Genomic DNA, 112,363 nt, shown 5'->3' with positions numbered 1-112,363 from the left:
CGTTGACCGCGAGCAGCTCGACCGTCAGGGCGGCCACCGCCTCGTCGAGCCCGCCCACCGGGACGACCCGCTCGACCAGGCCGAGCCGGGCCGCCTCGGCGGCGTCCACGGTCCGGGCGGTGAGGCACAGCTCCAGCGCCCGGTTCACGCCCACGATCTCGACCAGGGGTTTGGTGCCGGTCAGGTCCGGCACCAGGCCGAGCGCGGGCTCCTTCATGCAGAACTTCGCGTCCTCGGACGCGATGCGGATGTCGCACGCCAGCGCGAGCTGGAAGCCGCCGCCGATCGCGTGCCCGTGGACGGCCGCGACCGTGACGATCTCCGGACGCCGCAGCCAGGTGTACCCCTCCTGCAGCTCGGCGATGAAACGGTCCCCCGCCGCGCCGTCCTCGCCCGAGGGGAAGCCCTCCTCCCCGCCCGAGAACATCGACAGGTCGATCCCGGCGGAGAACGAGGGGCCGTCGCCGCGCAGCACGACGACCCGCACCTCCGACGGCAGCGACCGGCCGACGGCCGCCAGCGTCCGCCAGGTGGCGAAGGTCATGGCGTTGCGCCGCTCCGGCCGGGCGAGCGTGACGGTCGCGACCGCCCCGTCCACCTCCAGGCGCAGCCCGCCCTCGGCGAGCCGGGCTTCGGTGGGGGGTTCGGCGACCGTGGCCGGTTCCGGCCGTCGCAGCTCCGCGTCCGCCATGACATACCCCTTTTCCACGGTGAGTCCTTACCTCACGGCGGTCCGGGGCGCCCCGCGCGCGGCGCGCGCGGGTGCGGTGTCCGGCCCGCCGTCGCGACCGAACCCTACTCGGTCGGTCCCGACGGCGGGTCGGGCGGTCCGCCCGTCCGGGGGGCGGCGCCGCACCGGATGCGGCCGGCGCGGGCGGACTCCCTCCCGTCCAGGCCCGGGGTCAGGACTTCTTGCCGCGGGTCGCCCCTCCGCGACCGCGCAGGTTGACGCCGGATTCGGTGAGAATCCTGTGGATGAAGCCGTAGGAGCGGCCGGTGGCGGCTGCCAGGGCGCGGATGCTCTCGCCGGAGTCGTACCTCTTCTTGAGTTCCGCCGCCAGCTTGTCGCGCTCGGCACCGGTCACGCGGGTGCCCTTCTTGAGGGTCTCGGCCACGAGTACCTCCCGTAGTGATGTGGTGACCGCTGCGTTATCCCCCGCCATGATCAGTCATTCCCGCGCGTTCGGCTACCCACTCCGCCAGAAAAGATCTGCCGAACTCCCCATGCAGGTCACGCAAGTGCCACCAGATCGGCAAACTCGTCACTCCAGATGTCCTCGACCCCATCCGGAAGCAAAATCACTCTTTCCGGTCGGAGCGCCTCGACCGCACCCTCATCGTGCGTCACCAGGACGATGGCCCCGGCGAAGGTCCGCAGCGCCGCGAGGATCTCCTCGCGGGACGCCGGGTCGAGGTTGTTGGTCGGCTCGTCCAGCAGCAGCACGTTGGCGCTCGACACGACGAGCATGGCGAGCGCGAGCCGGGTCTTCTCGCCGCCGGACAGCACCCCGGCGGGCTTGTCCACGTCGTCGCCGGAGAACAGGAACGAGCCGAGGATCTTGCGGACCTCGACCGGCGGGAGGTCCGGCGCGGCGGACTGCATGTTCTCCAGCACCGAGCGCTCGACGTCCAGCGTCTCGTGCTCCTGGGCGTAGTAGCCGACGCGGAGCCCGTGCCCGGGGACGACCCGGCCGGTGTCCGGCTCGTCCTGGCCGGCCAGCAGCCGCAGCAGCGTGGTCTTGCCCGCGCCGTTCAGGCCGAGGATGACGACCCGGCTGCCGCGGTCCACGGCGAGGGAGACATCCGTGAAGATCTCCAAGGAACCGTACGACTTGGACAAACCCTCCGCGGTCAGCGGGGTCCTGCCGCAGGGCGCCGGGTCCGGGAACCGGATCTTGGCGACCTTGTCGGCCTGCCGCTCGTCCTCCACGCCGGCCAGCAGCTGCCGGGCCCGCCGGTCCATCTGCTGGGCCGCCTTCGCCTTGGTGGCCTTGGCGCGCATCTTGTCCGCCTGGGACAGCAGCGCGGACGCCTGCCGGGTGGCGTTGGCCCGTTCCCGCTTGCGGCGGCGCTCGTCGGTCTCGCGCGCCTCCAGGTACTTCTTCCAGCCGACGTTGTAGATGTCGATCACGCTGCGGTTGGCGTCCAGGTGGAACACCCGGTTCACCACCACGTCCAGCAGCTCCACGTCGTGGCTGATCACCACCAGCCCGCCCTGGTGCGACTTCAGGAAGTCGCGCAGCCAGACGATCGAGTCGGCGTCCAGGTGGTTGGTCGGCTCGTCCAGCAGCAGGGTGTCGGCCCCGGAGAACAGGATGCGGGCCAGCTCCACGCGGCGGCGCTGGCCGCCGGAGAGGGTGCCGAGCGGCTGGGTCAGCACCCGGTCGGGCAGCCCCAGGCTGGACGCGATCGACGCGGCCTCCGCCTCGGCCGAGTACCCGCCGAGGATGTGCAGCCGCTCCTCCAGCCGCCCGTACTGCCGGACGGCCTTGTCCCGCTCCGCGCCGCTCTTGGTGGCCATCCGCTCCTCGGCGGCGCGCAGCTTGCGGATCACCTCGTCCAGGCCCCGCGCCGACAGGATGCGGTCGCGCGCGAGCTCGTCGAGGTCCACGCCGCGCGGGTCCTGGGGCAGGTAGCCGAGCGTGCCCGAGCGCGTCACGCCGCCGGCGGCGGGCTGGGCCTCGCCCGCGAGCACCTTGGTGAGCGTGGTCTTGCCCGCGCCGTTGCGGCCGACCAGGCCGACCCGGTCGCCGGGGTTGACCCGGAAGGTGGCCCCCTCGATCAGCAACCGGGCCCCGGCGCGCAGCTCGATGTCGTTCGCGATGATCACAGTGGTGTTTCCCTGACAGGTGAGGCGGGTGGAAGCGCAGCCGATCAGTCTACGTGGACGCGCCGCCCCGTCCGGCCATGCCGATTCGGCCCGGACGTCTGTCCCAACGCGCGCGGGAGCGGGAGCATGCCCTCACGGCGACCACCGAGGCCGGGACGGGCCCGGCCCGCACACCCCAGGGAGGGCGACCGCCATGGTGCGCGTGACCGCGAACCCACCGCACGGGACCCCGAGCTTCATCGACATCGGGCTGCCGGACCTCGACCGGGCCAAGGAGTTCTACGGCGGCCTGTTCGGCTGGCGGTTCGAGAGCCTCGGCGACGAGGCCATGGGCTACGAGGCCGTCCTGCTCGGCGACACCATGATCGCCGGGATGGCCCCCGCCACCGGCGAGGACACCGGCGGCCGCCACTGGTGGAACCTGTACTTCGCCACCGACGACGCCGACGGCACGCTCAAGCGGATCGCCGACGCGGGCGGCTCGGTCGTCCAGCCCGCGGTGGACGTGGCCGACCAGGGCCGGCTGGCCATGGCCAAGGACCCCGCGGGCGGCCAGTTCGGCCTGTGGCAGGGCGCCGGCTACCCCGGATCGCGGATCGTGAACGAGCCGGGCTCGTTCTCCTGGGAGGAGCTGTACACGCGCGACACGGGCGCGGCGGCGGAGTTCTACCGGAACGTGTTCGACCTGCGCCCGGAGCGCCTCCAGGAGCCGTTCGCGCCGTCGGACATGGACTACGTCCTGCTCAGGCACCCCGACGCAGGACGGCCGGCCGCGGGGATCTGCTCGGACGACCGCGACGTCCCGCTGTGGGTGGTCTACTTCGAGGTCGCCGACACCGACGAGGCCGTCCGCCGCGCCCAGGACGGCGGCGCCACGCTCGACGCCGGCCCGTGGGACACGCCCTACGGCCGCGTCGCCGGGCTGCACGACCCGTTCGGCGTCGATTTCCGGCTGCTCCGCAGCAACCCGCCGTCCTAGGGCTCCCGGAGCGGGTGACGGCCTTCCGGGCTGCCGCGAACGGCTGTCCGGAGTGCCGGTGATCGGGGAAGATGTCCCCATGTGGTTGGCACCCGAACGCAGGTCGGCACGTCGGTGGGCGGTCCCCGTCCTCGTCCTCGCCGCGGGTCTGGTGGTCGGCGGGGTGCTGCTCGCGCACGGCCGCCGGGCGCCCGCGCTGATCGCCCTGGCGGTGCTCGCCGGGTACGCGGCGCACCTGGCCTACCGGCGGGACGAGCCCGGCCTCGCGGTCAGCGAGGCGTTCGGCCGCGGCCACCGGGGCCGCACCCACCTCAGGGCCGCCGCGATGACCGGGGACGCGCTCTCGGCGGGCATCGTGGCGGCGCTCGTCGTCCAGGCGCTCCGGGGCGCCGACATCGCCCCGTACGCATGGCTCGCGCTGCTCGCCGGGGTGACGTACCTGGTGTCGGCCCTGGCGGGCGGCCGCGCGCCGTGACCGGACACCGGACGGACGTAGATCATCACCGCCGGGTGACGAAATGTTGGTGAACGTCGCCTGACGACCCTCGATCCACCCCCGGTGGGCAGGGATGATGCGGTCGTGTCCCCGTCAGATGTGCTGATCCCGGCGCGGGAGCTGTTCCAGCCGGTCATCGACCTGGAGTCGGGCGCGGTCGTCGCGGTCGAGGCGCACGCCCCGGAGGCCGGGACGCTGCCGCCGGACGCCGTGCTGAGCCCCGTGCCCACCGACGACGCGGTCCGCGCGGACGCCGCGCGCGCCGCGCACGCCGCCGAGGCGGGCGCGCTGCTGCCCACCCGGCTTCCCCTGATGGTGACGGTCCGCGCGGAGACGGTCGCGCGCGGGGAACCCGTCCTGACCGAGCTGCACCGGCGGCTCACCGCGACCGGACGGCGGCCCGGCGAGTTCATCGTCACCGTCGCCGGCGGCTTCCCGCCGTTCCAGCGGCAGGCCGTCGCCGCCGCGCTCGGCGCCCTGCGCGGCGCCGGGTACCTGGTCGGGCTCGGCGAGCTCGGCGCGGCGCACGCCCCGCTGGACCTGCTCGCCGAGACCGTCCCGTACCTGGTCGCGGTCCATCCCGCCCTGGCGCGGCGGGCGCCGTCGGACGCGCGCCGGACGGCGCTCGTCCGGGCGCTGGTGGAGCTGGCGCACGGCCTCGGCACCCACCTGCTCGCGCCCGGCCTCAGCACCGAGGACCAGGTGCTCCGGCAGCGGGAGCTGGGCGTCCGGCTGGCGCTCGGTCCGGCGTTCGCGCCGCCGGAGTGGCGGCCGGGGATGCCGGTCACGGTGCCGGTCACCGGGCGCGACGGCGGCGGCGGTCCGGCCCGTCCGGCACCGGTGGACCTCGGGCCGCGGGTGTCGGAGTTCACCCTCCCGGCGGTGACGCTGGCCGACACCGCGACCGCCGACGAGGTGCTGACCACGCTCAACGCCGAGACCGGCGCGACCAGCGTGGTGCTCGTGGACGCGCGGCAGCGGCCGGTCGCGAGCGTGGACCGGACCCGGTTCCTGCTGAAGCTGTCCGGGGCGTACGGGCACGCGCTGCACGCGCACAAGCCCGCCACCCGGCTGGCCGATCCGCCGCGTCCGGTCCCGCGGACCGTGCCGGCGGTCGCGGCGCTGCGGGCGGCCGGGCAGGACGCCGAGCGCGTCTACGACGACCTCGTGGTCACCGACGAGGTCGGCCGCTGCCTGGGGATCGTCCGGGTGGCCGACCTGATCCGGGGCATGGCCCCTTCGGCGTGAGCCGACGGGGGCATGCCCCCTTCGGCGTGAGCCGACGGGGGCGTGGCCCCTTCGGCGTGAGCCGACGCCCAGTCGAGCGGACCGAGGCCCGGTTGCCTCCCCGCCTCAGTCCCATTCCCAGCGGATGCCGTGCACGCCCGGCCGCAGGTCCTCGGCGACCAGGTGGACGGACCGGTGCGCGTTCGGCACCACCTCCGCGACGTCGAGCTCGGGCGCTCCCACCGAGCGGCGTGCGAACCGGTGGCATCGAACCGGCAGCGCCGCCGCGTCGAACGCCACCTGGAGCACGTACTGGCCGGTCGGGAACCGGAACCCCCGCTCGTAGCTGTCGCACTGGCGGCGGCTGTCATCGGCGACCTCGTAGCGCAGCAGGTACGTCTCGTCCGGGAGGAGCACCGAGTCGAACATCAGCTCGGCGACGACCAGCAGCGCGGCGGGATGCCGCCGGACGCGCCCGACGCGGCAGCCGTCCAGCGCCCTGACCTGCACCGCGTCCACGTCGCAGCCGGGATCGCCGCGGTAGACGGTGACGCAGCGGTCGACCCGCTCCTCGCCGGGCCGGGCCCGGACGGTCTGGAGCAGCTCGCGGCGCCGCCCGTCCCGGTCCGGCCCGACCTCCAGCCGCTCGTACAGGTGGACGGTCTCCAGCCCGCGCCCGGTGAGCGGCCCGCCGAAGTCGGCGAGGACGGCCTCCAGCACCGGCCCCTGCGGCAGCACCTCCCGGTAGGCGACCGAGCCCGGCGGCAGCCCGGCGGCGCGTCCGCGCGGGCGCGGGGCCTCCAGCAGGGCCGTCAGGGACCGGTCGGGCAGGTCCAGCACCTCCTCCAGCGCCCGGACGGCGCGCAGCGACTCGGGCCGCTCGGGGCGCCGGCGCCCGCGCTGCCAGTAGCTGAGCGTGGTGACGCCGACGTCCACGCCCTGCCGGGCGAGGTGGTGGCGGACCCGGTGCAGGGACAGCCCGCGTTCGGCGATCGCCGTCCGGAGGGCTTCGTGGAACGGTCCTTCGCGGAGCGCGTCGGTGAGCCGGTTCTGCATGGTCGGTACCTCCCGTGGCGGGGTCAGGGGTCCGATCGGCGTTCACCGTGAACTTTCACAGCGCGCCCGTCACCTGACTCTTCGCATCCCACCTATGCGGCGTTTCACCGCATTTCAGGCATCGTTCACGGCCGTTCACACCCGGATCCGTTCCGCGCGCGGCCCGCGAGCGTTCACGTTCGGCGCCCGCCCGGCCCGCGGGCCCCTTGTCCGGGACGTCCGGATCTTCCGATCATCGTGGCGCGCGGGTCCCGCCGGACGCGGCGGATCCCCGGCCCGCGCGGGGCGCCCCGCCCTCGTCCCCGGCCCTGCCCTCGTCCCACCGGGCAGGCTCAGTCAGGAGCACACGATGCACCTCCGCAGACCACTGCGCGGCCTCACCGGCCTCGCGGCGGCAGGCGCGGCCCTCGCCGCCACGACGGCGGTCCTGTCCTCCGCCCCCGCGCTCGCGGCCACCAAGAACATCCTGAACATCTCGATGCAGGTCCAGCAGAACTCGAACTGGTGCTGGGCCGCGTCGGGCAACACGGTCGCGTCCTACTTCGGCAAGAACTACAGCCAGAACCAGTTCTGCAACCTCGCGTTCGACCGCTCCATCAACTCGTCCTGCGGGAACTGGCAGGCGACCCTCGCCGACGACCAGGAGGCGTTCCGGCAGATCGGGATCTCCCCCGGCAACTACGTCTCGACCTACCTGTACTACTCGTCGATCATCCGCGAGGTGGACGCCGGACGTCCCGTCCTGGCCCGCATCCAGTGGTCGTCCGGCGGGGGCCACATGGAGGTCCTCTACGGCTACGACCAGTCCAGCAACTGGGTCTACTGGGGCAACCCCTGGGGCTCCAGCCCGCGCTACAACTGGGCGACCTACGACTACTACGTCGGCAACGACTCGTTCAGCTGGACCCACTCCCTCGACCGGATCAACGAGTAGGGAAGCGCCATGACCCCCATCCGCACCACGGCCGGGGCCCTGGCCCTCGGCGCCGCCGCCCTCCTGGGCACCGCCCCGGCGGCCTCCGCCGACCCGTCCCCGACCGCCCCGGCGCCCACCGCGCCGTCCCCGGCCGACCTCGCCGCCGCGCAGCGGGCCGCGTCCGGGCAGCTCCCGCAGATCGGCCGGTTCTTCGCCGCGCACGGGCAGGGCCGCCAGGTCGCGCCCGCCGCGGCCGACGCCGAGCACGCCCGGCTCACCGCCGCTCCCGTCCCGGTCTACGAACTCGACCCGGCGTTCGTCACCGGACGGGCCGCCGCGCCCGGCCGGCTGGCCTACCTCGCGTCCCCCGCCGCCGCGTCGGACGGCCAGACCGCCTCGGTCTGGTCGGCGCGCGTGCGCGGCGTCTGGAAGGTCGTGAACATCGCGTCCGGCACGGACGAGGAGACCTACGCCGCCAAGGCCGGCGCGGGCGCGACGGCCTTCCACGAGCCGCAGATCGACGCCTGGTACGCCCTGCGCGGCGGCACGGTCGTCCCGCTGAACGCGTCCGCGCGGACGGTCGGGGCGTCCCTGCCGCTCGCCGCCTACCAGAGGCTCGTCCACCAGCGGTACGCCGACAAGCTGCCCGGCTCGGCCTACGCACGGCAGGGCGCGGCGGGCGGGTACGGCTTCGTCCCGCCGTCCCGTCCGGCCGCCCGCGCGGGCGGCTCCGGGTCCGGCTCCTGGACGCTGCTCACCGGGGCGGGCTGCGTCGGGACGGCCGCCCTGGCCGGCGGCGTCCTGCTGGCGCGCCGCCGCCGCGTCACCTCCTGACGCGGCCTCCCGGCCCGGCGACCGTCCTCCCGCGGTCGCCGGGCCGGGCTCTGCTTCCCCGCCGCCGCCTTCCCTGCCGCTGCCTTCCCGCCGCTACCGGAGGCGGCCGGCGTGCTCGCGGGCCACGATCGCCGCCTGGACGCGGCTGCGCAGGCCCAGCTTGGCCAGGATGCGGCTCACGTGCGTCTTGGCGGTCGTCTCGGCCATCCGCAGCCGCTCGGCGATCTCCTGGTTCGACAGGCCGTCGCCGAGGCAGGCGAGGACGTCCCGCTCGCGCGCGGTCAGCTCGTCCAACGGGACGGACGCCACCGGCGGCGCGGCGGCGAACGCGCCGATCAGCCGCCGGGTGACCTGCGGCGCGATCACGCCCTCCCCCGCCGCGACCGTCCGGACGGCCTCCACCAGCCGGTCGGCGTCCACGTCCTTCAGCAGGAACCCCGCCGCGCCCGCGCGCAGCGCGCCGAACACGTGCGCGTCGGCGTCGAACGTGGTCAGCACCAGCACGTCGGCCACGCCCGCGAGCTCGCGGGTGGCCGCGATCCCGTCCATCCTCGGCATCCGGACGTCCATCAGCACCACGTCCGGCCGCAGCTCGCGGGCCAGCGCGACCGCCTGCTCGCCGTCCGCCGCCTCCCCGACCACCTCGACGTCCGGGGCGGCGCGCAGGATCAGCGCGATCCCGGCCCGCACCGCCGCCTGGTCGTCGGCCACCAGCACCCTGATCACCGCGTTCCCCCTCCGTCCACGGGCAGTTCGGCCCGCACCCGCCAGCGCCCGCCGGACGGCCCGGCCTCGAAGCCGCCGCCGAGCAGCGTCGCCCGCTCCCGCATCCCGATCAGCCCGGCCCCGGCCCCCGGCACCTCCGACGCGCCGCCGAGCGGGCTGGTCACCTCCACGCCGACCAGGGACGTCCCGTAGGTCAGCCGCACCTCCGCCTCGCCCGGCCCGCCGTGCTTCAGCGCGTTCGTCAGCGACTCCTGGACGATCCGGTAGGCGGCCAGCTCGACCGCCGACGGCGGCGCGTACGGCTCCCCGACGACCTCCAGCCGCGCCGTCAGGTCCGGCCGCGCGACCTGCCCGACCAGCCGGTCCAGCTCGGCGAGGCGCGGCGCCGCGGACGGCTCGGCCTCGTCCTCCCGGAGCAGCCCGATCATGCGCCGCATCTCGCCGAGCCCCTGGACGCTGTTCTCCCGGATCACCTCCATCGCCCGCCGGAGCCCGTCCGGGTCCAGGTCGGGCACCCGCAGCAGGGCCGTGGAGTGCAGCGCCACCGCGCTCAGATGGTTGGCGACCACGTCGTGCAGCTCCCGGGCCATCCGCGCCCGCTCGGCCGTGACCGCCGCGAGCCGGTCCATCTCGGCCAGCCGCGCCACCTGCGCGGCCCGCTCCCGCTCGGACTCGGCCCGGTCCCGGTGCTCCCGGACGATCATGGCCGTCAGCACCGGCGTCAGCCAGGTCGTCCCGGCGACCGCCCCGGTCACCACCGCCGGCCCGAACGCCTCCGCGAGCAGCCCGACCGCGACCGCGACGGCCACCGACGCCCCGCCCGTCGCGCCGAGCAGCCACCGCTCCGCCCGCCGGGGCCCGTACAGCGCGGCGGCGTACACGGCGTCGGTGTAGATGATCGCGCCGCCGATGCTCGGCCCGAGCACCACCTCCGCGACGTTCCCGGCCGTGGAGATCGCCAGCCCGGCCATCGGCGCCGTCCGGCGGAACAGCATCCCGGCGCACATCACCGCGATCGGCACGGCCCGCAGCCCCAGCGGGGCGCTCCACCCGTGCGCGGTCCACCGCACGTAGCCGTGCGCGACCAGCAGCAGCACCCCGCCCGCGAACGCGAGCGCGGCGAGCAGCACGCCCTGCAAGGCGGGGGCGTGCTTCCAGGTGACGAGGCGGCGCACTCCCCCATCTCAGCACCCCCGCACCCCTGCCACGTCCACCCCCGAGACCGACCGCCCTACATCCTTCGGAGTACGGCCGACCCCATGACGACCTTCCGCCGGGCGCCTGTCGCTACGCTTGTCAAGAGCAGAGGGGGACGACCGTGCACGACGGAATCTTCAACGAGGAGACTCGTGCCAAGGCTCTGGAGGAGCTGGCTCGCTTCGGCGAATCGAAGGGGTTCACCTTCTCCAAGTTCGAGTCCCTCGGCGACGAGATCATCATGCTCGCCGGGACCCGGTGGGAGCACGACGGGATCATCGATCTGATCAAGGAACAGGTGCCCAGGGGACGCTTCTGCAAGCTCTCCAGCGTGGACCTGTTGCTGACCTCGGATCCCGGCGAGCCCGTGCCCGCCCTCGTCGTCGTGCCCGACCAGCTCAAACCCGGGGCCAAGCCCTGGGCTCACGAGACGGAGCTGCTCGTCGAGGTGGTCTCCCAGCGCAACTACCGGGAGGACTACCACGGCAAGCGCCGCCGATACGCCGAGTCCGGGGCGCCTCAGTACCTGCTGGTGGATCCCCGCGAGGGCGTGTGCGTGCTCCATGACGGGCCGCAGAAGGCGGAGGGCAAGTACCGGAACGTCACCAAGAGCGTTTTCGGCGAGTCCATCAGGGGCCTGCTCTGCATGGACGGACGCGACCTCGACACCTCGGAGTTCCCCCGTTACGTGTGAGGGGCCGCGACCGCGCGGACGGCGAGGGTGATGAGGGGGAGGTCGAACTCGCCGTCGGCGGTCTCCGGGGTCGCGCGGAGGTGCGCCACGACGCGTCCGAGCAGGGCGTCGCGGTCCGCGGGGTCCATCACGAGGACGTGCGAGTGGGTGCCGATCGTCGCGGCCATCGACTCGGCCGTGCGGCGCTGGGCGTGCGGGAACTCGGTACGTTCCAGGCCGGGGAACAGGGGGCTGTCCGGCAGCGTCTTCGGCCGCCACTTCCTGGCGGTCACCGTGCTGCGGGCGATCCGCTTCATCTCCGCCACCCACGGGACGGCGTCGTCGTCGAGGTTCCAGAAGCCGCCCATCACGCCGCCGGGCGTGAGGACGCGGTGGATCTCCGGGTACGCCCGGTCCAGGTCGAACCAGTGCATCGCCTGGCCGATCAGCACGGCGTCCACCGAGCCGTCCGGGAGCGGGATCTCCTCGGCGCGTCCTTCGAGGGCCGTGACGCCGGGGTGGACGCGGCGCAGCTCGGCCAGCATCGCGGCGTCGGGCTCGACGGCGGTGATCGCTTCGGCGGGGATCCCGGCGGCGAGCAGCACGCCGGTGAGCTTGCCCGTCCCGGCCGCCAGATCGAGCACGCGGGCCGGACGGCGCTCCAGCCGGTCCAGCACCCACCGGACGGCCGCGAGCGGGTAGTCGGGCCGTTCGGCGGCGTAGGCGGCCGCGTTCGCCCCGAAGGACGCGGCGCGGCGGGCGACGAGGTCACGGGGGGACTCGGGGAAGGCGTCCTGCATGGGCACCAGGCTAGGACGGCGAAGGCCGCACCCCGCTCCGGGGTGCGGCCTTCGCACGGCGCCTCAGGTCAGACGCGGAACGTCCGTACGGACGTCCGCGGGGACGGCGGCGCGTCAGACGTTGAAGCCGAGCGCGCGGAGCTGGTCCCGGCCCTCGTCGGTGATCTTGTCCGGGCCCCACGGCGGCAGCCAGACCCAGTTGATCTTCACGTCCTTGACCAGGCCCTCCAGCGCGCTGTGCGCCTGGTCCTCGATCACGTCGGTGAGCGGGCAGGCGGCGCTGGTCAGGGTCATGTCCAGGGTGGCGACCCCGTCGGCGACGTCCACCCCGTAGACCAGGCCGAGGTCCACGACGTTGATCCCGAGCTCGGGGTCCACGACGTCCTTGAGGGCCTCGAGGATGTCCTCGGTCGGGGGGGCGTCGCCCTCGGGCGCGGCCTGCTCCGCAGCGGCCTCCGGGGCCGTCTGCTCGGCGGTCGTCTGCTCCGGGGCCTGCGGCTCCGGGCTCTGCGTTTCGGTGGCGTTCTCGCTCATGATGCCTCTCCCAGGGCGCGGGCGGTCGCGTCCTTGAACGCCATCCAGGCGAGCAGGGCGCACTTGATCCGGGCGGGGTACTTCGACACCCCGGCGAAGGCGATCGCGTCCTCCAGGACGTCCTCGTCCGGCTGGACGTCCTGGCCGCGCGACTGCATCAGCGCGAGGAACTCGTCGCCGACGCCCATCGCCTCCTTGACCGGCTTGCCGATGACCAGGTCGGTCATCACCGACGCGCTGGCCTGGCTGATCGAGCAGCCCATGGCGTCGTACGAGACGTCGGCGACCAGCGCGTCCCGGCCCGTGCCGTCGAGGTGCACGCGGACCGTCGCCTCGTCCCCGCAGGTCGGGTTGACGTGGTGCGCCTCGCCCTCGAACGGCTCCCGCAACCCCTTGTTGTGGGGGTTGCGGTAATGGTCCAGGATGACCTCCTGGTACATCGCCTCAAGCTGCATGGCTTCCGTTTCCTCGTGAGGGGCCTTCGCCGTTCTTCAACAGCCCGCCCGGTCAGGCTGTTCCGAAGAACTTCTGCGCCTGCCGGACGCCGTCGGCGAGGGCGTCGACGTCCGCCAGGGTGTTGTACACGTAGAAGGACGCCCGGGTCGTCGCCGGGATGCCGAACCGGCGGCAGATCGGCTTGGCGCAGTGGTGCCCGACCCGGACCTCGACGCCCAGCTCGTCCAGCACCTGGCCGACGTCGTGCGGGTGGATGTCGTCCACGGTGAACGACACCGCGCCGCCGCGCGCCTCGGTCGTGCCCGGCCCGATCACCCGCACGCCCGCGATCTCGCCGAGCCGCTCCAGCGCGTACCCGGTGAGCGCGGCCTCGTGCGCGTGGACGTCCGCCATGCCGAGGTCCGACAGGTAGTCGACCGCCGCGCCGAGGCCCACGGCCTGCGCGACGTTCGGCGACCCGGCCTCGAACCGCTGCGGCGGCGGCATGAAGGTCGTGCCCTCCATCGTGACGGTCTCGATCATCGAGCCGCCGGTGATGAACGGGGGCATCGCCGCGAGCAGGTCGCCGCGGCCCCACAGCACGCCGACGCCGGTCGGGCCGAGCATCTTGTGCGCGGAGAACGCCAGGAAGTCGGCGCCGAGCGTCGCGACGTCCACCGGCATGTGCGGCACCGACTGCGCGGCGTCCAGCACGACCAGGGCGCCGACCGCGCGGGCCTTCGCCGCGATCAGCTCGACCGGCGGGACGGTGCCGAGGACGTTCGACTGGTGCGTGAGCGCGACGAGCTTCGTGCGCTCGTTGACCAGCGAGTCCAGGTCCGACAGGTCCAGGCGGCCCTCGTCGGTGATCCCGAACCAGCGCAGCGTCGCGCCCGTCCGCCGGCAGAGCTGCTGCCACGGCACGAGGTTCGCGTGGTGCTCCATCTCGGTGACGAGGATCTCGTCGCCGGGACCGACCCGGAACCGCTCCGCCTCCGCGCCGAACGTGGCGGCGTTGCTCATCGCGTACGCCACCAGGTTGATCGCCTCGGTCGCGTTCTTGGTGAACACGATCTCGCTCGGGACGGCGCCGACGAACCGGGCCACCTTCTCGCGCGCGGCCTCGAACGCGTCCGTCGCCTCCTCGGCGAGCAGGTGCGCGCCCCGGTGGACGGCCGCGTTGTGCCGCTCGTAGAACTCCCGCTCGGCGTCCAGCACCTGGACGGGCTTCTGCGAGGTCGCGCCGGAGTCCAGGTAGATCAGCGGATTGCCGCCGCGGACCGTCCGCTGGAGAAGGGGGAAGTCCTTCTTGATCTCCTCGGGCAGCAGCTCGCCCATGGTTACGCGCCCGCCTTCACGTACTTCTCGTAGCCCTCGTTCTCCAGGACGTCGGCCAGCTCGGGGCCGCCCTGCTCGACGATGCGGCCGTGCGCGAACACGTGCACGAAGTCCGGCTTGATGTAGCGCAGGATCCGCGTGTAGTGCGTGATCAGCAGGACGCCGGTCTCCGGGTCGCCGTCGTGGAACCGGTTGATGCCCTCGGAGACGACCTTCAGCGCGTCCACGTCGAGGCCGGAGTCGGTCTCGTCCAGCACGGCGACCTTCGGCTTGAGCATCTCGAGCTGGAGGATCTCGTGCCGCTTCTTCTCGCCGCCGGAGAAGCCCTCGTTCAGCGAGCGCTGCGCGAACGCCGGGTCGATGGACAGCGCGTCCATCGCGGCCTTGGTCTCCTTGGCGAACTCGCGCAGCTTCGGCGCCTCGCCGCGGACGGCCGTGACCGCCGAGCGCAGGAAGTTCGACACCGACACGCCCGGCACCTCCACCGGGTACTGCATCGCCAGGAACAGGCCCGCGCGGGCGCGCTCGTCGACGCTCATCGCGAGGACGTCCTCGCCGTCCAGGGTGACCGTGCCGGCGGTGACGGTGTACTTCGGGTGGCCCGCGATCGCGTAGGCGAGCGTGGACTTGCCGGACCCGTTCGGGCCCATGATCGCGTGCGTCTCGCCCGCCTTCACGGTCAGGTCGACGCCGCGCAGGATCTCCTTCGCGGCCTCGCCGTCCCCGACGGAGACGTGCAGGTCGCGGATCTCAAGGGTGGCCATATCTCTCGGAATCTTTCCTAGTCCTCGGAGTCGAGCGAGACGTAGACGTCGCCGTCCTCGACCTTGACCTTGTAGGTGGCGACGGGCTGCGTCGCGGGCGGGTTGGTGGGCTTGCCGGTCCGCAGGTCGAAGCAGGACCCGTGCAGCCAGCACTCGATCGTGCCGTTGTAGACCTCGCCCTCGGAGAGCGAGACCTCCGCGTGCGAGCAGATGTCGCTGACCGCGAAGACCTCCTCGCCGCTGCGCACCACCGCGACCGGGGTGTCGTCCACCTCGACGGCGAGCGCGCCGTCCGCCGGAACCTCCGCCAGGGGGCAGACCTTCACGAAGTTCATCGGTCCCGCTCCGGACGGTCGAGCTCGGCCTCGATCGCCTCGGCGACCTTCTCGCGCACCTCGGCGACCTCGATCCGCTCGACCAGCTGGCCGAGGAACCCGCGCACGACCATGCGCCGCGCCTCGTCGAACGGGATGCCGCGCGCCTGGAGGTAGAACAGGTGCTCGTCGTCCAGCCGCCCGGACGCCGACGCGTGCCCCGCCCCGGCGACCTCGCCGGTGAGGATCTCCAGGTTCGGCACCGAGTCGACCCGCGTCCCGTCGGTGAGGACGAGGTTGCGGTTCAGCTCGTAGGTGTCGGTGCCCTCGGCCTCGGCGCGGATGATCACGTCGCCGATCCAGACGGCGTGCGCGTCCTGGTCCTGGAGGGCGCCGCGGTAGTCGACGCGGCTGCGGCAGTTCGGCACGGTGTGGTCGACCAGCAGCCGGTGCTCCAGGTGCTGGCCGCCGTCCACGAAGTACACGCCGTACAGCTCGGCGTCGCCGCCGGGCTGGGCGTAGGCGACGGACGGGGAGACCCGCACTAGGTCGCCGCCGAGGCTGATGTTGTGCGAGACGAACCGGGCGTCGCGGCCGAGCCGCGCGTGCTGCCGCGAGACGTGCACGGCGTCGCCGGCCCAGTCCTGGAGGCTGATCACCGACAGCGAGGCGCTGTCGCCGACGACGAACTCCACGTTGTCGGCGTAGACCGCCGAGCCGCGGTGGGTCAGCACGACCGTCGCCTTGGCGAACGGCTCCAGCACGATGGTGGTGTGCCCGTAGGCCGCGCCGGACGCGTCCTCGCCGCGCCGCCGGATGATGACCGGGGCGGACGCCTCGACCTCCTTGGGCACGGTCACGACCGTGGCCTCGGTGAACGAGGACCACGCCTGCGCGCTGACCCGGTCGGCGGGCACGAACGCCTTGCCGAGCCGCTCGTCGTCGCGTCCGACGGTCTCGACCTTGACCTCGGCCGGGCCGGAGACCTCGGTGATGACCTTGCCGGACGCGTCGGCGGTGCCGTTGTGCAGGCCCTTGAGGCGGCGCAGCGGCGTGAACCGCCACTCCTCCTCGCGGCCGGTCGGCACCTCGAAGTCGGCGACCTCGTGGGAGCCCTTCTCGTGCAGCGTCGAGAGAGTGCGCGTGTCCAGCCCCATCAGCCGACGGCTCCTTCCATCTGAAGCTCGATGAGCCGGTTCAGCTCAAGGGCGTACTCCATCGGCAGCTCGCGCGCGATGGGCTCGACGAACCCGCGCACGATCATCGCCATCGCCTCGTCCTCGGTGAGGCCGCGGCTCATCAGGTAGAACAGCTGGTCCTCCGACACCTTGGAGACGGTGGCCTCGTGGCCCATCTCCACGTCGTCCTCGCGGACGTCCACGTAGGGGTAGGTGTCGGACCGGGAGATCTGGTCGACCAGCAGCGCGTCGCACTTCACCGTGGACTTGCTGTGGGCCGCGCCCTCCTGGATCTGCACCAGGCCCCGGTAGGACGTGCGGCCGCCGCCGCGCGCCACCGACTTGGACACGATCGTGGACGAGGTGTTCGGCGCGGCGTGCACCATCTTGGCGCCCGCGTCCTGGTGCTGGTCCTCGCCGGCGAAGGCGATCGACAGGGTCTCGCCCTTGGCGTGCTCGCCCAGCAGGTAGACGGCCGGGTACTTCATGGTGACCTTGGAGCCGATGTTGCCGTCGATCCACTCCATGGTCGCGCCCTCGTAGGCGACGGCGCGCTTGGTGACCAGGTTGTAGACGTTGTTCGACCAGTTCTGGATGGTCGTGTAGCGGACGCGGGCGTCCTTCTTCACGACGATCTCGACGACGGCCGAGTGCAGCGAGTCCGACTTGTAGATCGGGGCGGTGCATCCCTCGACGTAGTGCACGTAGGAGCCCTCGTCGGCGATGATCAGCGTCCGCTCGAACTGGCCCATGTTCTCGGTGTTGATCCGGAAGTAGGCCTGGAGCGGGATCTCCACGTGCACGCCCGGCGGGACGTAGATGAACGAGCCGCCCGACCACACCGCCGAGTTCAGCGCGGCGAACTTGTTGTCGCCGACCGGGATCACCGAGCCGAAGTACTCCTGGAAGATCTCCGGGTGCTCCCTGAGGCCGGTGTCGGTGTCGAGGAAGATGACACCCTTCTCCTCCAGGTCGTCGCGGATCTTGTGGTAGACGACCTCGGACTCGTACTGCGCGGCGACGCCCGCGATGAGGCGCTGCTTCTCCGCCTCCGGGATGCCGAGCTTGTCGTAGGTGTTCTTGATGTCCTCCGGGAGCTCCTCCCAGGAGGCGGCCTGCTTCTCGGTGGAGCGGACGAAGTACTTGATGTTGTCGAAGTCGATCTCCGACAGGTCCGAGCCCCAGTTCGGCATCGGCTTCTTGTCGAACAGCCGCAGCCCCTTGAGCCGCAGGTCGAGCATCCAGTCGGGCTCGCCCTTCTTGGCCGAGATGTCGCGGACGACATCCTCGTTCAGGCCGCGGCGCGCCGAGGCCCCGGCCGTGTCGGGGTCGGCCCAACCGAACTTGTACCTGTCGAGCCCTTCCAGCTCGGGGTGGGCTGCCGTAGTCATAGGGAGGACCCTCCGGTCTCCTCGTCACGTGTGTTCTGACCGTCGTTCCCGGCCGCCTCGCAGAGGGACCGGGAGCTGACGTGGGTGGTGCAGATACCGTCGCCGTGGGCGATGGTCGCCAGCCGCTGGACGGGGGTGCCCAGCAGGCGGCTGAACGCCTCGGTCTCGGCCTCGCACAGCTGCGGGAACTCCGCGGCGACGTGCGCGACCGGGCAGTGGTGCTGGCAGAGCTGCTCGCCGCCGCCCGGCTGCGGGGCCTTCCCGGCGGCGGCGGCATAGCCGTCCGCCGACAGGGCCTCGGCCAGGCGCCGCACCCGCTGCTGGGGCGGGGCCGCCTGGACCACCGGGTGGTAGCGTCGTTCGAGGTCGGCGATCTGCCGCCGGGCGAACCGGGCCACCGCCTGCTCCCCCGCCGTCTCGGCGAGGAAGCGCAGGGCGCTGGTGGCCAGGTCGTCGTAGGCGTGCACGAACGCGCTGCGGCCGGCGTCGGTGATGGCGAACCACTTGGCCGGGCGGCCGCGGCCGCGATGCGCCGGACGGCGGTCGCGGCGGACCTCGATCATGCCCTCGGCGAGCAGGGCGTCCAGATGCCGGCGGATCGCGGCGGGCGTCAGGCCCATCCGCTCCCCCAGCGTGGAGGCGGTGATCGGTCCGTGCTCGAGAATGAGCCGGGCGACGCGGGCGCGGGTGTCGCGCTCGCCGCTCGGCGCCGCCGACGGCACGCCGGCGGGCCGCGCGATGGCGGCCTCGGCGCTGGTCGGTGTCTCGCTCACGTTTTTCACAACATCAGTGTGCCGTAATTCCTTCCCGGCCATCAACCGTTCGCCGATGCAGTGGCTCACGCAGGCAAGGCTTACCTAATCGGCGCGTCCGGGGCACCCGGGGCGCCAGGCGCCGCCGCCCCGCTCGCCGCGGCGGCGGCCCGGGCCGTCCGCCAGCGCATCAGCACGTACACCGGGATCGCCGCCAGCACCAGCAGGACGCCCTGGTAGACGGCCGCGTAGCCCGCCCCGGCGCAGAGCCAGATCGTGAACCCGACGGCGACCGCCGAGACGGCCACGTCCCGCGCGAACCGGACCCCGGCCTCCGCGCGGCCCGCCGGTCCGTGCTCGGTGAGCAGCCAGAGCAGCTGCGCGGCGGCGGAGAAGACGTACGGGACGCAGGCGGTGAAGGTCGTCAGCAGCGCGAGCGCCGTGAACGCCGACTGGAGGCCGCCGGTGTAGTTCGCGACGGTGATGAGGGAGGCGAGAAGCCCCGAGGTCACCAGGCCGATCCACGGCACGCCGCGCCCGTTCTGCCGCAGGAAGATCCCCGGGAACAGCGCGTCGCGGGCGGCGGCGAAGGGCATCCGGGCGCTGATCAGCGTCCAGCCGACGAGCGTCCCGGCGCCGGAGACCACGGCGGCGACGGCCATCGCCTCGCCCGCGTGGCTCCAGCCGCCGACCAGGGCGCCCACGGCGTCGGCGTACGGCGCGGTGGACCGCTGCAGCCGATCATGCGGGACGAGCCCGAAGACCGCGATCGTGCCGAGGACGTACACGACCGCGGCGGCGACCGTCCCGGCGACCGTGGCGCGCAGCACGTTCCGGCGGGCGTCGCGGACCTCCTCGGCCGCGACGGTCGCCGACTCGACGCCGAGGAAGCTGAACATGAGCACGGCGCCCGCCGCCGACAGCGAGCCGATGGGATTCCCGTGGGTGACGAACGGCCCGAAGTTCTCGCCCTTGACGAAGAACAGCCCGACCACGGCGACCAGCACCAGCGGCACGAACTTCAGGACGGTCGTGACCACCGCGATCAGCCCCGCGCCGCGCACCCCGGCGAGGTTGGCGAGGACGGCCAGCCAGAGCGCGCCGACCGTCACCAGCAGGGACGGCCCCCGTCCGTGCAGCGGGACCAGCACGTTCACGTAGCCCGCCCACGCGACCACGAGGGCGGCGTTGCTGGCCCAGGCGGTGATCCAGTACGACCAGGCGGTCAGGAACCCGGCGAGGTCGCCGAAGGCGTGCCGGGCGTAGACGTAGGGGCCGCCGGTGTGCGGGAGGCGCTGGGCGAGCCAGCCGAAGACGAGGGCCAGCAGGACCGAGCAGACGCCGACGACGACGAACGCGACGATGCCGACCGTCCCGTACCCGGCGATGGCGGCCGGGAGCTGGAAGACGCCGACGCCGATGACGTTGCCCATGACCAGCGCCGTCGCGGCGAGCAGGCCCAGGCCGCGCCGGGGCCTCGGCCCGGCCTCGGCGGCCGCGTCCGCCGCCGCGACCGCGTCGCCGGCGCCGCCCGCGGCGCTATCGGGCATGGGCGCGCGGAAGCACGAGGACGGGCACGCCGGACGCGCGGACGATCTTGCCGGAGCTCTCCCCGAGGAACACCTTGCGCAGCGGGCCCTCGTGGCTGGACATGGTGGCCAGCACCTCGCCGGGCCGCATCTCGACCCCGCCGAGGGCCTTGGTGATCCCGGCGCCCTGGACGGCCTCGGTCTCGACGTCCCGGACGCCGCGCTCGGCGAGCAGCCCGCGGGCGTGCTCCAGGTCCTTCTCGGCCTGGTCGAACTGGCGCTGGACGACGTCGTCCGCGCCGCGGAAGCGGGCCGGCAGCCCGGACGGCCGCAGCACCAGCGTGATCAGCCGGACCGGCAGCCCGAGCGCGGCGGCGAGGGTCGCGACGGCGTCCAGCGGGGCCTGCACGTCCCGCCGCCGGAAGTAGGCGACGCTGAGCCGCTCGAACTTCTTCGGCGCGTCCTCGGCGTAGCCGCGCGGGGCGAGCATGACCGGGATCGGCGAGCCGTGCAGGAGCTGGTCGGCGGTGCTGCCGATGGCGAAGCGGTCGCGCCGGCCGCGCGGCGCGGACCCGACGACGACCAGGTTCGCGCCCGACTCCCGGGCGACCTCCAGCAGGCCGCGCCCGCTGCCCCGGTGGGCGAGCGTCCGGTACTCCACGCCCCGCTTGGGGTGCTTCATCTCGGCGAGCCGGTCGGCGGCCTGGGCCAGCGCGGCGGCCGACTGCTCCCGCAGGTAGGCGAGCCACTCGGCGTCCACCGAGCCGGGACCCCGGCTGGGCCAGCTCGGCGGGTGGACGTTGGCGACCACGAGCGGCGACCCGGCGGTGCGCGCGGCCAGCGAGCCGAGCGCGAGGGCGTCGTCGCCGCGCTCGTCGGGCGAGTAGCCGACCAGGACGCGCAGGCCGTCCTCGAGCCGGGCCGTCCCGGCGCCCGTCCCACCCTCCGCTGCGGCGCTCTTCGCGGGGTCCTTGCCGGCGGGCTTCGGGGCGTTCTTCGCGGACGGCTTGGCCGCCGTCTTGGCCGCGGCCTTGGCGCCGGGCTTGTCGGTGGGCTTGTCGGTGGGCTTGTCGGTGGGCTTGTCGGTGGAGTTCGCGGTGGTCTTCGCCGCCTTCTTCGCGGCGTTCGTCCCGCCGTCCTTCGCGGCGGACGTGGCGTCGGTCATGGCGCCCCCTTCTGGGTGGTCGCCGTCGCCGTCCGGGCGGCGTTCCGGCCGAGCAGCGAGTGGCGGCGGCTGTAGAGGAAGTAGACGACGAGGCCGACGACCATCCAGGCCAGGAAGATCCGCTGGGTCACGCCGTCCAGCGTGAAGATCAGCCCGGCGCAGAACAGGACGCCGAGCAGGGGGGTGACCGGGAAGAGCGGCGTCCGGAAGCTGCGCGGCAGGTCGGGCCGGGTCCGGCGGAGCACCATCACCCCGATGTTGACCAGGCCGAACGCGAACAGCGTGCCGATGCTGGTGGCGTCGGCGAGCTTGCCGAGCGGGATCGCGGCGGCGAGCAGCGCGATGAACCCCGAGACGATGAGCGTGTTGGCGACCGGCACCCGGTGCCGGGGGCTGACGCGCTGGAAGATCCTCGGCACCAGGCCGTCCCGGGACATCGCGAACAGGATGCGGGTCTGGCCGTACATCACCGACAGCACGACGCTGGCGATCGCGACGACCGCGCCGAGCGACAGCACGGCGCCGGGCCAGGACGTGTTCGTGGCGCGTTCCAGGACGACCGACAGCGACGCCTCGGTCTCGCCCTCCTTGAACTCCGTCCAGCGCATCCCGCCGACGGCGGCGAGACCGACCGCGACGTAGACGACGGTGACGATGACCAGGGAGCCGATGATCGCCAGCGGCAGGTCGCGCTTGGGGTTGCGCGCCTCCTCGCCGGCGGTGGACGCGGCGTCGAAGCCGATGTAGGAGAAGAACACCTTCGACCCGGCGGCCTGGATCCCGGCCCAGCCCATCGGCGCGAACGGCTTGAGGTTGCCGCCCTTGAAGGCGGTGAAGGCGACCGCGCAGAAGAACACCAGCACGCCGATCTTCAGCAGCACCATGACGGTGTTGACCCGCGCGCTCTCCGACGCGCCCCGCAGGAGCAGCAGCATCGCCAGCATCACCACGACGATGGCCGGGACGTTGACGTAGCCGCCGGAACCGGGCGGGTTGCTGATCGCGTCCGGCAGCGTGAACCCGAACGTCTGGTTGAAGAAGTCGTTCAGGTACTGGCCCCAGCCGACCGCGACGGCCGAGACCGACACGGCGTACTCCAGCAGCAGGCACCAGCCGCAGACCCAGGCGACCAGCTCGCCCATGGTCGCGTAGGCGTAGGAGTAGGACGAGCCGGACACCGGGATCGTCCCGGCCAGCTCGGCGTAGGACAGCGCGGAGAACAGCGCGGTGACGGCCGCGACGACGAACGCCAGCACGACGGCGGGACCGGCGAGCGGCACCGCCTCGCCGAGCACCACGAAGATGCCCGTGCCGAGGGTCGCGCCCACGCTGAACATGGTGAGCTGCAGGAGGGACATCGAGCGCGACAGCTCGCCCTCGCCGCCCTCCGCGACGATGACGTCCACCGGTTTCGTCCGGAACAGGCCGTGCAGCGTGCCTCGCGTGCTCACGGATGTCGCCCTCCGCCCTCGATCGTACACTCAGCGTCATCTCGGCATGGTCATGACGGCGTCACAGCGTGCTCGCGAGCGGCCAGGTGGCGTTCGGCGTGATGATCGTGCCCGCCGCGCCGTCCAGGATGTCCATGCACTGCTCGAGCTTGCCGATGGCGGCCATGTCGCCGGTCTTCTCCACGAACCCGCAGACCGCGTCGATCTTGGGTCCCATGGAACCCGCCGGGAAGTCCTCCGAGCGCAGCTCGAACGGCGTCGTGTGGGTGATCGGCTCGGCGTTCGGGGTGCCGAAGCCGCGCACCACGTTCGGCACGTCGGTGAGGATGAGGAAGGTGTCGGCCTCCAGCGTCTCGGCGAGCAGCGCGGCGGTCAGGTCCTTGTCGATGACCGCCTCCACGCCCTCCAGCTGGCCGACGTCGTTGCGGAACACCGGGACGCCGCCGCCCCCGGCGCAGACCACCACGGTCCCGGTCCGGACGGCCTGCCGGATCAGCCGCGTCTCGATCACCCGCTGCGGCTTCGGCGAGGGCACCACGCGGCGCCAGTACTCGCCGTCCGGCTTCACCGTCCAGCCGTACTCCTCGGCGTACTTGTGGGCCTCCTCCCGGCTGTAGACCTGCCCGACGAACTTGGTCGGGTCGTCGAACGCCGGGTCCACCGCCGACACCAGGGTCTGGTTCACCAGGGCCAGCACCTGGCGGCCGGGCAGCGCGTTCTGCAGCGCCTGGAGCATCCAGTAGCCGATCATGCCCTGCGTCTCCGCGCCGATGGTGTCCAGCGGGTAGGGCCGGCTCAGGTTCGGGTCGTTGATGCTCTCCAGCGACAGCACCCCGACCTGCGGCCCGTTGCCGTGCGTGATGATCAGCTCGTGCCGTTCGGCCAGCGGCGTCAGCGCCTTCACGGCGGTCTGCACGTTGGCGCGCTGGGTCTCCGCGTCGGGCTTGTCCCCGCGCTGCATCAGGGCGTTGCCGCCCAGGGCGACGACGACTCTCATCGGTTGCCTTCCTCGTCCGTCGGCGGCAGGGTCAGCCGAGCGTCGCGACCATGACGGCCTTGATGGTGTGCATGCGGTTCTCCGCCTCGTCGAAGACGATGGACGCGGCGGACTCGAAGACCTCCTCGGTCACCTCCAGGGCGTCCAGGCCGGTCTTCTCGTAGACCTCCTCGCCGACCGTCGTCTCGCGGTTGTGGTAGGCGGGCAGGCAGTGCATGAACCGGACGCCCGGGTTGCCCGTCGCCCTCATGACGCCGGCGTTGACCTGGTACGGCTTGAGCAGCCTGACGCGCTCGTCCCACACCTCCTTCGGCTCGCCCATCGACACCCACACGTCGGTGAGGACGAAGTCGGCGCCCTTCACGGCCTCCTGGACGTCCTCGGTGACCAGCAGGCTGCCGCCCGTCCTGGCGTTGAGCTCCCGGGCGGGTTTGACCGCCACGTCCTGCTCGGGCCAGAGGGCCTTGGGCGCGGCGATCCGCACGTCCATCCCGGACAGCGCGCCCGCGACGATGTAGGAGTGCGCCATGTTGTTCCGGGCGTCGCCCAGGTAGGCGTAGGAGAGGTCGCTCAGCGGCCTGCCGTTGCCGTGCTCGATCATCGTGAGCTGGTCGGCGAGCATCTGGGTCGGGTGCCACTCGTCGGTCAGGCCGTTCCAGACCGGGACGCCGGAGTACTCGGCCAGCTCCTCGACGATCTTCTGCTTCGCGCCGCGGTACTCGATGCCGTCGAACATGCGGCCCAGCACGCGGGCGGTGTCCTTGGCCGACTCCTTGTGGCCCATCTGCGAGCCGGACGGGTCGAGGTAGGTGACGTGCGCGCCCTGGTCGTGCGCGGCGACCTCGAACGAGCACCGGGTCCGGGTGGAGGTCTTCTCGAAGATCAGCGCGATGTTCCTGCCGGTCAGCCGCGGCCTCTCGGCCCCGGCGTACTTGGCCCGCTTCAGGTCGCGGGACAGGTCGAGCAGGAACCTCCACTCCTTGGGGGTGAAGTCCAGCTCCTTGAGGAAGCTGCGGCCGTGCAGGTTGTAAGCCATGGTCTCTCCGTTCGGGCGAGGTCGGACGGGCTCGGGCGGGACGGGCCGGCTCGGGCGGGACGGGCCCGGCTCGGGCGGGCTCGGGCGGGCGGTCAGGCGTCGCGCTCCAGCGGGCAGCTCATGCAGCGCGGGCCGCCGCGCCCCCGGCCGAGCTCGCTGCCCCGGATGGTCAGCACCTCGATGCCGTTCCGGCGCAGGAAGTTGTTCGTGGTCGTGTTGCGCTCATAGGCGATGACCACGCCCGGCTCGATCGCGAGGACGTTGGAGCCGTCGTCCCACTGCTCGCGCTCGGCGGCGAACACGTCCTGGGTGGCGGTGAGGACCTTGATGTCGTCCAGGTCGAGCGCCATGGCGATGGCCTTGTGCATGTCCTCGGCCGGATGGTCGGTGACCTTGAGCTCCTTCTCGGTGTCGCCCGGCTCGACGGTGTAGGACGGCAGCATCCCCATCCCGGCGTACTTGGTGAACACGCCGTGGTCGACCATCGTCATGACCGTGTCCAGGTGCATGAAGGCGCGCTTCTTCGTCATCCGCAGCGCGACGATCTTCTTCGCCGACCCGCGCGCGAACAGCGACTCGGCGAGCATCTCGACGGCCTGCGGCTGGGTGCGCTCGCTCATCCCGACCAGCACCGCGCCGTTGCCGATGACCAGCACGTCGCCGCCCTCGATCGTGGCGGGGGCCATCGCGGTGCCCGCGTTCCAGACGTTGAACCCGCCCGCCTCCGGCCGGTCGTACGCCTCGGCGAACATCGGGTGCCACCTGTAGATCGCCTCCATGTTCACCGTCTCGCGCATCCGGGCCTTCTTCTTCATGGCGTTGATGGACACGCCGTCGTAGACCCAGCAGGAGGTGTCGCGGGTGAACAGGTGGTTCGGCAGCGGCGGCAGGATGAAGTCGTCCATGTCGATGGCGTGGAACGCGATCGACTTGATGTCCTCCATCCGATCCAGCAGCTCGCGCTTGGTGATGCCGCCGATCAGGAAGGAGCCGAGCTCGCGCAGGTCCATCGCGTCGAAGGCGTTGCGGATCCCGTCGGTGGCGAGCGGGCCGAACCAGTGCGGGTCGATCACGTAGTCGAGGATGTGCTTCTTGGCCTCGGGGATCTCGATCGTCTCGCGCAGCAGGTCCAGCAGGAGGTGCACCTTGACGTCCCGGGAGCGGAGCACGCTCTGGAACTCCTCGTGCTCCTCGCCCGCCCGCTGCACCCACAGCACGTCGTCGAACAGCAGGTCCTCGGAGTTGGACGGCGTGAGCCGCTTCAGCGACAGCTCCGGCCGGTGCACCAGCACCTGGCGCAGCCTGCCCACCTCGGACTCGACCTTGAACGGCATGGTTCAGCCTCCTTGCTGAGTGGTGGAAGTTCGGTGCCGCGCGGGCCGGGCGACGCGCGGGCGCGGGCGGCTCAACCGCCGGGACCGGTGACCGGGCCCGGTCCCCCGGGCGGCCCTGGCGGGGCGGGCGGAACCGGCGGCCCTGGCGCGGCGGGCTGGGCATGCGCGGGCGGGGCGGCCCCGGGCGGAGCAGGCGCGGGCGGAGCGGACGCGGGCGAGGCGGACGCCGGCGGAGCGGGCGCGGGCGAGGCGGGCGCGGGCGGGGCGAAGTCGCTCCTCGGGCCGTACTCGCCGCGCCGGGCCTTCGTCCAGATGTAGACGACGACGCCGATGAGCATCGCGAGGATGCCGAGCATGACGGCCTGCTCGCCGGAGCTGTAGACGATGGCGAAGGAGAAGACCAGGGCGAGGACGGCCACCGTCATGTCCTTGGCCAGCCGGGCCCTGCTGACGTCCCGGCCCCCGGTGACGAGCCAGAACAGCTGCGCCGCGGCGGAGAAGAAGTACGGGATCGCGGTGGTGAAGGACGCGAACAGCAGGATCGTGTTGAACGTGTCCGCGGACGCGTAGGCGAACAGCAGCATCAGCGTGGTCAGGACCGTCCCGACGAGGATGCCGGTGACCGGGGCCTCGCGCCCGGACAGCTTCGCGAACGCCTTCGGGAACAGGCCGTCCCGGGCGGCGGCCATCGGCATCTCGGCGACCAGCATCGTCCAGCCGTTCAGCGCCCCGATGCCGGAGATGATCGCGCAGACCGCCATCACGTTGCCCCAGGCCGAGCCGCCGAACATGTTGTTCAGCGCGTCCGCGAACGGGGCGGACGAGCCCTTGAGCCGGTCGTGCGGGACGTTGCCGAAGACGGCGAGGGTGGCGAGCAGGTACATCAGCCCGCAGGCGAGGACGCCGTAGACGCTGGCCTTGCCGACGTTGCGCTCGGGGTCCCGGATCCGCTCGGCGACGATGGTCACCGACTCCATGCCCGAGTAGATGAACAGGATCAGGCCGAGGGACAGCGACACCGCGTTCCACACCGAGCCGCCGCTCGCGTTGAACGGGCCGAAGTTGCCCGACTTCATGAAGAACAGCCCGACGATCCCGACGAAGATCAGCGGGACGAACTTCAGCACGGTGGTGACGCTCTGGAAGATCCCGATGTTCTTCACGCCGGTCAGGTTGATCAGCGCCGGGATCCAGACGCCGACCAGCCCGATCGCGATCTTGCCGCCGGTGCTGTCCCAGTGCAGGAAGTGGTTGACGTAGCCGACCCAGGCCACCGAGATGCCCGCGTTCCCGCCCCACGCGGTGAGCCAGAACGACCAGGCGCTCCAGAAGCCCATGAACTCGCCGAACGCGCTGCGGGCGTACGCGTAGGGTCCGCCGGACGCCGGGATGCGCTCGCCGAGCCGGCCGAACACCAGCGCGAGGGCGATCGCGCCGACCGTGGTCACGATCATGACCGGGAAGCTGACCGTCCCGATGGCGGCGAGCGAGACGGGCAGCAGGAAGATGCCCGTCCCGACGATGTTGCCGACGACCAGGGCGGTGGCCTGGGGCAGGCCGAGCCGCCCGCCGCCCGCGCCGAGCTCCCGGCCGGGCGGCGGCTCCGCGGCCCCGGTGGGCGCACCGGCCTGCCGGGCCGGTGTCGTCGCAGGCTCGCTCATCTCCGGTGCCCCCTCGGCCGATCGCCTTCGCCCCCGCGCCGCACAACGATCATGCGGCACGCGGGGAATTACCCTTGGGCGGGTTGACGAAAACGCGAGAACGATCAAGACGCCTGCCCACCCGTAATGCGCTGCGCGCCGAGCCGATCTCACGTTTACTTCACGGTGAGCGTGGGATGACCTCTGGTTTGTTATGCCGACTCGCTCCGTGCAGGCCACAGGCGGGATGCGCGGCAAGCACACGGCCTGCCACCGCCAAATCAGAGACGGTTTTTGGCGCCCTCTTTGCGAGCGCGACGACGGGCATACGTCGGCCGAAGAGAGGGCCTACGAAAGGCATGAGAAATGCGTCACCCCGGCCGACGGTGAAGCGACCGAGGGGACGCTCGAATAGCTTTCGAGAGGGTCAGCCTCGGCAGTTTCCGGCGAGCGCCTGCGCAGGGTGCCCGGCACAGGCCGCCCGGCTCGATCCGGGCGGGCGGAGTTCGGCGCCGGAGGCGACGTGGCGACCGTCACGGCGCGGCGTGGCCGCCCCGGGCCGGATCGCGAAGTGGCCGGTCATAGACTCGACGCCATGGCACCACCCCCCGGAGACGACACCCGCACTTCCGGCAGCGCCCTCCGGCTCGACGGACTGGTCAAGCGGTACGGCGCGAAGACCGCGGTGGACGGGTTGTCCTTCGAGGCGGCGCGCGGCGAGATCACCGCGCTGCTCGGGCCGAACGGCGCGGGCAAGACCACCACGATCGAGATCTGCGAGGGGTTCCGGCGCGCCGACGAGGGCACCGTCCGGGTCCTCGGGCTCGACCCGTCCGCCGACGCCAGGGCCCTCAAGCCGCGCGTCGGCGTGATGCCGCAGTCCGGCGGCGTGCCCGGCACCGCGAAGGCGGGCGAGTTCCTGAAGCTGGTCGCCGCGTTCCACGCCCACCCGCTCGCCCCGTCCGCGCTGCTCGACCGGCTCGGCCTGACCGAGCACGCGGGCACCCCGTACCGGCGGCTCTCCGGCGGCCAGCAGCAGCGCCTGTCGCTCGCGGTCGCCATCGTCGGACGCCCCGAACTGGTCTTCCTGGACGAGCCGACCACCGGCCTCGACCCGCAGGCCCGGCACGCCACCTGGGACCTGGTCGCCGAGCTGCGCGACGCCGGGGTCTCGGTCGTGCTCACCACCCACTACATGGAGGAGGCCGAGCGCCTCGCCGACCGCGTGGTCATCGTCGACCACGGCAAGGTCGTCGCGCAGGGCTCCCCCGCCGAGCTGACCGGGGCCGAGCGGCAGCTTCGCTTCCGCGCCCGCCCCGGCCTCGGCCTGGACGAGCTGCTCGCCGCCCTCCCGGCGGGCAGCGCCGCCAAGGAGTCGCCCTCCGGGCACTACCTCGTCGAGGGCGACGTCAGGCCCGAGCTGCTCGCGACCGTGACCGCCTGGTGCGCCTCGCACGGCGTCCTCGCCGAGGACCTGCGGATCGAGCGCCGCACCCTGGAGGACGTCTTCCTCGAACTGACCGGACGGGAGCTGCGTTCGTGACCGCCTCAACCGGATCGCCGCCCGCCGGACCGCTCGACCTGTCCCCCGCGCCCGGAGCCGTCCCGCTGCCCCGGATGATCGCCGCGCAGACCGGCTACGAGCTGCGCGCGGTGCTGCGCAACGGCGAGCAGCTGCTGCTGACGCTGATCATCCCGGTCGTCCTGCTGACGCTGTTCTCGGCGACGTCGCTGCTCGACCTCGGGCCCGGCAGGCGCGTCGACTTCCTCGCGCCCGGCATCCTGGCGCTCGCGGTCATGTCCACCGCGTTCACCGGGCAGGCCATCGGCACCGGCTTCGAGCGCCGCTACGGCGTCCTGAAGCGGCTCGGCGCGACGCCGCTGCCGCGCGCCGGGCTGATCGGCGCCAAGACCCTCACGGTCGTCCTGGTGGAGATCCTCCAGGCCGTCGTGATCGGCGCGGTCGCGTTCGCGCTCGGCTGGCACCCGCACGGCGACCCGCTGTCGGTGATCGTCCTGCTGCTGCTCGGCACCGCCGCGTTCAGCGGGTTCGGCCTCCTCATGGCCGGGACGCTGCGCGCCGAGGCGACCCTCGCCGCCGCGAACCTCGTCTACATCCTGCTGCTCGCGGTCGGCGGCGTCGTCTTCCCGCTCACCAAGTTCCCGGACGGCGTGCGCTCCGCCCTCGAACTGCTGCCCATCTCCGCGCTCGCGGACGGCCTGCGCCAGGTGCTCCAGCACGGCGCGACGCTGCCCGGAAAACCCCTCCTCGTCCTCGCGGTCTGGGCCGTCGCCGGTCTCGCCCTCGCCGCCCGACTCTTCCGCTGGGAGTAGCCCGTGGCCCTCGCCGAAGCCCCCGGTTCGGCAACGACGGCGGGCGGCGCGGGCCGCCGCGCCGCGTTCTCGCTCGGCGCGGTCCCCCCGCCCGCCCTGATCCTGCTCGGCATCCTGTCGCTCCAGGTCGGCGCGGGCATCGCCAAGCACCTGTTCGGCCAGCTCCCGCCGAGCGCGCTGGTCCTGCTGCGGCTCACCACCTCCGCCGCCGTCCTGGCGTCCGTGTCGCGCAAGGCCCTGCGCACCGTCCTGCGGGACCACTCGCGCCGCAGCCTCGCGGTCGCGGCGGGCTTCGGCCTCACGCTCGGCCTGATGAACTTCGCGATCTACCAGTCGTTCTCCCGCATCCCGCTGGGCATCGCGGTGACCATCGAGTTCCTCGGCCCGCTGTCGGTCGCGGTCTTCGCCTCCCGCCGTCCCCGCGACCTCCTCTGGACGGCCCTGGCCGCCGCCGGCGTCCTCTTCCTCGCCCGCGGCGACGGCGCGACCGACCTGACCGGCATCGCCTTCGCCCTGCTCGCCGGGGTCTGCTGGGCCGCCTACATCCTCCTCAGCGCCGCCACCGGCCGCCGCTTCTCCGGCTCCACGGGCCTCGCCATCGCCAGCGTCGTCGCGACCGCCGCCGTCCTCCCGATCGGCGTGGCGTCCGGCGGCGCCCGGCTCCTGGACCCCCGCCTCCTCCTGCTCGGCCTCGGCGTCGGCCTGATGTCCTCGGTCATCCCGTACTCCCTGGAGCTCGAAGCCCTGCGCCGGATGCCGCCCCGCGTCTTCGGCATCCTCATGAGCCTCGAACCCGCCGTCGCCGCCCTCGTCGGCGTCGTCCTGCTGGGCGAGGTCCTCTCCGGCCTCCAGTGGCTCGCCGTCGTCTGCGTCATGGCCGCCTGCGCCGGCGCGACCCTAGGCGACAACCCCCCACCCGAAACCCCCGAACCCTGACCGTCCGCCCCCGCGGGGCGTGATGTGGCGGGTGATGCGAGTACCGTGCAAGGATCGAACGATCGTGGGCGTCCGCCCCGGGGAGTGAGAGGAGTCGCCGTGACCGGCCTGAACGACGAGCAGGGGCTGCCGCCCGAGTTCTTCGAGGCGGGACAGGCGTCGTTCGTGGACTTCCTGCGGGTGAACGCGCCCGAGCTGCTGCCCGTCAACCGGACGCCGGAGGCCGCGCGGCCGCTGGACCTGCCGCACGGGACGACGGTGCTCGCGCTCACCTTCCCCGGCGGGGTGCTGATGGCGGGCGACCGCCGGGCCACCCAGGGGCACCAGATCGCCTACCGGGAGCTGAACAAGGTCCAGCGGGGCGACGAGCACAGCGTGGTCGCGTTCGCCGGGACGGTCGGCATCGCGATGGACATGGTCCGGCTGTTCCAGGTCGAGCTGGAGCACTACGAGAAGATGGAGACCGTCCCGCTGTCGCTGCCGGGCAAGGCGCGGCGGCTCGGCGCGGTCGTCCAGGCGAACCTGGCGCAGGCGTTCCAGGGGCTCGCGGTCGTGCCGCTGCTCGCCGGCTGGGACCTCGACCAGAACGTCGGGCGCATCTACTCCTACGACATCACCGGCGCGCCGTCCGAGGTGAAGCGGTACCACGCGGACGGGTCCGGCTCGCCCTACGCGGCGGGCGCGCTCAAGAAGCTGTACCGGGACGACCTCACCGAGGAGGAGGCCGCGCTCGTCGCCGTCCAGGCCCTGTACGACGCGGCCGACGACGACTCGGCGACGGGCGGTCCGGACACGTCCCGGCGCATCTACCCGTCGCTGGCCGTCGTCACCGAGGACGGCTTCCGCGCCTACTCCGACGAGCGCGCCGGGGAGATCGCCGAGCGCGTCGTCCGCGAGCGCACCGAGCGTCCGGACGGCCCCGTCGCCCCGCTGCGCTGAGCCGTCCCCAGGGCCGCGTTCTGTCGGAGGGGCCTCGTAGGCTGCCGGTATGGCACGCGCGAACGAGGAGGCCGCCGAGCTGCTGCGGGAGCTCGCCGACCTGCTGTCCATCACCGGCGGCGACGCCTTCAAGATCCGGGCTTACGAGAAGGCCGCGCGGGCGGTCGAGGGGTATCCCGACGACATCTCCGGGCTGGAGCTGCCCGGGCTGCGCAAGATCCCGACGGTCGGCGAGGCGATCGCGAAGAAGCTGCTCGACTACAACCGGACGGGCACGATCCGCCAGGTGGAGGATCTGCGCGCCCAGATCCCGGCGGGCGTGCGGGCGCTGACGGAGATCCCGACGCTCGGCCCGAAGCGCGCCCACCAGCTCTACGCCGAGCTGGGCGTGTCCTCGGTCGCGGAGCTGACCGAGGCGATCGACGAGGGGCGGCTCAAGGGGCTGAAGGGCTTCGGGCCGAAGTCGGTGGAGAACATCCGGCACGGCATCGAGCTGCTCGTGCAGGCGCAGGACCGCTCGCCGATCGACGTCGCGAGCGAGCTCGCCGACGACGTGGTCGCCGCGGTCTCGCAGGTGCCGGGCGTCGAGCGGTGCCAGTACACCGGGTCGCTGCGGCGCATGCGCGAGACGATCGGCGACGTGGACGTGCTCGTCGCCTCGGACGACCCGCAGCCGGTGATGGAGGCGTTCAAGGCGCTGCCGTTCGTCACCGAGATCATCGGCAGCGGCGACAAGAAGACCTCGGTGCGCACCTCGCGCGGCCTCCAGGTGGACCTGCGGGTCGTCCCGCCGGCGTCCTGGGGCGCGGCGCTCCAGTACTTCACCGGCTCGCAGGCGCACAACATCCGCACCCGGGAGATCGCCGCCCGGGCCGGTCTGAAGCTGTCGGAGTACGGGCTGTTCGACGTCGAGTCCGGCGCGCTGATCGTGTCCGAGACCGAGGACGAGGTGTACCGCCGCCTCGGCCTGCCGTGGATCCCGCCGCCGCTGCGCGAGGACACCGGGGAGATCGAGGCCGCGCAGAAGGACGCGCTGCCCCGGCTCGTCCGGGTGGAGGACCTCCGCGGCGACCTGCACACCCACACGGACCTGACCGACGGCGTGGCGTCCCTGGAGGCGATGGTCGCGGCGGCGGCCGAGCGGGGCCTGGAGTACTACGCGGTCACCGACCACGCGCCCGACCTGGTCATGCAGCGGATGACCGACGAGAAGATGCTCGCCCAGCGCGAGCGGATCCGCGAGCTCCAGAAGGACTACCCGAACCTGGCGATCCTGCACGGCACCGAGCTGAACATCGGCCCGGACGGCTCGGTCGACTGGGACGCCGACTTCCTCGCGGGCTTCGACGTGTGCGTGGCGTCCGTCCACTCGCACTTCACCCAGGACCGCGACGAGGTCACCCGCCGCCTGATCACCGCCTGCGAGAACCCGCACGTCAACGTGATCGGCCATCCGACGGCCCGGTCCATCGGCCGCCGCGCCCCGGTGGACGCCGACTGGGACGAGGTGTTCCGCGCCGCCGCCCGCACCGGGACGGCCATGGAGGTCAACTCGTTCCCCGACCGGCTCGACCTGCCCGCCGACCTCGCCCGCCGCGCGCTGCGGCTCGGCGTGAAGTTCGCGATCGACACCGACGCGCACTCGGTCGGGAACATGCGCAACATCCGGTTCGCGGTCGGCACCGCCCAGCGCGCCTGGCTCACGCCCGACGACGTGATCAACGCCTGGCCCCTCCCCCGCCTCCGCGAGTTCCTCGCCAAGAAGCCCTGACCCGCCGGAGGCCGGCAGACGCCGAAGGCCGCGTCCGAACACGGTCGGACGCGGCCTGCCGCGCGGTCAGGCGGGCTGGGGGGCGGTGCGGGGGGACGGCGCGGACGGCGCCGGCTCGGCGGCGGGCATCGGGCCGCGGTCGCGGGTGGCGAACAGGATGCGCAGCGCCATGATCCACACCAGCACCGAGCCGAGCATGTGGAGCACGACCAGCGGTCCGGGGACGCCCATGAAGTACTGGATGTAGCCGAGCGCCCCCTGCGCGAGCTCCAGCCCGACCAGGGTCAGGACCCGGTTGCGGTAGGCGGTGGGCGCGCCGGTCCGGTAGGCGGCGATGAGGGCCAGGACGGTCAGCCCGACGGTGAGCCAGGCCAGGCCGCTGTGCACGCGCGTGACGTCCTCGATCTGGAAGCCCCAGCGGCGCGCCTTGTCGTCGCCGGCGTGCGGGCCGGTGCCGGTGACGACCGTCCCGGCGACCAGGACGGCGGCGGCGGCGCAGGCGAGCAGCGCCGACAGCCGGCGCAGCAGGGGCCGGACGACCGGCTCGGGAGCGGCGTCGCCCTCCCGCGACCGCTCCCACAGGGCGACGCAGAAGACCAGCAGCGCCGGGGAGACCAGGAAGTGCAGCGCGACCGCCGCCGGGTGCAGCTTGGTGAGCACCACGATGCCGCCGACCACGGCCTGCGCGACGACGCTCATGGGCTGCGCGAACGCGAGCCGGACGAGGTCCCGGCGGCGCGGGCGGAGGCGCAGCGCCGCGACGAACACGAGCACGCCGAGGGCGAGGACCACGAAGGTGAGCATCCGGTTCCCGAACTCGATCGCCATGTTGGCGGCCGAGTGGGACGGGTTGTGCGTCGGGACGAGGCTGTCGCCGGTGCAGCGCGGCCACTCGGGGCAGCCGAGGCCCGACTTGGTCACCCGGACGGCGCCGCCGGTCGCGACGATCCCCGCGTTGCCTATCACGCCGAGCAGCGCCAGCAGCCGCAGCGACGCCGGGGTCGGGTTCCAGAAGGAGTCGATCGCCCGGGTCAGCGGGTTGCGCGACGGGTGCGGCGCGGCGCGCGGCGGGCGCGGGGCGGCAGCGGTCTCGGATCGTTCGGCCACGCTGTTCATCGTATGGCCGCACCGGCGAAGCCTTGACCCGGCCCCCTGTCAAGGCATATAGGCGTGTCGTCCCGCTGGTCAGCCGCAGGACCCGGCGATCCCCCGCACGGCCCGGCGATCCCCCGCACGGCCCGGCGATCCCCCGCACGGCCCGGCTATCCCCGCACGGCCCGGCGATCATCCGCAGGGGCAGCGCGATCCATCCCCGGGGCAGGGCCGTCAGCCGTAGGGGCCGGCGGCGGGCGGGGGCGGGGGCGGGCCGAAGCCGGACGGTCCCGGGCCGGCCCAGGGCGGCCCGTGCCGGCGTTCGGGCGGGGCGGTGCGCAGGAACGCCTGCCGGGCGAGGCCCATGAGGCTCAGCAGGGCGTCGCGGCGCCCCTCGAACCAGTGGGGTTCGGCGACGCCGCGTTCGGCGCGCTTGTGCAGGAGGGCGAGTTCGGTCGCGGCGAGCTGGTAGTCCTCCATGGCCTTGGACGCGCCGCGTCCGCCGAGGGCGCGGGCCCAGCGGCGGGCGGCGCGGCGGGCCGGGATGGACCGCAGCATCCGGATGTCGGCGGGCGTGACCAGGCCGGTCGGCTCGTACATCGGCAGGACGTGCTCGATCCGCTTGACGGTGTTGTGCCGCTCGACGAACACGACGGTGAGCAGGCCGCACAGGACGAGGGCGTCCAGCACGTAGACCGCGCCGAGGCCGCCGAGGCCCATCGAGGCGGCGCCGTTCCACAGGCCGTGCAGCAGCATGGCGCCGAGCAGGCCGAGGGCGGGCGCGAGGACGCGTCCGCGCCGGTGGGTGGCCGCCCAGGCGACGCCGATCCCGGTCATGGACGTGAACAGCGGGTGGCTCAGCGGCGCGACGACCCCGCGGAGTATGAAGACGGCCTGGAGCTGCTGCGCGCCGCCCTGGTCGAACGCGCGCATGTAGTAGGTGACGTTCTCCATCATGGCGAAGCCGAGGCCGACCATGCAGGCGTACATGATCCCGTCGGCGAAGCCGTCGATCTCGTTGCGCCGCCACCAGAGCAGCCCGAACAGCACCGCGCCCTTGAGCGACTCCTCGATCACCGGCGCGCCGAAGGCGGCGCTCACGAAGTGCCCCTTGACCTCGCCGAAGATCGGGACGGTCACGTAGAGCAGCCCGAGGGTGTTCAGGACCAGCGCGCCGAGCACGGCGACGCCCGCGCCCCACATGAACGAGAACAGCAGCGCGCGCGGCGGCTCGGGCTCCATCCGGTCGAGCGTGAGGACGAGCGCGATCAGCAGCGGGATGGGCAGAATGGCGAGGACGACCCCGACCCAGAAGCCCGCACCGCCGTAGAGGGCGTCGATGGCGAGCGCGATGAGCGCGCACAGGGACGACACGGTGAGGCCCATCACCAGGGCCACGGGGGGACGCCCCGGCAGCCGCCCTTCGAGCACCGCCTTGGGATCAATGCGCGCCATAAGCGGGAGCGTAACGGTCCCGCCGCCGGCGCGCCGACACGACCCCGGCTGACCTGGGCGGATCACGCTCAGTGCAGGAGCGGATCCACGGCCACGGCGGTGAACAGCAGCGCCAGGTAGACGTTGGAGAGGTGGAAGAAGCGCATGGGGCGCAGGTGGACGCCGGTCACGCCGCGCAGGACGTCCCGCATGAGCCGGTGCCCCTCGGCGAGGAAGACCAGGCCGAGGACGACCGCGACCGTCCCGTAGACCGGGGTCATCCCGGCGACCGGCCAGAGCAGCAGGGAGCAGGCCACGGTCGCCCAGGTGTAGGCGAGGCTCTCCCCGATCACCCGGCGCTCGGACGCCACGACCGGCAGCATCGGCACCTTGGCGACGGCGTAGTCCTCCTTGTAGCGCATCGCCAGCGTCCAGGTGTGCGGCGGCGTCCAGAGGAACACGACGCCGAACAGCACGAACGGGGTCCAGTCGACGGTGCCGCGCACCGCCGACCAGCCGATCAGCACCGGCATGCAGCCCGCGATGCCGCCCCAGATGATGTTCTGGGAGGTGCGGCGCTTGAGCAGCAGCGAGTACACGAAGACGTAGAACAGGATCGCGAACAGCGACATCGCCGCGGACACGAGGTTCACCGCGAGCGCGAACCCGACCGTCGAGACCACCGCGAGCGCGATCCCGAAGGCGAGCGCCCGGCTCGGCGCGACCTGCGCCCGGGCCAGCGGACGGCGCCGGGTGCGGCGCATCTTGGCGTCGATGTCGCGGTCGATGTAGCAGTTGATCGCGTTCGCCGCGCCCGCCGACATCCACCCGAAGGCGAAGGTCAGCAGGACCCGCTCCAGCGACGGCACGCCGCCGGCGGCCAGGAACATCACCGGGATCGTCGTGATCAGCAGCAGCTCGATCACGCGGGGCTTGGTGAGCGCCACGTACGCGCGGACGCTCGCGCCGAGCGTCCGCCTCTCGGCCGGGGCCGCCGCCGGAGGGGCCGACACATGTGCCGCCCCCGGCACCGGGTCGTCCAGCTGCTCGACGCCGAGCTTGTTACTGAGCACCGTCACAATCGGGTCCACGTCCAACTAGGCAAGGGAATTCGCGTCGCCGAATCGCGTCCACCGTCTCGGTGCCCCCGCGATCCTTCGGGGCCGCGCCGAGGCGGGTGCCTCGGCCCGGCTACTGCTTCAGCGGTCGCTTTCGACGTCGTTCCGGGTCGCCCTCAACCGCGGGTCCACTGTAGTCCGCCCCCTCCGGGGGTCACGCACCGGGGCACCGGACGCGCCGCGCCCGGCCGGGCTCCCCCCTCCGACGTGGGCTTTCGCCGGACGGCCCCGGTCCCGCACCGGGGAGGGGCGCTCACCCGCCGGTTCCCCCGCGCGGGGGGTTATGCCGCGAAACGATCGGGCAGGCTCCCGGAGTGGACGGCCGGAACGGCCCGCGCGGACCCGTCCGGCGCTTTCGCCGGGGCGAGGTCACGGGAGCCGGCCCTGCCGTTGGATAGGCTCGGAGGCGGGCCGGAGCGATCTCGCCGAAGCGCCCGTGACACGGTTCGTCCATCGTCCCGTGGGCCCGCAGGGGAACACGCTCGGTGCGCGTCATGTTGCGAAGGACGGACGCGACAGAGGAACTCCGCCTCCGTGTGAGAGACATCGCTGAATAAAAGTGGTTCGAGAGGAGCCTGGCGTTCCGTGAGTGGGGACAAGAGCACGTTTGAGTGGTCCGAGCTGGACCGGCGGGCGGTGGACACGGTCCGCGCCCTCGCGATGGACGCGGTCGAGGAAGCCGGTTCCGGGCACCCCGGGACGGCCATGAGCCTCGCGCCCGCCGCCTACCTGTTGTTCCAGCGTTTCCTGAAGCACGACCCGACCGACCCGAACTGGGCGGGGCGCGACCGGTTCGTCCTGTCCTGCGGGCACTCCAGCCTGACCCTGTACATCCAGCTGTTCCTGTCGGGCTACCCGCTGACGCTGGACGACCTGAAGCAGCTGCGCAAGTGGGGCAGCCTCACGCCGGGGCACCCCGAGCACGGGCACACCGCCGGGGTCGAGACCACGACCGGGCCGCTCGGCCAGGGCATCGGCAACGCGGTCGGCATGGCGATGGCGGCCCGCCGCGAGCGCGGCCTGTTCGACCCGGAGACGGCGCCGGGCGAGTCCCCCTTCGACCACCGCGTCTGGGTGATCGCCTCCGACGGCGACATCGAGGAGGGCATCAGCCACGAGGCCAGCGCCCTCGCCGCGCACCAGCGGCTCGGCAACCTCGTGATGATCTACGACGACAACCACATCTCGATCGAGGACGACACCGCGATCGCGAAGTCGGAGGACGTCAAGGCCCGCTACGCCGCCTACGGCTGGGACGTGCAGACCGTCGACTGGACGGTCGACGGCGAGTACCACGAGAACGTGGAGCGGCTCGCCGAGGCGATGGAGGCCGCGCAGCGCGAGACCGGCCGCCCGTCGCTGATCTCGCTGCGCACGATCATCGGCTGGCCCGCGCCGAACAAGAAGAACACGGGCAAGGCCCACGGTTCCGCGCTCGGCGCGGACGAGGTCGCCGCCACCAAGAAGGTGATGGGACTCGACCCGTCCGCCAAGTTCGCCGTCGCGCCGGAGGTGCTGCAGCACGCGCGCGGCGTGGTGGAGCGCGGCCGTGCGGCGCACGCCGAGTGGAACAAGAAGTACGAGGCCTGGCGCGCAGCGAACCCGGACCAGGCCGCCCTGTACGACCGGCTCGCCAAGCGCGAGCTGCCGGGCGGCTGGGCCGAGGCGCTGCCGACCTTCGAGGCGGGCAAGGCGCTGGCCACGCGCGCCGCGTCCGGCGAGGTGCTGAACGCGCTCGCGCCGGTGCTGCCGGAGCTGTGGGGCGGCTCGGCCGACCTCGCCGAGTCGAACAACACCACGATGAAGGGCGAGCCGTCCTTCGTCCCCGAGGAGTTCCAGACCAAGGAGTTCCCCGGCGGCCCGTACGGCCGGACGCTGCACTTCGGCATCCGCGAGCACGCCATGGGCTCGATCATGAACGGCATCGCGCTGCACGGCGGCACGCGTCCCTACGGCGGCACGTTCCTGGTGTTCAGCGACTACATGCGCCCGGCCGTCCGGCTCGCGGCGCTGATGAAGCTGCCGGTCACCTACGTCTGGACGCACGACTCCATCGGCCTCGGCGAGGACGGCCCGACCCACCAGCCGGTCGAGCACCTGTGGGCGCTGCGCGCGATCCCGGGGCTGGACGTCGTCCGCCCGGCCGACGCGAACGAGACCGCGGTCGCGTGGCGGACGATCCTGGAGCACTCCGACCGTCCGGCGGGCCTGGTCCTCACCCGGCAGAAGGTGCCGACGCTCGACCGGTCCGGCTCCGACATCGCGCCCGCCGAGGGCGCGGCGAAGGGCGGCTACGTCCTGGCCGAGGCCGACGGCGGCCGTCCCGAGGTGCTCATCATCGCCACCGGCTCGGAGGTCGAGCTCGCCCTCGCGGCCCGCGAGACGCTCCAGGGGCAGGGCACCCCGACCCGCGTGGTGTCGATGCCGTCGGTGGAGTGGTTCGAGGCGCAGGACGACGCCTACAAGCAGCAGGTGCTGCCGCCCGCGGTCCGGGCGCGCGTCGCGGTCGAGGCGGGCGTGGGGCTCGGCTGGCGCGGTTACGTCGGCGACGCCGGCGAGATCGTCAGCCTGGAGCACTTCGGCGCGTCCGCCGACTACAAGACGCTGTTCGAGCAGTTCGGCTTCACGCCCGAGCGTGTCGTCGCGGCGGCCAAGGCCAGCCTGATCAAGGCGGGCGTGCAGGACGCCGGGCGCGGCAGCACCACCGGAAACTGAGGGGAGAGGAAGAAGCGATGAGCGACACTCTGAAGAAGCTCTCCGGCCTGGGCGTGTCGATCTGGCTGGACGACATCAGCCGCGAGCGGCTGCGCAGCGGCAACCTCGAGCAGCTCGTCAAGGAGAAGAACGTGGTGGGGGTCACCTCCAACCCCACGATCTTCGCCAAGGCGCTGAGCAAGGGCGACGCCTACGACGAGCAGGTCCGCGACCTGACCGTGCGCGGCGTGGACGTCGAGGAGGCGGTCCGCGCGATCACCACCTACGACATCCGCTGGGCCGCCGACGTGCTGCGGCCGGTCTTCGACCGGACCGAGGGCGTGGACGGCCGGGTGTCGATCGAGGTGGACCCGCGGCTGGCCCGCGACGCCGAGAAGACCGTCGCCGAGGCGCGCGCGCTGTGGTGGATGGTCGACCGGCCGAACCTGTTCATCAAGATCCCCGCCACCGAGGAGGGGCTGCCCGCGATCACCGCGGCGCTGGCCGACGGCATCAGCGTGAACGTGACGCTGATCTTCTCCCTGGAGCGGTACGGCAAGGTCATCGACGCCTACTTCGCCGGGCTGGAGAAGGCCCGCGAGAACGGGCACGACCTGTCCAAGATCGAGTCGGTGGCGTCGTTCTTCGTGTCCCGCGTGGACACCGAGATCGACAAGCGGCTGGACAAGATCGGCTCGGCCGAGGCCAAGGAGCTGCGCTCCAAGGCGGGCCTCGCGAACGCGCGGCTCGCGTACGAGCTGTTCGAGGAGAAGTCCCGCAGCGACCGCTGGGCGAAGCTGCGTGACGCGGGGGCGCGTCCGCAGCGTCCGCTGTGGGCGTCCACCGGGGTGAAGGACCCGAACCTCCCGCCGACCCTGTACGTGGACGGCCTGATCGCCGACGGCGTCGTCAACACGATGCCCGAGGCGACCCTCGACGCCGAGGCGGAGAAGGGCGAGCCGGCCGGCGACACGGTGACGACGAAGTACGACGACGCCCGCGCCGTCATGCAGGGCCTGAAGGACGTCGGCGTCGACTACGACGACGTCGTGCGGGTCCTGGAGGACGAGGGCGTGGAGAAGTTCGAGGTCTCCTGGAAGGAGCTCCTCGACACCATCTCCGGCGAGCTGAAGGACAAGGCGGGGGCCCGCGCGTGACGTCGGTGGTGACCGCGGCTGGGGTTTCGGTCACCATCCGGGGGCCCCTGGTGGACGAGACCGAGTCCGTGCTGGAGCGGCTCGTCTACGACGGGGTCCCCGGCGCGCTGGTCCAGCGCAGCGGCAGGCTCTGGGGCCCGGACGCCGCGCCCGAGGCGGCGCGGCGGCTGGGCTGGCTGCGCCTGCCCGAGACCTCCCGCGACCTGCTCGGCCCGCTGGCCGAGCGGGTCCGGGCGGCCCGGGCGGGCGGGCTGACCCGGATCGTCCTGGCCGGCATGGGCGGCTCGGCGCTGGCGGCGGAGGTCGCCGCCCGCGCGTCCGGGGCCACGCCCGCCGACCTCATCGTCCTGGACACCAGCGACCCGCACGCGCTGCGCACCGCGCTGGACGAGCCGCACTCGACCATGCTGGTGGTGGCGAGCAAGAGCGGCGCCACCGTGGAGACCGACGCCCACCTGCGCGTGTTCGAGGAGGCGTTCCGCGGGCTCGGGATCGACCCGGCCGCGCGGATCCTGGTGATCACCGACCCGGGCTCGCCGCTCGACGGCCGGTACGACACCGTCCACGGCGATCCGGAGACCGTCGGCCGGTTCAGCGCTTTGAGCGCGTTCGGCCTGGTGCCGTCCGCGCTGGCGGGCGCGGACCCGAAGGCTTTGCTGGACGAGGCGTCCGCGCTGGCCGGGACGCTGCACCTGCCCTACGACAACCCGGCGCTGGCGCTGGGCGCGGCGCTCGGCGCGTCCGCGCTGTCGGGCCGCGACAAGCTCGTGCTCGCCGACCACGGCTCGGGCATGCCCGGCCTGCCCGACTGGATCGCCCAGCTCGTTGCGGCGTCCACCGGCAAGGACGGCAAGGGCCTGCTGCCCGTCGTCGTCGAGAACGTGGACGCGCCCGGCTTCGCGCCGGCCGACGACCTGCGCCGCGTCGTGCTCGGCGGCCGTCCGGACGAGCCCGGCCCCGCGCGGGAGGCGGGCCTGTCGGTGTCCGGCCCGCTCGGCGCGCAGTTCCTGCTGTGGGAGTGCGCCGTCGCGGTGGCGGGCCGGGTGATCGGGATCAACCCGTTCGACCAGCCCGGCGTGGACGAGGCCAAGGCCAACACCGCCGCGCTGCTGCGCGCGGCGGAGGGCACGGCCCCGACCGTCATCCCGAGCGTCCCGGCGCTGGTGGACGACGCCGTGGAGGTGTACGGCCGGGAGGAGCTCCTCCAGGGCGCCGGCTCGCTCAACGACGTCCTGGACGTCCTGCTGGACACCGTCCCGGACCGGGGCTACCTCGCCGTCCTGGCCTACCTGGACCGGCGGCTCGACGCGTCCGCTGCCACGCTGCGCCCGCTGCTGGCCGAGCGGGGGGACCGCGTGCGCCGCTCCCCCGTCCCGGTCACCTTCGACTGGGGTCCCCGCTACCTGCACTCGACCGGCCAGTACTACAAGGGCGGTCCGGAGAACGGCGCGTTCCTGCTGGTCACGGCCGGTTCGGACACCGACGTCGCGATCCCCGGCCGGCCCTACAGCCTGGCCGAGCTCCAGCTGGCCCAGTCGTTCGGCGATCTGCGCGCCCTGCGCGCGCGGGGCCGGCCGACCGTCCGCCTCCACCTCAAGGACCGGACGGACGGGCTCAACCAGCTCATCAAGGCCCTCACCTGACCCGTCCGCCCGCCGGTGAACCGTTCGTGCGCGCAGACCCGGCCGTCCGTCCGGCGGCCGGGTTTCTCGCACTTGTTCACAAATCGACATCTGGAAGATCGGGGAGTTGGTCGCGGATGCCTCGTCTCTCCTGAAACGATGGGGGTGGGGAGGAACGGTGTCCGGATTCGACGTACTGACGCGCGGCGACGTGCTGGAGCAGGCGCTCCAGGCGCGCGACTACCTGGTCGCCTGCGGGGTGCCCGCGGCGCTGGCGGCCAAGGACCCGCGGCTGTGGGGCCGGCGGGCCGTCGACCACAGCCGGCTGGCCTGGCTGGACCTGCCGTTCGCCTCCCGCTACCTGCTGGACAAGGTGGACGGCGTGGTCGCCGAGGCGCGGTTCGCGGGCCTGGACCACGTCGTGCTGGTCGGGGTCGGCGCGGACGCGCTGGCCGCGCAGGCGATCATGGAGGAGCACGCCGGGTCGGGCGGCGCGCTGACCGTCCTGGACGGCTCGGACACCGCGGCGCTCGCGTTCACGCTGGAGCGCCTCGACCGCACCCTGGTGGTGCTGGCGAGCAAGTCCGGCGTGTCCCTCGAAGGGGACGCCTACCTGCGCATCCTCGCCGACGCCTTCCGCAGGCGCGGGCTCACCGACCGCGAGGTCGCGGCGCGATTCGTGGTGATCACCGACCAGGGCAGCCCGCTGCACGGGTTCGCGCGCGGCAAGGGCTACCGGGTCGGGCTGACCGATCCCGGCCTTCCTGGGCACCTGGCGGCGCTGTCGGCGTACGGGCTGGTGCCCGCGGTGCTGGCGGGCGCGGACGTGGGCCAGGTGCTGGACGAGGCGGCGGCGCTCGCGCCCGCGCTCCGCAACGACAAGGACAATCCGGGCCTGCTGCTCGGCGCGATCATCGGGGGCTGCGCCCAGCGCGGCCCCGAGGGCCTCGCGCGGGACAAGCTGGCCCTGCACGAGCCGGGCGGGTCCGGCGCGCTGAGCGGCTGGATCGCGCAGGCGCTCGCGGCCGGGACGGGCAAGCGCGGACGCGGCGTCCTGGTGCTGGAGCCGCCGGGCAGCCCGGCCGGCCTCGCCGACGCGCACGCGATCGCGCTGAACCCGCGCCAGGGCGCGCAGGGCGACGCCGAGACGTCGGTGTGGGCGCCGCTCGGCGCGCAGTTCCTGCTGTGGGAGTACGCGACGGCCGTCGCCGGGTGGCTGCTCGGGGTCAACCCGTTCGACCCGGGCGGCCCGGTCGCGCAGGACGCCGAGGACGACGCGGCCGAGCTGCTCGCCGCCGCGGCGGGCGGCCCGCTGCCGACCGGACGGCCCGCGTTCGCCGACGGCGACGTGGAGGTCCACACCGACCTGCCCGTCCCGCGGGGCGCGGACGGCCTGAACGCGGCCCTCGCGGCCCTGCTCGCGCGGGTGCCGCCGGAGGGCTACCTGTCGGTCGTCACCTACCTGTCGGGCGAGCTGTCCGGGCGCTACCTCGCGCCGACGCTCGCCCGGCGTTCCGGGCGTCCGGTGGTGTACGGCTCGGGACCCGGGTATCTCCACGCGACCGGGTCGGTGCACAAGCGCGGCCCGGGCGGCGGCGCGTTCCTGCTCGTGACGGGCGATCCGCCGGAGGGCGACCCGGTCGCCGACACGCCGGTGCCGGGCCGTCCGTACGGGCTGGCGTCGCTGCAGCTCGCCCGCGCGCTCGCCGAGGAGCGGGCGCTGCGGGCGCTGGGGCTGCCGGTCGTCCGCGTCCACCTGCGGGACGCGGTGGAGGGCGCGGGACGCCTCGCCGAAGCGGTCCGCGCGCTGGGCGCGGCGGCCGAGGCCGCCGGGACGAGAGCACAGGCCGCGGGGTGACGGACCGGGCTGTGAACAACGCCTGGGGTTGCCGTTACCCCGACGAAGGGAATGATCTTCGCGAGATGGGCGTATACCTGGGGGTGACCGGTGCGCACGCGCCGGTCCGGGACCGGTGCCGCGAGCCCGGCCCGGCGCGCCGCCCGCGAGGCCCTCGCCGAAGCGCACGGCGCGCGCCGGACGCGCTGCGGCGAGTGAGCACGGGAAATCAGTGGGCAAGAACGGTCCACGGCATAGTGCGAGAAGAGGGGACCGCCACGTGACGGACACAGCACCCAATCCGCTCCGGGATCCGCGGGACAAGCGGCTGCCACGCGTGGCCGGGCCGTGCGTGCTGGTGTTGTTCGGGGTCACCGGGGACCTGTCGCGCAAGAAGCTGCTTCCGGCCATCTACGACCTGGCCAACCGGGGGCTGCTGCCGCCCGGTTTCTCCCTGGTGGGCTTCGCCCGGCGGGACTGGGACCACCAGGACTTCCGCCAGATCGCCTACGAGGCGGTCAAGGAGCACGCGCGCACCCCGTTCCGCGAGGACGTCTGGAACCACCTGTCGGAGGGCATGCACTTCGTCCCCGGCGAGTTCAACGACCCCGGCGCGTTCGACGCCCTGGCCATGGCGGTCAAGGAGCTCGACGCCAGCCGCGGCACCGGCGGCAACTACGCGTTCTACCTGTCGATCCCGCCGAAGTTCTTCTCGACGGTCACCGAGCAGCTGCAGCGCAGCGGCCTCGCCGACCGGACGGAGAGCTCCTGGCGGCGTGTCGTCATCGAGAAGCCGTTCGGGCACGACCTGAAGTCGGCGCAGGAGCTCAACGACATCGTGCACCGCGTCTTCCCCGAGGAGTCGATCTTCCGGATCGACCACTACCTCGGCAAGGAGACCGTGCAGAACATCCTGGCGCTGCGGTTCGCCAACACGATGTTCGAGCCGATCTGGAACCGGTCCTACGTGGACCACGTGCAGATCACCATGGCCGAGGACATCGGCATCGGCGGGCGCGCCGGCTACTACGACGGCATCGGCGCCGCCCGCGACGTCATCCAGAACCACCTGCTCCAGCTGCTCGCGCTGACCGCGATGGAGGAGCCGACCTCGTTCAGCTCCGAGGCCGTCCGGGCGGAGAAGGCGAAGATCCTCTCCCAGGTGCGCCTGCCGGAGGACCTGTCCCTGGCGACCGCGCGCGGCCAGTACGCGCCGGGCTGGCAGGGCGGCGTGAAGGTGAAGGGCTACCTGGAGGAGGAGGGCATCCCGCAGTCGTCCACCACCGAGACCTACGCGGCGGTCAAGCTGGAGATCGACAGCCGCCGCTGGGCCGGGGTGCCGTTCTACCTGCGCACCGGCAAGCGGCTGTCGCGCCGCGTCACCGAGGTCGCGCTGGTCTTCCAGAAGGCGCCGCACCAGCCCTTCTCCCAGACCGACACCGAGGAGCTCGGGCAGAACGCCCTGGTCATGCGGGTCCAGCCGGACGAGGGGATCACCGTCCGGTTCGGCTCGAAGGTGCCCGGCACCTCGATGGAGATCCGCGACGTGAACATGGACTTCGCCTACGGCGAGTCGTTCACCGAGTCCTCGCCCGAGGCCTACGAGCGGCTCATCCTGGACGTGCTGATCGGCGACCCGCCGCTGTTCCCGCGCCAGGAGGAGGTCGAGCTGTCCTGGCGGATCCTCGACCCGGTCGAGGAGCACTGGGACACCTCGAAGAAGGTCGACCAGTACAAGTCCGGCGGCTACGGGCCGGACAGCGCGGACGAGATGATGGCGCGCGACGGCCGCGTCTGGAGGCGGCTCTAACCCATGAACATTGATCTCACCGACACCACCACCCGCCGGATCCAGGAGGCGCTGACCCAGGCCCGGCACCTGATGGGCGGCCCGGCCGTCGGCATGGTGCTGACCCTGATCATCGTCACCGACGAGTCGGCGCAGTACGACGCGGTCCGGGCGGCGACCGAGGCGGCCCGCGAGCACCCCTGCCGGGTGCTGACGGTGATCTCCCGGGACGCGCGCGGCAGCTCGTCCCGGCTGGACGCCGAGATCCGGATGGGCGAGACCGGGCCGGGCGAGACCGTGCTGCTGCGCATGTACGGGCCGCTCGCCGAGCACGCCGACTCGGTCGTCGTGCCGCTGCTGATGCCGGACACGCCCGTGGTCACCTGGTGGCCGGGCGGCCGGGTGCCGAAGGTGCCGTCGGGCGACCCGCTCGGCGCGCTCGCGCAGCGCCGCGTGACCGACTCCTACGCGGCCCGCGACCGACTCGGCACGCTGGCGCGGCTCGCCGAGGTGTACCGTCCCGGCGACACCGACTTCTCCTGGACCCGCATCACCAACTGGCGCTCGCTGCTGGCCGCGGCGCTCGACCAGGACCACGACGACATCACCGGCGGGGAGGTCTCGGCGGAGCCGGACAGCCCGTCCGCCGAGTTGCTGGCGGCGTGGCTGGAGGTGCGGCTCGGCGTCCCGATCGTCCGGGCGACGTCGGACGGGCCGGGCATCACCGGCGTCCGGCTGACGACGCGCGAGGGCGACATCGAGGTGTCCCGGCACGACGGCCGGGTCGCGACGCTGTCGCGTCCGGGCCAGCCCGACCGGCAGGTCGCGCTGCACCGGCGTCCGATGGCGGACCTGCTGGCCGAGGAGCTGCGGCGCCTCGACCCGGACGAGGTCTACCAGGACGCGGTGACCCGGTTCGCCAAGGACCTGACGGCCGCGACGACCCCCCGGGAGTCCGGCGGCGCCTCCGGTGACGGAGCCGCCTCGGGCGACGAGTCCCCTTCGGCTGGCGAGTCCTCTTCGGGCGGCGCGTCCGCCGCGAAGAAGGCGGCGGCGAAGCGTCCGGGGAAGGCCAAGTGAGCACTCCGACCGTCCTGATCCACCGCGACCAGGAGCTGCTGGCGAAGGCGGCGGCGGCGCGGCTGGTGACCCGGATCGTGGACGCGCAGGCCGCGCGCGGCGCCGCCTCGGTGGTGCTGACCGGCGGCGGCGTCGGCACGGCCGTGCTCGCGGCGCTGAACGCCACGCCCGCGCGGGACGCGATCGACTGGCGCAAGCTGGACGTCTGGTGGGGCGACGAGCGCTTCCTGCCGTCCGGCGACCCCGAGCGCAACGAGACCGGGGCGCGCGCGGCGCTGCTCGACCACGTGGACCTCGACCCGGCGCGGGTGCACCCGATGCCCGCGACGGACGGTCCGGACGGCACGGACCCCGAGGCCGCCGCCGCCCGGTACGCCGAGGAGCTGCGCCGGGCCGCCCGCCCGGAGGACCACGGGCCCGTCCCGTCGTTCGACGTGCTGATGCTCGGCGTCGGGCCGGACGCGCACGTCGCGTCGCTGTTCCCGGAGATGCCCGCGCTGTACGACGACCGTCCGGTGGTGGGCGTGCGGGGCGCGCCGAAGCCGCCTCCCACGCGCATCTCGCTGACCCTGCCGTCGCTGCGGGCCGCGCGGGACGTGTGGGTGCTCGCGGCGGGCGAGTCGAAGGCGAAGGCCGTCCGGCTGGGCCTGTCCCCCGAGGCGGGCCCGGTGCAGGTGCCGGTGGCGGGCGCGCGCGGACGCCGTTCCACGCTGTTCCTGCTCGACCGGGCCGCCGCGTCCGAGCTGCCGCCGGGGATCGAGCGCATCGCGTCCCCCTGACGCGCACGTCGCCCCGTTCGAGAATGGTCTGTTGAGAAGGAGCCGCACCGTTTCGGTGCGGCTCCTTCGGGTTATCCCCAGAACCACGCTCGGTGTTCCGGTATGAGCGTCCTTGCCTACCCTGGAGTGGACGACGGGGAGGTCAAAACGTGGGCAAGACTGTGGCAGGTGCGGCTCTGGTGGCGGCGTTGACGCTGGTGGCGGGCTGTTCGTCCGGTGGTGGCGGGGGCAAGGGAGGCGGCGGTGGCAAGCAGGCCGCTCCCCCGCCGACGATCACGCCCGCGAACGGGACGCAGCAGGTCGCGCCCGACCAGCCGGTGGTGGTGAAGGCGAGCTCGGGCAGGCTGACCGACGTCACCGTGACCGACGCGAAGGGCCACAAGGCCGAGGGCAAGCTGTCGGCGGACGGCAAGAGCTGGCAGACGTCCTGGGGCCTGATCCCGGGCGCGACCTACACGGTGACGGCGCACGGAGGCACGAGCACCGCGACGTCCACCTTCACCACGGTCGCGGCCAAGCAGAAGCTGGAGAGCGGCATGTCGCCGCTCGACGGCGAGAACGTCGGCGTCGGCATGCCGATCCAGTTGCTGCTGAGCGACGAGGTGCCGACGAAGGCGGGCAAGCAGGCCGTCGAGCGCTCCCTCGAACTGCGCGCCTCCACGCCGATCACGGGCGCGTGGTACTGGATCAGCGATAAGGAGGTCGACTTCCGGCCGAAGGAGTACTGGCCGTCCGGCACGAAGGTGAAGCTGGTCGCGCACCTGGCCGGGGTGAAGGCGGGCGACGGCCTCTACGGCGTGAAGGACCGCACGCTCTCCTTCACGGTCGGCGCGAAGCACTACACGAAGATCAGCGCCGAGAGCCACGAGGCGAAGGTGTACAACGGCGACAAGCTGGTCCGCACGATGCCGGTCAGCCTGGGCCGTCCGGGCGACGACAGCTACACCGGCGTGATGATCGCGCAGGAGAAGGACGCGCACATCATCATGGACTCGGCCACCACCGGCGACCCCGGCGCGTACCGCATCCCGACGGACTGGAACGTCCGGATGACCTACAGCGGCACCTTCGTGCACGCCGCCCCGTGGTCCACCGGCGCGCAGGGCAACTCGAACGTCAGCCACGGCTGCGTGAACGCCGCCCCCGACGACGCGAGGTGGTTCTTCAACTTCACCAACCGGGGCGACATCATCGAGGTCACGGGCACCTCCCGCAAGCTCCGCTTCGGCAACGGCCCCACCCCGTGGGCGAAGAGCTGGGACGCCTGGCTCCAGGGCAGCGCCCTCGGCCAGCCGGTGACGTCGAGTCCCCTGTAGCCGAGGTCAGGGTCGGTCGCGGTGGCGCGTCCACGGCCAGGTGATCAGCGCCCAGCCGAGCGCGATCACCGCGATCTCGACCAGCACGTACCAGGGCCACGGCCCCATGAGGTCCAGCACCGACCCGCTGTCGGGCTTCCGGTTGAGGAACCCGTAGTTGCTGCCGGCCGCGGAGTTGAACAGGAGCATCGCGACCGCCCACCCGGCGGTGACCGCGACCGCGAACCGGTAGCTCCGCCAGTCGGGCCGCATCCCGAGGCCCCAGGTCAGGTACACCGCCGCCCAGATGACGAGGAGGTGCATCCCGAAGAACTTCAGGTAGTTGATGCTCGGATAGTCGGGGGCGTTCAGCGCCGGGGTGAGCAGCGCCTGGACGGTCAGCGTGAGCCCCCAGTAGTACGCCAGCGCGAACCCGCGCCACCCGAGCGTCCACAGCGCGACGATCACCGCGGGCCAGGCCACGTCGCACAGCTCCAGCGGCAGCGACGACCCGATGCTCCACTGGCCGGGAAGCATCCAGTAGATCTGGATACCGATCACGGCGTAGACGATGGCCAGCGCGAATCCCCGCGCGAACCCCTTGGCCTCGCCGCCGAAGCCCGCCGAGGTCACCGACGTCGGCCGCTGGGCGCGGCCGACCAGCACCAGCACCACGCACCCGGCCGCGAACACCCCCAGAGCCGCCCAATGGGACGGTCCGTAAGCGACGAACCGGCCCGCGACGGTCGACGTCATCCCCCGACGCCCTCCCAGCCCATAGGAAATGTTGCGCCCCTCACCCTAGAAGTCGCACCGGGTGCCGCGGGAGCCCCGCGGGCGGATCCTCACCCTCAGTGCCCTTAAAACCAGAAGCCGAGGCTGAGGCCTCAAGGGCGGCCGGTGTGGACGACCTCGTGCTGCCAGCGGTCGCGGGGCTGGGTGTGCAGGTCCCAGTAGCGGGCGGCGATGTCGTCGGGGTCGAAGTCGGTGCCGGGGGCCACCTCACCGGCGATCGTGACGCTCGCGGCGTGCACGCCGGACGGGCCGTACTGCTGGTCGATGAGCGTGACCAGCGTCCGGACGCCCGCCTTGCCCAGCGAGAGGCTCACGTACTCCGGCTTCGGCTCCGGCATGCCGCCGGTGATCAGGAAGCTGCCGCCGCCCGCGTCGGCCATGGGCGGGGCGAGGCGCGCCGCCGCGTTGATCGCGCCGACCACGTTGACGGCCCAGGCGTCCAGGTGGCCGCGCACCGACAGCTCGCCGAGGGTGTCGGGACGGATGAGCGCGGCGTTGTACACCACGACCTCCGGAACGCCGTGCCGGTCGAGGGCCCGGTCGAGCGCGGCGTCCAGGCTCGCCCGGTCCGCGGCGTCCGCCTGGAACGTGGCGATCGGGACGCCGGTCGGCGCGAGCGCCTCCGCGGCGGCGGCGAGGGTGGACTCGCCGCGCGCGAGCAGCGCGAGGGGCAGGCCCTCGGCGGCGAACCTGCGCGCGACGGCCCGGCCGACGCCCGGCCCGACTCCGATGACCACCGCACCCGGCATGACGACCTCCTGTTTTCGTGATCAGCAACGGGCTCACGATAGGGGTTCACACCGGTGTCAGGGTCAAGCGCATAGACGAAAGTCGATGGGCGCGCGACCGAGGACGGCTCGCGCCGGGCCCGCGGGTCGATAGCGTCGGACGGGTGAGAGGTGGGCGGTCGGTCCGGGAGTGGGCCGGGGACGTCGGCGTGACCGTGCTGGCGGGAGCGCTGGCGATGGTCACGGTCGGCCTGTCGCAGATCGACCAGCCGAGCCAGAACGGCGCGCACGCCCAGATCCGGGAGCTGGTGCTCACCGCGGTGTGCTGCCTGGCGGTGCTGCTGGTGCGGCGCCGGTACCCGGTGGGGCTGGCGGTCGGGCTGATCGCCGCGCAGTTCGTCGGGGCCGCCGCGTACGGGGTCGCGGCGGTCGCGATCTTCAACGTGGCGGCGCTGCGGCCGTGGCGGGTCGCGGTGCCCGTCGCGGTGGCGCAGTCGGCGGTGGTGTGCGGGCTGATGTGGCTGGTCGCCGCGTCCCGGCCGGGGTTCCTGGAGGGCGCGGTCGTCTTCACGCTGCTGCACGCCGTGCTGGTCACGGCGGGGATGCTCGTCCGGTCGCGGCGGCTGCTGGTGGAGTCGCTGCGCGAGCGCGCGCGGCAGGCGGAGGAGGGGCAGCGGCTGCGCGTGGAGGAGGCGCGGCTGCTGGAGCGCGAGCGGCTCGCGCGCGAGATGCACGACGTGCTGGCGCACCGGATCTCGCTGCTCGCCGTCCACGCCGGCGCGCTGGAGTTCGGACCGGATGCGCCGCAGGCGCAGCGCGACGCCGCCGGGGTCATCCGGCGCGGCGCGTACGAGGCGATGGAGGATCTGCGCGAGGTCATCGGCGTCCTGCGCGCCAGCCCGGACGCTCATGGCGGGCCGGGCGCCTCGGACGCCGCGCCCGAGCGTCCGCAGCCGACGCTCGCCGACGTGCCGTCGCTGATCGGCGAGGCGCGCGACGCGGGCGACCACGTGGAGCTCGACGACGGCGTCCCCGAAACGGCCGAGGTTCCGGCGCGGATCGGACGGCACGCCTACCGGATCGTCCAGGAGGGCCTGACGAACGCGCGCAAGCACGCGCCGGGCGCTCGCGTGCGCGTGGCGCTGGGTTTCGAGGACGGCGAGCTGGTCGTCCGGATCGAGAACCCCATCCCGCCCGGGCGGACGCTCGCGCCGGACGGATCGGACGTGCAGGCCCGGGCCGGACGCCTGCCCGGCGCGGGGGCCGGGCTGCTCGGGCTCGCCGAGCGGGTCGCGCTCGTCGGCGGCGCTCTGTCGCACGGGCGGACGGACCACGGCACGTTCCTGCTGGTGGCGCGGCTACCGATCGGTGACTCTTAGGGTGAGGGATGTGGCTGAGGTGATCCGGGTGCTCATCGTGGACGACGACCCGCTCGTCCGCGCGGGGCTGTCGATGATGCTGGCGGGCGCGGACGACCTGGAAATCGTCGCGGACGTCGCGGACGGCGCCGAGGTCGTCGCGGCCGTGAACGAGCACCGTCCCGACGTGGTGCTGATGGACATCCGGATGCCGCGCGTGGACGGCCTGGCCGCGACCCAGCTGCTGCGGTCCCGGCGCGAGCCGCCCGAGATCATCATCCTGACGACCTTCGACACCGACGACCACATCCTGCGGGCGATGCGCGCCGGGGCGAGCGGCTTCCTGCTGAAGCACACCCCGCCGCCGGAGATCATCCGCGCGATCCGGCAGGTCGCGGCCGGGGAGCCGATGCTGTCCCCGGCGGTGCTGCGCAAGATGATGGGCTACGTCGCCGAGGCGGGCGTCGACCCGCGCCGCGAGCGCGCCCGCGCGCTGCTCGGCCGGCTCAGCGAGGGCGAGCTGGCCGTCGCCACGCGCGTCGGGCGCGGCCTCACCAACAGCGAGATCGGCCGCGAGCTGTCGCTGAGCGTCGCGACCGTGAAGGCGTACGTCTCGCGGCTGCTGGCGAAGCTGGAGCTCAACAACCGCGTCCAGATCGCGCTGCTCGTCCACGACGCGTCCCTCGACGACTGACCCGCCGCTGACCCGCCGCCCGCGCACGGGCGGGTCGGCCGGGTGGGGGGTCGGCCGGGTGGGGGGTCGACCGGGTGGAGGGTCGACCGAGGTCGATCGGGTGCCGACCTTCGGACGTTTCGGGCACCCGGCCCAGGCAGCCAGGCTGGACCCATGATCGAAGTCGAGCGACTGACCAAGCGCTACGGCCCGGCCACGGCGGTCGAGGACGTGAGTTTCGCGTGCCGTCCCGGCACCGTGACGGGCTTCCTCGGGCCGAACGGCGCAGGCAAGTCCACCACGATGCGGATGATCTGCGGGTTGACGCCCGCGTCGTCCGGGACGGCGACGGTGCTGGGGGTGCCGTTCCGGTCGCTGCCGAACCCCGGACGGCACGTCGGGGTCCTGCTGGACGCGTCCGCGCAGCACGCCGGGCGCACCGGGCGCGAGACCCTCGCGCTGACCGCGCAGCTCCTCGGGGTGCCGTCCGCGCGGGCCGACCAGATGCTGGAGACGGTCGGGCTCGCGGGGAAGGCCGCGGGCCGCCGCGTCGGGAACTACTCGCTGGGGATGCGGCAGCGGCTCGGGATCGCGCAGGCGCTCGTCGGCGACCCGTCCGTGCTGATCCTGGACGAGCCCGCCAACGGCCTGGACCCCGAGGGCATCTACTGGATGCGCACGCTGCTGCGCGGCTTCGCCGACCGGGGCGGCACGGTGCTGCTGTCCTCGCACCTGCTGCACGAGGTCGAGGCGGTCGCCGACACGCTCGTGGTGATCGCGGGCGGACGCGTCGTCGCGAACGGCACCAAGTCCGAGCTGCTCGCGCCGTCCGGGCGGACGCTCGTCCGCGCCCTGGACCCGGCCGCCCTGTACACCGCGGTCGTCAGCGCGAACCTCACCGTGATCCGCCGCGAGCCGCCGACGAGCGACGGGCTCGGCGAGGGCCTGGTCGTCGAGGCCCCGGCCGAGGCGGTCGGACGGGCCGCCGCCGCGTCCGGCGTGGCGCTGACGGAACTTCGCCAGGCCGGCGGGGGCGGTCTGGAAGAACTGTTCCTCACCCTCACCGGCCGGCCGGCCGCCCCGGCCGCTCCCCGCCCGCCGGCACCGGCCGGTCCGTCCGTTCCGCAGGAGGCGCTCCGATGACCGTGCTGGATCTGACGCGGGCTCCGGCGCGTCCGCCGCTGCACCGGCTCACGCTGGTCGAGCTGCGCAAGATGACCGACACGCGGGCGGGACGCTGGCTGCTCGCGATCATCGCGCTCGTCGCGGTCGCGACGGTCGGGATCTTCATGGGCGTCCGGCCCGCCGGCGAGCAGTCGGCCGGGCAGCTCTTCGCGCTGTCCCAGGTCGGGGTCGGCCTGCTGCTGCCGGTCGTCGGGATCCTCGCGGTGACCGGCGAGTGGTCGCAGCGGACGGCGCTGGCGACGTTCGCGCTCGTCCCGCAGCGGCTGCGGGTGCTGGTGGCGAAGATGCTCGCGGCGGCCGTCCTCGCGACCGGCTTCCTCGTGCTCGGCCTGGCGCTCGGCTGGCTGGGCCGCTCGGTCGGCGGCGTGTTCGGGCTGTCGTCCGGCTCGTGGGGCATCCCGCCGCGCGCGATCGGGTCGATGCTGCTGGTCGAGGTCGCGACCGTCCTGATCGGCGTCGCGTTCGGCGCGCTGCTGATGAACACGCCGGTCGCGATCGTCCTGTACTTCGTGCTGCCCACGGTCTGGTCGACGGTCGGCTCGATGGTGAAGGCCCTGCGCAGCGCGTCCGCGTGGCTGGACACCAACCGCGCGTTCGAGCCGCTGTCCGGCGAGACCCCGGCCACCGGCACCGAGTGGGCCCGCGCGGGCACGGCCGCCGCGGTCTGGCTGGTCCTGCCGATGGCGCTCGGGGCGTACCGCCTCCTCAAACGCGAAGTGAAGTAGCCGTCCGGCGCGGACGGCCGTGGTCTGGACAGGCCGTCCGATCCGTCCGCTCCGTCCGCTCCTGACGCCTGGTCCGGGCGGGTTTGTGCGATCCTGCTCAGGATGGACGGAGCGGAGGACCGGGGCGCCGTGTTCCGGGCCGCCGTGTTCCGGGACGGCGTGGCGCGCCGGCTGCGGGGTGAGGTGACGCTCCCTCCCCCGGTTCTCGACGCGGCCGTCTGCGTGGCCGCGGCGCTGGCGAACGTCTACCGCATCGGCACCGGGACCCCCGGGCCGGGCGGGCGGAACGCCGACGCGTGGGCGTTCGGGCTCGGCGTCGCGATGGCCGCGTGCCTGATCGTCCGGCGGCGGTGGCCCGCGCTCGTCCTCGGCCTGGTGTCGGCGCAGTGGCTGCTGTACCACGTGCGCGACTATCCGGGCGGCGCGCCCGCCGTCCCGGTGTGGGTGGCGCTGTACTCGGTGGCGGTCGCGCGGCGCCGACGGGTCGGGCTCGTCCTCGCGGGCGCGCTGATCCTGTCGGACGCGGCGGGCCGGCTGCGGCATTCGGCGGGCGAGCCGTTCGACTCCGTGCTGGACGGCTCGACCGTCGTCTTCGCGGCGATGCTGCTGCTCGGGGACGCCGTCCGCAGCAGGCGCGCGAGGCGGGCCGAGTACGAGGGCCGCCTCGCGGCGCTGGCGGAGCGGCGCGAGCACGAGACGGCGCAGCGCGTCGCCGAGGAGCGGATCCGGATCGCGCGCGAGCTGCACGACGTGTCGGCGCACACGATCACGGTGATCGGAGTGCAGTCGAGCGTCGCGGCGGAGCTGCTGGACGACGATCCCCCGCGCGCGCGTGAGGCGTTGCTAGCGGTCCGGCACGCGACGAGCGAAGCGCTCAGGGAGCTCCACGCGACCGTCCGGGTGTTGCGCGAGGAAGGCGACGCCGAGGGGACGGCTCCCGCTCCGGGATTGAGTGATTTGCCGCGACTCGTCCGCACTTATGGGAACGCGGGGCCTCGCATCGAGCTTCGGACGGAGGGCGACGCGCATGCGCTGCCGCGCCTCGTCGAGCTGACGGCGTACCGGATCGTCCAGGAGGCGCTCGCCAACGCGCTGCGGCATGGCGCACCGAACACGGTCGAGGTGACGGTCCGGTACGGTGACGGCGGACTCGATCTCGAAATCCGAGACGACGGACGCGGCGCTCCCCCGCCACAGCCCGCCCCCGACGCCTCCAACGGCACCGCCGCGCCCAGCGAACCCGGCGCGTCCGGCAGGATTGGGATGGGTGTGGGTGGGGGGCATGGTTTGCGTGGCATGGCCGAGCGCGTGGGCGGGCTGGGCGGGCGGTTCGAGGCCGGGCGCCTCGACTCCGCCGGACGCGGTTTCCGCGTCCGAGCCTGGCTGCCGGACGGAGGACCGGAATGACGCGCGAGCCCGTGCCGAACGACGTGCCGGACGGTCCGATCCGGGTGTTGCTGGCGGACGACCAGACGCTCGTCCGCGCCGGGTTCCGGGTGCTGCTCGAACGCGCCGGCGACATCGAGGTGGTGGGCGAGGCGGCGGACGGCGACGAGGCGGTGGCGCTCGCGCGGGCGCACCGTCCCGACGTCGTCCTCATGGACGTGCGGATGCCCGGCACGGACGGCCTGGCCGCCACCCGGACGCTCCTCGCGGACGACCGGCTCGCCGCGACCAGGGTCGTCGTGCTGACGACGTTCGACGACGACGAGTACGTCTTCGGGGCGCTGCACGCGGGAGCGAGCGGCTTCCTGCTGAAGGACATCGATCCGGAGTCGCTGCGGCGGGCCGTCCGGACGGTGATGGCGGGCGACGCGCTGCTCGCGCCGAGCGTGACGCGGCGGCTGATCTCGGCCTTCGTCGGCCGGACGGGCCCCTCGCGCTCCCCGGTCGAGCCGGGCCGGCTGGCCGCGCTGACCGTCCGCGAGCGCGAGGTCGTGGCGCTGGTCGCCGAGGGGCTGAGCAACCAGGACATCGCCGAGCGGCTCGCGATGTCCCCGACCACGGCGAAGACGCACGTCAACCGGGCCATGGCGAAGCTCGGCGCCCGCGACCGCGCGCAGCTGGTCGTGATCGCCTACCGGTCCGGACTGGCCGGGCTACCGCGTCCGGAGTAGAGCCCCTGCCGCGACCGCCGTAGCCGGATCCGTTCCGGGGACGGACGGAATGGCGGGCGCTTTTCTCTAGCGTCGAAGGCATGGTCGCGAACACGAGAATCATCGCCGGGAGCTGTCTGGTACTCGCTCCCACCGTCCAGGCCCTTTCGACGTTCTTCTGGGAAGAGAACCGTCAGGGAATCACCACTGGAACGCTCATCATGGTCTCGACGGTTTTCTGGATCGTCGGACTGGCGCAGCTCTTCCGGGACATCGAGCCGCGCGTGCCGCGATATGCGACGGTCGCCTTCCCGCTCGCCGTCTACGGCTGTCTCGGCGGCGACTCCTTCGGGCTCCAGGGAATGTTCGAGGAGCTCTTCGGGGTCGGTCACGATCACGCCGTCCGGCTCCTCCAGGAACATCAGGCGGCGGCGTTCACCACGTTCTGGATGGCGGGCGTGCTCTTCCCGACCAGCCTGTTCGTGCTGGGTGTCGTCCTGACGCGCATCAAGTACGTCCCGGCCCCGAGCGGCATTCTCCTGGCCGTCGGGGCCGTCGTCTTCCCGGCGAGCCGGATCCCGCGCGAGGTCGTCATCGCGCACGTCGCCGACCTCATTCTCATCCTGCCGTTCGCGCACATCGGCATTCTCATGCTGAGGTCGCGGTCGCAGGCCGCCGTTCCTTCGATCGTTTGACCCGTCAATCGGCGGGACGCGAGGGGCGCCTTTCCGTTCAGCGCTCGTAGCGCGCGGAACGGTCAGGCGAAACGCCAGCGGGTCGCGCCGAACGGCTCGGCGAGCGCGACGCCGACGGCCGCGCGGACGGTGAAGCGATACAGGTGCCAGGGGCCCGGCCCGGCGCTCTGCGCGCTGTAAGGCGCGGTGATCGCGTCGCCGTCCGCCTCGGCGGGCCAGCCGCCCGCCGCGTAGAGCGCGGCCACTCTGGCGATCTCCGCGTGATCGGTCGTCCGCGCCGCGTCCCCTTCGAGGACGAGATCGACCCCCGGCAGCCGCGCCGAGAGCGTGCAGGCCGGATTGGCCTCCAGCCGCTGCGACTTGCGCGTCCCCGGGCCGCTGGTGAAGTACATGCGCCCCTCCGACTCGACGGCTCCGATACCCGCCGAATGCGGACGCCCGTCCGGTCCCACCGTCCCGAGGAAGACGGGCGTCTCGGACAGCGGAAGCCCGGCGGCGAGCGCCTCGGCCACCAGACTCCAGGACAGCTTCCCGTCCCCGTAGATGTTGAGGTCGGTCGCCTCGACAGGCTCAGCCAGCATCTTTTCCTCCTTGGACCTGATACCGAGACTGACCGCCGGGCAAACGGGAACTCATCGCTCCGTCGCGTCCCGGTTCCGCAGGTCATCCGGCCTGGGCCGCCTCCTGAGCCGTGAGGAGCTCGTCGGCGTGCTGGTTGAGCCAGCGGCCCATGGCCTTCAGCGGGCCGTCCAGGAGCGTCCGGCCGAGCGGAGTGAGCGCGTACTCGACGCGCGGCGGGGCCTCGGCGAAGGAGCGGCGGGTGATCAGGCCGTTCGCGAGCAGCCGGTGCAGAGCCTCGGTCAGCACCTTGTCGCTGACGCCGCCGAGCGCGTCCTTGACGGCACGGCGCCGCAGCGGCTCGTCGCGCAGCGCCACGATGACGAGCGGGTCCCAGGTGTGGGCGAGAAGCTCCAGGCCGGCGCGCAGCTGGCAGTCGACGATCAGCTCATCGGTCACCCGTCCATCGTCCCGCATCCGACACGTACCGAACGGTGCGTTTCGGAACGCCTAACTTGGCCGTCCGACCAGCGAAGGAAGGCTGACAATGCGCATCGGGATCATCGGGACGGGCCACATGGCCAGGACGCTGGGCACCGCGTGGGCGCGCGCCGGACACGACATCGCGATCACAGGCCGCTCCCCCGCCAAGGCCCGCACCCTAGCGACCACCATCGGCGCGGCGGCGGCGGTCGCCGTGGGGGTTGACGAGGTCGGTGTCGGGCGGGACGCCGTGCTGGTGGCGGTGCCGTGGGACGCGGCGGAGCACATGGTCGCGCGGGCCCGCGTGCCCGTCGGGACGGTGCTCATCGACGCGACCAACGCCGTTCCGCACGGCGGCGGCACGCTGCTCGTCGGCCCCGGGGAGTCCATGGCCGGACGCCTCTCGCAGGCCGCGCCCGGCGCGCGCGTCGTGAAGGCGTTCCACACTTTCCCCTTCACCCAATGGCTCCAGCCGGTGCCCGACGCGCCCTTGGCCGTGTCCGGAGCTTCGGCGCCGAACGCGAAGGCAGAGCCCGGGGCGGGGGCGGAGAAAACCGAGGGGGTGCCTCTCGTCGCCATGTGCGGGGACGAGCCGGAGGCCCTCGAGGTCGTGGGTGAGCTGGCGCGCGATCTGGGCGGGGAGCCGGTCGTCCTGGGCCGGATGGAGCGGGCGCGGCAGTTGGAGGAGGTCGCGGCGTTCGTGATCAGCCTGGCCTTCGCCGGCCGTGATCCCTCGGCGGCGGTTCCGGCGGTTCCGGCGGTTCCGGCGGTCCCGGCGGTCCCGGCGGTTCCGGCGGTTCCGGCGGTCTGACGCCGGGAAAACCTGATCGGCGGGGAGCCGGGACGTCTACGGTGTGACGCATGACGGGACAAATTCCTGATGTCGTGCTTTATCGGGACCTCAGCTACTCGCTGACCGGCCAGGAGGGCGAGGGCCTGTTCGATCCCGTCGACCTCGGGGTGACGCCGACACCGATGTCGTCGGCGTGCTGGCGCGGCTTCGTGTGCAGGTACGCGGTGGTGGACGGCGGGCTCGTCCTCACCGGACTGGACCTGTCCGTGGACGGCGAGCCGCCGGCGCTGTTCGGCGTCACCCCCGTGCGACACGAGTTCCGCGACAACGTCTACAACGACCTGCGCGAACCGGTGCGCTTCACCGGACGGCTGCTGCTCGGCCGCGAGTTCATCGACGGCCTGTACGTCCACATGGGTTTCCAGAGCGCGTGGAAGTACGAGGACGTGCAGGAACTGATCTTCGAGAACGGCCACCTGACCGCGGCGTACGACCGCTCGGAGGACGCCGCGCGACGCCGCGCCGAGCCCGACCCGGCGGAGGCCCCGCCGCCCCACACCGATCGGGACGCCGTCGATCGCTGGATCAAGAAGACCTTCTCCCAGGACATCGACCTGTAGGACGAGGGGACCGCACCGGCCCTTCGCGAACACTTCCCCGCCCCTCCCTGTACCTACCAGTACGTTGCTTCTGTACCTACTAGTATGTACATTGCGCTCATGGACACCAGGGAGCGGTTGATCGAGAGCGCTCGGGAGCTGCTGTGGGAGCGCGGTTACGTGGGCACCTCGCCCAAGGCCGTCCAGCAGCGGTCCGGCGCGGGCCAGGGCAGCATGTACCACCACTTCCGCGGCAAGCCGGACCTGGCGCTGGCCGCGATCACCCGTACCGCCGACGACCTGCGCGGCCGGGCGGAGGCCGAACTCTCCGCGCCCGGCAGCCCGATCCAGCGCATCACCACCTACCTGCGGCGCGAGCGCGAAGCCCTGCGCGGGTGCCCGGTCGGACGCCTGACCCAGGACCCGGACGTCATGGCCGATCCCACGCTCCGCGCGCCGATCGAGGAGACCTTCGCCTGGCTGCGGAAGAGGCTCACCGACGTCCTCGCCGAGGCGCAGCGGCAGGGCGAACTCGACGGCGAACTCGACCTGGCCGACACCGCCGCCGCCTTCGTCGCGGTGCTCCAGGGCGGCTACGTCCTGGCCCGCGCCGCCGGTGACGCGGGCGCGTACACGCAGGCCGTCGACGGTGTGCTCGGCCTGCTCTCCGGCCACGTCCGCTGAAGGACGCCGCCACGGCATCCCCGCGCATCTCCGAACCCGCCCGCTGAAACGAACCCGAAAGGGAGACGGCAATGCCCCTCGTACGCATCGACGCGGTCCGGGCCGACCAGGAGCGGCTCGAGGGCCTCGGCCGGGCCGTCCACGACGCCCTCGTCCAGGCCATCGGCATCCCGGACGACGACTTGTTCCAGGTGCTCAACGGCGGCGGCCAGCAGAGCGTGATCCGGTACGACGACGGCTATCTCGGCGTGAGGCGGGACGACGGCTTCGTGGTCATCGGCATCACGATGCGCTCCGGACGCACGTCCGAGCAGAAACGGAACCTCTACCGGCGCATCGCCGAACTGGCGCACGAGTACACCGGCACGGAACCGCGCAACGTGTTCGTGAGCATCACCGAGAACGAGTTCGTCGACTGGTCGTTCGGCGAAGGCGTCGCCCAGTACGTCGAAACGACCTCCCGGACCTGACCGCCGGGCGCGCGCAGCGAAATGCGACCGCGCCCTCGGAGCTGACCACCGGGCGCGCGCGGCGGAAAGCGATCATGGAATTCCGGTGCGTCAGCAAACCTTACGGACATCGAACGTGCAGGCCGACGGGGTGTCCAGGGCCGCCGAGTGATCATTAGGTTCGCGGCATGCCTCACATCACGCACCGCGTCCGGCGGCCCGGCCTGGCCGCCGCGGCGATCGCGCTCGCCCTTCCCGCGGGTGTCGTCTCCGCCCTTCCCGTCCACGCCGACACCACTCCGCAGGTCGCCTCGACGACCGTCTCGCCGTCCACGATCACCGGTGGCGACGAGGCCGTCCAGACCGTCCGGCTGACCGCTCCCGCGCCCGCCGGCGGGCTGCCCGTCGAGGTGCTCAGCGTCGGACGGTCAGACCAGAACTACGCCTACTCGACCGGGGACGTCGTCCGCGTCCCGGCCGGGGCCACGAGCGTCAGCTTCCCGATCCGGCTGGAGGCGTACTCGGAGCGGACGACCGTCCCGCTGGTCGCGTCGGGAAGCGGTTCGAGCGCGACCACCAGCGTCACGGTCGTCCCGCCGGACTGGCGCGAGCAGACGGTGGAGCGGCTCGACCTGAACGTCCCGGGCGACGCCAAGGCGATCGTCGCGGGGACGAAGGCGACCGGCACGGTGACGCTGGCGGCCCCCGCCAAGCCCGGCGGAACCGCGGTGGACCTGCGTCTCGCCCACCACTCCGGCCTTCCGAACAGCCCGGAGCCGAAGATCCCGCCGTACGTGGTCGTCCCCGCCGGCAGCACGCAGGGCAACTTCACCGTGGACTACCCGAGCATCCCGATCTGGCCGATCGGCCTCACCGACATCGACGCCGACCTCGGGCACCCGGCGCAGGGACGCGCACCCCTGTTCGTGCCGAAGAACTTCACGGTCGGCGTCACCCGCACGCTGCGGCACGGCGCGCCGAACAACATCGGGTCCATCGGGCTGGGCGACCGCTGGCACCCGTTCGGAGCCGTCATCGAGCTCACCAGCCAGACGCCGGGCGTGACGGTGCCGGCGAAGGTCGAGATCCCGTCCGACCAGGCGGGCGCCAACTTCTCCATCAAGGTGGACGACTCGGTCCCGGTCGGCACCGAGGTCAAGCTCACGGCCAAGTGGGTCCTGTCCACTGCGGGCACGGTGACGACCACCGCCACGGTCGAGGAGTAACCCCGCGCGGAACACGGTCGGCGATCCCCGCCGACCGTGTTCCGCACCTCACCTCGCCGCACCTCCCGTCGCCGCACCTCCCGTCGCCGCGCCGCGCCGGAAAGGCCCGGCTTCTCAACGAACGCACCGTTCGAACGTGCCGCGTCCTCGTAGACTCCCGGCATGCTCCTCAAGGACGCCACGCGCATGATCCTCAGCGAGTCCGCCGACCACCCCGAGCTGATGCGCCTCTCGCGCCGGGTTCACGACGAACTGGAGTCGGGCCGTCCGGTGCCGTACCCGGCCCTGAGCGAGATGCTTCGCCTGGCCGCCCGCAAGAACCTCTTCCCCGCGCTGAAGGGCAAGCACGGAGCGGTCGCGTTCGACGACATGGTGATGACCCTCGGCCGCGAGATCGACCGCCAAGCCCCGATCGTCCGACACTGAGGCCCAGCCGCAGACGAACCCCGCCCACCGGCTCCGGTCCGCCAGGGCGCGTTCTCGCGGGTGGGCCGGCATCCCTCCTCATGGGTTGACCGGCATTCCCGTGAGGGTGATGGTCCGGCTTCGCGGGTCGATGCCGCCGAGCGAGGCGCAGCGTCCGTCCCGGCCGTACACGTGGCCGAATCCCTGCGTCACCACGCGCCATCCCGCCAGCCCGTTGGCGGTGAGGCGCTCTCCGGTGACCTTGATCGACGTCTGCTCGGTGACGCAGCGGGCGGTGAACCGGGTCACGAGTTCCTCCCGGAGCCGACCGAGCGCGAGCGCCTGAGCCTTCTCGGCACCCGTGAGCGGACGCCACGGACGGAGTCCCAGTCTCCGGCACGTGCCCGCGTCGCCGGGGAAGACGCCGACCGCCTTGTCCAGGGCGCAGGCCACGAGGGGCGGCGCCGTGCGCCTGCCGTTCTCCACCTTGCCCTCCTGCCACAGCCGGGCGCACTCGGCGACCGGATCGGCGGTCCCGGACCCGATGGCGGTGGTGTCGGCCTTGCGGTCGGCGTGCGCGTAGCAGCCGGTGGTCAGGGACTGTTCCACCCGCTCGTTCAGCAGGCCGCCGGCGACGGCGGCTCCGCCTCCGGCCAGGACGAGGGACGCGGTGATGCCCGCGATCCAGCGTCCGCGCCGGGCGACGCCGCGACGCCCGGCCGGCCGCGATATCTCGGCGACGAGGTGCCGCCTTCGCAGGGCGCGCGTCGCGGGGGCGAGGTCGCGTTCGCGCGGCGGCGAGTACTCGTTCACAGTTCCTCCTGCGTCGGATTCAGCGTCGGAAGGCGTTCACCGCTCGGGCGCGCGGGGTACTCGTTCGCGAGGAGTTCCCGCAGCCGCGACTTCGCTCTGGACAGGCGGGAGCGGACGGTTCCCACCGGTACGCCCAGGGCGACGGCCGCTTGGGCGTAGCTGAGTCCGTCCCCCGCGCACAGGGCGAGGACGTCCTGGTCGTCGCGGGAGAGCTTCTTCACCAGGCGCAGGAGCCGTGCCATCGCTTGTTCCGCGTCGAGCCGTTCCGCCACGTCGTCGGCGTGGTCGGGGGCGTCCGGACGAGCGGGGATCCGGGCCAGTGCCTCACGGTGCCGGCGCATCGCGCGGTTGCGGTTGCGGGCGACGTTGGCGGCCACGCCGAGCAGCCAGGGCAGGGCCGAGTCGCCGTCGAGCCGTATTTCGGCACGGCGGCGCCACGCCTCCAGGAACACGACCGACGTCAGGTCGTCGGCGACCGACCAGTCGCCGATGCGGCGGAAGCAGTGGTTGTAGACGGCGCGCGAATGCCGGTCGAACAGCACACCGAATCCCTCCGCGTCGCCCTCGACCGCCTGCCGCCACAGCTCGGCGTCGGTCGGCTCCGGGCCGGTTGGCACGTATCTCATGCCCTTCTGTGTCCGTCGGCAGAGGAAAAGTTCCGTACGTCCCCCGGGGAACCCGGCCGGTGGTTGCGGACACAGACCCGGTGAAAGTGATCCACGACCACAGGAGCCCGGATGAACCAGACGATACGCAGACGACCGATCCTGTTCGGGAGTGCCGTCGCGTGCGGGGCAGCGCTCGCGTTCGGCGTCGGTGCCCTTGCACCGGACGGCACGACGCGGAGCACGCTCGCCGCGAGCCCCACGCCACGCCAGGTCACCGGAGGCACCGTGAAGAAGATGGCGCCACGCAACGGACGGCGGGTGATCGAACGGAAAGCCGCGACGCCGTCCAGCGCCTCCCCGCGGCGCCGTGCGGTCGGTCCGTCCCACCGGCTCGCGGTCTCGGTCCTCGATCGTGCCGGCCGGGCGCCGGGGGACGCCGATGCGCAGAGCTTCGAGGTCTTCGACCTGGCGACCGGCGAGGAGCTGGACGGCGTGTTCACCGGCGGATCGGGGCAGATCGAGGTGCCGGCGGGCACCTACCGGGTGGGCGCCTGGATTCGCACGCCGGAACCCGGCCACCCGAACGCCAAGGCCCTGATGATTCGGCCGTCCGTGCGCATCACCGGGGACACCGAGCTCGTGCTGGACGCCCGCACCACCAGGAGGGTCGAGGTGAGCCTGGACATCGCGGACCCGAAGCTGTTCCTGGGCGATGCGGTCGTCCCGATGACGACGGAGGGACAGCGGCACTCCTACGACCTGCCGCTGGAGGACGGGCTCTTCGTCTCCCCGGCCGCCGGTGTGTCCCTCCACGTCTTCACCACCTGGACGCGCGACGGCGCGGGCCGCGGCCCATACCGCTACTCCGTGCTCACCACCTCAAAGGGCCGGATTCCCGACAACCCGACGTTCCGGGTCCGCACCGCCGACCTGGCCGACGTGCGCACCGGCTACCCCGCACCCGGCGACACCTCCTGCCTCGTGATCAGCGACGGGCCCGACCTGCCGGACCTGTCGTTCGTCGTCTCGCACGACGTCACGGCCGGCGCGACACCGGTGGCGCAGACCGTTCACGCCACTCCGGGCGTCCTGTGGCGCAGCTCCCACCGCATCGGCGGCGCCGACTGCGCGTCCGGCCGGCCGGAGGTCACGGAGGTCACGGAGGGCGCGGAACGCTTCCCGAGCGCTCGCGACTACACGCGGCGATGGCTCACCGCCCCGCTCACCCCGGGGCCGTCCTTCTGGAACGCCCGTGACCTCTCCCCCGCCGTCGTACGCCACCAGGACCTACTGGACGTCAACATGTCCCTGTTCTCCGACGGCGTCCCCGGCCACGTCGGGCCGCGGAGCGCCCCCTGGGAGGACGGTCACATCACCGGCCGCACGACCCTCATGCAGGACGGACGGCAACTCGGCACCAGCCCGTACGCCGGTTACGGCAGCTTCACCCTTCCCAGGGAAAGCAGCCACTACCGGCTGGAGACCCATGCCGAGCGAAAGGTGCCCTGGTCACCGCTGAGCACCCGCACCGACGCCGTTTGGACGTTCACCTCCGCGCACACCGACGGGACCGCCGTTCCGGCGCTCATGACCGTCCGCTACGACGCGGGACTCGACGACCACAGCCGTGCCCCCGCGGGCAGTGCGCACCGCATCGAAGCCCGGATCCAGACCCCGCCCGGCGTCGAGGCGGCCGAGGTGGAACAACTCCGCGTCCGCGTCTCGTACGACGACGGCAAGACCTGGCACGACACCAGCGTCCAGGCAGGTGACGACGGCTGGACCATCGACCTCCACCACCCGGCACACGCCGAGTACGTCTCACTCCGCGCGATCGCCGCCGACACGCGGGGGAACACGGTCACGCAGACCACCATCCGCGCCTACGCCCTGCGCCGCTGAGCAGCGTCGGGCCGGGCACCTCATGTCGGCGTCGAGCGCCGCGCCGCAGGTCCCGGCCGCAGCCGCTCAAGCGGCTCGGACCGGCGCGTTCGGGCAGGCGTGCAGCAGCCAGGCGCCGCCGTCCTGCTCCCTTGGTCGAGCAGATCCAAGCCCTGGACGATGCGGCGCCCACCGCCGAAGCACGGGCCGTCCGGGCCGCCTGGTCGCGATCGCCCTCGGCGGCCTCGCCGAGACGCCGCGCGCCGACCTGCCCGGACCCCTTCCCGCGCAACGCCTGCTGACAGCACGTTGGCAAGCGTGACCCGGCCCGACGTCGAGCACTAGAAGGCTCTTCTCGCGGCCATGGAGTGGGCCGCCGACTTCGGCGGCGACTTATGATTCGGCTCCGTGCTCCCGAGCCCCGTGGAGAAGACGCGTGAGTGATATGGGCACCGGCAAGGTCGTCGTGAACCGGGTGATGTCGCTGGACGGCTTCATCGCCGGGCCCGGGCACGCGATGGACTGGTTCGCCGAGTACCTGACCCCGGACACGTTTCCGGAGGTCATGGCAGCCACGGGCGCCATGCTCGTCGGCCGGGGCACCTACGAGGTCGCCAAGCGGATGTCCGAGCAGGACACCGCCTACGACGGGGGCGCACAGTTCGTCCTCACCCATGAGCCTCCCGACGAGCCGGACCCGTCCGTCACGTTCCTCACGTGCGAGCTTGAGGAAGCGGTCGCGACGGCGCGCAGGGCGGCGGGCGGCAAGAACCTGGAGATCCTCGGCGCCGACGTGGCCGCCCAGTGCCTGAAGCGCGGCCTCGTCGACGAGATCCTGGTGTACGTCGTGCCCGTGCTTCTCGGCGACGGCGTCCGCTTCTCGCCGCCGGGCCTGGGCAGAATCGACCTGGAGCCCGTCGTCAACGTCCAGTCGGGCGCCGTCACAATGCTCCGCTTCCGCGTCCGAAAGTAAGCCCTCCGCCCACCGGCGAGCGGTCAGAGATCGAGCGCGCCGCCCTTCACCCATTGGATGAGGCCAGCCCACTCCCCCGCGCCCAGGGTGAGCATGGGAGCGGCGGGGTCCTTCGAGTCGCGTACGAATACGCCGCTCGCACGTGGTGAGGCAGCGATCTCAATGCAGTCGGTCTGATCCACTCCGCTATGGCTGCTCTTCCGCCACCTGAGCCCGCAGATCGAGTCGTCGCTCATGCACCTGACGCTAGCGCGTCCGACGGGTGTCCGGTTTGCCAGAGCGAGCCTCTGGAGCCGTTCAAAACTGAGCTTCTCAGCGCCGGTACAGGCGATCAACGATCGAGCGCGCCGTTTTTCACGGACCGGACGAGGTCGGCCCACTCCCCCGCGTTCAGGGAGAGGACGGGGCCGGACGGGTCCTTCGAGTCGCGTGCGGCTACGAGGTTCGCGCCGGGGCGGGAGCCCACCTGCACGCACTCCGTTCCCTGGCCTGTCGAGTAGCTGCTGGTCCGCCAGCGGAAACCGGAAAATTGCTGCTCGCTCATGTCTCAGAGCGTATCTGTTCGATCATTGCTCGGGAATCGCTTTCGGACAGGGCCACCTCCCGTATCCGGTCGAAGACCTCGCCGTAGTGATTGAGTTCCGGCTCATCGTCGATGTACCAGCTGCGCGTGAGGCTGTGTACGGTGACGACCTGGAACATGGGTTCCGGACCGACGTCGAGAATGGTGAACGGGCCCTCCACGCCGGGGTGGAAGCCGGCCGAGAACGGCAGGACGCGCAGGCCGAAACCGGGGAGCCCGCCGTCCGCGAGCAGCCGTTCCAGCTGCGCGCGTTTCAGCTGCGGGGCGCCCGACATCTGCCGGAGCGCCGTCTCGCCGATGATCGCCTCCACCCGTACGGACCGGCCCGGACGCAGCAGGTCGCGTTGGCGTCCGAGCCGAAACTCGATTTCGGTCTCCACATCGCGCGTGCTGCGCAGCGCGACGCCCGAGTGGGTGATGATCTGCCGGGCGTAGTCCTCGCTCTGGAAGAGGCCGTGCACCCAACTCGGGGCGAAGATCCGGATGCGGAGGGCGTCGGACTCCAGCGAGGCGAAGTCCAGGACGCCGGGCTCCAGTCGTTGCTCGAACGTGTGCCACCAGCCGTACTGGCGTCCCTGGCGGGCCAGGGAGAGCAGGCGGGCGCGCTCGGCCGCGTCGGTGACGCCGTATTCGTCCAGGATGTACAGCAGGTCGCGCGGGCGAATGGACTGGTATCCGTTCTCGAACGCGCTCAGCGACGAAGCCGAACGATCGACGAGCAAGGCCGCCTCTCCCTGCGTCAGACCGCGTTCTTCACGGAACTGGCGTAGCGCGTCGCCGATCTTCCGGCGGCGGTACGCCTTGCGCTGCTCATATGCCATGCACCGAGCTTGTCACGCAGAGTACCGACCTCGAACCCCTACGTAAGAACTCTGTAATATCCGCTTCTGAAATTTCAGCATCCGGGCCGAGCCGCGAACAGGAAGAACGCGATGGTTCCCAATGCGTTGAAGTGATCACGCTCGGCGACGAACCTTGCCATGACATGGAACGGAGGGTGTCGATGACGTTGCCGAGTGAGGATCGGTTTCGGCTGTTGACGCGGCTGGTGTGGGAAATGCGGGCGGTGCCCGCGTCCACTGTGCTCGTTTTTCCCTATTACGCGGAGCCCGTGCTTTTTGTTCCTTGCCGGGACGGGCACAGCGAGCCCGTTCTCGCCGTCGTCCGCGACGGGTGCTGGGGGCTCGTCTGGCGCGGGCGGGCGCTGGAGGGCGCGACACTTCACCGGGTCGCTCGGCTCATCGCGGCGGAGGCGGCGGCGTGAACACGCAGATGACCGTCCTCGCGTCGCTGACGCTGCCCGGGCATCCGCGCTCCGTCCGGCACGCGCGCCGCTTCCTGCGGGACACCCTCGTCCCGGCCCATGCGACCGACGGCGGGGAAGTCCTGGACGACCTCACCCTCGTCGTGGACGAGTTCGCGGGCAACGCCATCCGGCATACCGCGTCCGGTAGGGGCGGGCAGGTCACGATCGCGCTGCTGCTCGGGTCCGGTGCCGTGCGCGTCGAGGTGACCGACGACGGCGCGGACGGCCGGCGGCCGGAGGTGCGGGACGCGCCGGAGGACGAGTCCGGGCGCGGCCTCCACATCGTCCAGGCCCTTGCGGCGGCGTGGGGCCACCGCGCGGACGGGCATCGGACGACCGTGTGGGCCGATGTCCGGCTCACGCCTGCACGGTGACGGCCGGAAGAAGCTCCGGCGCCTCCTGCCCGGAGTCTGCGGGCAGGAGGCGCACGGGATCAGCTTGCGGTGCAGGACATCTGGAAGTCGTTCGCGCCGCCCTGCGGGCCGAAGTCGATGTAGACGAGGCCGTTGAAGGGGGTCCCCGACGCGATCGGGGACGCCGGGATCATCAGGTAGTAGACCGGGTACTGGCCGGTGCCGACGATGCCGAGCCGCCAGGTGTTCCAGTTGTTGTGCTGGAGGTACCACCCGTCCAGGAACGCGTTGTCCAGAACGGGGGTGTTCGTGGTGATGTCGACCTTGCCCGTCGCGACGTGGGTGACGGTGGCGGACAGCAGATCGTCGGTTCCGTCGATCGTGCCGGAGGCCGCGCGTTTGTAGGCGGGCCTGGTGACGCTGGTCTGGGTGCAGCTGAAGCTGCGGGTGCCGGTGGTCGCGTGCGCGGCCGGGGCGGTGAGCGCGGTTGCCGCCAGGGCGAGGGCGGCGGCTGTGCCTAGGCGTCCTCTCATGTGCAGCGCACGGCCGAAGCGCGGGTTCGGTTCGGGCGGCGGCCGGAGGTGGCCGCGATGACTTCCGGACGGCTCGGAGGTCGGAACCGGTTATGAGAGATCTGGTGGTCACGGAGAACATCACGCTGGACGGGGTCGTCGACGCGGCCGGAGGGTGGTTCGCGGTCGCGTCCGAGTCCGGGGTGGACGACTCGGACATGCTGGACGAGCTGCGCGCGCAGTCGGCGGCGTCCGACGCGACGCTCTTCGGGCGGGTCACGTTCGAGGAGATGCGCGGGTACTGGCCGGAGCACGAGGACGACCCGTCCGGGGTCGGGAAGCATCTGCGGGACGTGGCGAAGTACGTCGTGTCGAGCACGCTGGACGAGCCGGGATGGGACAACTCGTTCGTCCTGTCCGGCCCTCTGGAGGACGAGATCCGGAGCCTGAAGGAGCGGCCGGGAGGCGACATCGTGGCGACGGGCAGCGTCCGGCTCGTCCACTCGCTGATCGCGCTGGATCTGGTGGACGAGTTCCGGCTGTTCGTCTATCCCGTCGTGGTCGGGCGGGGAGCGCGGCTGTTCGAGGACGCCGAGGGCGTCCCGCGGCTGGCACTGGCGGAGACGAAGCCGTTCCGGAACGGGGTCGTCCTCTTGCGGTATCGCCGCCGGTGAACGGCGGCCGGATGCGGACGGGAAGACCCGTCCGTGATCCGCGGCGTTCATGATCGCGGCATGACGGTGAGCGCGTGGATCAGGGTCGGCTGGGGTTTCATGGCGGTGACGGGTCTGCTGGCGGTGATCGCGGCGGCGATGGTGTTCGCGTCCATCACGGACGACGCCCTGGTCGTCCAGCCGCTCCTCCCGCAGCGGTCCACGCCGCAGGTCATCCACCTGGGACGGTTCCTCGCAGGGGTGACCGCGGCGGTTCTGGCGGGGGCGGCGTTCTTCGCGGGGCTCGCCTGCTTCTTCTGGGGAGCGACCTGCCGCCGCCGCGAACTGCTTGAGGAGCTCCTGCGGAGACTGCCGGATCAGGCCGTCGGCAGGGCGTGACTCAGGAGCGGGCGAACGCCAGGGTCGTCCAGTGCACGTCGGGACGGCCGAGCAGGTCGTCCCAGGCGCTGCGGTGGACGGTCCGCAGGCCCGCTTCGGCGGCGTGCGCGACGGTCTCGTCCGCCGGGACGTCGAACATGTGCCGTCCGGGCGGCGTCGGGCCGTGCCGCAGCGTGAGCAGCACGACTCCCCGGGACGCCAGGAGATCGGCGAGGCGGCGCATGGCGCGCGGGCGCTCGTCCGGGTCGAGGTGCATCCAGACCGCGACGAGCAGGACGGCGTCGTACGTCCCGCGCACGGCGGTCAGGTCGGGAAGCGTGTCGTCGAGCCACTCGATCCCGGCGTGCGAGTGCAGGCGGCGGCCGTGCGCGCGCAGTTCGGCGGTCGGCTCGACGGCCGTCACCGCGTGCCCGCGCAGCGCGAGCGCGGCGGCGTCCCGGCCCGTGCCCGCGCCGACGTCCAGGACGCGGCCGGGCTTCTCCGGGAGCAGCGGCAGCACGTCGCCGAGGACCTGGTCGCTGCTCAGCGACTCGTACTGCCGCGCGAGCGCGTCGGCCTCGGCGGCGTAGCCGCGCGTGCCCCGATACGTCATCCCGGCGAACCTACCACCGGTTCAGTGGCCGGTGATGGCGTCCGCCACGCGCGCGATCGCCGACGTCCGCGACGCGTCCGTGGCCGCCTCCCGGGCGTCCGCGACCTGGTAGAGCGCGTACATCGACTGGACGCCGAGCCAGCGCAGCGGTTCGGGCTCCCAGCGCCGCACCCGCCAGTTCACCCACGGCAGCGCGGTCAGCTCGGTGTCGCGGCGGAGCAGCAGGTCGCGGAGGGTGCGTCCGGCGAGGTTGGTGGTCGCGACGCCGTGCCCGGTGTAGCCGCCCGCGTGGCCGAGCCCGGTGCGGTGGTCGAGGACGGCCGTGGCGCACCAGTCGCGCGGGACGCCGAGCACGCCCGACCACGCGTGGTCCACGCTCGCCTCCCCGGCGACCGCCGGGAACATCCCGGCGAGCATCCGCCAGAGCTGGTCGACGGTCCCGGCGCGGGTGACGCCCGCGTCGTCCACGCCGGAGCCGTAGCGGTAGGGCCGGCCGCGCCCGCCGAACGCGATGCGGCCGTCCGCCGTGCGCTGCGCGTACATGTAGTAGTGCGCCATGTCGCCGAGCGCCTCGCCGTGCCGCCAGCCGATCCGCTCCCAGACCGCCTCCGGCAGCGGGGTGGTGACGATCATCGAGCTGTTCATCGGCAGCCAGTCGCGGCGGTGCCCGGCCAGCCGCGCGGTGAAGCCCTCGGTCGCGCGGACGACGTACTCGGCCGTGACCGTCCCGGACGGGGTGACGGCGGCGGCCGGACGGCCGTCCCGGCGCGGGACGACGCGCAGCACCGGCGTGCCCTCGTAGATCTCCACGCCGAGCGCGCGGACGGTCGCGGCGAGCCCGCGGACGAGCTTGGCGGGTTGCACGCGCGCGCAGTGCGGGGAGAACGACGCGGCGCGCTGGCCTTCGATGCCGATGCGCCGGTCCGCCTCGCGCCCGGTCAGCAGGACGATGTCGTCCCGTCCCCAGCCCCATGCGCGGTTCTCCTCGACCGTCGCGCGCACGCGGGCCGCCTGCGCCGCGTTCCGCGCGGTGGTGAGGACGCCGCCCTTGACCAGGTCGGCGTCGATGCCCTCGTCCTTCGCCACGCGCAGGATCTCGTCCACGGTCGCGAACATCGCCCGCTGGAGATCGACGGCGGCCTGGCGGCCGTGGCGGCGCGCGTACCGCTCGCGCGATCCGGCGATCTCCCCCACGACCCAGCCGCCATTGCGCCCGGACGCCCCGAACCCGGCGAACTCCTTCTCCAGCACGACGATCCGCAGGTCAGGTCGGGCGCGCTTGAGGTAGTAGGCCGTCCAGAGGCCGGTGTAGCCCGCGCCGACCAGGCAGACGTCGGCGGTGCGCGGGCCGGGCAGCGGCTCGCCCGGCGACGGCAGGCCGATCTCGCGGAACCAGTGCGACACCGAGCCGTTGCCGAACGCCTCGGACCGCGGAGCGGAAGACGCAGGGACGGCGGGAGAACCAGAAACGGCTGCGGGGCTCATGGCCCAATACTGCTGTATTCGCCAGCCTAAAGCATCTCTGGCGACGGATTCTGTTGCCTGCGCACGATACCGCGACGCGTTCCGAGCCACTGGACGCGGTCGATCGCGAAGATCGCGGTGCCGCCCGGGCCCATCCCCCGGTGCCGCATCCCGAGCTGCTGCGCGACCGCCAGCGATGACGCGTTCGCCATGTCGATCTCGGCGGTGACGCGGCGCAGCCCGGCGATCGTGAACGCGTGGCCGAGCACCGCCTGCCCCGCCTCGGCCGCGAGGCCCTGGCCCCAGCGGTCCGGCTCCAGGCTGTAGACCATCTCGACGTCGCCGCCCGCGTCCGGGCCGGACAGCCCGGCCACCCCGAGCAGCGAGCCGCCCGTCACCACGGCCTCCCCCAGCCGCCGGAAGGTCGGGCGCAGCGCCCACAGGCCGTAGCCCCGGGTGGCGAAGTCCCGCTGGCTGGCCGCGATGATCTCGGTGACCTGCTCGGCCGAGACCCGCCGGTCGTCGAACAGGTGCCGGCGGACGAGCGGGCCCGTCCAGTGCGCCAGCAGCGCCGCGTGGTCGCTCATGCTCACCGGGCGGAGCGCCAGCCGCCCGGTGCGCACCTCCTCGCTCACCGTCCGCGACGGCGGAAACCGCCGCCCGGGACGGACAGGACGCAGATCACTCACGGAACGGTAGGCGCTCGCACCGGACCGCTCAAGAGCGGCGGCGAAGGTGAAACTCTCACCTCACGCCGGTGTAGCGCTTCCGTAACACCGCGCGGCGACAGTGACCGGGTCGAACACCGCAGGGCCCATCGGAAGGGACCACAGGTCATGCCGCTGCTGCGCATCCGCACCGAGATCGAGGACCGCCCCGGCCGCCTCGCCGTCCTGACCGCGGCGCTCGCCGCGCGCGGCGCGAACATCCTCGGGCTGACCGTCCAGGTCGGGACCGAGGGCGTGGTGGACGAGTTCGTCGTGGACGTGCCGTCCGGCGGGGCGGGCCCGGACGAACTGGCCCGCGCCGCCGCCTCGGCGGGAGGCGTGCGCACGGCCGTCGTCCCCGCGCGCCCGCGCGAGCTGGTCGACGAACCGACCCGCGCGCTGGCCCTCGCCGCACGCGCGCGCGTCGAACCGCACGCGCTGCCCGAAATCCTGGCCGAGCTGTTGCGCGCGCACGAGGCCGCCTGGACGTCCGGCACGGCGGTCTACGACGACGAAGACGACGTGCTGACCGTCCGAGCGGGACGGCGGTCGGTGCGGTTGAGCCGTCCGGACCTGCCCTTCACCGCGACCGAGGCCGCCCGCGCCGACGCGCTCGTCCGCGCGGCACTGCCGGCCGAACCGCCGTCCGCCGCGTCGCAGCGCGTGACGCTGGCCGACGGGACGCGGGTGACCGTCCGGCCGATCGAGCGGGACGACGCCGGCGCCGTCCGCGCGATGCACGAGCGCTGCTCCCTCGACAGCAGGCGGATGCGGTACTTCAGCCCCAAGCCGTTCCCGCCGCGCGCGGCCGTCGAGCGGTTCTGCGAGCCGTGGCACGGCGTGACGCTGGTCGCCGAGGGCCCGGACGGCTCGGTGCTGGCGCTCGCCCACCTGATCCACGTGCTCGACCCGGGCGTCGCGGAGATGGCGTTCCTCGTCGAGGACGCCTGGCAGGGCCGGGGCCTCGGCCGCGCGCTCGCCGGGCTGCTCATCGTCCTCGGCCGCGAGCGCGGCCTGGTCGAGCTGCGCGCCACCGCGCTCAGCGAGAACGCCCGCATGCGCCGCCTGCTGGCCGGACTGGGCGGCCGGACGCGCCGCACCGAGGAACCCGGCATCGTGGAGGTCCGCCTCCGGCTGGACGGCCGTCCCGCGCGCCCCGAACCGCTCCGCGCGGGGCTGGCGTGAGGGCGAGGGAGGGGCGGCTGGCAGGATTGATCTGTGAGCGGCATCTACGACGACCCTTGGGCCTACGAGCTGGCGTGCTCGTTCCGCGACGTGTCCGCCGAGGTGGACGCGCTGCTCGGGTGGACCGTCCGGCACCGCTCGTCCGGTGCGGCGGCGCGGACCGTCCTGGAGCTGGCGGCGGGGCCGGCCGAGCACGCCCGCGAGTTCGCCCGGCGCGGGCTCGCCGCGACCGCGCTCGACCTGCACCCGGCGATGTGCGCCTACGCCGCCCGGCAGGCCAAGGACGCGGGCGTCGAGCTCGACGTCGTGCAGGAGGACATGACCTCGTTCGCGCTCGGGCGCCGGTTCGACCTGGTCGTGACCATGCTCGACTCGACGTCCCACCTGATGACGCTGGACGCGTTCGTCGCGCACCTCGACCGCGCCGCCGACCACCTCACCGCCGACGGCCTGTACGTGGTGGAGATGTCGCACCCGCGCGACCGGCTCACCGACGACCCGACCGTCGCCACCGGCTGGACGGTCGAGCGCGACGGACCGGACGGCCGCGTCGGGGCGACCGTCCGGTGGGGCGAGCCGTCCGACCGGCTCGACCCGGTCACCCAGATCGCCGACGACCACGTCACGATGACGATCACCCGGCCGGACGCGCCGGTCCGGGTGATCCGCGACGTGGTGCCCTACCGGTTCTGGACCGCGACCGAGCTGACCGCCGCCGTCCGGCTGTCCGGGGCGCTGGAGACGGTCGCCCAGTACGGCGACTTCGGCGACGTGGCGCTCACCGACGACGAGGCCTGGCGCATGATCACCGTCCTGCGCCGGGCCTGACCGGTCAGGGGGCGGGGGCCCAGCCGGGCATCGGGTGGCCGGCCATCAGCTCCCGGATCTCGGCGGCGACCCGCTCCACGACCGCCTCGTCGCCCTTGGCCGTCGCCTGGACGACCTCGTCGATCCACGCGGCGACCGGCTCCATGTGCCGCTCGGTCAGGCCGCGGGTGGTGATCGCGGCGGTGCCGATGCGCAGCCCGGACGGGTCGAACGGCTTGCGCGGGTCGAACGGGACGGCGTTGTAGTTCAGCTCGATCCCGGCCCGGTCGAGCGCCTGCGCGGCGGGCTTGCCCGCGACGCCCTTGTTCGTCAGGTCGATGAGGATCAGGTGGTTGTCGGTGCCGCCGGAGATCAGGTCGTAGCCGCGGGCGAGCAGCGCGTCCGCGAGCGCGCGGGCGTTCGCGACGATCTGCCGGGCGTAGGCCGGGAAGTCCGGACGCGCGGCCTCGCGCAGCGCCACCGCGATCGCGGCCGTGGTGTGGTTGTGCGGGCCGCCCTGGAGCCCCGGGAAGACCGCCTTGTCGACCGCCTTGGCATGCTCCTCGGTGGACATCACCATCGCGCCGCGCGGGCCGCGCAGCGTCTTGTGCGTGGTCGTCGTGATCACGTCCGCGTGGCCGACCGGGGACGGGTGCGCGCCGCCCGCGATCAGGCCCGCGATGTGCGCGATGTCGGCGGCCAGCACCGCGCCGCTCTCGCGGGCGATCTCGGCGAACGCCGGGAAGTCGATCGTGCGCGGGATCGCCGTCCCGCCGCACCAGATCAGCTTCGGCCGCTCGCGCAGCGCGAGGTCGCGCACCTCGTCCATGTCGACGCGGCCGGTGTCGGGGCGCACCCCGTACCGGACGGGGTTGAACCACTTGCCCGTGGCCGACACCGACCAGCCGTGCGTGAGGTGGCCGCCCATCGGCAGCGACAGCCCGAGGACGGTGTCGCCCGGGTTCAGGAACGCCAGGTAGACGGCCAGGTTGGCGGGCGAGCCCGAGTACGGCTGGACGTTGGCGTGCTCGACGCCGAACAGCGCCTTGGCCCGCTCGATCGCGGTCAGCTCGACCGGGTCGACGTTCTGCTGGCCCTCGTAGTACCGGCGGCCCGCGTAACCCTCGGAGTACTTGTTGGTGAGGACGCTGCCGGTCGCCTCCAGGACGGCCGGCGAGACGTAGTTCTCCGAGGCGATCAGCCGGAGCTTGTCGTGCTGGCGGCGTGCCTCGGCCTCCACCAGCCCGGCGATCTCGGGGTCCTCGGCGGTGAGGTGGGGGATCGACGGCTCGTGCATGGCTGCCTCCGCGAAGCTCGGGCCGGAGGCGCGGTCTCGGGCACCCCGGCCGTGATGAGGTGTCCCGTACACCCAGGCGCGCGGTGTGCGGCGGCGTTCGCTCCCCGGTGGTCGGATCCACCTTGACTGCGCCAGTCGCGTGCTGGTCATCATAGCGGTCCGCACCACCCCGCCCGGATGATCCTTTTTATGCCCGCCGGACCGGAAAGCCGCTAGGGTCCGGGGGATGCGTTCCGAACTCCCCCTCCGCAGGCCGGACGCGACCGTCCGGCTGGCCTGGCTGGACGCCCTGCGCGGCCTGGCCGCGATCACCGTGGCGCTGCACCACGCGACCTACCACTACATGCCGCACTTCCGCCGGACGCTGCTGGAATGGTTCGACCCCGGGGCGTTCGGCGTGCTGGTGTTCTTCCTCGTCAGCGGGTACATCGTGCCCGCCTCGCTGGAGCGGCGCGGATCGGTGCGGCGGTTCTGGACGGGCCGGGTCTTCCGGATCTACCCGCTGCTCGCCGCCGCGGTGGCGTTCGTGGTCGTCCTGCACGTGACGGGCCTGTACGAGCTGCGGGAGGGGCTCGCGACCGCCTACCACCCGGCCGTCGTGGCGCTGTCCCACCTCACGATGATGCAGGACCTGCTCGGAGTGCCGAGCGCGATCAACGTCCTCTGGACGCTGTCCTACGAGATGGCCTTCTACCTGCTGGTCGTGGCGCTGTTCTCGGTCGGCTGGCACCGGCGGTCGGTGGCGACGGCGTCCGCGCTGGCGGTCGCGGCGCCCGCGCTCGCGACGGTGCTGCCCGCCGTCGCGCTGTCGGGGCGGTTCGGTGAGGGACGGGTCTCGCTCGCCGCGTTCGTGCTGATGACGGCCGCGATCGGGCTGGCCTGCGCGCGCCGCTGGATGATCGCGCGGATCGGCGCGCTGCTCGGCGGCGCGCTCGCGCTCGCCCTCGTCCTGTTCAACGGGCGCGTCGACCCCTGGCAGGGCCTCGCGATCCTCGCCGTCATGTTCACCGGGACGGTCGTGCACCGCGCCGAACGGGGCCAGATCCGGCCCCGCACGGCCCTCGCCGTCTGCGCGCTGGTGCTGGCGAGCGCCGCCGGGACCGGGTTCTGGCGCTTCCACCACTACACCACCTGGGACACCGACCTCGGCGCGAAGCGCGCCTGGGCCCTCGCCGTCGTCGCGGCGTTCGCCGTCTTCGCGGCCGGGTTCGCGCTGCGGCACCGGCACGTCCCACGTTGGCTCGCCTGGCTCGGCGTCGTCAGCTACTCGGCCTACCTGCTGCACGAGCTGCTGCTGATGGTCCTCGACATGACCATCGGACGGCCCCACGACGACCAGCCGCTGCTGCTGGTCCCGTTCGTGGCGCTGCTGCTGGCGGCGAGCTGGGCCACGCACCGCTGGATCGAGAAGCCGGGCCAGCGCCTCGGCCGCGTCCTCGCCGGCCGTTTCGATCCGGCTCCGGCGCCGTCCGAGGGACGAGAGCAGAGCAGGGAGCAGGACGGCGCGTCCGTTCCGGCGCCGCGTCCGTCCCAGGCGGAGGTCACCAGCCCCTGAGCCCGCGCCCGCCGCTCCGGCGCCCCGGCCGAAGCCGGACGCGGAAAGGCCCGGTCCCGCTGCTCGGGTACCGGGCCGAAGGGGGCGGCGCGTCAGGAGCGCGCGGCCTCCATCGCGCGCTTGACGGCCTCGCGCTTCTGGCGGAGCTTGGCGAGGGCCTCCTCCAGGATCGCCTCGCCGTCGGCGTCGCTGCGCCGCTCCTTCACGTAGGCGAGGTGCGTCTTGTAGGGCTCGGTCTTCGGCGGGGCCGGCGGGTTGTCCTTGTCCTGCCCGGCGGGGAACCCGCAGCGCGGGCAGTCCCACGTGTCGGGGACCGCGACGTCGGTCGCGAAGCTCGGCCGGGTCTCGTGCCGGTTGGCGCAGTAGAAGGTCACCCACACGCGGGGCGCCGCGTCCCCGCGCTCGGCCTCACCCATCGGACCGGCTCCGACACGGCTGCCCCGAATCGCGTTGCCACTACCCACGGACTTACTCCTCGGTTGGTACGCCGCCGCCCGCGGTCGCGCGGTAGCTCTGGGGAGCCGGGCGGCGGCTCGGCGGTGTTAGGCGTTCTTGTTCGCTCTTGGTGCTGTGGTTCGCTCGGCGGGAGCGCGGCTCAGCCGACGCCCTTGTGCTTGAACAGCAGGCCGAGCACGATGATCGAGGCGAACCAGACCACTCCGACCCCGATGGTCAGCCGGTCCAGGTTCCGCTCCACCACCGACGACCCGCCCAGCGACGACGAGATGCCGCCGCCGAACATGTCGGACAGTCCCCCGCCCTTGCCCTTGTGCATCAGGACGAGGACCACCATCAGCAAACTCGTGATGATGAGCACGATGGACGTAGCGATGATCACAGTTGCGCGCCTTCTCTGGCCGTCCCCGCCGGGCGGGGCCTGTCTGATGTTGGGACGGAGGATCTAGCCGGGCGGTTTACCCGTCACCCCCGAAGGGTACGACGAACTCTCCGCTGGTTCGGCAAGAACCGGCGGGTCGAGACCGAATTGATCTCAACCACCGGCCGCCGACGGCGTCGGGTTCAGACCGGGAACTCCCGGTAACGGCAGATCTTGACGAACTCACCCGCGTCCAGACTGGCACCACCCACCAAAGCGCCGTCCACATCCGGCTGCGCCATGATCCCGGCGATGTTGCTGCCCTTGACCGAGCCACCGTACAGGATCCGCACCTTCGCGGCCGTCTCGCCGTCGTACAGCTCGGCCAGCCGGGCCCGGATCGCGCCGATGACCTCCTGGGCGTCCTGGGGGGTGGCGACCTCGCCGGTGCCGATCGCCCAGACCGGCTCGTAGGCGATCACCAGCTCGGCGGCCTGGTCGGCGGGGATCTTCACCAGCGCGCCGGTGACCTGGTCCACGCAGTGGCCGACGTGCTCGCCCGCCTTGCGGACGTCCAGGCCCTCGCCCACGCACACGATCGGCGTGATCTTGCTGGCGAGCGCGGCCCGGGCCTTGGCGTTGACCAGCGCGTCGTCCTCGTGGTGGTACTGGCGGCGCTCGGAGTGCCCGACGGTCGCGTACGAGCAGCCGAGCTTGGCCAGCATCGCGCCGGAGATCTCGCCGGTGTAGGCGCCGGAGACGTGCGGCGAGATGTCCTGCGCGCCGTACTTGATCTCCAGCTTGTCGGCGTCCACCAGCGTCTGCACCGAGCGCAGGTCGGTGAAGGGGGGCAGGACGGCGACGTCCACCGCGGCGTAGTCCGCCTCCTTGAGCCCGAACGCGAGCTTCTGGACGAGCGCGATCGCCTCGAGGTGGTTGTTGTTCATCTTCCAGTTGCCCGCCATCAGCGGCTTGCGCGCGGGGGCGTTGGCGGAAGGGGCCATCGTCGTCAGTCCTCCAGAGCCTTCAGGCCGGGCAGGGTCTTGCCTTCCAGGTACTCCAGGCTGGCGCCGCCGCCGGTCGAGATGTGCGAGAACGCGCCCTCGTCGAAGCCGAGCTGCCGCACGGCCGCGGCCGAGTCGCCGCCGCCCACCACGGTGAACGCGCCGGAGTCGATCAGGCCCTGCGCGACGGCCCGGGTGCCGTGGGAGTAGGGCTCCATCTCGAACACGCCCATCGGGCCGTTCCAGAAGACCGTCTCGGCGTCCGCGAGCCGCGCGGCGAACAGGCGGCCGGACTCGGGGCCGATGTCCAGGCCCATCCGGTCGGCGGGGATCGCGCCGGCCGGGACGACCTCGTGGTCGGCGTCGGCGGCGAAGGCCGACGCGGCGACGATGTCGGTCGGCAGGACGAACTCGACTCCGTTCTTCTCCGCCCGCTCCAGGTACTCGCGGACGGTGTCGAGCTGGTCCTCCTCCAGCAGCGACGTGCCGACCTCGTGGCCCTGGGCCTTGAGGAAGGTGAAGACCATGCCGCCGCCGACGAGGATCCGGTCGGCCTTGCCGAGCAGGTTGTCGATCACGCCGAGCTTGTCGGAGACCTTGGAGCCGCCGAGCACGACCGCGTAGGGGCGCGCGACGTCCTCGGTGAGCTTGCGCAGCACGTCCAGCTCGGCCGCGATCAGGAGGCCGGCGGCGTGCGGCAGCCGCTGCGGGACGTCGTACACGCTGGCGTGCTTGCGGTGGACGGCGCCGAAGCCGTCCCCGACGTACAGGTCGGCGAGGCCGGCCAGCCTGTCGGCGAGCGCGCCGCGCTCGGCGTCGTCCTTGCTGGTCTCGCCGGGCTCGAAGCGCAGGTTCTCCAGGAGCGCGACCTGGCCGTCCGCGAGGCCCTCGACCGTCGCGCGGGCGGAGTCGCCCACGACGTCGGACGCGAACGCCACGTCCCGGCCGAGCAGCTCGCCGAGCCGGGCGGCGACCGGCGCGAGGGAGAGCTCGGGCTTGACCTCGCCCTTGGGACGGCCGAGGTGGGCGCAGGCGACCACCTTCGCGCCGCGCTCGGCCAGGGCGCGGATCGTGGGCACGCTCGCCCGGATCCGGCCGTCATCGGTGATCTTCCCGTCCTGGAGCGGCACGTTCAGGTCGGTGCGGACCAGCACCGTGCGGCCGGTCACGTCCAGGTCGTCGATGGTGCGCATCGGAACGCGGTGTCCTTCCGTGAGTCGCGTGCGGGGGCCTTGCGCGCCCGCGGGCGGCCCCGCGCCGGGGCCGCCCGCGGACGTGCGCCCGCCGTGGCCGCGGACACGGGTCCGCGGCCACGGCGGGCGGCACGGCTCAGATCGAGGAGCCGACCAGCTTGACCAGGTCGACGAGGCGGTTGGAGTAGCCCCACTCGTTGTCGTACCAGCCGACGACCTTCACCTGGTTGCCGATCACCTTGGTGAGGCCGGCGTCGAAGATGCAGGACGCCGGGTCGGTCACGATGTCGGAGGAGACGATCGGGTCCTCGGTGTAGGTGAGGATGCCGCGCAGCGGGCCCTCGGCGGCGGCGCGGACCGCGGCGTTGACCTCCTCGGCGGTGGTCTCGCGGCCGACCTCGACGGTCAGGTCGGTGGCCGAGCCGGTGGGGATCGGCACCCGCAGCGCGTAGCCGTCCAGCTTGCCCTTCAGGTCCGGCAGCACCAGCGAGATGGCCTTGGCCGCGCCGGTGGAGGTCGGCACGATGTTGATCGCGGCGGCGCGGGCGCGGCGCAGGTCCTTGTGCGGGCCGTCCTGCAGGTTCTGGTCCTGCGTGTAGGCGTGGATGGTGGTCATCAGGCCCTTCTCGATGCCGAAGGCGTCACGGATCACCTTCGTCATCGGGGCCAGGCAGTTGGTGGTGCAGGAGGCGTTGGAGATGACCGTGTGCTTCGCCGGGTCGTAGTCGCCGTCGTTGACGCCCATGACGACGGTGATGTCCTCGTTCTTGGCCGGAGCCGAGATGATGACCTTCTTCGCGCCGTTGTCGGCGTGCACCTTGGCCTTGGTCGCGTCGGTGAAGAAGCCGGTGGACTCGACGACGACGTCCACGTCGAAGTCGCTCCACTTCAGGTTGGCCGGGTCGCGGTCGGCCAGCACCTTGATGGCCTTGCCGCCGACGAGGATCTCGTCGCCGGACGCCTTCACCTCTTCGGGGAAGCGGCCCAGGATGCTGTCGTACTTGAGCAGGTGGGCGAGGGTCGCCGGGTCGGTCAGGTCGTTGACCGCCACGACCTCGATGTCGGCTCCGCCGGCCTTGACCGCGCGGAAGAAGTTGCGGCCGATCCGGCCGAAACCGTTGATGCCTACTCGGATGGTCACGGAACCGCTCTCCTCGTACGTCGTCACGCCCGGCACGGGTGATTCCGGGCGACTTCCTACCTGGATCCCGGGGTCTCCCCCACGCTCGACCCTATCGAATACCGCGCCGACTCCCCGCCACCGGCGGCGCGGATTTCGCCAGGTGGTGGGGCGTTGCCCGGCCCCCGCCCCGGATGAGGACAGGCAGAGGTCTAGACCACACCGTCTAGACCAATCAGACATGTCCCCTGAAACCGGCGGGTTCATCCCCGCCTCTTTCCGCGCACCCGCCGGTTCGACCGCTCCATACCCGATACCGGGACGACCGTGACGAACACCCTTCAAACTCCGCGAAAATTCCCGTCCCCGACCGCACGACGGCATCGGCGGGCGGGCGCGGGACGTGCGGAGAGCGCGGAGGCGGGAAGGTCAGGGGGCGAGCATCTCGGCGGTCAGGTTCGCCTCGGTTCCCGGGACGCCCTGGTCGCTGGCGCGCTTGTCGGCCATGGCGAGCAGACGCCTTATACGGCCGGCGATCGCGTCCTTCGTGAGCGGCGGGTCGGCGAGCTGGCCCAGCTCCTCCAGCGACGCCTGCTTGTGCTCCAGCCGCAGGCGGCCCGCGCTGACCAGGTGCTCCGGCGCGTCCTCGCCGAGGATCTCCAGGGCGCGCGCGACGCGGGCCCCCGCCGCGACGGCCGCGCGGGCGCTGCGCCGCAGGTTCGCGTCGTCGAAGTTGGCGAGCCGGTTGGCCGTCGCCCGGACCTCGCGGCGCATCCGCCGCTCCTCCCAGGCGAGGACGGAGTCGTGCGCGCCGAGCCGGGTCAGCAGCGCGCTGATCGCGTCGCCGTCGCGGACGACGACCCGGTCCACCCCGCGCACCTCGCGCGCCTTGGCGTGGATCTTCAGCCGGCGGGCCGCGCCGACCAGGGCGAGCGCCGCCTCCGGCCCGGGGCAGGTCACCTCCAGCGACATCGACCGGCCGGGTTCGGTCAGCGAGCCGTGCGCCAGGAACGCCCCTCGCCACGCCGACTCGGCGTCGCAGGCCGCCCCCGCGACCACGTGCCGCGGCAGCCCCCGCACGGGACGGCCGTTGTTGTCGATCAGGCCGGTCTGGCGGGCCAGCGACTCGCCGTCCCGGAACACCCGGACGACGTAGCGGTTGCCCTTGCGCAGGCCGCTCGGGGCGAGCACCACCACGTCGGAGGTGTGCCCGAAGACCTCGGCGACGTCCCGGCGCAGGCGGCGCGCGGCCGCCCCGGTGTCGATCTCGGCCTCGATCACGATGCGCCCGCTCACCAGGTGCAGACCGCCCGCGAAGCGCAGCAGCGTCGAGACCTCCGCCTTGCGGCAGCACGGTTTGAGCACCTGCAGCCGGCTCAGCTCGTCCTTCACCACGCCGGTCATCGCCATAGATGAACCCCTCCCCCTATCGAACTTCCAGCAGTGTGGCCGATCCCGGCCCGGCCGGACGTCAGTCAGCGAATATCTGTACGAAGGCTTGGGCCAGCAGGGCGGGATCATGACGCGGGGAGCCGTCGGCCGCCGCCACGTCGGCGAGCACCAGCCGGCCGCCGAGGTCGCCGACCGCCTTCTCCAGGGCGTCCGGGTCGTCCACCACCGCGCGGTCGGCCAGCACCACGTCGACCCGCAGGTCCGGCGCGTGGGCCTGCAGCACCTCCAGATGGTTCTGCGGCGAGAAGTCGTCGGTCTCGCCGGGCTGCGGCGCGAGGTTCAGCGCGACCGCGCGGCGCGCCCGCGTCCGGCGCAGGGCGCGCGCGAGCTCGGGCACCTTCAGGTGCGGCAGGACGCTGGTGAACCACGAGCCGGGGCCGAACACGACCCAGTCCGCGTCCTCGACGGCGGCGAGCGCCTCGGGGCACGCGGGCGGGTCGGACGGGATCAGCGAGATGCCCTCGACCGTGCCCGGCGTCTTCGCGCACGCCACCTGGCCGCGCACCTGGACCACCTCGCCCGGACGCAGCGGATCGGCGCCGCGCACGTCGGCGACGATGTCCAGCGGCACCGACGCCATCGGCAGCACGCGCCCGTGCGCGCCGAGCAGCCGTCCCACCCAGTCGAGCCCGGCCACCACGCCCGGCCCCTCCCGCCCCGCACCGGCCCCCGCGGCGCTAGCGGCGTCGGCGGTGCCCGGGTTGCCGGGGTTGCCAGGGTTGCCAGGGTTCCCGGTCGCCGCCGGCTGCTCTGGTGCAGTCGGACGCTCCGAGGCAGCCGGGCTCCCGGGCGCGGCGGGGGTGGACTGGCCGAAGAGTTCCCAGAGCGCGACGATCAGCAGGTTGCCGACGGCGTGGTCGTGCAGGGCGCCCTCGCTGCGGAAGCGGTGCTGCACCACGTCGCGCCAGGTCTGGCCCCACTCGTCGTCGCCGCACAGCGCGGCGAGCGCCATCCGCAGGTCGCCCGGCGGCATGACGCCCAGCTCGCGGCGCAGCCGCCCGCTGGATCCGCCGTCGTCGGCGACCGTGACCACGGCCGTGAGGGCGTCGGTGACGCGGCGCAGCGCCGACAGCGAGGCGTACAGGCCGTGCCCCCCGCCGAGCGCGACGACCTTGGGCCCACGGGGGTTCACCGGTTCGTCCGTCTCCTCGGTCCACCCGCGCGGGCGGTCACCCGCGCGGCTCACTCGCGGCCGAGGTCGCGATGGGCGACCTGCACCTCGACGCCCTCGTCCCGCAGCCGGGCGGCGATCTGCTCGGCCATGGCCACACTACGGTGTTTACCACCGGTACATCCCACGGCGAGCGTCACGTAATGCTTGCCCTCGCGCTCGTAACCGGTCGTGAGCAGGCGCAACACCTCGGTGTAGGCGTCCAGGAACTGCTTGGCGCCGGGCTGGGCGAGCACGTAGTCGCGGACGTCGGCGTCGCGGCCGGTCTTGGGCCGCAGCTCGGGCACCCAGTGCGGGTTCGGCAGGAACCGGCAGTCGACGACGAGGTCGGCGTCCACCGGCAGGCCGTACTTGTAGCCGAACGACACGACCGTGGCGCGCAGCCGCGAGTCGTTGCTGCCGTTGCCGAAGAACCCGATGATCTTGTTGCGCAGCTCGTGCACGTTCAGGCCGCTGGTGTCCAGCACCAGGTCGGCCTCGGCGCGCACCTCGCGGACCAGCTCGCGCTCGCGCGCGATGCCGTCCACCAGGCGGCCGTCGCCCTGGAGCGGGTGCGGGCGCCGGACGCTCTCGAACCGGCGCACCAGGTCCTCGTCGGCGGCCTCCAGGAACACCACGCGCGGGTGCACGCCGCGCGCCTCCAGCTCGGCGATCGACGAGTGCAGGTCGGCGGTGAAGGCGCGGCTGCGCACGTCCACCACCACGGCGATGCGCGGCACCGCGTCCTTCACCCGGCCGCCGAGGTCGGCCATCGTGGCCAGCAGCGCGGGCGGCAGGTTGTCCACCACGAACCAGTCCAGGTCCTCCAGGGACTTGGCGGCCGTGCTGCGGCCCGCCCCGGACATGCCCGTGACGATGACGATGTCCGGGATCTGCGTCTCGGTGGTCACGTTCGTCTCCCCCTGTGTTCGGCGTCGCCGCTGCTCTCCGTGCCGCCGCGCGCCGCCCCCGTGGCGCCCGGCGCCGGCCCCCCGCCGCCCGTTCCGGCGTTCCGCTCGGGCGCGCCGTCGTCGTGCTCGGACGACGCGCCGTCGTCGTGCTCGGACGCGCCGGCGCCGGGCTCGGACGACGCGCCGTCCTTCTGCACAGCGCCCGCGCCCTCGCCCGTGTTCCCGGCCGGACGCGTCGCGGCGGACGCGCCGGGCCCGTTCAGGGCGGCGGCGATCGACTCGGCGGTGCGCAGGCCGATGCCCGGCACCTCCGCGATCTGCTCGGGCGTCGCCTCCTTCAGGCGCTTGACCGAGCCGAAGTGCTTCACCAGCGCGGTGCGCCGCGCGGGACCGAGCCCGGGCACCGCGTCCAGCTCGCTGACGGTCATCGACTTCGACCGCTTCTGGCGGTGGAAGGTGATGGCGAACCGGTGCGCCTCGTCCCGGATCCGCTGGACGAGGAACATGCTCTCACTGTTGCGCGGCAGGATCACCGGATCGTCGTCGCCGGGGAGCCACAGCTCCTCCAGGCGCTTGGCGATGCCGACGACCGCGATGTCGTCGACGCCGAGCTCGTCCAGCGCCCGCTGCGCCGCCGCGACCTGCGGCGGGCCGCCGTCCACGAGCACGAGGTTCGGCGGGTAGGCGAACCGGCGCGGCTTGCCGGTCTCGGGGTCGATCGGGCCGTGCGCCACGGGCTCGCCGGAACCGTCCGGGACGCCGGACACCGCCCGGTCTCCGCCGCCGACCGGCCGGCCCCCGCCGCCGCCGTCCGGACCGTTCGTTCCGGGCGGTTCGGGCGTGTCGTCGCCGAGGACGGCGAGCTCGCCGGTCTTCTCGCTCTCCGCCAGGTAGCGGCGGAACCGGCGGGTGATCACCTCGTGGATGGACCGGACGTCGTCCTGCCCCTCCACCGCCTTGATCGTGAACCGCCGGTACTCGCTCTTGCGGGCCAGGCCGTCCTCGAACACGACCATGGACGCCACGACGTTGGTGCCCTGGAGGTTCGACACGTCGTAGCACTCGATGCGCAGCGGGGCCTCGTCGAGCTCCAGCGCGTCCTGCAGCTCGCGCAGCGCCAGGCTGCGCGTGGTCAGGTCGCTCGCGCGGCGCGTCTTGTGCTGCTTCAGCGCCTCCAGCGCGTTCCGCTGGACGGTCTCCAGCAGCGCCTTCTTGTCGCCGCGCTGCGGGACGCGCAGCCGCACCGGCCCGCCGCGCTGCTCGGCGAGCAGCTCGGTCATGGCCTCGTCGTCCGGCGGCAGCGCCGGGACGTACACCTCGCGCGGCACCGAGTCGCTGTCGCCGTAGATCTGGATGAGGAACTGCTCGACCAGGTCGGCGGTGGTGACCGCCTCGACCTTGTCGACCACCCAGCCGCGCTGGCCGCGGATCCGGCCGCCGCGCACGTAGAACACCTGGACGGCCGCCTCCAGCTCGTCCTCGGCGAAGGCGATCATGTCGAGGTCGGTGCCGTCGGCGAGCACGACGGTCTGCTTCTCCAGCGCGCGTTCGAGCGCGCGGATGTCGTCGCGCAGCCGGGCGGCGCGCTCGTACTCCATGGACGCCGCGGCCTCGCGCATGTCGCGTTCGAGGCGCTTGATGTAGCGGCCGGTGTTGCCCGCCATGAAGTCGCAGAAGTCCTCGGCGAGGGCGAAGTGCTCGTCCGGGGTGACGCGGCCGACGCACGGCGCGGAGCACTTGTCGATGTAGCCGAGCAGGCACGGACGGTCGAGCTGGCGCTGCCGCTTGAACACCCCGGCGCTGCACGTGCGCACCGGGAACACGCGCAGCAGCTGGTCGACCGTCTCGCGGATCGCCCAGGCGTGCGAGTACGGCCCGAAGTACCGCACCCCCTTGCGCTTGGCGCCTCGCATGACCTGCACTCGCGGGAACTCCTCGTTGAGGGTCACCGCAAGGTACGGGTAGGACTTGTCGTCCCGGTATTTCACGTTGAAACGGGGGTCGAACTCCTTGATCCAGCTGTACTCCAGCTGGAGGGCCTCGACCTCGGTGGAGACCACCGTCCAGTCCACCCGCGCGGCGGTGCTCACCATCGTCTGGGTGCGCGGGTGCAGGGTGGCGAAGTCGGCGAAGTAGGAGTTCAGCCGGGAGCGCAGGCTCTTGGCCTTGCCGACGTAGATCACCCGGCCGTGCTCGTCGCGGAAGCGGTACACGCCGGGTTCGTCGGGGATCGTCCCCGATGCTGGTCGATAGGTCGCCGGATCTGCCACGCTGAAAGCCTAGTAGGCGGCACCGACAACCGAGCCCCGCGCGTCCTCCGGCCCCGCCCCCGCGCCCGGGGCGGGGTGATCCAGATCTCGTTCGGGAGCGGCGCGCCCGGAAAGAGTGGACCGGAGTGAAGTCATATTCCGGTCAATCCGGAAGGGGGGATCCTGCTGTGTCGGCGCTCTGGGCGCTGATCGTTCCCGTCCTCGCCGTCGCGCTGTCGGTCGGCGTGGTGGAGGGCGCGCGCCGGGCGCTCGCCGGGAGGCTGTCGGCCCGCTGGCCCACCGCGGGCCGGGCGGCCCGCCGCTGCACCGCGCCCGCGTTCGCCTTCGCCGCCGCGATCAGCGCCGCCGCGGCCGTCCCGTACGAGGACCTGCCGCCGCGCCTCGCCGCGGACCTGCGGCACCTGCTGCACATCACGGCGACCGCCGCGACCACGTGGCTGGTGCTGCGCATCTTCTACGCGCTGACCGACCCGCCGCTGGAGCGGCTCACCCGCGTCTCGGGCGAGCGCAACCGGCGGGCCCGGCGCACCCGCACGCAGATGCTGCTGCTGCGCCGGATCGGCGCGGTCGTGCTGGTCGTGCTCGCGGTCGCCGCCGCGCTGTTCACCTTCCCGGCCGTCCGGGCGGTGGGCGCGGGCGTGCTCGCTTCGGCGGGCGTCGCCGGGCTGGTCGTCGGGATCGCCGCCCGGCCGACGCTGGGCAACCTGCTCGCCGGGCTGCAACTGGCGTTCAGCGACGCGCTGCGGCTGGACGACGTGGTCGTCGTCCAGGGCCAGTGGGGCCGGATCGAGGAGCTGACCCTCTCCTACGTCGTGGTGTGCCTGTGGGACGAGCGGCGGCTGATCCTGCCGGTGTCCTACTTCATCGAGCAGCCGTTCGAGAACTGGACCCGGCACACCAGCCGCGTCATCGGCGCGGTGATCCTCAACGTGGACTGGAACGTCCCGGTCGAGGAGCTGCGGACCGTCCTGCACGACTTCCTGCGCGAGCACCCGCTCTGGGACCAGCGCGACTGGGTGCTCCAGATCACCGACTCGCTGCCGAACGGGCTGGTCGAGATGCGCGCGCTGATGAGCGCCGCCGACTCGGCGAGCGCCTGGGACCTGCGCTGCGACGTCCGCGAGCACCTGATCGGCTACCTGCGCGAGCACCACCCGGAGGCGCTCCCCCGGTTCCGCGCCGAGATCCCCGAGGAGACCCGCGTGCGGGACGGCGCCGGCCCGGCCGATCCGGCCGACGCGTCGGTCCGCGCGTCCGAGTCGTCGGGCGCGCCCGCGGTCGGGCCCGACGCTCCGACGCCGAAGCCGGGGCCGACGCCGGGGCCGACGCCGGGGCGGAACGGTTCGCGTGGTGCGCCCGTCCCGTCCTGGAGCGGATCGCAGGACGGGACGGGCAGGTCGAACGGGACGAGCTCGTCGAATTCCTCGAGCTCGTCGAACGGGGTCAGGCGAGGTTGATCTCGCCGCCGGAGACGGTGATCTTCTTCGGGGCGAGCCGGGACGGCGCGGGCGGGCGGGCGACCGTGCCGTCCGCGATGTGGTACTCGCTGCCGTGGCACGGGCAGTGGATCAGCCCGCCGGACACCGAGCCGACGGTGCAGCCCATGTGCGTGCACACCGCCGAGAACGCCTTGAACTCGCCCTGGGACGGCTGGGTGACGACGACCTTCGCGTCCGGGAAGATCTTGCCGCCGCCCACCGGGATGTCGGCCGTGCGCGCGAGCCCGCCACCGCCCGCGCCGCCCGCGCCGCTCGTCCCGCCGCCGCCCGGGGACGACCCGCTCGACGAGGCCGACCCGCTCCCGGAGGAGGACGCCCCGTACGAGTCCGACGACCCGGACTTGCCGCACGCCGCCGCCAGCCCGGCGACGCCCGCGACGCCCACCCCCAGCAGCAGCCCGCGCCTGGCCAGATCGCCGGGCGGGGGCTGTTCCGATGCGGTACCGGTCGTGGTCTGCCGATGCTCCTGCGACATTCCGGGCCTCCAGTGCGTTCGCGGGGTTTCTCCGCCGTCACCGGGAGTACGTGCCGCGGCCGGGAACGGTTCAATCCGCGCCCGCCGGGCGATCACGTCACGACGATCCCGTCCCCCTTCACCTGCACCGGGTACTCCGTCAGCGCCCGGTTCGCCGGGCCCTGCGCCACCGAGCCGTCCGCGATCTTGAACTCGCTGCCGTGGCACGGGCAGTGCACCACGCCCCCGGACACCCGGTTGGTCAGGCAGCCCTGGTGCGTGCAGACGGCGCTGAACGCCTTGAACACGCCCTGGCTGGGCTGCGTCACCACGACCTTGGTGTCGGCGTAGACCTTGCCGCCGCCGACCGGCACGTCCGCGACCTTGGCGATCTCCTTGCCGCGCAGGTCGCCCACCGAGGCGGTCTTGGACTTGGGGCCGCAGCCGGCGAGCATCCCGGCCCCGAGCGCCGCTCCCACCGCGCCCGTCCCGCACAGCACCGCCCGGCGTCCGACGGCCCGCTGCGGGCCCTCTCCGGCTCCGGCGACCCGCTCGCCGCGGCCCCCGATCGTCGCATCGTCACTCATGGTCGTCCATCATTCCGGACGCCCCCCGAAACCCGCCGCCACCCCCCGTCCCCCGCCTGTCGCCCCACCCCGGACGTCTTGGCCCGCGCGCCCCGAAACCCGCCCTGCCCCCGACAACGGTGCGCCCGAACCGACGCTCGGACGCGCAAAGCCGCGCGGCCCGACGCACAGGCCGGCCGCGGGAATCGGTGCGCCCGAAACGACGCCCGGATGCGCAAAGCCGCGGCGGCCCGACGCACGGGCCGGGCGCGGGAATCGGTGCACCCGAAACGACGCTCGGACGCGCGAGGCCGCGCGGCCGTCCGGAGGACGGGCGCGCGGCCTCGGGTGCGTGCTGCGAGGGGTCAGTTGAGGATCTTGGCGAGGAAGGAGCCGGTGTGGCTGCCCTCGACCTTCGCCACCTCCTCGGGGGTGCCCTGCGCGACGACCATGCCGCCGCGGGAGCCGCCCTCGGGGCCCATGTCGATGATCCAGTCGGCGGTCTTGATCACGTCCAGGTTGTGCTCGATGACGATGACCGTGTTGCCCTTGTCGACCAGGCCGTTCAGCACGCCGAGGAGCTTGCGGATGTCCTCGAAGTGCAGGCCGGTGGTCGGCTCGTCCAGCACGTAGATGGTGCGGCCGGTCGAGCGGCGCTGGAGCTCGGCGGCCAGCTTGACGCGCTGCGCCTCGCCGCCGGACAGGGTCGGCGCGGGCTGGCCCAGCCGGACGTAGCCGAGCCCGACGTCGACCAGCGTCTTCAGGTGCCGGTGGATGGCGGTGACCGGCTCGAAGAAGACCGCGGCCTCCTCGATCGGCATGTCCAGCACCTCGGAGATCGTCTTGCCCTTGTAGTGGACCTCCAGGGTCTCCCGGTTGTACCGGGCGCCGTGGCAGACCTCGCACGGGACGTAGACGTCCGGCAGGAAGTTCATCTCGATCTTGATGGTGCCGTCGCCGGAGCAGTTCTCGCAGCGGCCGCCCTTGACGTTGAAGGAGAACCGGCCCGGCTGGTAGCCGCGCACCTTCGCCTCGGTGGTCTGCGCGAACAGCTTGCGGATGTGGTCGAACACGCCGGTGTAGGTCGCCGGGTTCGAGCGCGGGGTGCGGCCGATCGGCGACTGGTCGACGTGCACGACCTTGTCGAGCTGGTCGATGCCGTTGACCCGCTTGTGCTTGCCGGGGACGGTCTTGGCGGCGTGCAGCTGCTTGGCCAGCGAGTTGTACAGGATGTCGTTGACCAGCGTGGACTTGCCCGATCCGGACACGCCCGTGACCGCGGTGAACACGCCGAGCGGGAACGCGACGTCCACGTTCTTCAGGTTGTTCTGCTGCGCGCCCTTGACCGTGATCTCGCGGCCCTTCTGCCGCGGCCGGCGGATCTCGGGCACCGCGATCTCGCGGCGTCCGGACAGGTACTGGCCGGTCAGCGAGTCCTCGGAGCTGAGCAGGTCCTCGACGGTGCCGGAGACGACGATCTTGCCCCCGTGCTCGCCGGCGCGCGGGCCGATGTCCACGACCCAGTCGGCCGCGTTGATCGTGTCCTCGTCGTGCTCGACGACGATCAGCGTGTTGCCCATGTCGCGCAGCCGGAGCAGCGTCTCCAGCAGCCGCTGGTTGTCGCGCTGGTGCAGGCCGATGGACGGCTCGTCCAGCACGTACAGGACGCCGACCAGCCCCGACCCGATCTGCGTCGCGAGCCGGATGCGCTGCGCCTCGCCGCCCGCCAGCGTCGCGGACGCCCGGTCGAGGGTGAGGTAGTCGAGGCCGACGTCCAGCAGGAACCCGAGCCGGGCGTTGATCTCCTTGAGCACGCGCTCGGCGATGTGCCGGTCGCGGTCGTTCAGCTCCATCGCGAGCAGGAACTTGGCGGCCTCGCCGATCGGCATGGCCGCGACCTCGGCGATCGACCGGCCGCCCATGGTCACCGCGAGGACGACCGGCTTCAGCCGCGCCCCGTCGCACGCCGGGCACGGGATCTCGCGCATGTAGCCCTCGAGCTTCTCGCGCGAGGCGTCGCTCTCGGACTCGGCGTGCCGCCGGTGGATGTAGGGGATCACGCCCTCGTAGGCGGTGTAGTAGGACCGGGTGCGGCCGTACCGGTTCTTGTACCGGACGTGCACCTGGGTCTCGTGCCCGTTCAGGATCGCCTTGCGCGCCTTGGCGGGCAGCTTGCGCCACGGGGTGTTCAGGTCGAAGCCCATGGCGTCGCCGAGCGCCGACAGCAGCCGCAGGAAGTAGTCGCTGACGTGCCCGCTCGACCACGGCTGGATGGCGCCCTCGCCGAGGGTGAGGTCCTCGTCCGGGACGATCAGCTCGGGGTCGACCTCCATCTTCGTGCCGAGGCCGGTGCACTCGGGGCACGCGCCGTAGGGCGAGTTGAAGGAGAACGAGCGGGGCTCCAGCTCCTCGAACGACAGGTCGTCGTAGGGGCAGTAGAGGTGCTCGGAGTACATCCGGGTGCGGTTCTCGTCGTCGTCCGGGAGGTCGACGAAGTCGAGCACGATCGTGCCGCCCGCGAGGCCGAGGGCCGTCTCGACGGAGTCGGCGAGCCGCTGGCGGGCCGAGTCCTTGACCGCGAGCCGGTCGACGATCACCGAGATGTCGTGCTTCTCCTGCTTCTTGAGCTTGGGCGGGTCGTCCAGGCGGACCATCTGCCCGTCCACCAGGGCGCGGGAGAAGCCCTTGGACTGGAGCTCGCGGAACAGTTCGAGGTACTCGCCCTTGCGGCCGCGGATCACCGGCGCGAGCACCTGGAAGCGGGTGCCCTCCTCCAGTTCCAGGACGCGGTCGACGATCTGCTGCGGGGCCTGGCGGCTGATCGGACGGCCGCAGACCGGGCAGTGCGGGTGCCCGATGCGCGCGTACAGCAGCCGCAGGTAGTCGTAGACCTCGGTGATCGTGCCGACCGTGGAGCGCGGGTTCTTGCTGGTCGACTTCTGGTCGATCGACACCGCCGGGGACAGGCCCTCGATGAAGTCGACGTCGGGCTTGTCCATCTGGCCGAGGAACTGGCGGGCGTAGGCCGACAGCGACTCGACGTACCGGCGCTGCCCCTCCGCGAAGATCGTGTCGAAGGCCAGGCTGGACTTGCCCGATCCGGACAGGCCGGTGAACACGATCATCGCGTCCCGCGGCAGGTCGAGCGAGACGTCCTTCAGGTTGTGCTCGCGTGCTCCTCGCACGATGAGTCGGTCATGCACGGCGTGTTCCGGTTCCTCTTCTGGGCGCGGCGATGGGACGGGTCTCCCCACGGTAGTCAGGGGGTCCGACAGAACGCGTGCGCGTGGACTCCCCCGTCGTACTCAACAGCGGAACGGCCCGCCGAATTTCTGCCCGGCCCTCCCGCCCCCGCGGGACCACCGGCCACACTCGAACCGTACACGTGTTCGAAGATCTCTTGCCACCGGAACCGCCGCCGGAGCCGCCGTCGAGATCGCGCCGGGGTCGCCATCAAGATCGCGCCGGGGTCGCCGTCGAGATCGCGTCGAGGTCGCCGCCGGGATCGCCGGAGCCGCCGAGACCGCCGGAATCGCCGGTGACATCGGCGTTGCGGCCCTCAGGACCGGCGTTCCCACTCCTCGCGCGTGATGCCCCAGCGCATCCGCGGGCCCTCCTCGGCGGGCGCGGCGCGGATGTCGTCCTCGACGGCGAGCAGCCGGTAGCCGAGCTTGGGCGGGACGGCCGCGCTCCGCTTGTTGGCCACATCACAGTGGATCTCGACGCGCTCGACGCGCGCCAGCCCGAACGCGGCCGCGGTCAGGGCCCCGGCGGCCCTGGTGGCGTGGCCGCGGCGGGTGTGGCCGGCGTGCACCCAGTAGCCGATCTCCATGGCGTCCGGGCCGAGCCGGCCGTGGAGGGCGACCGTACCGACGATCTCGCCGTCCGGGTCCTCCATGACGTAGGCGAAGTCGTTGCCGCGGTCCCAGTCGGCGCGGCAGGCGGCGATCCAGGCGATCTCGGCCTCGATGGTCTGCTTCTCGGTGGCCCAGGGCATCCAGGGCCGGAGGTGCTCGAAGGAGTCGTTGACCGCGTTCATCAGGTTCTCGGCGTCGGATTCGACGGCGCGGCGCAGGGTGAGGCCGGGGAGGTCGATCCGTTCGGGCGGGCGCTCGTTGCTCATGGCCCGATGCTCGCCGAGCGGCCGGGGCCCCTCCACCCATTTTCCGGCCCGTGGCAGGGTGGGCCCATGGATCTTCAACCCGTGGACCTCCGGCCCCGGCTGCGCCCGCGCGGTCCGGCCCGTCCGGCCGCGCTGGCGCTGGTCCTGCACGGCGGCCGGGAGGTCAGCCGCGAGCCCGCCACCGCGCGCCAGACCGCCGCGCTGCGCATGGTCCCGTTCGCGATGCACCTGCTGAGCGCCGGGCGGCGCCGGGGCCTGGCGGTGTGGTCCCTCGGCTACCGGTACCGGGGCTGGAACGGCGCCGAGGCGTCCCCGGTGACGGACGCGCGCTGGGCGCTGGACGAGATCCGCAAGGCGCATCCGAACGTCCCGATCGTGCTGGTCGGGCACTCGATGGGCGCCCGCACCTCGCTGCGCGTCGCGGACGACCCGCAGGTGGCGGGGGTCGCCGCGCTCGCGCCCTGGGTCCCGAGGGACGAGCCGGTCGCCCAGCTCGCGGGCCGCCGCGTCCTGATCATGCACGGCACCGAGGACGGCACGACCCCGTACCGGGCGTCCGTCCGGTACGCCGAGCGGGCGCGGGAGGCGGCGGCGTCGCTCGACTTCGTCCCGGTGGCGGGCGAGGGCCACGCCATGCTCCGCCGTCCCGGCCTCTGGCACCGCCGGACGACGGCCTTCGTCATGGACGTCCTCGCCGACCGCTGACCGCCCGCCCGAGCGCGCCGCCGGCCCGGCCTCGCCTGACCAGCCTCGCCTGACCCGCCCCCGGGCCGCCTCGCCGGGCGCCGATCGAGGGCGGCGGCGAAGCCCTCGGTGGCGAACGGTCCGGCGACGCGTCCGCCGGACGCCGCGCTGGTCACGGCCGGGTCCGGGGCGGGCCTCGCGGGACTGCGCGAGCGGGTCGCGAGGCTCGGCGGCGACCTGCGCGCGGGTCCGGTCGGCGACGGCGGCTTCGCGGTCACCGCCGAACTGCCCTCCACCGTCGCGGCCGATGCGGAGGCCGGTCGTCCGGCACCGTCCCGACGTGGTGCTGATGGACCTGCGGATGCCGGGCGTGGACGGCCTTCACCGCGACCGGCCGGATCACCGCGCTGCCCGATCCGCCCGTGGTCGTCGCGCTGACCATGTTCGACTCCGACCGGCACGTGCTGCGGGCGCTGCGCGCGGGCGCGGCGGGGTTCCTGCTCAAGAGCACGCCGCCGGAGGACCTGGTCGGCCTGGTGCGGGTCGCGGCGGGCGGGCACACCGTCATGTCCCCCGCCGCGACCCGACGGCTGCTGGACACCGCCGCCGGGCGGGACGAGGCCCGCCAGCGCCGCGCGGCGTCGCTGCGGACCCTGACCGAACGGGAGACCGACGTCCTGGCGTGCCTCGGCGAGGGGCTGTCGAACGCGCGCATCGCGGCACGGCTGCGCCTCAGCGAGACGACGGTGAAGGGCTACGTCTCGCAGGTCCTGATGAAGCTCGGATGCGCGAACCGCACGGAGGCCGGGCTCCTGGCGTTCGAGGCGGGCCTCGGCGTGTCAGGATGAGCCTTCCTTCAGGACGCGAGGAGGCGTGATGGGCGGCGTGACGGGCGGTTCCGGGCCGGAGCGGACGGCGATGCTGGCGGCGATCGAGGCGAGCGTGGACCGGTTGGCCGCCTCGGTGGGCGGGCTGCGGGACGAGGAGCTCCGGGGGCCGTCCGGCCTGCCCGGATGGACGCGCGGGCACGTCGCGACGCACGTGGCGCGCAACGCCGACTCGCTGTGGAACCTGCTGGAATGGGCGCGCACGGGCGTGAAGACGCCGCAGTACCCGAGTTTCGAGGCGCGCGAGGAGGGCCTGCGCGCGGGCGCGGGACGCGGCGCGGGAGAGCTCGTCGAGGACCTGCGGTCGTCGGCCGAGCGGTTCGCGGCGCAGGCGCTGGCGCTGCCCGACGCGTCCTGGGACGTCCGGGTGCAGGGCCTGGTCGGGCCGGAACTGCCCGCCTGGTTCGTCCTGCACCGGCGGTGGCGCGAGATCGAGGTGCACCACGTGGACCTCGCCGCCGGGTACGGTCCGGCCGACTGGCCGGAGGGCTACGTGCGCGCGGAGCTGGACGTCACGCTGCGCGGTCTCGCCGAGTACGGCCCCGAGGCGCGCGGCGGCCTGCACGGGCTGCGGCTGCGCGCCACCGACACCGGCCAGGCGGCCGACCTCGGCGACGGCCCGGAGGTGACCGGTTCGGCGGCGGCGCTGCTGGCGTGGATCACCGGCCGGTCGAGCGGCTCGGGTCTCACGACGCGTCCGGACGGCGCGCTGCCCGTCCCCCCGAACTGGCCGATCGAGCCGTCCTTCCCGTAAGCGCTCAGCCCCGTAAGCGCTCAGCCGGCGGAGACAGACTCGTCGGTTTCGGGGTCAGCCGGCGGGGACCAGCTCGTCGTCGGGTTCGTCGCCCGCCAGGCGGTCGAGGACGCCGGGTGAGCGGAGCGTGATCGCCGTGCGGGAGACGGCGATGCCGTCGCCCAAGCGTTCGGGGGCGAGGAGCTGCGCGACCTTGCGGCGGCCCATGCCCGCCCAGCGTCCGAGGTCGCGCTGGCAGAGCGGGAGGCGGACGACCACGCCGCCCGTCGCGACGGGCGTGCCGAAGCGGTCGGCCAGGCGGCGCAGCCGGGACGCCAGGCGGCGGCCCGGCGCGTCCGGGAAGTGCGCGGCGCGCAGCTCGTCGGCGTCCCGCAGCTTCTCCGACAGGACGGCGGCGACGGCCCAGATGGCGGCGGGGTGCTCGTTCAGCACGGCCCGGAAGCGGTCGCCGGGCAGGACGAGCGCCTCGATCCGGGTGAGCGCCTCGACGTTGGCGTACCGCTCGGAGCCGTCGGCGACCTCCATCTCGCCCGAGACGTCGCCGGGGCCGAGCACCTCCAGGATGACGATCTCGCCGTCCCGGTCCACCCAGACCTTGGCCGCGCCGGAGCGCAGCACGTACACGTGGGTCGCACGCGTGTGCTCGCGCGCGAGGAACGCCCCCGGCCGGATCAGCGCGACGGTGCCGGCACGTTCGAGCGCCGTCCGCGCGGGTCCGGGCAGCGCGTCCCAGAACGCGACCCGCATCGCTGCCGCCTCCTCTCCTCGCGCGGCCGTCCCGGTCGGGCCGCCGCGCGCACCGGGGCTCCACCCTCCCGCTGGACGGCTGGACGCCCCGGTTCCCTGCCTCGTTCGGCACCGGTCCCTGCTCTGTCAGGCACCGGTCTCCTGCCTTGTTAGTGAACGCGGGCTAACCCCCGGAAACTAGGTAATTAGGCACATACCACCCGACATGACGGTCGTCACACCGGTTCCGGACCCTCCGAGTCGAGCCACTGGTCGATCGCGCGGATCCGGCGCGCGCAGTCGGCCGTCCCGGCCTGGTCGCCGAGCACCGACAGGGACGCGCCGAGCCGCTCCAGCGCGCGGCGCCGTCCCAGGTGGTCGCCCATGTCGCGGCGCAGCGCGATCTCCCCGCGCAGGTGCCCGGCCGCCTCGGAGTGCCGTCCGAGCAGCTGGCACGCGTGCCCCATGTGGTGCAGGACGCGGGCCTGCTCGCGGGTGTCGCCGAGCTCGACCGCGAGGTCCAGGCCGCGCCGTCCGGCCTCCAGGGCGTCCTCGGCCCGGCCGAGCTCCAGCTGGATCGACGCGAGGTGGACGAGCGCCGCGCCCTCGCTGTGCCGGTCCCCGACCTCGCCGAGCACCCGCAGCGCCTCGGTCTGCACCTTCAGCGCCTCCTCGGCTCGCCCGGCCGCGCGGAGCGTCGCGGCGAAGGTGTCCAGGCCGACGCCCATCCCGTAGAAGTCCCCGATCTCGCGGCGGATCTCCAGGGCCTGGCGCGCCGCGCGCTCCGCCTCGTCCGGCAGGCCGAGCTTGATGTAGGTGCGGGCGAGGCTGCCGAGCGTCCCGGCCATGCTGCCGCGCGCGCCGAGCCGGTGCCACAGCTCCAGCGCCTCCAGGCCGTGGACGAACGCCTCCTGGTGGCGGTGCAGGCGGCGCATCACGACCGACAGGTTCTCGAGGTCGTGCGCCTCGCCGTGCTGGTCGCCGATCTCGCGGCGGATGTCCAGCGCCCGGCCGAGCTGCTCGCGCGCCTCGCGGTAGCGGCCGAGCCGCCAGCAGACCACGCCGAGCTGCGCGAGCGTCTCGGCCTCGCCGTGCCGGTCGCCGGTGTCGCGGTGCATCCGCAGCGCCTGCCCGCAGAACGTGAACGCCTCGGCGAAGCGCGCGGCGTCGCAGGCCAGGCGGCCGAGCGTCGTCAGCGCGCGCGCCTGCCCGTGCCGGACGCCCAGCTCCCGGTAGATGCCCAGGGCACGCTCGGCGTCCCGGCGCGCCAGATCGCGCAGGCCGAGCGTCCCGTACATGCGGGCCAGCTCGGTGAGCGCCTGCGCCGAGCCGTACCGGTCGCCGTCCTCCTCGCGCAGGAACAGCGACTCCAGCGCGTGCGCGACCGCGTCGTCCACCCCGCCGCGCCTGCGGTGGACGAGCGCGGTGGTGAGCAGCGTCTCGGCGATCCCGCGGCGGTCGTCCAGGCGCTTCCTGATCTCCAGGGACCTGCGCGCGTGCCGCAGCGCGACGTCGTACTCGGCGAGCGCGAGGTGCGCGCGGGCGAGCGTCTCGTGCCCGCGCGCGACACCGCCCTCGTCGTCCAGCTCGTGGTGGATCGCCAGGGACCGCTGCGCGTTCTCGATCGCGGTCAGGTACCGGCCCTGCGCGGCGTGGACGTCGGCGAGCGTCGCGAGCGCGACCGCCTCCCCGTACCGGTTCGGCGGATCGGCCGAACGGAACGCGCGGCGGGCGTCCTCCCCGTACCCGATCGCCTGGACGGCCCCGCCGAGATCGAAGTGCGCGACGGCCAGGTTGTGCAGCATCACGGCCGCCGCCGCCCAGTTCTCCTCGGCCCGCGCCGCGGCCAGCCCCGCCTTCTGGACGGCGATGTTGTCCTCGCTGTAGCGGCGGAACTCCTGGAACCCGAACAGGGCGTCGGCCAGCTCCCAGCACGTCCGGTGCAGGCCGAGGCGCGCCGCGAGGTGGACGGCCGCGACGAGCGTCCGCCGCTCCGCCTCGAACCACGCGAGCGCCCGCGCCCGCCCTTCCCCGCTCCCGGCGTCGGCGCGGGCGGCGGGCACCTGTGCCGAGGCGTCGAGGGACGGTCGATCGCGACCGTCCAGCGCGTGGGTCGGGGCGTCCCAGGCACCGCGACCGTCCAGCGCGTGGGTCCGGGTGTCCCAGGCACCGCGACCGTTGAGCGCGTGGGTCGGGGTGTCGAGCGACGGACGGCGGCGACCGTCCAGCGCACGCGCGGCCGAGCGGGCGTCGGACAGGCAGGACGCCAGCAGGCGGCGCTGCGCGGCGAACCGGTCGGTGTCGGCGTCCTCGGCGAGGCCGCGCTCGCGCGCGAAATCGCGCAGCAGGTCGTGGATCCGGTACCGCCCGGGACCGGTCTCGTGCACCAGGAACGCCTGCCGCATCCCCTCCAGCGCCTCGGCCGCCGCTTCGGTCGTGCCGTCCAGCATGGCGGCGAGCGCGGCGGGCGTCACGTCGGGACCGGCGGCGAGGCCGAGCATCCGGAACGCCGCCCGGTGGTCGCGGCGCAGCCCCCGGTAGGCCAGGTCGAACGTCGGCCGCATCGGCGCCGGATAGGACGCGCCGGACCGGTCCGCCAGCGTCCGGACGGCCTCGGCGATCGGCACGTCCGGGTTCTCGGCGAGCGCGCCCGCCGCGACCGCGAGCGCCAGCGGCAGGAAACCGCACTCGCGGGCCAGCCGCTCGACCGCCCGCGGCTCCTCGCGCGGGCGCGCGTCCTCGGGCCCGAGCACGCCCGCGACGAGGTCGGCGGCCTCGTCCGGGCTCATCTCGCGCAGCTCCAGCACGCGGATGTCGCCGTCGCCGCGGCCGTCTTCGGCCGCCAGCTCCGGCATGCGCACCTGCGCGGTCACCAGGACGAGCCCGGCGTTCACCGCGTCCAGCAGCGGACGGATCTGCCGGGCGTCGGTCGCGTTGTCCAGCACCAGCAGCAGCCGCCGGTCGGCCAGCAGCGACCGGCACTGCGCGGCCAGCTCGCCCTCGGCGCGCGGCAGCTGGTCGCCCGGCACGCCGACACCGCGCAGCACCTGCCCCATCGCCTCGGCGGGCGTCGCCCGCCCGCGCAGCTCGGTGAAGATCACCCCGTCCGGGAACCGGCCCGCGACCCGGTGCGCCCAGTGCACCGCCAGGGTCGTCTTCCCCACCCCGGCCATGCCCTGGACCAGCACCGCGCGCGGCCACCGCGCCTGCGCGAGCAGCAGATCGAGCTTGCCGAGGCTGACCGTCCGTCCGGTGAAGAACGGCTTGTCGGGCGGCAGCCGCCTCGGCGGTCCGGACGCGCTGATCGACACCGGGGCGCGGCGCGCGAGCCCCGCGGGCCGTCCATCGGGTTCGGGCACGGCCTCCGGTCTCGGCACGGCGGGCCACTCGTCCCCCCACGGCGCGGCCTCCCGGCGCAGCGCCTCCGGGTCGAGCAGCGTCAGCGGACGCGGCAGCAGGATGCCCTTGGTCCGCCACTTCCGGTACCAGCGCACCAGCGTCTCGCGCGACACTCCCGCCCAGTTCGCGAGGTCGGCCTGGCTGAGCCGCGACGGCACGGTGATGCCGCCCGCGAACGCGTCCGGGCCGTGGAACTCGTCCGCCGAGTCGCGCGGCTCCGGGTCGCCGAAGCGGTGCGCGAGCTCCAGCAGATGGTGTGCGAGCCGCTGCGGATGGTCGGCGACGCGCACCGCGTGCCGCCGTCCGCTGTAAGCCTCCCGGCGCGCGAACGCGTCCATCGCGGCCGCCGCCACCTGCGGATTCGCCGCGAGCAGCCCGCCGAACTGGCGCCGGTCCACGCGCAGCGCCGCCAGATGGTCGATCGCCGCGACCGTCCCGCGCTGCGGATGCCCCCACGGCGCGAGCCCGGCGACGAGGTCCCCCGCCCCGAACAGCTCGATGATCGACTCGTCGCCCTCGCCGTTCCCGACGAACTCCTTCGCCAGGATCCGGCCCACCGTCCGCGCGCCCGCCGGGAACAGCACGAACACCGCCGGCGACGCCACCCCCTGGTGGCAGAGCATGCCGCCGGGCGGCACCTCGACGCGCCGCCCCATCGTCCACAGGGCCTGCCGCTCCGACCTGCCCAACCGGCTCCAGAACGCGCCGGGACGACCCTCGGATGCGCCCAACCGCCACCTCCTCAGCAGCCATGGTGCGGCCCACGGCCGGACGAATCCGCCACATCGGACACAACCTCGGTGAGTCCCCGGACTCATTCCACCCGTGCGCGCGCGATGGGGGAAGATGGCGAGCGGAGAAACCCGGATCGGAGGAGCCATGACCTACACCGGCAACGTCGAGGTCGGCGGACGACCGGACACCCGGGAACTGTCCGGCCTCACCGTCACCAAGATCGCGGTCGGTCCCTACGACAACAACGCCTACGTCCTGCGCTGCGCCGCGACCGGCGACCAGCTGCTCATCGACGCCGCCAACGAGCCGTCCCGGCTGCTGGAGGTCCTCGGCGACCGCCCGCTCGGCCGCGTCGTCACCACCCACCGCCACCAGGACCACTGGCAGGCCCTGGAGCACATCGTCCAGGCCACCGGCGCCCCGGTCTCCGCGCACCCCTTCGACGCCGAACCACTCCCGGTCGCGGTCGCCGAACCCGTCCAGAACGGCGACACCGTCCGCGTCGGCCAAGCGACCCTGGAGGTCATCCACCTGCGCGGCCACACCCCGGGCTCGATCGCGCTCCTCTACACCGCCGACGACCGCCCCCACCTGTTCACCGGCGACAGCCTCTTTCCAGGCGGCGTCGGCAACACCTGGGGCGACCCCACCCGCTTCAAGCAGCTCATGACCGACGTCACCGAACGAGTCTTCGACCGCCTCCCCGACGAAACGTGGGTCTACCCAGGCCACGGCCGCGACACGACGCTCGGCAAGGAGCGCCCCAGCATCCCCACCTGGTGGGAACGAGGCTGGTAACACACCGGTCCAACATCTCGCCTGTCGCGGGAAGCACCACTGCGCCCAACAGGTCTGCAAATCGCCACTGTCGAGTACTCGGTGGGAACACTGCAGTTGGTCCTGCGTCAGGCAGGCTTGCTCGCTGAGGCTGACACCTTGACACAGTAAGGTCGCAGTCGGCGCAAGCCGGGCACTTCGGTCCAGACACGAGCGGGCCGTCTCGTTCGAGACGATCCTGTCGAGCGAGGAAGGAGGTTCTGCCGGCATCGCCGTCCAAACGACACTCCGGTGGTGTGCGCGGACCCACTCCCCGAGCTTCCTGATCAATCTCGGCGACCTCGTCGTCGGGGCCATCGACCATGACGTCCGGCTCGACGGCGGCCGTGAAGGCCGTGCGGAAGCACGGGCCCGCGACGATTTCCGCGGTCTGTCAGACGCCCAACGCCTCGCGACCATGGTCAGACTGCGGGAATCGAACTCACTCGGTCCGGGACGATCAGTGAGCCCGGTATCACCGGCGAGCCCAGTGACACCGCCGCCGGGCTGGCGGAGCGTCCTGCAGAAAGCCCGGGAGCCGTTCGCGCGAACGCGGACGGCCCCACGCCTCTCGACCGCCACTGACAGCCTTCTCCCCCTGCACCCGATGACCTGGCCGTGCAAGCCTTGTCGGCTTCGCAGGGGTGACCGTGGGCGCTGGAGCTGGGGCGGCCCGGGATGCCGCGCTCGCCCGGTGGGCGTGGGGGCTCGGGCGTACAGTGCGGGCATGAACGAGCGGCGAGATGAGCACGACGCAGCCGCGCTGCGGCGTGAGCTGCACGCCCTGGTGGACGAGCTCGCCGACGAGCGGCTCCCGGCCGCGCTGCTGCGGCTGCATGTTGAGGCCGTGCGGCCGGTCTCCACGGTCGATGAGGCGCTGGCCGGTCTGGCGGCGCTGCCGGGCGGGCTGCCTGCGGGCGAGGTCGCGCGGGCCCGGTCGGCGCTGAGCGCGCACCGCCGCGCCTCCTGATCCGCCGGTGATCGGCGGACGGATCCTCGACGCGGACGCCGTCGCCAGCGCCATCACGGGACGACTCATGTACGCGCGTGCCCTGGTCGCCGCCGCCGCGACGCAGGGCAACGTGATCGTCATCCTCTGCGCCGCGCTGGTCGGGGGCCTGGCGCGCGTGCCGGACGGGGTGCGGCGGCAGGGTGCGGCCGTGCTTTTGGCGGTGCCGGTGGTGGTGGTCGAGCCGCTCGACCAGGACCGGGCGGTGCCGCTGGCCGAGTTGATGGCGGCCGCGCGGCCGCCGTCGGGGGACCTGGTCACCGCCGCGGTGGTGCTGTCGGCGCGCCGGCGCGGCTGGCCGATCGTGTCGGGCCGGGCCCGCGAGCTCCTCGCCCTGGACGCGGCGGTCGAGATCGACCGCCTGCCCCGACCTGCCCCTCCCCCGATCTCCCCTCCCGCTCCCGTGGCCTGCATCCGGCGTCCTCAGCCCGCGCGCTCGCCGAGGCCGTGCGCCTGGTGGTGACCGGCGGCTCAACCCCCGGTGCCGCCGCACCGCCGCACCTGATCAGCGACCGATCCGAGGCGGTCTGCCGCCACCGCACCGCGCACCACGCACCGACGTCGGGCGGCTGATCGTCTCGGCTCCAGGGGGTTCGGGGGACGGGAGTTCCCCGAGACCACACCCCAACCGGCTCGCCCTCGACGGCCGTAGGCTGTCGGCGACCACGAGCGGGAGGCGACGTGTCGACGGTGAGCGTGTCGGCGGAGGTCGCCGAGCTGGTCGATCCGGCCGATGTGGCCGCGCTGCGCGCCGAGGCCGCGAGCGACGGCTACACCTGCCCGAGCTGCCAGCGGGCAGCGGCGCCGGGCGAGGCCGCGGTGCTCCTGGTGCTGCGCGAGGATCCGGTGCTGATGGCCCGCCTCGTGCACCCGACGTGCGCCGAGTCCACGGTGGTGGACGGACGTGCCGGGCCTGGTCGCCGCGCTCGCCGAGCCCGAGCAGACCGCCGTCGCGGTCGCCGGGCTGTGGCCGCACGCCTCCGGACTGCGGCCCGTGCTGGTGGTCGAGCAGGACTTCCGAGCCGCGCACCGAGCCGAAAGCGGCGACCGGGTGGACGCCGTCCTCGCGCGCCTGCTCGGCCGGATCCCCGGGGCCGGCCCCGGCTGGCAGCTCCAGGCCCAATCCGGCTGGGCGACCGTCCGCACCCTCGACGGCAGCCTGTACGGTGGACCGCTCGTCCTGCCGCACAGCCGGACGCTCCGCGCGGCCGAGCTCGGCGGCTGCGTGCTGCTCGTCGGCACCGAGCTGCGCCTCGCGGACGGGTTGGGAACGGTGCCCGAGGGGATGGCGCGGCTCAACGCGGTCGCGCGGGAGGGGCGTCTGGTCGGCGGCGTGGACCCGGTCACCGCCTGAGGAAGTGCCTCTGACGTGCCTCGGCCTCAAGTTCGTGCTGAGGGGTCAGTCCTGCTCTGGCTCGTCGTCCGGGGGCTCGATGTCCTCCCCGAGAAGGCGGCCGAGGTAATCCTCAACCTCATGGACGACACCGATGAAGCCTAGAGCGCACTCCACCAGGTCTCTGAAGTTCTGCTCCTGCTGCTCAATCGCCTCCTGAAGCGCGCGACCGCCTACCTCAAGCCGCTCGCGAAGCTCGCGGGGTGAGGGCTCGATGTTCTCCCGGAGAAGGCGGCCGAGGTAGGTCTCGGCGGCTTGGGCGAAACCGATGAGACGTTGCGCGTCCTCCACCAGGTCTTCGAGGTTCTGCTTCTGCTGGTCAATCACCCTTTGGAGCGCGCGACGGTTCACCCGGAGCCGCTCGCGGAGTTCGCGGACCTGCGGGGTGTCGTCCACAGCTTGCTGATCGAGGCCCTGGGCAGCGAGCTGCTGCTTCATGGCGGCCAACTGCCGGCGAAGTGAGTCGTTCTCGGCTTTCAACCTGATGATCTGTTGCATCAGGGACTGGCAGTGAGCGAGGAGACTGCCGGCGTGCTTGGTCAACCGCTTGGCTACCGCTCGGTAGGATCGGGCCTCCGTGCGCAGCTCCGTAAGAAGGGCACGGGCCTTGTCTGTCAGCTCGCGCAGTTGCGCCCGCGCCTTCGCCTGCGCCTCCGCCTGCGCTTTCTCGTCTCTGGGCCCGTTTTCTTTGATGTGCTTCTCGACGTGTTCTTCGATCTTGCGGATCATGTCCGTGAGTTCAGTATCGCTCATGAGCCGCTCGCCCCGGTCGAGCGGTTCGAGCTGGTCACGCCGCTTTAGCGGCATAATCCGCCTTTTCACCGTGTCCGGGCTCCATCTCACCAGCTCCCCGACCTCGCTCTGGGTAAGTCCGGCCAGGCTGAACAGAGCCTTCATCGTGTTATCGAACGTGGTCGCAGCCGAATCCAGCTCGCTCGGGATGGGCAGATGAGGGGCTTTCGAAACCGGCACCACGCGCGGCTTCGTGCCGTCTCCCATGTTCCACACTGTCCGGTCGGAGAACACGCTGATGCGGGGTTCTTCTTCGGGTCCGGCAGGCTGCTTGCCGACCAGGCCGCCCCCGAAGTCGTAGACAGAGCTGGGAGGGCCATTCGGCGGCGCCGGCAGGGGATTCTTCTCGTCACGACGGCGGCGATGCGGCCAGCCCTCGGAAGGCTTGCCTGGGATCTTCATTCTGGTTCTGCCCCCGTCTAGCCGTGGAGCGCGCTGATCAGCGTTGCGATCGAGGTGATCAGCGCCGTGAGGCCGCCCAAGAGCACCGTGAGCTCGGCCATCCAGGTTTCACGGGAGGCGCGACGCTTGCGGGCCATCTTTGCTCCTTTGTAGAGATCGCCGTTTCCGAGACGGCGCTCCCTCAAGCGTGCAGGGCAAGTGAGGGTGATCGCCAGGGCAGAATGGTGCAGAAAAGCGGTGCGGCCCGCAGACTTATTCTGCGGGTTCGAACGGTCAGACACGGTTCGATCTCAAGCGTGAACCGACGGTCTCATCCGGGAGACCACGCACGGCAATCGGTGTCACCGAAGACCACGCAAACCCCAGTCTGAAGATCCCCCCGCGGCACGGACACGTCGATCTTCCCCCCGTTTGGCGGGCATGGATGTTAGGAGAGTAGGGTTCGGCGATCTTCCTGAAGGAGATCGTTGCCATGCCGAAGCCTTATCCGCCGGAGTTCCGGCGTCGTGCCCTGGATTTGCTGGGGTTGTGGAGAAGCGAGTGGGCCGTGGCGTTGGCGGTCTGGTCCTCAGACAGCACCGAGGCCTTGCGCGCGGTGCCGACGCCGAGCCGCGCGGCGCGCGCCTGGAGGTAGCGATCCAGCGGGCGGAGGATGGGGGCGGCGTGGATGCGATGCCTTGTCGCTGCCGGGGACTTCCCGTAAGGGCGATATGGCGACTATGTGCGACATATCCACCAACGCGGAGAGTGTGCGCCAAGTAGTGGATCGTGCGTTACTGGAGCTGGCCGACCCGCCCGGCGCTGTCCTGTCCCAGATGGCGCGGGCCCATGCCGGCGCGGGGCGACCGGACCACGCAGCGGGGTCGGTGAGGTGGTGTGGTGTGGCATGACGGTCGAGGCATGGCACCAGGGCGCCGCATCGGTGCCCGGCGGTGACCGTCGCAGCAGGTCCCGGACTTCGACGCGGATTCTGACGGAGGCGCGGGATGTGGTCGAGCCCGCGCACCGGGCGGCGGTCGACCGGTTGCCGGAGCAACTGCGGCTGGTGGCCGGGTATCACGCCGGCTGGTGGGATGTCGAGGGGCGGCCGTGCGCGGCGGCCGGAAAGGCGCTCCGTCCGGCGCTGGTGCTGGCCTGTGCTCGCGCCGCTGCAGGAGATCGGGCTGCGCAGGCGGCGGAGGCAGTGGTCCGGGCGGCGGTGGCGGTGGAGTTGGCGCACGATTTCACGCTGCTGCACGACGATGTGATGGACGGCGACCGGCTGCGGCGGCACCGACCCTCCGCCTGGACGGTCTTCGGCGTCAGTCAGGCGATTCTGGTCGGGGATGCGCTGTCGGTGCTGGCGCTGGATGTGCTGGCCGATGCGGCGCTCGCCTCGGTGTTGTCGGCGGCGCTGATGGAGATGTGTGCCGGCCAGTCAGCTGACCTTGCGTTCGAGTCTCGGGATGAGGTGGCGCTCGCCGAGTGCTGGACGATGGCCGAGGGCAAGACCGGGGCGCTGCTGGGCGCCGCCTGTCAGCTCGGCGCGCTCGCGGTCGGCGCCGACGGCGCTGCCGCGGCTTCCTTCCGCGGTTTCGGGCGGAACCTTGGCGTGGCGTATCAACTGGTCGATGACCTGCTGGGGATCTGGGGGGACCCCGCCTCCACGGGCAAGCCGGCCGGCTCTGACCTGGTTGCGCGGAAGAAGACGCTGCCGGTCGTGGCTGCGTTGACGTCCGGGAGCCAGGCAGGGGAGCGGTTGGCCCATCTGTACGGGCGGGACGAGGAGTGGGATGAGGAGACGGTCGCCCATGGGGCCGGTCTGATCGAGACGGCGGGCGGCCGGAGGTGGGCGAAGGCCGAAGCCGGCCGGCGGGCCGAGGTGGCGCTGGCCTGGTTGCGGAGGGCCGATCCTGACCCTGCCGCAGCCGCCGACCTGCACACCCTGACCGCTCTGATCACCGGTAGGGATCGTTAATGAGGAGCCGGAAAGCGCCGGGCGCGTCACGATTCGATCAGCCTGTCCCGGCCGCCGGCCGCGAGATCCGCCAGGCCCCGGGCGCACTCCCCGTCGTGGGACACGCGGTCGCGCTCGTCCGGGACCCGTTCGCGTTCCTGTCTTCGCTTCCCGACCATGGCGACCTGGTTCGTATCCGTCTGGGACCACAGACAGTGATCATGACGTGTGATCCCGAACTGACCCGGACCATGCTCGTGAACGACCGGATCTTCGACAAGGGAGGCCCGTTCTACGACCGCGCGAGGGAGGCATCGGGGGACGGGCTGGTGACCTGCCCCCACCGGCTGCACCGACGCCAGCGTCGGCTGTGTCAGCCGGCCTTCCTGCCGGACCGTTATCCCGGCTACACGCCGGCGATGGCCGAAACCGCCCGGGATATCGCCGGGGCATGGCGGCCCGGGCAGATCATCGACGTGAACGACCTCATGGTGACCATGACCATGCGGTCCATGGTGAAGGCGACCTTCGACACCCAGGTGTCACCGGAGATGACAAGGCAGATCGTCGACGATCTCACCGTCGCCACCGCCGGCATCTACCGCCGCACGATCAGCCCGCCCGTGGTCAACCGGATTCCGACCCCGGGCAACGTGCGGTACAACCGCGCCCAGTCCCGGTTGCGCAAACTCATCGACGACACCGTCAGCGCCCACCGCGCCGACCTCGTCGACCACGGCGGAATACTTCCGATGCTGCTGCGGGCCCAGGATCCGGAGAACGTCGGTGACCTCGCGGCCCTGAGCGACGCGGAGGTCTGCGAGCAGGTGCTGACCTTCTTCCTGGCCGGCGCCGAGACCACCGCGAACCTGCTGGCCTGGGCACTGTACGAACTCGGCCGCGCCCCGGACCTCCAAGAACGGCTCTACACCCAGACCGCGAGCGTCCTGGGCGACTCTCTACCCGCCCATGAACATCTGCCCATGCTGACCGCCGCCGACCATGTGGTCACCGAGGCGTTGAGGATGTATCCGTCCGCATGGTTCTTGACGCGCACCGTTGAACGCGACACCTCGCTCGGCGGGGTGTCTCTGCCGGCGGGCACGATGCTCGGCTACAGCGCCTACATGATCCAGCGGCGTCCCGAACTGTATCCGTCCCCCGACCGCTTCGACCCGGACCGCTGGGAGGGGAAGAAACCCGACCGGGTCGCCTACATTCCGTTCGGCGCGGGAGCCCGCAAATGCCTCGGGGACCGTTTCGCTCATATTCAGGCGACCCTGTCCCTGTCCACCATGATCTCTTTGTGGCGGTTCGAGCTCATCACCGACAGGGTTCCCCGGCCCGCGGTCCACGCCACGCTGATGCCTCGCGGGCTCCGGATGCGTGTCCTGGCCCGCCAGTAGCGATCGCCCGGCCCGTTCACCCCCCAGGAGGTGCTCTCCGATGCGCCGCTCCGCGATCACGAGTGCCCGCCCGGCCGCCAAGGACGAATATCTCAGGGCCGGCTCGTCGACCAGACTCTGGGACGGCACGTTCCTGAGCGAGCTCAGGACTCCACGCCACGACCTCACCGAACGGCCGCGGCCGTTCCCGGTGCAGCGCAACTACTTCCACGCCGCGGCGCTGGAGGAGAGCGCCCTGTGGCTGCGGGGCGTGACGGCCCTCGAGCCGGCCGATTGCCAGCGGCTCCTGCAGGAGGACGTCGGCGGATTCGTCTCGTGGGTCTATCCGGATGCCACGGCGGGGCAGATTCGGGTGTTGAGCGATTTCCACCACTGGGCGGTCTGGCTGGACGACATCATGGACCGCAGGAGCACCGCCGACGCCAGCCTGGCGGCATGCGCGGTCCTGGAATCGGTCGGCAGCGCCGAACTGGCCCCCTTCGACGACTGCTTGGCGCGCATGCGGGCGCTGGAGATGAAAGGGCGCTGCGCCGAGCGGTTCGTCCATGCCCTGCACCGGTACGGGACGGCCTCCCGCGTGGAGGTGCAGGCACGTCAGGGCCAGTCGCGGTTCTCCAGCGTCGCCGACTACATCGCCAACCGCAGGCTTTCGGCGGCGATGCCCGTCTACTACGCGCTGATCGCCTGGATCTCGCGTATCGACCTGCCCGACGAAATCTTCCAGCACCCCCTCGTGGTGAAGCTGGAGAATTGCTGCAGCGACTACTCGATGCTGTACAACGACGCAGGCTCCTTCATCAAGGAACACCTGGCCGGCCGGAGCCAGGGCACGTTCGTCCGCCTGCTATCCGAGGAGCTGGACCTTCCGGTACAGCAGACCCTTCTCGAGGTCGCCGACATGGCGGCCGCAGCGGCCGACGATCTCGAAGCGGCCAGCGACCTGATCGAGACGTGCGACCTGCCCGCGCAGCAGCGCGCACAGATCCATCACTACGCGGACGGCCTGCGCAAATTCGCCGGCGGCGTCAACCACTGGAGCAACAACACCTGCCGCTACCTGATCGGACAACCCGTCGTAGACACCGCGGCGACCTCCCGTGCCGGAGACGTCCACCGGATTCGCTAGCCGCCGCGACGCTTCCTGCCTCGTGCGGCCTCAGACAGGAAGGCGAAGACACGTGCCCATCATCGATCGGTGGCCGCCGACGACCGCGTCGAACGTCGAGCGAGCGCTGTCCGCGGCCGCCAAGGAGCTGCCGTCGCTCGATGCCCGCGTCGAGCACTACCACGTACCGCAAGGCGGATACTCCTGCCTGACCGGCAGCGACGGCTCGGAGGCATTCAGCCTCGAAGCCCGCGTGATGGCGGCCAACCGCAGACCCGGATACACCGTCTGGGCCGCCTTCCAGGTCTTCGACCCCCACCTGCCCAATCTCGCGATGCTGAGATTCGTGGAACGACGAGACCGCGACGGCGCGCCCGACGACGACCCGGCACGGCCGCTCTACGGCCTTGGACTCGACCGTACGGTCTGCCGGACATTCATGCCCGCCTTCAACCGGGCCTTGAACGACCTCGACCCGTCCAAACGCGGCCGAAGCCTCTACGTCACCTGTTTCCACGGCCGCCTAGGGAAGATCAACCTGGTCCAGCAGCCCTGGCTGGCCACGGGACTCTTCCGCCGATACCGGAGCGACGGTCAAGCCGCCATTGTCTACTGCGATTTCCACGAACCGCTCGGTAAACCCCTGGTGTACCTCACCAAGACCATCACGGCCCGCGGCAACGTCCATCTCATCCCCCGCACCACGACCCCCTCCGCCGCCCGCACCCTGCTACGCGGCCCAGACGGGCAAACCCTCCAACTCGGCCGCATGTCAACAGCCATCAACCGAGGAGTCACCCTGGCTCGGCACTACCTAGCGTGACCGTGGAGCGGCCCCATGAAAGCCGCACGCGTGTGGCCCGATGAGCATTCACTCGATCCGCCGTCACACTGTGAACGGAGGCCACGGGTTATGGCAGGTCCGCAGAGAGTCATCGTTGTGGGTGCAGGTATCGCGGGTCTGAGCGCGGCCTTCCGCCTGCAACAGCAAGGACACCAGGTGCTCGTGCTGGAGCGGTCGGACTGAAGCGCCCCGGTTTCGATGGAGGCTCTAGGTTGTGGCTGTGACCTGCAGTTCTGTGTGTTCCTGGAAGTAGCTGGTCTCGTATTCGTCGGGTGGGACATGGCCGATCTCACCGTGGAGGCGGGTG

At 72.6% G+C, this 112,363-nt stretch carries 108 protein-coding genes, 1 pseudogene and 1 riboswitch (1 of these 110 cut by a window edge); of the genes and pseudogenes, 54 read left to right on the top strand and 55 right to left on the bottom strand.

The features are described 5' to 3' along the window. The 3 genes from ACFPCY_RS18255 to ACFPCY_RS18245 all read right to left on the bottom strand — a co-directional run. Positions 1-691, bottom strand: the 5' portion of a protein-coding gene (locus tag ACFPCY_RS18255) for an enoyl-CoA hydratase/isomerase family protein (protein ID WP_378257504.1). Its footprint begins 131 nt before the window's first position; only the first 691 of its 822 coding nucleotides appear in the window; it begins with the start codon at positions 689-691; its stop codon lies off the left edge, out of view. 211 nt (positions 692-902) lie between these two features. Then, the gene (locus tag ACFPCY_RS18250) at positions 903-1,115 is read right to left on the bottom strand and encodes a helix-turn-helix domain-containing protein (protein ID WP_012852589.1); all 213 of its coding nucleotides are present in this window, start codon (positions 1,113-1,115) and stop codon (positions 903-905) included. 116 nt (positions 1,116-1,231) lie between these two features. Beyond that, positions 1,232-2,830, bottom strand: coding sequence for an ABC-F family ATP-binding cassette domain-containing protein (locus tag ACFPCY_RS18245; RefSeq protein ID WP_378256646.1), 1,599 nt, complete (start codon positions 2,828-2,830; stop codon positions 1,232-1,234). A gap of 193 nt (positions 2,831-3,023) precedes the next feature. On the opposite strand from ACFPCY_RS18245, the gene ACFPCY_RS18240 reads away from it, so the two are divergent. The 3 genes from ACFPCY_RS18240 (at position 3,024) to ACFPCY_RS18230 (ending at position 5,553) form a co-directional block, all read left to right on the top strand. Further along, positions 3,024-3,809: a VOC family protein gene (locus ACFPCY_RS18240; RefSeq protein WP_378256645.1), complete on the top strand. Its 786-nt coding sequence runs from the start codon at positions 3,024-3,026 to the stop codon at positions 3,807-3,809. Between the two features lie 79 nt (positions 3,810-3,888). After that, positions 3,889-4,284, top strand: coding sequence for an ABC transporter permease (locus ACFPCY_RS18235; protein ID WP_378256643.1), 396 nt, complete (start codon positions 3,889-3,891; stop codon positions 4,282-4,284). Positions 4,285-4,389: 105 nt separating this feature from the next. Next, a complete protein-coding gene (locus ACFPCY_RS18230; RefSeq protein ID WP_378256642.1) occupies positions 4,390-5,553 on the top strand; it encodes an EAL domain-containing protein in 1,164 nt (387 codons plus the stop codon). 105 nt (positions 5,554-5,658) lie between these two features. Here the strand turns inward: ACFPCY_RS18230 and ACFPCY_RS18225 are convergent, their stop codons facing one another. Further along, on the bottom strand, positions 5,659-6,588 hold the full coding sequence (locus ACFPCY_RS18225) for a hypothetical protein (protein WP_378256640.1): 930 nt from the start codon (positions 6,586-6,588) through the stop codon (positions 5,659-5,661). 349 nt (positions 6,589-6,937) lie between these two features. On the opposite strand from ACFPCY_RS18225, the gene ACFPCY_RS18220 reads away from it, so the two are divergent. Both ACFPCY_RS18220 and ACFPCY_RS18215 read left to right on the top strand, forming a co-directional pair. Next, positions 6,938-7,522, top strand: a complete 585-nt coding sequence (locus ACFPCY_RS18220) for a papain-like cysteine protease family protein (protein ID WP_378256638.1) — start codon at positions 6,938-6,940, stop codon at positions 7,520-7,522. A gap of 9 nt (positions 7,523-7,531) precedes the next feature. Beyond that, the gene (locus ACFPCY_RS18215) at positions 7,532-8,338 is read left to right on the top strand and encodes a hypothetical protein (protein ID WP_378256636.1); all 807 of its coding nucleotides are present in this window, start codon (positions 7,532-7,534) and stop codon (positions 8,336-8,338) included. 93 nt (positions 8,339-8,431) lie between these two features. On the opposite strand, the gene ACFPCY_RS18210 is transcribed toward ACFPCY_RS18215, so the two are convergent. Together ACFPCY_RS18210 and ACFPCY_RS18205 are read right to left on the bottom strand one after the other, a co-directional pair. After that, the gene (locus ACFPCY_RS18210) at positions 8,432-9,064 is read right to left on the bottom strand and encodes a response regulator (RefSeq protein WP_378256635.1); all 633 of its coding nucleotides are present in this window, start codon (positions 9,062-9,064) and stop codon (positions 8,432-8,434) included. Next, positions 9,061-10,239: a sensor histidine kinase gene (locus ACFPCY_RS18205; protein WP_378256633.1), complete on the bottom strand. Its 1,179-nt coding sequence runs from the start codon at positions 10,237-10,239 to the stop codon at positions 9,061-9,063. Before ACFPCY_RS18205 ends, ACFPCY_RS18210 begins: the two co-directional genes overlap by 4 nt. Before the next feature lie 143 nt (positions 10,240-10,382). Here ACFPCY_RS18205 and ACFPCY_RS18200 point away from each other — a divergent pair, with 143 nt between their 5' ends. Continuing rightward, on the top strand, positions 10,383-10,955 hold the full coding sequence (locus ACFPCY_RS18200) for a Uma2 family endonuclease (protein ID WP_378256631.1): 573 nt from the start codon (positions 10,383-10,385) through the stop codon (positions 10,953-10,955). On the opposite strand, the gene ACFPCY_RS18195 is transcribed toward ACFPCY_RS18200, so the two are convergent. The 16 genes from ACFPCY_RS18195 to ACFPCY_RS18120 form a co-directional block, all read right to left on the bottom strand. After that, positions 10,946-11,734, bottom strand: a complete 789-nt coding sequence (locus ACFPCY_RS18195) for a class I SAM-dependent methyltransferase (RefSeq protein ID WP_378256629.1) — start codon at positions 11,732-11,734, stop codon at positions 10,946-10,948. The two genes, ACFPCY_RS18200 and ACFPCY_RS18195, sit on opposite strands and share 10 nt — an antisense overlap. 114 nt (positions 11,735-11,848) lie before the next feature. Next, the gene (locus tag ACFPCY_RS18190) at positions 11,849-12,268 is read right to left on the bottom strand and encodes a metal-sulfur cluster assembly factor (protein ID WP_378256628.1); all 420 of its coding nucleotides are present in this window, start codon (positions 12,266-12,268) and stop codon (positions 11,849-11,851) included. Beyond that, entirely contained in the window at positions 12,265-12,723 is a 459-nt protein-coding gene (gene sufU / locus ACFPCY_RS18185) for a Fe-S cluster assembly sulfur transfer protein SufU (RefSeq protein WP_378256626.1), read from the bottom strand. Before sufU ends, ACFPCY_RS18190 begins: the two co-directional genes overlap by 4 nt. Before the next feature lie 52 nt (positions 12,724-12,775). Continuing rightward, a complete protein-coding gene (locus ACFPCY_RS18180) occupies positions 12,776-14,041 on the bottom strand; it encodes a cysteine desulfurase (protein WP_378256624.1) in 1,266 nt (421 codons plus the stop codon). Positions 14,042-14,043: 2 nt separating this feature from the next. After that, positions 14,044-14,805 carry a Fe-S cluster assembly ATPase SufC gene (sufC, locus tag ACFPCY_RS18175; protein ID WP_378256622.1) on the bottom strand — a complete coding sequence of 254 codons (762 nt, stop codon included), beginning with the start codon at positions 14,803-14,805 and terminating at the stop codon, positions 14,044-14,046. Between the two features lie 17 nt (positions 14,806-14,822). Continuing rightward, positions 14,823-15,140 (bottom strand): bifunctional 3-phenylpropionate/cinnamic acid dioxygenase ferredoxin subunit, encoded by a 318-nt coding sequence (locus ACFPCY_RS18170; RefSeq protein ID WP_378256620.1) that lies wholly within the window; start codon positions 15,138-15,140, stop codon positions 14,823-14,825. Beyond that, the gene (gene sufD / locus ACFPCY_RS18165; RefSeq protein WP_378256618.1) at positions 15,137-16,276 is read right to left on the bottom strand and encodes a Fe-S cluster assembly protein SufD; all 1,140 of its coding nucleotides are present in this window, start codon (positions 16,274-16,276) and stop codon (positions 15,137-15,139) included. The genes ACFPCY_RS18170 and sufD overlap by 4 nt, the downstream gene beginning before the upstream one ends. Then, a complete protein-coding gene (gene sufB / locus ACFPCY_RS18160; RefSeq protein WP_378256616.1) occupies positions 16,276-17,688 on the bottom strand; it encodes a Fe-S cluster assembly protein SufB in 1,413 nt (470 codons plus the stop codon). The genes sufD and sufB overlap by 1 nt, the downstream gene beginning before the upstream one ends. Next, entirely contained in the window at positions 17,685-18,503 is an 819-nt protein-coding gene (locus ACFPCY_RS18155; RefSeq protein ID WP_378256613.1) for a helix-turn-helix transcriptional regulator, read from the bottom strand. Before ACFPCY_RS18155 ends, sufB begins: the two co-directional genes overlap by 4 nt. 38 nt (positions 18,504-18,541) lie before the next feature. Beyond that, positions 18,542-19,990 carry an APC family permease gene (locus ACFPCY_RS18150; protein WP_378256611.1) on the bottom strand — a complete coding sequence of 483 codons (1,449 nt, stop codon included), beginning with the start codon at positions 19,988-19,990 and terminating at the stop codon, positions 18,542-18,544. Then, complete coding sequence (locus tag ACFPCY_RS18145; protein WP_378256609.1) at positions 19,980-21,134, bottom strand: universal stress protein; 1,155 nt, start codon at positions 21,132-21,134, stop codon at positions 19,980-19,982. The genes ACFPCY_RS18150 and ACFPCY_RS18145 overlap by 11 nt, the downstream gene beginning before the upstream one ends. Further along, positions 21,131-22,585: an amino acid permease gene (locus tag ACFPCY_RS18140; protein ID WP_378256607.1), complete on the bottom strand. Its 1,455-nt coding sequence runs from the start codon at positions 22,583-22,585 to the stop codon at positions 21,131-21,133. Before ACFPCY_RS18140 ends, ACFPCY_RS18145 begins: the two co-directional genes overlap by 4 nt. Positions 22,586-22,646: 61 nt before the next feature. Further along, complete coding sequence (gene arcC, locus ACFPCY_RS18135) at positions 22,647-23,582, bottom strand: carbamate kinase (RefSeq protein WP_378256605.1); 936 nt, start codon at positions 23,580-23,582, stop codon at positions 22,647-22,649. 31 nt (positions 23,583-23,613) lie between these two features. Beyond that, the gene (argF, locus tag ACFPCY_RS18130; RefSeq protein WP_378256603.1) at positions 23,614-24,618 is read right to left on the bottom strand and encodes an ornithine carbamoyltransferase; all 1,005 of its coding nucleotides are present in this window, start codon (positions 24,616-24,618) and stop codon (positions 23,614-23,616) included. Positions 24,619-24,710: 92 nt separating this feature from the next. Beyond that, positions 24,711-25,952 carry an arginine deiminase gene (locus ACFPCY_RS18125; RefSeq protein WP_378256601.1) on the bottom strand — a complete coding sequence of 414 codons (1,242 nt, stop codon included), beginning with the start codon at positions 25,950-25,952 and terminating at the stop codon, positions 24,711-24,713. Between the two features lie 71 nt (positions 25,953-26,023). Continuing rightward, on the bottom strand, positions 26,024-27,613 hold the full coding sequence (locus ACFPCY_RS18120; RefSeq protein ID WP_378256599.1) for an amino acid permease: 1,590 nt from the start codon (positions 27,611-27,613) through the stop codon (positions 26,024-26,026). Between the two features lie 574 nt (positions 27,614-28,187). On the opposite strand from ACFPCY_RS18120, the gene ACFPCY_RS18115 reads away from it, so the two are divergent. The 5 genes from ACFPCY_RS18115 (at position 28,188) to polX (ending at position 33,572) form a co-directional block, all read left to right on the top strand. Then, positions 28,188-29,135, top strand: a complete 948-nt coding sequence (locus tag ACFPCY_RS18115; protein ID WP_378256598.1) for an ABC transporter ATP-binding protein — start codon at positions 28,188-28,190, stop codon at positions 29,133-29,135. Continuing rightward, positions 29,132-29,926 carry an ABC transporter permease gene (locus ACFPCY_RS18110; RefSeq protein WP_378256596.1) on the top strand — a complete coding sequence of 265 codons (795 nt, stop codon included), beginning with the start codon at positions 29,132-29,134 and terminating at the stop codon, positions 29,924-29,926. Before ACFPCY_RS18115 ends, ACFPCY_RS18110 begins: the two co-directional genes overlap by 4 nt. Before the next feature lie 3 nt (positions 29,927-29,929). Then, a complete protein-coding gene (locus tag ACFPCY_RS18105; RefSeq protein ID WP_378256594.1) occupies positions 29,930-30,862 on the top strand; it encodes an EamA family transporter in 933 nt (310 codons plus the stop codon). Between the two features lie 99 nt (positions 30,863-30,961). Continuing rightward, on the top strand, positions 30,962-31,801 hold the full coding sequence (gene prcB / locus ACFPCY_RS18100) for a proteasome subunit beta (RefSeq protein WP_378256592.1): 840 nt from the start codon (positions 30,962-30,964) through the stop codon (positions 31,799-31,801). A 49-nt stretch (positions 31,802-31,850) separates the two neighbouring features. Continuing rightward, positions 31,851-33,572 carry a DNA polymerase/3'-5' exonuclease PolX gene (gene polX, locus ACFPCY_RS18095; RefSeq protein ID WP_378256591.1) on the top strand — a complete coding sequence of 574 codons (1,722 nt, stop codon included), beginning with the start codon at positions 31,851-31,853 and terminating at the stop codon, positions 33,570-33,572. 66 nt (positions 33,573-33,638) lie between these two features. Here the strand turns inward: polX and ACFPCY_RS18090 are convergent, their stop codons facing one another. The 3 genes from ACFPCY_RS18090 to ACFPCY_RS18080 form a co-directional block, all read right to left on the bottom strand. After that, the gene (locus tag ACFPCY_RS18090) at positions 33,639-34,679 is read right to left on the bottom strand and encodes a COX15/CtaA family protein (RefSeq protein ID WP_378256590.1); all 1,041 of its coding nucleotides are present in this window, start codon (positions 34,677-34,679) and stop codon (positions 33,639-33,641) included. A 219-nt stretch (positions 34,680-34,898) separates the two neighbouring features. Continuing rightward, positions 34,899-36,119 carry a PrsW family intramembrane metalloprotease gene (locus ACFPCY_RS18085; protein ID WP_378256588.1) on the bottom strand — a complete coding sequence of 407 codons (1,221 nt, stop codon included), beginning with the start codon at positions 36,117-36,119 and terminating at the stop codon, positions 34,899-34,901. A gap of 68 nt (positions 36,120-36,187) precedes the next feature. Next, positions 36,188-37,177 carry a heme o synthase gene (locus ACFPCY_RS18080; protein WP_378257502.1) on the bottom strand — a complete coding sequence of 330 codons (990 nt, stop codon included), beginning with the start codon at positions 37,175-37,177 and terminating at the stop codon, positions 36,188-36,190. Between the two features lie 699 nt (positions 37,178-37,876). Between ACFPCY_RS18080 and tkt the strand changes: the two genes are divergently transcribed. From tkt to ACFPCY_RS18040, 8 genes are all read left to right on the top strand, one after another. Further along, entirely contained in the window at positions 37,877-39,931 is a 2,055-nt protein-coding gene (tkt, locus tag ACFPCY_RS18075) for a transketolase (RefSeq protein ID WP_378257500.1), read from the top strand. Between the two features lie 17 nt (positions 39,932-39,948). After that, positions 39,949-41,067 (top strand): transaldolase, encoded by a 1,119-nt coding sequence (gene tal, locus ACFPCY_RS18070; RefSeq protein WP_378256586.1) that lies wholly within the window; start codon positions 39,949-39,951, stop codon positions 41,065-41,067. Positions 41,068-41,117: 50 nt separating this feature from the next. Beyond that, positions 41,118-42,710, top strand: a complete 1,593-nt coding sequence (locus ACFPCY_RS18065; protein WP_378256584.1) for a glucose-6-phosphate isomerase — start codon at positions 41,118-41,120, stop codon at positions 42,708-42,710. Positions 42,711-42,867: 157 nt separating this feature from the next. Then, a complete protein-coding gene (locus ACFPCY_RS18060) occupies positions 42,868-44,547 on the top strand; it encodes a phosphoheptose isomerase (RefSeq protein ID WP_378256582.1) in 1,680 nt (559 codons plus the stop codon). A gap of 259 nt (positions 44,548-44,806) precedes the next feature. Next, positions 44,807-46,336: a glucose-6-phosphate dehydrogenase gene (gene zwf, locus ACFPCY_RS18055; protein WP_378256580.1), complete on the top strand. Its 1,530-nt coding sequence runs from the start codon at positions 44,807-44,809 to the stop codon at positions 46,334-46,336. A 3-nt stretch (positions 46,337-46,339) separates the two neighbouring features. After that, entirely contained in the window at positions 46,340-47,395 is a 1,056-nt protein-coding gene (locus tag ACFPCY_RS18050; protein ID WP_378256579.1) for a glucose-6-phosphate dehydrogenase assembly protein OpcA, read from the top strand. After that, positions 47,392-48,174, top strand: a complete 783-nt coding sequence (gene pgl, locus ACFPCY_RS18045; protein WP_378256578.1) for a 6-phosphogluconolactonase — start codon at positions 47,392-47,394, stop codon at positions 48,172-48,174. The genes ACFPCY_RS18050 and pgl overlap by 4 nt, the downstream gene beginning before the upstream one ends. A 149-nt stretch (positions 48,175-48,323) precedes the next feature. Then, complete coding sequence (locus ACFPCY_RS18040) at positions 48,324-49,490, top strand: L,D-transpeptidase (protein ID WP_378256577.1); 1,167 nt, start codon at positions 48,324-48,326, stop codon at positions 49,488-49,490. 6 nt (positions 49,491-49,496) lie between these two features. On the opposite strand, the gene ACFPCY_RS18035 is transcribed toward ACFPCY_RS18040, so the two are convergent. After that, a complete protein-coding gene (locus ACFPCY_RS18035) occupies positions 49,497-50,225 on the bottom strand; it encodes a YwaF family protein (RefSeq protein WP_378256575.1) in 729 nt (242 codons plus the stop codon). Positions 50,226-50,356: 131 nt separating this feature from the next. Beyond that, a complete protein-coding gene (locus ACFPCY_RS18030; RefSeq protein ID WP_378256573.1) occupies positions 50,357-51,013 on the bottom strand; it encodes an SDR family NAD(P)-dependent oxidoreductase in 657 nt (218 codons plus the stop codon). A gap of 143 nt (positions 51,014-51,156) precedes the next feature. Here ACFPCY_RS18030 and ACFPCY_RS18025 point away from each other — a divergent pair, with 143 nt between their 5' ends. From ACFPCY_RS18025 to ACFPCY_RS17995, 7 genes are all read left to right on the top strand, one after another. Further along, positions 51,157-52,371 carry a sensor histidine kinase gene (locus ACFPCY_RS18025; protein WP_378256572.1) on the top strand — a complete coding sequence of 405 codons (1,215 nt, stop codon included), beginning with the start codon at positions 51,157-51,159 and terminating at the stop codon, positions 52,369-52,371. A gap of 19 nt (positions 52,372-52,390) precedes the next feature. Then, positions 52,391-53,044 (top strand): response regulator transcription factor, encoded by a 654-nt coding sequence (locus tag ACFPCY_RS18020; protein ID WP_378257498.1) that lies wholly within the window; start codon positions 52,391-52,393, stop codon positions 53,042-53,044. Between the two features lie 153 nt (positions 53,045-53,197). Next, positions 53,198-54,166 (top strand): ABC transporter ATP-binding protein, encoded by a 969-nt coding sequence (locus ACFPCY_RS18015; protein WP_378256571.1) that lies wholly within the window; start codon positions 53,198-53,200, stop codon positions 54,164-54,166. Then, positions 54,163-54,933 (top strand): ABC-2 transporter permease, encoded by a 771-nt coding sequence (locus tag ACFPCY_RS18010; protein ID WP_378256569.1) that lies wholly within the window; start codon positions 54,163-54,165, stop codon positions 54,931-54,933. Before ACFPCY_RS18015 ends, ACFPCY_RS18010 begins: the two co-directional genes overlap by 4 nt. A 102-nt stretch (positions 54,934-55,035) precedes the next feature. Then, entirely contained in the window at positions 55,036-56,340 is a 1,305-nt protein-coding gene (locus ACFPCY_RS18005; RefSeq protein WP_378256568.1) for a sensor histidine kinase, read from the top strand. Beyond that, positions 56,337-57,050 carry a response regulator transcription factor gene (locus ACFPCY_RS18000; protein ID WP_378256566.1) on the top strand — a complete coding sequence of 238 codons (714 nt, stop codon included), beginning with the start codon at positions 56,337-56,339 and terminating at the stop codon, positions 57,048-57,050. Before ACFPCY_RS18005 ends, ACFPCY_RS18000 begins: the two co-directional genes overlap by 4 nt. Positions 57,051-57,130: 80 nt before the next feature. After that, on the top strand, positions 57,131-57,724 hold the full coding sequence (locus tag ACFPCY_RS17995; protein WP_378256564.1) for a hypothetical protein: 594 nt from the start codon (positions 57,131-57,133) through the stop codon (positions 57,722-57,724). A gap of 62 nt (positions 57,725-57,786) precedes the next feature. Here ACFPCY_RS17995 and ACFPCY_RS17990 read toward each other — a convergent pair whose 3' ends face one another. Together ACFPCY_RS17990 and ACFPCY_RS17985 are read right to left on the bottom strand one after the other, a co-directional pair. Beyond that, the gene (locus ACFPCY_RS17990) at positions 57,787-58,305 is read right to left on the bottom strand and encodes a pyridoxamine 5'-phosphate oxidase family protein (protein ID WP_378256563.1); all 519 of its coding nucleotides are present in this window, start codon (positions 58,303-58,305) and stop codon (positions 57,787-57,789) included. Between the two features lie 82 nt (positions 58,306-58,387). Then, a complete protein-coding gene (locus ACFPCY_RS17985; RefSeq protein WP_378256561.1) occupies positions 58,388-58,741 on the bottom strand; it encodes a winged helix-turn-helix transcriptional regulator in 354 nt (117 codons plus the stop codon). Between the two features lie 88 nt (positions 58,742-58,829). Here ACFPCY_RS17985 and ACFPCY_RS17980 point away from each other — a divergent pair, with 88 nt between their 5' ends. The 6 genes from ACFPCY_RS17980 to ACFPCY_RS17955 all read left to right on the top strand — a co-directional run bounded on the left by ACFPCY_RS17980 (position 58,830) and on the right by ACFPCY_RS17955 (position 62,942). Continuing rightward, entirely contained in the window at positions 58,830-59,576 is a 747-nt protein-coding gene (locus ACFPCY_RS17980) for an NADPH-dependent F420 reductase (protein ID WP_378256560.1), read from the top strand. 50 nt (positions 59,577-59,626) lie between these two features. Then, on the top strand, positions 59,627-60,178 hold the full coding sequence (locus tag ACFPCY_RS17975) for a hypothetical protein (protein ID WP_378256558.1): 552 nt from the start codon (positions 59,627-59,629) through the stop codon (positions 60,176-60,178). 99 nt (positions 60,179-60,277) lie between these two features. Beyond that, positions 60,278-60,841, top strand: a complete 564-nt coding sequence (locus ACFPCY_RS17970; RefSeq protein WP_378256557.1) for a TetR/AcrR family transcriptional regulator — start codon at positions 60,278-60,280, stop codon at positions 60,839-60,841. A gap of 71 nt (positions 60,842-60,912) precedes the next feature. Beyond that, entirely contained in the window at positions 60,913-61,311 is a 399-nt protein-coding gene (locus ACFPCY_RS17965; protein WP_378256555.1) for a tautomerase family protein, read from the top strand. Between the two features lie 167 nt (positions 61,312-61,478). Next, positions 61,479-62,516 (top strand): hypothetical protein, encoded by a 1,038-nt coding sequence (locus ACFPCY_RS17960; RefSeq protein ID WP_378256553.1) that lies wholly within the window; start codon positions 61,479-61,481, stop codon positions 62,514-62,516. A 162-nt stretch (positions 62,517-62,678) separates the two neighbouring features. Then, the gene (locus tag ACFPCY_RS17955) at positions 62,679-62,942 is read left to right on the top strand and encodes a hypothetical protein (protein ID WP_378256551.1); all 264 of its coding nucleotides are present in this window, start codon (positions 62,679-62,681) and stop codon (positions 62,940-62,942) included. A 78-nt stretch (positions 62,943-63,020) separates the two neighbouring features. Here the strand turns inward: ACFPCY_RS17955 and ACFPCY_RS17950 are convergent, their stop codons facing one another. Continuing rightward, the gene (locus ACFPCY_RS17950) at positions 63,021-63,734 is read right to left on the bottom strand and encodes a hypothetical protein (protein WP_378256549.1); all 714 of its coding nucleotides are present in this window, start codon (positions 63,732-63,734) and stop codon (positions 63,021-63,023) included. Then, entirely contained in the window at positions 63,731-64,360 is a 630-nt protein-coding gene (locus ACFPCY_RS17945; RefSeq protein WP_378256547.1) for an RNA polymerase sigma factor, read from the bottom strand. Before ACFPCY_RS17945 ends, ACFPCY_RS17950 begins: the two co-directional genes overlap by 4 nt. A 111-nt stretch (positions 64,361-64,471) precedes the next feature. Here ACFPCY_RS17945 and ACFPCY_RS17940 point away from each other — a divergent pair, with 111 nt between their 5' ends. After that, the gene (locus ACFPCY_RS17940) at positions 64,472-66,244 is read left to right on the top strand and encodes a hypothetical protein (RefSeq protein WP_378256546.1); all 1,773 of its coding nucleotides are present in this window, start codon (positions 64,472-64,474) and stop codon (positions 66,242-66,244) included. Between the two features lie 415 nt (positions 66,245-66,659). Further along, positions 66,660-67,196, top strand: coding sequence for a dihydrofolate reductase family protein (locus tag ACFPCY_RS17935; RefSeq protein WP_378256545.1), 537 nt, complete (start codon positions 66,660-66,662; stop codon positions 67,194-67,196). Between the two features lie 23 nt (positions 67,197-67,219). Here the strand turns inward: ACFPCY_RS17935 and ACFPCY_RS17930 are convergent, their stop codons facing one another. From ACFPCY_RS17930 to ACFPCY_RS17920, 3 genes are all read right to left on the bottom strand, one after another. Continuing rightward, a complete protein-coding gene (locus ACFPCY_RS17930; protein ID WP_378256543.1) occupies positions 67,220-67,432 on the bottom strand; it encodes a DUF397 domain-containing protein in 213 nt (70 codons plus the stop codon). 95 nt (positions 67,433-67,527) lie between these two features. Beyond that, the gene (locus tag ACFPCY_RS17925) at positions 67,528-67,740 is read right to left on the bottom strand and encodes a DUF397 domain-containing protein (RefSeq protein ID WP_378256542.1); all 213 of its coding nucleotides are present in this window, start codon (positions 67,738-67,740) and stop codon (positions 67,528-67,530) included. Beyond that, positions 67,737-68,600, bottom strand: coding sequence for a helix-turn-helix domain-containing protein (locus ACFPCY_RS17920; protein WP_378256540.1), 864 nt, complete (start codon positions 68,598-68,600; stop codon positions 67,737-67,739). The genes ACFPCY_RS17925 and ACFPCY_RS17920 overlap by 4 nt, the downstream gene beginning before the upstream one ends. On the opposite strand from ACFPCY_RS17920, the gene ACFPCY_RS17915 reads away from it, so the two are divergent. Continuing rightward, entirely contained in the window at positions 68,594-69,043 is a 450-nt protein-coding gene (locus tag ACFPCY_RS17915) for a hypothetical protein (RefSeq protein ID WP_378256538.1), read from the top strand. The genes ACFPCY_RS17920 and ACFPCY_RS17915 overlap by 7 nt on opposite strands. Beyond that, on the top strand, positions 69,040-69,459 hold the full coding sequence (locus ACFPCY_RS17910) for an ATP-binding protein (RefSeq protein WP_378256537.1): 420 nt from the start codon (positions 69,040-69,042) through the stop codon (positions 69,457-69,459). Before ACFPCY_RS17915 ends, ACFPCY_RS17910 begins: the two co-directional genes overlap by 4 nt. 59 nt (positions 69,460-69,518) lie before the next feature. Here ACFPCY_RS17910 and ACFPCY_RS17905 read toward each other — a convergent pair whose 3' ends face one another. Further along, positions 69,519-69,971: a hypothetical protein gene (locus ACFPCY_RS17905; protein WP_378256535.1), complete on the bottom strand. Its 453-nt coding sequence runs from the start codon at positions 69,969-69,971 to the stop codon at positions 69,519-69,521. Positions 69,972-70,063: 92 nt separating this feature from the next. Between ACFPCY_RS17905 and ACFPCY_RS17900 the strand changes: the two genes are divergently transcribed. Together ACFPCY_RS17900 and ACFPCY_RS17895 are read left to right on the top strand one after the other, a co-directional pair. Next, the gene (locus ACFPCY_RS17900) at positions 70,064-70,624 is read left to right on the top strand and encodes a dihydrofolate reductase family protein (RefSeq protein ID WP_378256533.1); all 561 of its coding nucleotides are present in this window, start codon (positions 70,064-70,066) and stop codon (positions 70,622-70,624) included. Positions 70,625-70,684: 60 nt separating this feature from the next. After that, the gene (locus ACFPCY_RS17895) at positions 70,685-71,002 is read left to right on the top strand and encodes a hypothetical protein (protein ID WP_378256531.1); all 318 of its coding nucleotides are present in this window, start codon (positions 70,685-70,687) and stop codon (positions 71,000-71,002) included. A gap of 1 nt (position 71,003) precedes the next feature. On the opposite strand, the gene ACFPCY_RS17890 is transcribed toward ACFPCY_RS17895, so the two are convergent. From ACFPCY_RS17890 to ACFPCY_RS17880, 3 genes are read right to left on the bottom strand one after another with little or no spacing between them, the layout of a single operon-like run. Then, positions 71,004-71,594 carry a class I SAM-dependent methyltransferase gene (locus tag ACFPCY_RS17890; RefSeq protein WP_378256529.1) on the bottom strand — a complete coding sequence of 197 codons (591 nt, stop codon included), beginning with the start codon at positions 71,592-71,594 and terminating at the stop codon, positions 71,004-71,006. 21 nt (positions 71,595-71,615) lie between these two features. Beyond that, positions 71,616-73,079 (bottom strand): NAD(P)/FAD-dependent oxidoreductase, encoded by a 1,464-nt coding sequence (locus ACFPCY_RS17885; RefSeq protein WP_378256527.1) that lies wholly within the window; start codon positions 73,077-73,079, stop codon positions 71,616-71,618. A 26-nt stretch (positions 73,080-73,105) separates the two neighbouring features. Continuing rightward, positions 73,106-73,693, bottom strand: a complete 588-nt coding sequence (locus ACFPCY_RS17880) for a GNAT family N-acetyltransferase (protein ID WP_378256526.1) — start codon at positions 73,691-73,693, stop codon at positions 73,106-73,108. Positions 73,694-73,894: 201 nt separating this feature from the next. Here ACFPCY_RS17880 and ACFPCY_RS17875 point away from each other — a divergent pair, with 201 nt between their 5' ends. Together ACFPCY_RS17875 and ACFPCY_RS17870 are read left to right on the top strand one after the other, a co-directional pair. Further along, positions 73,895-74,950: a GNAT family N-acetyltransferase gene (locus tag ACFPCY_RS17875; protein WP_378256524.1), complete on the top strand. Its 1,056-nt coding sequence runs from the start codon at positions 73,895-73,897 to the stop codon at positions 74,948-74,950. Positions 74,951-74,983: 33 nt separating this feature from the next. Beyond that, entirely contained in the window at positions 74,984-75,778 is a 795-nt protein-coding gene (locus tag ACFPCY_RS17870) for a class I SAM-dependent methyltransferase (RefSeq protein ID WP_378256523.1), read from the top strand. 4 nt (positions 75,779-75,782) lie between these two features. Here ACFPCY_RS17870 and ACFPCY_RS17865 read toward each other — a convergent pair whose 3' ends face one another. Further along, positions 75,783-77,054 carry a serine hydroxymethyltransferase gene (locus ACFPCY_RS17865; RefSeq protein WP_378256521.1) on the bottom strand — a complete coding sequence of 424 codons (1,272 nt, stop codon included), beginning with the start codon at positions 77,052-77,054 and terminating at the stop codon, positions 75,783-75,785. Between the two features lie 63 nt (positions 77,055-77,117). Then, a riboswitch (ZMP/ZTP riboswitch) is annotated at positions 77,118-77,203 on the bottom strand. A gap of 77 nt (positions 77,204-77,280) precedes the next feature. On the opposite strand from ACFPCY_RS17865, the gene ACFPCY_RS17860 reads away from it, so the two are divergent. Then, positions 77,281-78,609, top strand: a complete 1,329-nt coding sequence (locus ACFPCY_RS17860; RefSeq protein ID WP_378256520.1) for an acyltransferase family protein — start codon at positions 77,281-77,283, stop codon at positions 78,607-78,609. A gap of 92 nt (positions 78,610-78,701) precedes the next feature. Here ACFPCY_RS17860 and ACFPCY_RS17855 read toward each other — a convergent pair whose 3' ends face one another. From ACFPCY_RS17855 to uvrC, 9 genes and pseudogenes are all read right to left on the bottom strand, one after another. Further along, on the bottom strand, positions 78,702-79,073 hold the full coding sequence (locus ACFPCY_RS17855) for an RNA polymerase-binding protein RbpA (protein ID WP_308211441.1): 372 nt from the start codon (positions 79,071-79,073) through the stop codon (positions 78,702-78,704). A 131-nt stretch (positions 79,074-79,204) separates the two neighbouring features. Next, on the bottom strand, positions 79,205-79,447 hold the full coding sequence (gene secG / locus ACFPCY_RS17850; protein ID WP_253881029.1) for a preprotein translocase subunit SecG: 243 nt from the start codon (positions 79,445-79,447) through the stop codon (positions 79,205-79,207). A 182-nt stretch (positions 79,448-79,629) separates the two neighbouring features. Continuing rightward, positions 79,630-80,430 carry a triose-phosphate isomerase gene (gene tpiA / locus ACFPCY_RS17845; protein ID WP_378256518.1) on the bottom strand — a complete coding sequence of 267 codons (801 nt, stop codon included), beginning with the start codon at positions 80,428-80,430 and terminating at the stop codon, positions 79,630-79,632. A gap of 5 nt (positions 80,431-80,435) precedes the next feature. Continuing rightward, a complete protein-coding gene (locus ACFPCY_RS17840) occupies positions 80,436-81,623 on the bottom strand; it encodes a phosphoglycerate kinase (protein WP_378256516.1) in 1,188 nt (395 codons plus the stop codon). 136 nt (positions 81,624-81,759) lie between these two features. Beyond that, on the bottom strand, positions 81,760-82,764 hold the full coding sequence (gap, locus tag ACFPCY_RS17835; RefSeq protein ID WP_378256515.1) for a type I glyceraldehyde-3-phosphate dehydrogenase: 1,005 nt from the start codon (positions 82,762-82,764) through the stop codon (positions 81,760-81,762). Between the two features lie 408 nt (positions 82,765-83,172). Beyond that, positions 83,173-84,153 (bottom strand): DNA-binding protein WhiA, encoded by a 981-nt coding sequence (whiA, locus tag ACFPCY_RS17830; RefSeq protein WP_378256513.1) that lies wholly within the window; start codon positions 84,151-84,153, stop codon positions 83,173-83,175. A gap of 61 nt (positions 84,154-84,214) precedes the next feature. Then, positions 84,215-85,327, bottom strand: a complete 1,113-nt coding sequence (locus ACFPCY_RS17825; protein WP_378256512.1) for a gluconeogenesis factor YvcK family protein — start codon at positions 85,325-85,327, stop codon at positions 84,215-84,217. A 50-nt stretch (positions 85,328-85,377) separates the two neighbouring features. Continuing rightward, the gene (gene rapZ / locus ACFPCY_RS17820; protein ID WP_378256510.1) at positions 85,378-86,256 is read right to left on the bottom strand and encodes an RNase adapter RapZ; all 879 of its coding nucleotides are present in this window, start codon (positions 86,254-86,256) and stop codon (positions 85,378-85,380) included. 209 nt (positions 86,257-86,465) lie between these two features. Continuing rightward, positions 86,466-88,526: pseudogene (gene uvrC / locus ACFPCY_RS17815) on the bottom strand (excinuclease ABC subunit UvrC); the annotation flags it as partial. A 167-nt stretch (positions 88,527-88,693) separates the two neighbouring features. Between uvrC and ACFPCY_RS17810 the strand changes: the two are divergent. Beyond that, complete coding sequence (locus tag ACFPCY_RS17810; RefSeq protein ID WP_378256508.1) at positions 88,694-89,983, top strand: mechanosensitive ion channel family protein; 1,290 nt, start codon at positions 88,694-88,696, stop codon at positions 89,981-89,983. Here the strand turns inward: ACFPCY_RS17810 and ACFPCY_RS17805 are convergent. The 4 genes from ACFPCY_RS17805 to ACFPCY_RS17790 all read right to left on the bottom strand — a co-directional run bounded on the left by ACFPCY_RS17805 (position 89,970) and on the right by ACFPCY_RS17790 (position 95,168). Next, the gene (locus ACFPCY_RS17805; protein ID WP_378256507.1) at positions 89,970-90,500 is read right to left on the bottom strand and encodes a Rieske (2Fe-2S) protein; all 531 of its coding nucleotides are present in this window, start codon (positions 90,498-90,500) and stop codon (positions 89,970-89,972) included. The two genes, ACFPCY_RS17810 and ACFPCY_RS17805, sit on opposite strands and share 14 nt — an antisense overlap. Before the next feature lie 92 nt (positions 90,501-90,592). Next, positions 90,593-91,066: a Rieske (2Fe-2S) protein gene (locus tag ACFPCY_RS17800; protein WP_378256505.1), complete on the bottom strand. Its 474-nt coding sequence runs from the start codon at positions 91,064-91,066 to the stop codon at positions 90,593-90,595. 344 nt (positions 91,067-91,410) lie between these two features. Then, on the bottom strand, positions 91,411-94,248 hold the full coding sequence (gene uvrA, locus ACFPCY_RS17795; RefSeq protein WP_378256503.1) for an excinuclease ABC subunit UvrA: 2,838 nt from the start codon (positions 94,246-94,248) through the stop codon (positions 91,411-91,413). A gap of 356 nt (positions 94,249-94,604) precedes the next feature. Beyond that, positions 94,605-95,168, bottom strand: a complete 564-nt coding sequence (locus tag ACFPCY_RS17790; RefSeq protein WP_378256501.1) for a GNAT family N-acetyltransferase — start codon at positions 95,166-95,168, stop codon at positions 94,605-94,607. A 66-nt stretch (positions 95,169-95,234) separates the two neighbouring features. Here ACFPCY_RS17790 and ACFPCY_RS17785 point away from each other — a divergent pair, with 66 nt between their 5' ends. The 3 genes from ACFPCY_RS17785 to ACFPCY_RS17775 all read left to right on the top strand — a co-directional run bounded on the left by ACFPCY_RS17785 (position 95,235) and on the right by ACFPCY_RS17775 (position 97,493). After that, complete coding sequence (locus tag ACFPCY_RS17785) at positions 95,235-95,873, top strand: alpha/beta hydrolase (RefSeq protein WP_378256499.1); 639 nt, start codon at positions 95,235-95,237, stop codon at positions 95,871-95,873. Between the two features lie 401 nt (positions 95,874-96,274). Next, a complete protein-coding gene (locus ACFPCY_RS17780) occupies positions 96,275-96,700 on the top strand; it encodes a LuxR C-terminal-related transcriptional regulator (RefSeq protein WP_378256497.1) in 426 nt (141 codons plus the stop codon). Positions 96,701-96,728: 28 nt separating this feature from the next. Then, positions 96,729-97,493, top strand: coding sequence for a maleylpyruvate isomerase family mycothiol-dependent enzyme (locus tag ACFPCY_RS17775; RefSeq protein WP_378256495.1), 765 nt, complete (start codon positions 96,729-96,731; stop codon positions 97,491-97,493). A 54-nt stretch (positions 97,494-97,547) separates the two neighbouring features. On the opposite strand, the gene ACFPCY_RS17770 is transcribed toward ACFPCY_RS17775, so the two are convergent. After that, entirely contained in the window at positions 97,548-98,240 is a 693-nt protein-coding gene (locus tag ACFPCY_RS17770) for a Crp/Fnr family transcriptional regulator (RefSeq protein ID WP_378256493.1), read from the bottom strand. Between the two features lie 215 nt (positions 98,241-98,455). Continuing rightward, a complete protein-coding gene (locus tag ACFPCY_RS17765) occupies positions 98,456-102,349 on the bottom strand; it encodes a tetratricopeptide repeat protein (RefSeq protein ID WP_378256491.1) in 3,894 nt (1,297 codons plus the stop codon). Between the two features lie 148 nt (positions 102,350-102,497). Here ACFPCY_RS17765 and ACFPCY_RS17760 point away from each other — a divergent pair, with 148 nt between their 5' ends. The 4 genes from ACFPCY_RS17760 to ACFPCY_RS17745 all read left to right on the top strand — a co-directional run bounded on the left by ACFPCY_RS17760 (position 102,498) and on the right by ACFPCY_RS17745 (position 105,532). Continuing rightward, positions 102,498-103,151, top strand: coding sequence for an MBL fold metallo-hydrolase (locus ACFPCY_RS17760; RefSeq protein ID WP_378256490.1), 654 nt, complete (start codon positions 102,498-102,500; stop codon positions 103,149-103,151). Between the two features lie 745 nt (positions 103,152-103,896). Further along, entirely contained in the window at positions 103,897-104,139 is a 243-nt protein-coding gene (locus ACFPCY_RS17755) for a hypothetical protein (protein ID WP_378256489.1), read from the top strand. Positions 104,140-104,146: 7 nt separating this feature from the next. Next, positions 104,147-104,641 carry a hypothetical protein gene (locus ACFPCY_RS17750; protein WP_378256487.1) on the top strand — a complete coding sequence of 165 codons (495 nt, stop codon included), beginning with the start codon at positions 104,147-104,149 and terminating at the stop codon, positions 104,639-104,641. 441 nt (positions 104,642-105,082) lie between these two features. Further along, the gene (locus ACFPCY_RS17745; RefSeq protein WP_378256485.1) at positions 105,083-105,532 is read left to right on the top strand and encodes a hypothetical protein; all 450 of its coding nucleotides are present in this window, start codon (positions 105,083-105,085) and stop codon (positions 105,530-105,532) included. A gap of 45 nt (positions 105,533-105,577) precedes the next feature. On the opposite strand, the gene ACFPCY_RS17740 is transcribed toward ACFPCY_RS17745, so the two are convergent. Then, positions 105,578-106,765 (bottom strand): hypothetical protein, encoded by a 1,188-nt coding sequence (locus tag ACFPCY_RS17740; RefSeq protein ID WP_378256483.1) that lies wholly within the window; start codon positions 106,763-106,765, stop codon positions 105,578-105,580. Positions 106,766-107,651: 886 nt separating this feature from the next. Here ACFPCY_RS17740 and ACFPCY_RS17735 point away from each other — a divergent pair. The 5 genes from ACFPCY_RS17735 to ACFPCY_RS17715 are packed head-to-tail and all read left to right on the top strand — an operon-like array spanning position 107,652 to position 112,239. Further along, entirely contained in the window at positions 107,652-108,722 is a 1,071-nt protein-coding gene (locus ACFPCY_RS17735) for a polyprenyl synthetase family protein (protein WP_378256481.1), read from the top strand. Beyond that, positions 108,722-110,107, top strand: coding sequence for a cytochrome P450 (locus ACFPCY_RS17730; RefSeq protein ID WP_378256478.1), 1,386 nt, complete (start codon positions 108,722-108,724; stop codon positions 110,105-110,107). Before ACFPCY_RS17735 ends, ACFPCY_RS17730 begins: the two co-directional genes overlap by 1 nt. Before the next feature lie 40 nt (positions 110,108-110,147). Further along, entirely contained in the window at positions 110,148-111,233 is a 1,086-nt protein-coding gene (locus tag ACFPCY_RS17725; RefSeq protein WP_378256476.1) for a terpene synthase family protein, read from the top strand. A 52-nt stretch (positions 111,234-111,285) separates the two neighbouring features. Next, positions 111,286-112,035 (top strand): hypothetical protein, encoded by a 750-nt coding sequence (locus tag ACFPCY_RS17720; protein WP_378256474.1) that lies wholly within the window; start codon positions 111,286-111,288, stop codon positions 112,033-112,035. Between the two features lie 15 nt (positions 112,036-112,050). Next, positions 112,051-112,239 (top strand): FAD-dependent oxidoreductase, encoded by a 189-nt coding sequence (locus ACFPCY_RS17715; RefSeq protein ID WP_378256472.1) that lies wholly within the window; start codon positions 112,051-112,053, stop codon positions 112,237-112,239. Positions 112,240-112,363: the final 124 nt, after the last annotated feature.

It is taken from the genome of Actinomadura gamaensis (assembly GCF_042652125.1).
Classification (GTDB): domain Bacteria; phylum Actinomycetota; class Actinomycetes; order Streptosporangiales; family Streptosporangiaceae; genus Spirillospora; species Spirillospora gamaensis.
Note: the sequence above shows the minus strand (reverse complement) of the source record. Positions and strands in the feature narration are given on the sequence as shown.

Coding starts and splice junctions, on each gene's coding strand:
- ACFPCY_RS18240 (WP_378256645.1), top strand. CDS start 3,024: ATGGTGCGCGTGACCGCGAACCCACCGCACGGGACCCCGAGCTTCATC.
- ACFPCY_RS18235 (WP_378256643.1), top strand. CDS start 3,889: ATGTGGTTGGCACCCGAACGCAGGTCGGCACGTCGGTGGGCGGTCCCC.
- ACFPCY_RS18225 (WP_378256640.1), bottom strand. CDS start 6,588: ATGCAGAACCGGCTCACCGACGCGCTCCGCGAAGGACCGTTCCACGAA.
- ACFPCY_RS18220 (WP_378256638.1), top strand. CDS start 6,938: ATGCACCTCCGCAGACCACTGCGCGGCCTCACCGGCCTCGCGGCGGCA.
- ACFPCY_RS18215 (WP_378256636.1), top strand. CDS start 7,532: ATGACCCCCATCCGCACCACGGCCGGGGCCCTGGCCCTCGGCGCCGCC.
- ACFPCY_RS18195 (WP_378256629.1), bottom strand. CDS start 11,734: ATGCAGGACGCCTTCCCCGAGTCCCCCCGTGACCTCGTCGCCCGCCGC.
- ACFPCY_RS18190 (WP_378256628.1), bottom strand. CDS start 12,268: ATGAGCGAGAACGCCACCGAAACGCAGAGCCCGGAGCCGCAGGCCCCG.
- sufU (WP_378256626.1), bottom strand. CDS start 12,723: ATGCAGCTTGAGGCGATGTACCAGGAGGTCATCCTGGACCATTACCGC.
- ACFPCY_RS18180 (WP_378256624.1), bottom strand. CDS start 14,041: ATGGGCGAGCTGCTGCCCGAGGAGATCAAGAAGGACTTCCCCCTTCTC.
- sufC (WP_378256622.1), bottom strand. CDS start 14,805: ATGGCCACCCTTGAGATCCGCGACCTGCACGTCTCCGTCGGGGACGGC.
- ACFPCY_RS18170 (WP_378256620.1), bottom strand. CDS start 15,140: ATGAACTTCGTGAAGGTCTGCCCCCTGGCGGAGGTTCCGGCGGACGGC.
- sufD (WP_378256618.1), bottom strand. CDS start 16,276: ATGGGGCTGGACACGCGCACTCTCTCGACGCTGCACGAGAAGGGCTCC.
- sufB (WP_378256616.1), bottom strand. CDS start 17,688: ATGACTACGGCAGCCCACCCCGAGCTGGAAGGGCTCGACAGGTACAAG.
- ACFPCY_RS18155 (WP_378256613.1), bottom strand. CDS start 18,503: ATGGCCGGGAAGGAATTACGGCACACTGATGTTGTGAAAAACGTGAGC.
- ACFPCY_RS18150 (WP_378256611.1), bottom strand. CDS start 19,990: ATGCCCGATAGCGCCGCGGGCGGCGCCGGCGACGCGGTCGCGGCGGCG.
- ACFPCY_RS18145 (WP_378256609.1), bottom strand. CDS start 21,134: ATGACCGACGCCACGTCCGCCGCGAAGGACGGCGGGACGAACGCCGCG.
- arcC (WP_378256605.1), bottom strand. CDS start 23,582: ATGAGAGTCGTCGTCGCCCTGGGCGGCAACGCCCTGATGCAGCGCGGG.
- argF (WP_378256603.1), bottom strand. CDS start 24,618: ATGGCTTACAACCTGCACGGCCGCAGCTTCCTCAAGGAGCTGGACTTC.
- ACFPCY_RS18125 (WP_378256601.1), bottom strand. CDS start 25,952: ATGCCGTTCAAGGTCGAGTCCGAGGTGGGCAGGCTGCGCCAGGTGCTG.
- ACFPCY_RS18120 (WP_378256599.1), bottom strand. CDS start 27,613: ATGAGCGAGCCTGCGACGACACCGGCCCGGCAGGCCGGTGCGCCCACC.
- ACFPCY_RS18115 (WP_378256598.1), top strand. CDS start 28,188: ATGGCACCACCCCCCGGAGACGACACCCGCACTTCCGGCAGCGCCCTC.
- polX (WP_378256591.1), top strand. CDS start 31,851: ATGGCACGCGCGAACGAGGAGGCCGCCGAGCTGCTGCGGGAGCTCGCC.
- ACFPCY_RS18085 (WP_378256588.1), bottom strand. CDS start 36,119: ATGGCGCGCATTGATCCCAAGGCGGTGCTCGAAGGGCGGCTGCCGGGG.
- tkt (WP_378257500.1), top strand. CDS start 37,877: ATGGACGCGGTCGAGGAAGCCGGTTCCGGGCACCCCGGGACGGCCATG.
- tal (WP_378256586.1), top strand. CDS start 39,949: ATGAGCGACACTCTGAAGAAGCTCTCCGGCCTGGGCGTGTCGATCTGG.
- ACFPCY_RS18050 (WP_378256579.1), top strand. CDS start 46,340: ATGAACATTGATCTCACCGACACCACCACCCGCCGGATCCAGGAGGCG.
- ACFPCY_RS18035 (WP_378256575.1), bottom strand. CDS start 50,225: ATGACGTCGACCGTCGCGGGCCGGTTCGTCGCTTACGGACCGTCCCAT.
- ACFPCY_RS18030 (WP_378256573.1), bottom strand. CDS start 51,013: ATGCCGGGTGCGGTGGTCATCGGAGTCGGGCCGGGCGTCGGCCGGGCC.
- ACFPCY_RS18015 (WP_378256571.1), top strand. CDS start 53,198: ATGATCGAAGTCGAGCGACTGACCAAGCGCTACGGCCCGGCCACGGCG.
- ACFPCY_RS18010 (WP_378256569.1), top strand. CDS start 54,163: ATGACCGTGCTGGATCTGACGCGGGCTCCGGCGCGTCCGCCGCTGCAC.
- ACFPCY_RS18005 (WP_378256568.1), top strand. CDS start 55,036: ATGGACGGAGCGGAGGACCGGGGCGCCGTGTTCCGGGCCGCCGTGTTC.
- ACFPCY_RS18000 (WP_378256566.1), top strand. CDS start 56,337: ATGACGCGCGAGCCCGTGCCGAACGACGTGCCGGACGGTCCGATCCGG.
- ACFPCY_RS17995 (WP_378256564.1), top strand. CDS start 57,131: ATGGTCGCGAACACGAGAATCATCGCCGGGAGCTGTCTGGTACTCGCT.
- ACFPCY_RS17990 (WP_378256563.1), bottom strand. CDS start 58,305: ATGCTGGCTGAGCCTGTCGAGGCGACCGACCTCAACATCTACGGGGAC.
- ACFPCY_RS17980 (WP_378256560.1), top strand. CDS start 58,830: ATGCGCATCGGGATCATCGGGACGGGCCACATGGCCAGGACGCTGGGC.
- ACFPCY_RS17975 (WP_378256558.1), top strand. CDS start 59,627: ATGACGGGACAAATTCCTGATGTCGTGCTTTATCGGGACCTCAGCTAC.
- ACFPCY_RS17970 (WP_378256557.1), top strand. CDS start 60,278: ATGGACACCAGGGAGCGGTTGATCGAGAGCGCTCGGGAGCTGCTGTGG.
- ACFPCY_RS17965 (WP_378256555.1), top strand. CDS start 60,913: ATGCCCCTCGTACGCATCGACGCGGTCCGGGCCGACCAGGAGCGGCTC.
- ACFPCY_RS17960 (WP_378256553.1), top strand. CDS start 61,479: ATGCCTCACATCACGCACCGCGTCCGGCGGCCCGGCCTGGCCGCCGCG.
- ACFPCY_RS17955 (WP_378256551.1), top strand. CDS start 62,679: ATGCTCCTCAAGGACGCCACGCGCATGATCCTCAGCGAGTCCGCCGAC.
- ACFPCY_RS17945 (WP_378256547.1), bottom strand. CDS start 64,360: ATGAGATACGTGCCAACCGGCCCGGAGCCGACCGACGCCGAGCTGTGG.
- ACFPCY_RS17940 (WP_378256546.1), top strand. CDS start 64,472: ATGAACCAGACGATACGCAGACGACCGATCCTGTTCGGGAGTGCCGTC.
- ACFPCY_RS17930 (WP_378256543.1), bottom strand. CDS start 67,432: ATGAGCGACGACTCGATCTGCGGGCTCAGGTGGCGGAAGAGCAGCCAT.
- ACFPCY_RS17925 (WP_378256542.1), bottom strand. CDS start 67,740: ATGAGCGAGCAGCAATTTTCCGGTTTCCGCTGGCGGACCAGCAGCTAC.
- ACFPCY_RS17915 (WP_378256538.1), top strand. CDS start 68,594: ATGCCATGCACCGAGCTTGTCACGCAGAGTACCGACCTCGAACCCCTA.
- ACFPCY_RS17920 (WP_378256540.1), bottom strand. CDS start 68,600: ATGGCATATGAGCAGCGCAAGGCGTACCGCCGCCGGAAGATCGGCGAC.
- ACFPCY_RS17905 (WP_378256535.1), bottom strand. CDS start 69,971: ATGAGAGGACGCCTAGGCACAGCCGCCGCCCTCGCCCTGGCGGCAACC.
- ACFPCY_RS17900 (WP_378256533.1), top strand. CDS start 70,064: ATGAGAGATCTGGTGGTCACGGAGAACATCACGCTGGACGGGGTCGTC.
- ACFPCY_RS17895 (WP_378256531.1), top strand. CDS start 70,685: ATGACGGTGAGCGCGTGGATCAGGGTCGGCTGGGGTTTCATGGCGGTG.
- ACFPCY_RS17890 (WP_378256529.1), bottom strand. CDS start 71,594: ATGACGTATCGGGGCACGCGCGGCTACGCCGCCGAGGCCGACGCGCTC.
- ACFPCY_RS17885 (WP_378256527.1), bottom strand. CDS start 73,079: ATGAGCCCCGCAGCCGTTTCTGGTTCTCCCGCCGTCCCTGCGTCTTCC.
- ACFPCY_RS17875 (WP_378256524.1), top strand. CDS start 73,895: ATGCCGCTGCTGCGCATCCGCACCGAGATCGAGGACCGCCCCGGCCGC.
- ACFPCY_RS17865 (WP_378256521.1), bottom strand. CDS start 77,054: ATGCACGAGCCGTCGATCCCCCACCTCACCGCCGAGGACCCCGAGATC.
- ACFPCY_RS17860 (WP_378256520.1), top strand. CDS start 77,281: ATGCGTTCCGAACTCCCCCTCCGCAGGCCGGACGCGACCGTCCGGCTG.
- tpiA (WP_378256518.1), bottom strand. CDS start 80,430: ATGGCCCCTTCCGCCAACGCCCCCGCGCGCAAGCCGCTGATGGCGGGC.
- ACFPCY_RS17840 (WP_378256516.1), bottom strand. CDS start 81,623: ATGCGCACCATCGACGACCTGGACGTGACCGGCCGCACGGTGCTGGTC.
- whiA (WP_378256513.1), bottom strand. CDS start 84,153: ATGGCGATGACCGGCGTGGTGAAGGACGAGCTGAGCCGGCTGCAGGTG.
- ACFPCY_RS17805 (WP_378256507.1), bottom strand. CDS start 90,500: ATGTCGCAGGAGCATCGGCAGACCACGACCGGTACCGCATCGGAACAG.
- ACFPCY_RS17800 (WP_378256505.1), bottom strand. CDS start 91,066: ATGAGTGACGATGCGACGATCGGGGGCCGCGGCGAGCGGGTCGCCGGA.
- ACFPCY_RS17790 (WP_378256501.1), bottom strand. CDS start 95,168: ATGAGCAACGAGCGCCCGCCCGAACGGATCGACCTCCCCGGCCTCACC.
- ACFPCY_RS17785 (WP_378256499.1), top strand. CDS start 95,235: ATGGATCTTCAACCCGTGGACCTCCGGCCCCGGCTGCGCCCGCGCGGT.
- ACFPCY_RS17775 (WP_378256495.1), top strand. CDS start 96,729: ATGGGCGGCGTGACGGGCGGTTCCGGGCCGGAGCGGACGGCGATGCTG.
- ACFPCY_RS17770 (WP_378256493.1), bottom strand. CDS start 98,240: ATGCGGGTCGCGTTCTGGGACGCGCTGCCCGGACCCGCGCGGACGGCG.
- ACFPCY_RS17760 (WP_378256490.1), top strand. CDS start 102,498: ATGACCTACACCGGCAACGTCGAGGTCGGCGGACGACCGGACACCCGG.
- ACFPCY_RS17755 (WP_378256489.1), top strand. CDS start 103,897: ATGAACGAGCGGCGAGATGAGCACGACGCAGCCGCGCTGCGGCGTGAG.
- ACFPCY_RS17740 (WP_378256483.1), bottom strand. CDS start 106,765: ATGAAGATCCCAGGCAAGCCTTCCGAGGGCTGGCCGCATCGCCGCCGT.
- ACFPCY_RS17735 (WP_378256481.1), top strand. CDS start 107,652: ATGACGGTCGAGGCATGGCACCAGGGCGCCGCATCGGTGCCCGGCGGT.
- ACFPCY_RS17730 (WP_378256478.1), top strand. CDS start 108,722: ATGAGGAGCCGGAAAGCGCCGGGCGCGTCACGATTCGATCAGCCTGTC.
- ACFPCY_RS17725 (WP_378256476.1), top strand. CDS start 110,148: ATGCGCCGCTCCGCGATCACGAGTGCCCGCCCGGCCGCCAAGGACGAA.
- ACFPCY_RS17715 (WP_378256472.1), top strand. CDS start 112,051: ATGAAAGCCGCACGCGTGTGGCCCGATGAGCATTCACTCGATCCGCCG.